Origin of the sequence: Tenacibaculum gallaicum, from assembly GCF_003387615.1 — a bacterium.
GTDB classification, from domain to species: domain Bacteria; phylum Bacteroidota; class Bacteroidia; order Flavobacteriales; family Flavobacteriaceae; genus Polaribacter; species Polaribacter gallaicus.
Window position 1 is genome coordinate 576,597 of the sequence record NZ_QUNS01000001.1, and the last position, 115,343, is coordinate 691,939.

General features: G+C 31.9%; 105 protein-coding genes, 2 tRNA genes and 1 pseudogene (2 of these 108 cut by a window edge). 56 read left to right on the forward strand and 52 right to left on the reverse strand.

Features of this window, described 5'->3' with window-relative positions; genetic code table 11:
* The 4 genes in view from C7448_RS02635 to C7448_RS02650 are tightly spaced (at most 3 nt apart) and all read right to left on the reverse strand, a layout consistent with a single transcriptional unit that may run on beyond the window.
* Nucleotides 1-134, reverse strand: partial view of a glycosyltransferase family 2 protein gene (locus tag C7448_RS02635; protein ID WP_115899796.1) — the start only. It extends 574 nt beyond the left edge of the window; 134 of the gene's 708 nt are visible here — the first part of the coding sequence; it begins with the start codon at nucleotides 132-134; the stop codon falls past the left edge of the window.
* 3 nt (nucleotides 135-137) lie between these two features.
* Nucleotides 138-614, reverse strand: a complete 477-nt coding sequence (locus C7448_RS02640) for a toxin-antitoxin system YwqK family antitoxin (protein ID WP_115899797.1) — start codon at nucleotides 612-614, stop codon at nucleotides 138-140.
* Nucleotides 604-2,226, reverse strand: a complete 1,623-nt coding sequence (locus C7448_RS02645; RefSeq protein WP_115899798.1) for a 4Fe-4S binding protein — start codon at nucleotides 2,224-2,226, stop codon at nucleotides 604-606. Before C7448_RS02645 ends, C7448_RS02640 begins: the two co-directional genes overlap by 11 nt.
* A 1-nt stretch (nucleotide 2,227) precedes the next feature.
* On the reverse strand, nucleotides 2,228-3,571 hold the full coding sequence (locus tag C7448_RS02650; RefSeq protein WP_115899799.1) for an NAD(P)/FAD-dependent oxidoreductase: 1,344 nt from the start codon (nucleotides 3,569-3,571) through the stop codon (nucleotides 2,228-2,230).
* A 137-nt stretch (nucleotides 3,572-3,708) separates the two neighbouring features.
* On the opposite strand from C7448_RS02650, the gene C7448_RS02655 reads away from it, so the two are divergent.
* Genes C7448_RS02655 through C7448_RS02665 form a run of 3 tightly spaced genes read left to right on the forward strand, consistent with a single transcriptional unit; the run spans nucleotide 3,709 to nucleotide 6,889 of the window.
* The gene (locus C7448_RS02655; protein WP_115899800.1) at nucleotides 3,709-4,578 is read left to right on the forward strand and encodes a transporter; all 870 of its coding nucleotides are present in this window, start codon (nucleotides 3,709-3,711) and stop codon (nucleotides 4,576-4,578) included.
* Nucleotides 4,579-4,599: 21 nt separating this feature from the next.
* A complete protein-coding gene (locus tag C7448_RS02660; RefSeq protein WP_115899801.1) occupies nucleotides 4,600-5,607 on the forward strand; it encodes a glycoside hydrolase family 113 in 1,008 nt (335 codons plus the stop codon).
* A gap of 49 nt (nucleotides 5,608-5,656) precedes the next feature.
* Nucleotides 5,657-6,889, forward strand: a complete 1,233-nt coding sequence (locus C7448_RS02665; RefSeq protein WP_115899802.1) for a POTRA domain-containing protein — start codon at nucleotides 5,657-5,659, stop codon at nucleotides 6,887-6,889.
* A 109-nt stretch (nucleotides 6,890-6,998) separates the two neighbouring features.
* On the opposite strand, the gene C7448_RS02670 is transcribed toward C7448_RS02665, so the two are convergent.
* The 4 genes from C7448_RS02670 to C7448_RS02685 form a co-directional block, all read right to left on the reverse strand.
* On the reverse strand, nucleotides 6,999-9,092 hold the full coding sequence (locus C7448_RS02670; RefSeq protein ID WP_115899803.1) for a S46 family peptidase: 2,094 nt from the start codon (nucleotides 9,090-9,092) through the stop codon (nucleotides 6,999-7,001).
* A 90-nt stretch (nucleotides 9,093-9,182) separates the two neighbouring features.
* On the reverse strand, nucleotides 9,183-10,067 hold the full coding sequence (locus tag C7448_RS02675; protein WP_115899804.1) for a sterol desaturase family protein: 885 nt from the start codon (nucleotides 10,065-10,067) through the stop codon (nucleotides 9,183-9,185).
* A gap of 140 nt (nucleotides 10,068-10,207) precedes the next feature.
* Nucleotides 10,208-10,954: a uroporphyrinogen-III synthase gene (locus C7448_RS02680; RefSeq protein WP_115899805.1), complete on the reverse strand. Its 747-nt coding sequence runs from the start codon at nucleotides 10,952-10,954 to the stop codon at nucleotides 10,208-10,210.
* Nucleotides 10,955-10,968: 14 nt separating this feature from the next.
* Nucleotides 10,969-11,607: a DUF4271 domain-containing protein gene (locus C7448_RS02685; protein WP_115899806.1), complete on the reverse strand. Its 639-nt coding sequence runs from the start codon at nucleotides 11,605-11,607 to the stop codon at nucleotides 10,969-10,971.
* 77 nt (nucleotides 11,608-11,684) lie between these two features.
* On the opposite strand from C7448_RS02685, the gene C7448_RS02690 reads away from it, so the two are divergent.
* Genes C7448_RS02690 through C7448_RS02705 form a run of 4 tightly spaced genes read left to right on the forward strand, consistent with a single transcriptional unit; the run spans nucleotide 11,685 to nucleotide 14,711 of the window.
* Nucleotides 11,685-12,407, forward strand: coding sequence for a polyprenol monophosphomannose synthase (locus tag C7448_RS02690; protein ID WP_115899807.1), 723 nt, complete (start codon nucleotides 11,685-11,687; stop codon nucleotides 12,405-12,407).
* Nucleotides 12,408-12,872, forward strand: a complete 465-nt coding sequence (locus tag C7448_RS02695; protein WP_245939416.1) for a GNAT family N-acetyltransferase — start codon at nucleotides 12,408-12,410, stop codon at nucleotides 12,870-12,872.
* A 6-nt stretch (nucleotides 12,873-12,878) separates the two neighbouring features.
* Entirely contained in the window at nucleotides 12,879-14,219 is a 1,341-nt protein-coding gene (locus C7448_RS02700) for a dihydroorotase (protein ID WP_115899808.1), read from the forward strand.
* Nucleotides 14,220-14,711, forward strand: coding sequence for a DUF4296 domain-containing protein (locus tag C7448_RS02705; protein ID WP_115899809.1), 492 nt, complete (start codon nucleotides 14,220-14,222; stop codon nucleotides 14,709-14,711).
* Between the two features lies 1 nt (nucleotide 14,712).
* Here C7448_RS02705 and C7448_RS02710 read toward each other — a convergent pair whose 3' ends face one another.
* Complete coding sequence (locus C7448_RS02710; RefSeq protein ID WP_115899810.1) at nucleotides 14,713-15,714, reverse strand: SDR family oxidoreductase; 1,002 nt, start codon at nucleotides 15,712-15,714, stop codon at nucleotides 14,713-14,715.
* Between the two features lie 61 nt (nucleotides 15,715-15,775).
* Between C7448_RS02710 and tyrS the strand changes: the two genes are divergently transcribed.
* The 7 genes from tyrS to C7448_RS02745 all read left to right on the forward strand — a co-directional run bounded on the left by tyrS (nucleotide 15,776) and on the right by C7448_RS02745 (nucleotide 22,283).
* Nucleotides 15,776-17,080, forward strand: a complete 1,305-nt coding sequence (gene tyrS / locus C7448_RS02715) for a tyrosine--tRNA ligase (RefSeq protein WP_115899811.1) — start codon at nucleotides 15,776-15,778, stop codon at nucleotides 17,078-17,080.
* 433 nt (nucleotides 17,081-17,513) lie between these two features.
* A complete protein-coding gene (locus C7448_RS02720) occupies nucleotides 17,514-17,882 on the forward strand; it encodes a hypothetical protein (protein WP_147300487.1) in 369 nt (122 codons plus the stop codon).
* Nucleotides 17,883-18,042: 160 nt separating this feature from the next.
* The gene (locus C7448_RS02725) at nucleotides 18,043-18,831 is read left to right on the forward strand and encodes an MbnP family protein (RefSeq protein ID WP_115899813.1); all 789 of its coding nucleotides are present in this window, start codon (nucleotides 18,043-18,045) and stop codon (nucleotides 18,829-18,831) included.
* A gap of 99 nt (nucleotides 18,832-18,930) precedes the next feature.
* The gene (locus C7448_RS02730; RefSeq protein WP_170136994.1) at nucleotides 18,931-19,962 is read left to right on the forward strand and encodes a cytochrome-c peroxidase; all 1,032 of its coding nucleotides are present in this window, start codon (nucleotides 18,931-18,933) and stop codon (nucleotides 19,960-19,962) included.
* Nucleotides 19,925-20,914 carry a transporter gene (locus tag C7448_RS02735; protein ID WP_115899814.1) on the forward strand — a complete coding sequence of 330 codons (990 nt, stop codon included), beginning with the start codon at nucleotides 19,925-19,927 and terminating at the stop codon, nucleotides 20,912-20,914. The genes C7448_RS02730 and C7448_RS02735 overlap by 38 nt, the downstream gene beginning before the upstream one ends.
* 122 nt (nucleotides 20,915-21,036) lie before the next feature.
* Nucleotides 21,037-21,579, forward strand: a complete 543-nt coding sequence (locus C7448_RS02740; protein WP_115900125.1) for a DUF2911 domain-containing protein — start codon at nucleotides 21,037-21,039, stop codon at nucleotides 21,577-21,579.
* 161 nt (nucleotides 21,580-21,740) lie between these two features.
* A complete protein-coding gene (locus C7448_RS02745) occupies nucleotides 21,741-22,283 on the forward strand; it encodes a porin family protein (RefSeq protein ID WP_115899815.1) in 543 nt (180 codons plus the stop codon).
* Nucleotides 22,284-22,330: 47 nt separating this feature from the next.
* Here C7448_RS02745 and C7448_RS02750 read toward each other — a convergent pair whose 3' ends face one another.
* Nucleotides 22,331-23,329: an SAM-dependent methyltransferase gene (locus C7448_RS02750; protein WP_115899816.1), complete on the reverse strand. Its 999-nt coding sequence runs from the start codon at nucleotides 23,327-23,329 to the stop codon at nucleotides 22,331-22,333.
* A 205-nt stretch (nucleotides 23,330-23,534) separates the two neighbouring features.
* On the opposite strand from C7448_RS02750, the gene C7448_RS02755 reads away from it, so the two are divergent.
* The 6 genes from C7448_RS02755 to C7448_RS02780 all read left to right on the forward strand — a co-directional run bounded on the left by C7448_RS02755 (nucleotide 23,535) and on the right by C7448_RS02780 (nucleotide 31,092).
* Nucleotides 23,535-24,185: a hypothetical protein gene (locus C7448_RS02755; RefSeq protein WP_115899817.1), complete on the forward strand. Its 651-nt coding sequence runs from the start codon at nucleotides 23,535-23,537 to the stop codon at nucleotides 24,183-24,185.
* A 208-nt stretch (nucleotides 24,186-24,393) separates the two neighbouring features.
* Nucleotides 24,394-27,315, forward strand: coding sequence for a leucine--tRNA ligase (locus C7448_RS02760; RefSeq protein ID WP_115899818.1), 2,922 nt, complete (start codon nucleotides 24,394-24,396; stop codon nucleotides 27,313-27,315).
* Between the two features lie 106 nt (nucleotides 27,316-27,421).
* Entirely contained in the window at nucleotides 27,422-27,874 is a 453-nt protein-coding gene (locus C7448_RS02765; RefSeq protein WP_147300488.1) for a hypothetical protein, read from the forward strand.
* Between the two features lie 107 nt (nucleotides 27,875-27,981).
* Nucleotides 27,982-28,938 (forward strand): hypothetical protein, encoded by a 957-nt coding sequence (locus C7448_RS02770; protein WP_115899820.1) that lies wholly within the window; start codon nucleotides 27,982-27,984, stop codon nucleotides 28,936-28,938.
* 240 nt (nucleotides 28,939-29,178) lie between these two features.
* Nucleotides 29,179-30,192, forward strand: a complete 1,014-nt coding sequence (locus tag C7448_RS02775) for a GNAT family N-acetyltransferase (protein WP_245939417.1) — start codon at nucleotides 29,179-29,181, stop codon at nucleotides 30,190-30,192.
* 30 nt (nucleotides 30,193-30,222) lie between these two features.
* Entirely contained in the window at nucleotides 30,223-31,092 is an 870-nt protein-coding gene (locus C7448_RS02780; RefSeq protein WP_115899822.1) for an acyl-CoA thioesterase, read from the forward strand.
* Between the two features lie 62 nt (nucleotides 31,093-31,154).
* Here C7448_RS02780 and C7448_RS02785 read toward each other — a convergent pair whose 3' ends face one another.
* The 3 genes from C7448_RS02785 to C7448_RS02795 all read right to left on the reverse strand — a co-directional run bounded on the left by C7448_RS02785 (nucleotide 31,155) and on the right by C7448_RS02795 (nucleotide 35,844).
* Entirely contained in the window at nucleotides 31,155-33,416 is a 2,262-nt protein-coding gene (locus tag C7448_RS02785; RefSeq protein ID WP_115899823.1) for an inorganic phosphate transporter, read from the reverse strand.
* 72 nt (nucleotides 33,417-33,488) lie between these two features.
* Entirely contained in the window at nucleotides 33,489-34,691 is a 1,203-nt protein-coding gene (locus C7448_RS02790) for a porin (protein WP_115899824.1), read from the reverse strand.
* A gap of 268 nt (nucleotides 34,692-34,959) precedes the next feature.
* On the reverse strand, nucleotides 34,960-35,844 hold the full coding sequence (locus C7448_RS02795) for a metallophosphoesterase (RefSeq protein ID WP_115899825.1): 885 nt from the start codon (nucleotides 35,842-35,844) through the stop codon (nucleotides 34,960-34,962).
* Between the two features lie 191 nt (nucleotides 35,845-36,035).
* On the opposite strand from C7448_RS02795, the gene C7448_RS02800 reads away from it, so the two are divergent.
* A complete protein-coding gene (locus C7448_RS02800) occupies nucleotides 36,036-38,117 on the forward strand; it encodes a M20/M25/M40 family metallo-hydrolase (protein ID WP_115899826.1) in 2,082 nt (693 codons plus the stop codon).
* 72 nt (nucleotides 38,118-38,189) lie between these two features.
* On the opposite strand, the gene C7448_RS02805 is transcribed toward C7448_RS02800, so the two are convergent.
* Together C7448_RS02805 and C7448_RS02810 are read right to left on the reverse strand one after the other, a co-directional pair.
* Nucleotides 38,190-40,163, reverse strand: coding sequence for a DUF5689 domain-containing protein (locus tag C7448_RS02805; protein ID WP_115899827.1), 1,974 nt, complete (start codon nucleotides 40,161-40,163; stop codon nucleotides 38,190-38,192).
* A 13-nt stretch (nucleotides 40,164-40,176) separates the two neighbouring features.
* Nucleotides 40,177-42,936 (reverse strand): carboxypeptidase-like regulatory domain-containing protein, encoded by a 2,760-nt coding sequence (locus C7448_RS02810; RefSeq protein WP_115899828.1) that lies wholly within the window; start codon nucleotides 42,934-42,936, stop codon nucleotides 40,177-40,179.
* A gap of 186 nt (nucleotides 42,937-43,122) precedes the next feature.
* On the opposite strand from C7448_RS02810, the gene C7448_RS02815 reads away from it, so the two are divergent.
* Nucleotides 43,123-44,172: an endonuclease/exonuclease/phosphatase family protein gene (locus C7448_RS02815; RefSeq protein ID WP_115899829.1), complete on the forward strand. Its 1,050-nt coding sequence runs from the start codon at nucleotides 43,123-43,125 to the stop codon at nucleotides 44,170-44,172.
* A 32-nt stretch (nucleotides 44,173-44,204) separates the two neighbouring features.
* Here C7448_RS02815 and C7448_RS02820 read toward each other — a convergent pair whose 3' ends face one another.
* The 3 genes from C7448_RS02820 to C7448_RS02830 all read right to left on the reverse strand — a co-directional run bounded on the left by C7448_RS02820 (nucleotide 44,205) and on the right by C7448_RS02830 (nucleotide 46,752).
* Nucleotides 44,205-44,549: a hypothetical protein gene (locus C7448_RS02820; RefSeq protein WP_115899830.1), complete on the reverse strand. Its 345-nt coding sequence runs from the start codon at nucleotides 44,547-44,549 to the stop codon at nucleotides 44,205-44,207.
* Nucleotides 44,550-44,622: 73 nt separating this feature from the next.
* On the reverse strand, nucleotides 44,623-46,308 hold the full coding sequence (recJ, locus tag C7448_RS02825; RefSeq protein WP_115899831.1) for a single-stranded-DNA-specific exonuclease RecJ: 1,686 nt from the start codon (nucleotides 46,306-46,308) through the stop codon (nucleotides 44,623-44,625).
* Between the two features lie 18 nt (nucleotides 46,309-46,326).
* Nucleotides 46,327-46,752, reverse strand: coding sequence for an OsmC family protein (locus C7448_RS02830; RefSeq protein WP_115899832.1), 426 nt, complete (start codon nucleotides 46,750-46,752; stop codon nucleotides 46,327-46,329).
* 119 nt (nucleotides 46,753-46,871) lie between these two features.
* Here C7448_RS02830 and C7448_RS02835 point away from each other — a divergent pair, with 119 nt between their 5' ends.
* A complete protein-coding gene (locus C7448_RS02835; protein WP_115899833.1) occupies nucleotides 46,872-47,462 on the forward strand; it encodes a carboxymuconolactone decarboxylase family protein in 591 nt (196 codons plus the stop codon).
* A gap of 9 nt (nucleotides 47,463-47,471) precedes the next feature.
* Here the strand turns inward: C7448_RS02835 and mscL are convergent, their stop codons facing one another.
* From mscL to C7448_RS02850, 3 genes are read right to left on the reverse strand one after another with little or no spacing between them, the layout of a single operon-like run.
* Entirely contained in the window at nucleotides 47,472-47,927 is a 456-nt protein-coding gene (gene mscL, locus C7448_RS02840; protein WP_115899834.1) for a large conductance mechanosensitive channel protein MscL, read from the reverse strand.
* Between the two features lie 50 nt (nucleotides 47,928-47,977).
* Nucleotides 47,978-49,081, reverse strand: coding sequence for an alanine racemase (gene alr, locus C7448_RS02845; RefSeq protein ID WP_115899835.1), 1,104 nt, complete (start codon nucleotides 49,079-49,081; stop codon nucleotides 47,978-47,980).
* The gene (locus C7448_RS02850) at nucleotides 49,074-49,688 is read right to left on the reverse strand and encodes a thymidine kinase (RefSeq protein ID WP_115899836.1); all 615 of its coding nucleotides are present in this window, start codon (nucleotides 49,686-49,688) and stop codon (nucleotides 49,074-49,076) included. Before C7448_RS02850 ends, alr begins: the two co-directional genes overlap by 8 nt.
* Nucleotides 49,689-49,790: 102 nt before the next feature.
* On the opposite strand from C7448_RS02850, the gene C7448_RS02855 reads away from it, so the two are divergent.
* Nucleotides 49,791-50,726 carry a hypothetical protein gene (locus tag C7448_RS02855; protein WP_115899837.1) on the forward strand — a complete coding sequence of 312 codons (936 nt, stop codon included), beginning with the start codon at nucleotides 49,791-49,793 and terminating at the stop codon, nucleotides 50,724-50,726.
* Complete coding sequence (locus tag C7448_RS02860) at nucleotides 50,727-51,716, forward strand: glycosyltransferase family 4 protein (RefSeq protein WP_115899838.1); 990 nt, start codon at nucleotides 50,727-50,729, stop codon at nucleotides 51,714-51,716.
* A gap of 55 nt (nucleotides 51,717-51,771) precedes the next feature.
* Here the strand turns inward: C7448_RS02860 and C7448_RS02865 are convergent, their stop codons facing one another.
* The gene (locus tag C7448_RS02865) at nucleotides 51,772-52,599 is read right to left on the reverse strand and encodes a universal stress protein (protein WP_115899839.1); all 828 of its coding nucleotides are present in this window, start codon (nucleotides 52,597-52,599) and stop codon (nucleotides 51,772-51,774) included.
* A gap of 164 nt (nucleotides 52,600-52,763) precedes the next feature.
* Between C7448_RS02865 and rimP the strand changes: the two genes are divergently transcribed.
* The 4 genes from rimP to C7448_RS02885 all read left to right on the forward strand — a co-directional run bounded on the left by rimP (nucleotide 52,764) and on the right by C7448_RS02885 (nucleotide 58,264).
* Nucleotides 52,764-53,225 carry a ribosome assembly cofactor RimP gene (gene rimP / locus C7448_RS02870; protein ID WP_115899840.1) on the forward strand — a complete coding sequence of 154 codons (462 nt, stop codon included), beginning with the start codon at nucleotides 52,764-52,766 and terminating at the stop codon, nucleotides 53,223-53,225.
* Nucleotides 53,226-53,237: 12 nt separating this feature from the next.
* Nucleotides 53,238-54,494, forward strand: coding sequence for a transcription termination factor NusA (nusA, locus tag C7448_RS02875; RefSeq protein ID WP_115899841.1), 1,257 nt, complete (start codon nucleotides 53,238-53,240; stop codon nucleotides 54,492-54,494).
* 123 nt (nucleotides 54,495-54,617) lie between these two features.
* A complete protein-coding gene (gene infB, locus C7448_RS02880; protein WP_115899842.1) occupies nucleotides 54,618-57,509 on the forward strand; it encodes a translation initiation factor IF-2 in 2,892 nt (963 codons plus the stop codon).
* A gap of 329 nt (nucleotides 57,510-57,838) precedes the next feature.
* Nucleotides 57,839-58,264, forward strand: coding sequence for a hypothetical protein (locus C7448_RS02885; RefSeq protein WP_115899843.1), 426 nt, complete (start codon nucleotides 57,839-57,841; stop codon nucleotides 58,262-58,264).
* A 49-nt stretch (nucleotides 58,265-58,313) separates the two neighbouring features.
* Here the strand turns inward: C7448_RS02885 and C7448_RS16080 are convergent, their stop codons facing one another.
* The 4 genes from C7448_RS16080 to C7448_RS16085 all read right to left on the reverse strand — a co-directional run bounded on the left by C7448_RS16080 (nucleotide 58,314) and on the right by C7448_RS16085 (nucleotide 66,178).
* Nucleotides 58,314-59,510: a thrombospondin type 3 repeat-containing protein gene (locus C7448_RS16080; RefSeq protein WP_115899844.1), complete on the reverse strand. Its 1,197-nt coding sequence runs from the start codon at nucleotides 59,508-59,510 to the stop codon at nucleotides 58,314-58,316.
* A gap of 143 nt (nucleotides 59,511-59,653) precedes the next feature.
* Complete coding sequence (locus C7448_RS02895; protein WP_115899845.1) at nucleotides 59,654-60,853, reverse strand: multidrug transporter; 1,200 nt, start codon at nucleotides 60,851-60,853, stop codon at nucleotides 59,654-59,656.
* A 43-nt stretch (nucleotides 60,854-60,896) separates the two neighbouring features.
* Nucleotides 60,897-63,713 (reverse strand): TonB-dependent receptor, encoded by a 2,817-nt coding sequence (locus tag C7448_RS02900; protein WP_115899846.1) that lies wholly within the window; start codon nucleotides 63,711-63,713, stop codon nucleotides 60,897-60,899.
* A 134-nt stretch (nucleotides 63,714-63,847) separates the two neighbouring features.
* A complete protein-coding gene (locus tag C7448_RS16085) occupies nucleotides 63,848-66,178 on the reverse strand; it encodes a TonB-dependent receptor (protein ID WP_115899847.1) in 2,331 nt (776 codons plus the stop codon).
* Between the two features lie 132 nt (nucleotides 66,179-66,310).
* On the opposite strand from C7448_RS16085, the gene C7448_RS02910 reads away from it, so the two are divergent.
* From C7448_RS02910 to C7448_RS02945, 8 genes are all read left to right on the forward strand, one after another.
* Complete coding sequence (locus C7448_RS02910) at nucleotides 66,311-66,970, forward strand: metal-dependent transcriptional regulator (RefSeq protein ID WP_115899848.1); 660 nt, start codon at nucleotides 66,311-66,313, stop codon at nucleotides 66,968-66,970.
* An 18-nt stretch (nucleotides 66,971-66,988) separates the two neighbouring features.
* Nucleotides 66,989-67,825 carry a ZIP family metal transporter gene (locus C7448_RS02915; protein WP_115899849.1) on the forward strand — a complete coding sequence of 279 codons (837 nt, stop codon included), beginning with the start codon at nucleotides 66,989-66,991 and terminating at the stop codon, nucleotides 67,823-67,825.
* Between the two features lie 76 nt (nucleotides 67,826-67,901).
* Nucleotides 67,902-71,027, forward strand: coding sequence for a UvrD-helicase domain-containing protein (locus C7448_RS02920; protein ID WP_115899850.1), 3,126 nt, complete (start codon nucleotides 67,902-67,904; stop codon nucleotides 71,025-71,027).
* A gap of 47 nt (nucleotides 71,028-71,074) precedes the next feature.
* A complete protein-coding gene (gene kbl / locus C7448_RS02925; protein WP_115899851.1) occupies nucleotides 71,075-72,268 on the forward strand; it encodes a glycine C-acetyltransferase in 1,194 nt (397 codons plus the stop codon).
* Nucleotides 72,269-72,387: 119 nt separating this feature from the next.
* Nucleotides 72,388-73,743 carry an OmpA family protein gene (locus C7448_RS02930; protein WP_115899852.1) on the forward strand — a complete coding sequence of 452 codons (1,356 nt, stop codon included), beginning with the start codon at nucleotides 72,388-72,390 and terminating at the stop codon, nucleotides 73,741-73,743.
* A gap of 169 nt (nucleotides 73,744-73,912) precedes the next feature.
* Entirely contained in the window at nucleotides 73,913-75,424 is a 1,512-nt protein-coding gene (gene atpD, locus C7448_RS02935) for a F0F1 ATP synthase subunit beta (RefSeq protein WP_115899853.1), read from the forward strand.
* A gap of 78 nt (nucleotides 75,425-75,502) precedes the next feature.
* Complete coding sequence (locus tag C7448_RS02940) at nucleotides 75,503-75,796, forward strand: FoF1 ATP synthase subunit delta/epsilon (RefSeq protein WP_115899854.1); 294 nt, start codon at nucleotides 75,503-75,505, stop codon at nucleotides 75,794-75,796.
* A gap of 99 nt (nucleotides 75,797-75,895) precedes the next feature.
* Nucleotides 75,896-76,177: a Sec-independent protein translocase subunit TatA/TatB gene (locus C7448_RS02945; RefSeq protein WP_115899855.1), complete on the forward strand. Its 282-nt coding sequence runs from the start codon at nucleotides 75,896-75,898 to the stop codon at nucleotides 76,175-76,177.
* 26 nt (nucleotides 76,178-76,203) lie between these two features.
* On the opposite strand, the gene C7448_RS02950 is transcribed toward C7448_RS02945, so the two are convergent.
* Nucleotides 76,204-76,668, reverse strand: coding sequence for an Lrp/AsnC family transcriptional regulator (locus tag C7448_RS02950; protein WP_115899856.1), 465 nt, complete (start codon nucleotides 76,666-76,668; stop codon nucleotides 76,204-76,206).
* Nucleotides 76,669-76,830: 162 nt separating this feature from the next.
* On the opposite strand from C7448_RS02950, the pseudogene C7448_RS02955 reads away from it, so the two are divergent.
* Nucleotides 76,831-77,952 (forward strand): annotated as a pseudogene (locus tag C7448_RS02955) (histidine decarboxylase); the annotation flags it as partial.
* A gap of 50 nt (nucleotides 77,953-78,002) precedes the next feature.
* On the opposite strand, the gene C7448_RS02960 reads toward C7448_RS02955, so the two are convergent.
* The 5 genes from C7448_RS02960 to C7448_RS02980 all read right to left on the reverse strand — a co-directional run bounded on the left by C7448_RS02960 (nucleotide 78,003) and on the right by C7448_RS02980 (nucleotide 81,011).
* On the reverse strand, nucleotides 78,003-78,644 hold the full coding sequence (locus C7448_RS02960) for an O-methyltransferase (RefSeq protein ID WP_115899858.1): 642 nt from the start codon (nucleotides 78,642-78,644) through the stop codon (nucleotides 78,003-78,005).
* 111 nt (nucleotides 78,645-78,755) lie between these two features.
* A complete protein-coding gene (locus C7448_RS02965; RefSeq protein WP_115899859.1) occupies nucleotides 78,756-79,016 on the reverse strand; it encodes a hypothetical protein in 261 nt (86 codons plus the stop codon).
* A 7-nt stretch (nucleotides 79,017-79,023) separates the two neighbouring features.
* The gene (locus C7448_RS02970) at nucleotides 79,024-79,596 is read right to left on the reverse strand and encodes a sigma-70 family RNA polymerase sigma factor (RefSeq protein ID WP_115899860.1); all 573 of its coding nucleotides are present in this window, start codon (nucleotides 79,594-79,596) and stop codon (nucleotides 79,024-79,026) included.
* Nucleotides 79,597-79,611: 15 nt separating this feature from the next.
* Nucleotides 79,612-80,532 (reverse strand): TolB family protein, encoded by a 921-nt coding sequence (locus tag C7448_RS02975; protein ID WP_115899861.1) that lies wholly within the window; start codon nucleotides 80,530-80,532, stop codon nucleotides 79,612-79,614.
* 8 nt (nucleotides 80,533-80,540) lie between these two features.
* Entirely contained in the window at nucleotides 80,541-81,011 is a 471-nt protein-coding gene (locus C7448_RS02980) for a nuclear transport factor 2 family protein (RefSeq protein ID WP_115899862.1), read from the reverse strand.
* Between the two features lie 167 nt (nucleotides 81,012-81,178).
* Between C7448_RS02980 and panB the strand changes: the two genes are divergently transcribed.
* From panB to C7448_RS03010, 6 genes are read left to right on the forward strand one after another with little or no spacing between them, the layout of a single operon-like run.
* Nucleotides 81,179-81,997 carry a 3-methyl-2-oxobutanoate hydroxymethyltransferase gene (panB, locus tag C7448_RS02985; protein ID WP_115899863.1) on the forward strand — a complete coding sequence of 273 codons (819 nt, stop codon included), beginning with the start codon at nucleotides 81,179-81,181 and terminating at the stop codon, nucleotides 81,995-81,997.
* Between the two features lie 39 nt (nucleotides 81,998-82,036).
* Nucleotides 82,037-82,975 (forward strand): 2-hydroxyacid dehydrogenase, encoded by a 939-nt coding sequence (locus tag C7448_RS02990; RefSeq protein WP_115899864.1) that lies wholly within the window; start codon nucleotides 82,037-82,039, stop codon nucleotides 82,973-82,975.
* Nucleotides 82,976-82,999: 24 nt separating this feature from the next.
* A complete protein-coding gene (locus tag C7448_RS02995; RefSeq protein WP_115899865.1) occupies nucleotides 83,000-83,458 on the forward strand; it encodes a DUF1801 domain-containing protein in 459 nt (152 codons plus the stop codon).
* A 1-nt stretch (nucleotide 83,459) separates the two neighbouring features.
* Nucleotides 83,460-83,852, forward strand: a complete 393-nt coding sequence (locus C7448_RS03000) for a VOC family protein (RefSeq protein WP_115899866.1) — start codon at nucleotides 83,460-83,462, stop codon at nucleotides 83,850-83,852.
* Between the two features lie 35 nt (nucleotides 83,853-83,887).
* Complete coding sequence (locus tag C7448_RS03005) at nucleotides 83,888-84,169, forward strand: TM2 domain-containing protein (RefSeq protein ID WP_115899867.1); 282 nt, start codon at nucleotides 83,888-83,890, stop codon at nucleotides 84,167-84,169.
* 25 nt (nucleotides 84,170-84,194) lie between these two features.
* Entirely contained in the window at nucleotides 84,195-84,413 is a 219-nt protein-coding gene (locus C7448_RS03010; RefSeq protein WP_115899868.1) for a hypothetical protein, read from the forward strand.
* 49 nt (nucleotides 84,414-84,462) lie between these two features.
* Here the strand turns inward: C7448_RS03010 and C7448_RS03015 are convergent, their stop codons facing one another.
* The 4 genes from C7448_RS03015 to C7448_RS03030 form a co-directional block, all read right to left on the reverse strand.
* Entirely contained in the window at nucleotides 84,463-85,335 is an 873-nt protein-coding gene (locus C7448_RS03015) for a cupin-like domain-containing protein (RefSeq protein WP_115899869.1), read from the reverse strand.
* An 81-nt stretch (nucleotides 85,336-85,416) separates the two neighbouring features.
* Nucleotides 85,417-87,945: a TonB-dependent receptor gene (locus C7448_RS03020; RefSeq protein WP_115899870.1), complete on the reverse strand. Its 2,529-nt coding sequence runs from the start codon at nucleotides 87,943-87,945 to the stop codon at nucleotides 85,417-85,419.
* Nucleotides 87,935-88,846: a FecR family protein gene (locus C7448_RS03025; protein ID WP_115899871.1), complete on the reverse strand. Its 912-nt coding sequence runs from the start codon at nucleotides 88,844-88,846 to the stop codon at nucleotides 87,935-87,937. Before C7448_RS03025 ends, C7448_RS03020 begins: the two co-directional genes overlap by 11 nt.
* 49 nt (nucleotides 88,847-88,895) lie before the next feature.
* Nucleotides 88,896-89,405: an RNA polymerase sigma factor gene (locus tag C7448_RS03030; protein ID WP_115899872.1), complete on the reverse strand. Its 510-nt coding sequence runs from the start codon at nucleotides 89,403-89,405 to the stop codon at nucleotides 88,896-88,898.
* Between the two features lie 128 nt (nucleotides 89,406-89,533).
* On the opposite strand from C7448_RS03030, the gene C7448_RS03035 reads away from it, so the two are divergent.
* From C7448_RS03035 to C7448_RS03045, 3 genes are all read left to right on the forward strand, one after another.
* Nucleotides 89,534-90,586, forward strand: coding sequence for a hypothetical protein (locus C7448_RS03035; protein WP_115900126.1), 1,053 nt, complete (start codon nucleotides 89,534-89,536; stop codon nucleotides 90,584-90,586).
* A gap of 109 nt (nucleotides 90,587-90,695) precedes the next feature.
* Complete coding sequence (locus C7448_RS03040) at nucleotides 90,696-91,469, forward strand: membrane metalloprotease (protein ID WP_115899873.1); 774 nt, start codon at nucleotides 90,696-90,698, stop codon at nucleotides 91,467-91,469.
* Nucleotides 91,470-91,493: 24 nt separating this feature from the next.
* Nucleotides 91,494-92,081, forward strand: a complete 588-nt coding sequence (locus C7448_RS03045; protein WP_115899874.1) for a porin family protein — start codon at nucleotides 91,494-91,496, stop codon at nucleotides 92,079-92,081.
* Nucleotides 92,082-92,116: 35 nt separating this feature from the next.
* Here C7448_RS03045 and bioB read toward each other — a convergent pair whose 3' ends face one another.
* Both bioB and C7448_RS03055 read right to left on the reverse strand, forming a co-directional pair.
* On the reverse strand, nucleotides 92,117-93,217 hold the full coding sequence (bioB, locus tag C7448_RS03050; RefSeq protein WP_115899875.1) for a biotin synthase BioB: 1,101 nt from the start codon (nucleotides 93,215-93,217) through the stop codon (nucleotides 92,117-92,119).
* 106 nt (nucleotides 93,218-93,323) lie between these two features.
* The gene (locus C7448_RS03055; RefSeq protein ID WP_115899876.1) at nucleotides 93,324-94,487 is read right to left on the reverse strand and encodes a beta-ketoacyl synthase N-terminal-like domain-containing protein; all 1,164 of its coding nucleotides are present in this window, start codon (nucleotides 94,485-94,487) and stop codon (nucleotides 93,324-93,326) included.
* Nucleotides 94,488-94,574: 87 nt separating this feature from the next.
* Here C7448_RS03055 and C7448_RS03060 point away from each other — a divergent pair, with 87 nt between their 5' ends.
* Nucleotides 94,575-95,012 (forward strand): cytochrome c oxidase assembly factor Coa1 family protein, encoded by a 438-nt coding sequence (locus C7448_RS03060; RefSeq protein WP_115899877.1) that lies wholly within the window; start codon nucleotides 94,575-94,577, stop codon nucleotides 95,010-95,012.
* Here C7448_RS03060 and bioA read toward each other — a convergent pair.
* The 7 genes from bioA to C7448_RS03095 all read right to left on the reverse strand — a co-directional run bounded on the left by bioA (nucleotide 94,998) and on the right by C7448_RS03095 (nucleotide 99,768).
* Nucleotides 94,998-96,263 carry an adenosylmethionine--8-amino-7-oxononanoate transaminase gene (bioA, locus tag C7448_RS03065; protein WP_115899878.1) on the reverse strand — a complete coding sequence of 422 codons (1,266 nt, stop codon included), beginning with the start codon at nucleotides 96,261-96,263 and terminating at the stop codon, nucleotides 94,998-95,000. The genes C7448_RS03060 and bioA overlap by 15 nt on opposite strands.
* Nucleotides 96,241-97,389, reverse strand: coding sequence for a hypothetical protein (locus C7448_RS03070; protein WP_115899879.1), 1,149 nt, complete (start codon nucleotides 97,387-97,389; stop codon nucleotides 96,241-96,243). The genes bioA and C7448_RS03070 overlap by 23 nt, the downstream gene beginning before the upstream one ends.
* On the reverse strand, nucleotides 97,390-98,001 hold the full coding sequence (bioD, locus tag C7448_RS03075; protein ID WP_115899880.1) for a dethiobiotin synthase: 612 nt from the start codon (nucleotides 97,999-98,001) through the stop codon (nucleotides 97,390-97,392).
* Nucleotides 97,998-98,378 carry a putative signal transducing protein gene (locus tag C7448_RS03080; RefSeq protein ID WP_115899881.1) on the reverse strand — a complete coding sequence of 127 codons (381 nt, stop codon included), beginning with the start codon at nucleotides 98,376-98,378 and terminating at the stop codon, nucleotides 97,998-98,000. Before C7448_RS03080 ends, bioD begins: the two co-directional genes overlap by 4 nt.
* Nucleotides 98,379-98,386: 8 nt before the next feature.
* Complete coding sequence (locus C7448_RS03085) at nucleotides 98,387-99,514, reverse strand: aminotransferase class I/II-fold pyridoxal phosphate-dependent enzyme (protein WP_115899882.1); 1,128 nt, start codon at nucleotides 99,512-99,514, stop codon at nucleotides 98,387-98,389.
* Between the two features lie 46 nt (nucleotides 99,515-99,560).
* Nucleotides 99,561-99,634 (reverse strand) — tRNA-Asn (locus C7448_RS03090).
* Between the two features lie 60 nt (nucleotides 99,635-99,694).
* Nucleotides 99,695-99,768 (reverse strand) — tRNA-Asn (locus C7448_RS03095).
* Between the two features lie 270 nt (nucleotides 99,769-100,038).
* Here C7448_RS03095 and C7448_RS03100 point away from each other — a divergent pair.
* From C7448_RS03100 to C7448_RS03125, 6 genes are all read left to right on the forward strand, one after another.
* Nucleotides 100,039-102,765 (forward strand): 2-oxoglutarate dehydrogenase E1 component, encoded by a 2,727-nt coding sequence (locus C7448_RS03100; RefSeq protein WP_115899883.1) that lies wholly within the window; start codon nucleotides 100,039-100,041, stop codon nucleotides 102,763-102,765.
* 117 nt (nucleotides 102,766-102,882) lie between these two features.
* On the forward strand, nucleotides 102,883-104,091 hold the full coding sequence (gene odhB / locus C7448_RS03105; RefSeq protein ID WP_115899884.1) for a 2-oxoglutarate dehydrogenase complex dihydrolipoyllysine-residue succinyltransferase: 1,209 nt from the start codon (nucleotides 102,883-102,885) through the stop codon (nucleotides 104,089-104,091).
* Nucleotides 104,092-104,196: 105 nt separating this feature from the next.
* The gene (locus tag C7448_RS03110) at nucleotides 104,197-105,081 is read left to right on the forward strand and encodes a helix-turn-helix domain-containing protein (protein ID WP_115899885.1); all 885 of its coding nucleotides are present in this window, start codon (nucleotides 104,197-104,199) and stop codon (nucleotides 105,079-105,081) included.
* A 95-nt stretch (nucleotides 105,082-105,176) separates the two neighbouring features.
* Nucleotides 105,177-106,055, forward strand: coding sequence for a nuclear transport factor 2 family protein (locus tag C7448_RS03115; RefSeq protein WP_115899886.1), 879 nt, complete (start codon nucleotides 105,177-105,179; stop codon nucleotides 106,053-106,055).
* A 96-nt stretch (nucleotides 106,056-106,151) separates the two neighbouring features.
* Nucleotides 106,152-106,598, forward strand: a complete 447-nt coding sequence (locus C7448_RS03120; RefSeq protein ID WP_115899887.1) for an SRPBCC family protein — start codon at nucleotides 106,152-106,154, stop codon at nucleotides 106,596-106,598.
* Nucleotides 106,599-106,610: 12 nt separating this feature from the next.
* Nucleotides 106,611-106,982 (forward strand): VOC family protein, encoded by a 372-nt coding sequence (locus C7448_RS03125; RefSeq protein ID WP_115899888.1) that lies wholly within the window; start codon nucleotides 106,611-106,613, stop codon nucleotides 106,980-106,982.
* A 43-nt stretch (nucleotides 106,983-107,025) separates the two neighbouring features.
* Here C7448_RS03125 and C7448_RS03130 read toward each other — a convergent pair whose 3' ends face one another.
* On the reverse strand, nucleotides 107,026-107,745 hold the full coding sequence (locus C7448_RS03130) for a DUF547 domain-containing protein (protein ID WP_115899889.1): 720 nt from the start codon (nucleotides 107,743-107,745) through the stop codon (nucleotides 107,026-107,028).
* 448 nt (nucleotides 107,746-108,193) lie between these two features.
* Between C7448_RS03130 and C7448_RS03140 the strand changes: the two genes are divergently transcribed.
* Together C7448_RS03140 and C7448_RS03145 are read left to right on the forward strand one after the other, a co-directional pair.
* Entirely contained in the window at nucleotides 108,194-109,000 is an 807-nt protein-coding gene (locus C7448_RS03140) for an alpha/beta hydrolase (RefSeq protein WP_115899891.1), read from the forward strand.
* Nucleotides 109,001-109,007: 7 nt separating this feature from the next.
* Complete coding sequence (locus tag C7448_RS03145) at nucleotides 109,008-109,610, forward strand: hypothetical protein (protein ID WP_147300489.1); 603 nt, start codon at nucleotides 109,008-109,010, stop codon at nucleotides 109,608-109,610.
* A 4-nt stretch (nucleotides 109,611-109,614) separates the two neighbouring features.
* Here the strand turns inward: C7448_RS03145 and C7448_RS03150 are convergent, their stop codons facing one another.
* The 6 genes from C7448_RS03150 to C7448_RS03175 form a co-directional block, all read right to left on the reverse strand.
* Complete coding sequence (locus C7448_RS03150) at nucleotides 109,615-110,310, reverse strand: LytR/AlgR family response regulator transcription factor (protein WP_170136995.1); 696 nt, start codon at nucleotides 110,308-110,310, stop codon at nucleotides 109,615-109,617.
* Between the two features lie 232 nt (nucleotides 110,311-110,542).
* Nucleotides 110,543-111,856, reverse strand: a complete 1,314-nt coding sequence (gene sufD / locus C7448_RS03155) for a Fe-S cluster assembly protein SufD (RefSeq protein WP_115899894.1) — start codon at nucleotides 111,854-111,856, stop codon at nucleotides 110,543-110,545.
* A 103-nt stretch (nucleotides 111,857-111,959) separates the two neighbouring features.
* Nucleotides 111,960-112,709, reverse strand: a complete 750-nt coding sequence (sufC, locus tag C7448_RS03160) for a Fe-S cluster assembly ATPase SufC (protein WP_115899895.1) — start codon at nucleotides 112,707-112,709, stop codon at nucleotides 111,960-111,962.
* Between the two features lie 10 nt (nucleotides 112,710-112,719).
* A complete protein-coding gene (locus tag C7448_RS03165; protein WP_115899896.1) occupies nucleotides 112,720-113,580 on the reverse strand; it encodes an N-acyl homoserine lactonase family protein in 861 nt (286 codons plus the stop codon).
* Between the two features lie 18 nt (nucleotides 113,581-113,598).
* On the reverse strand, nucleotides 113,599-115,047 hold the full coding sequence (gene sufB, locus C7448_RS03170) for a Fe-S cluster assembly protein SufB (RefSeq protein WP_115899897.1): 1,449 nt from the start codon (nucleotides 115,045-115,047) through the stop codon (nucleotides 113,599-113,601).
* Nucleotides 115,048-115,077: 30 nt separating this feature from the next.
* A protein-coding gene (locus C7448_RS03175; protein WP_115899898.1) for a HesB/IscA family protein crosses the window boundary here: on the reverse strand, nucleotides 115,078-115,343 show its 3' portion. Its footprint extends 64 nt past the window's final position; 266 of the gene's 330 nt are visible here — the last part of the coding sequence; its start codon lies off the right edge, out of view; the stop codon is at nucleotides 115,078-115,080.

The following is a 115,343-nucleotide window of genomic DNA, read 5'->3' on the forward strand; positions in this document are numbered from 1 at the left end:
ACTTCAGTATTATCTGTTGAATTGTTACTAATAACAATTACCTCATTTACTGTGGAAGGAATGTCATTAATTACATGGACAATAGAATCTTGCTCATTGTATGCAGGAATAATAACTTTTATAAGTGGATTCATTAATTATTTTAAGTCGTTGAGATTGTTTTCTTCTGCAAAAGAAGACAAATTATTCCATTCTTTTAATTTTACTCCTTCTTTAAACTTTATAGCTTTAGTTAGTTTATGTTTTTTATACAGTAAACAGTACCCGTTTTTTTTATTGTTTTTGATTTGACACTTTTGATAAATGGTTCCTTTATAGCTATAAAAAATCCACCATTTACTTTGAATACCATTAACAAAATGTCCTTCTTGTTCTCTAGAGGAATTTTCACGGTAAAAATACCAGTACTTTACAGGGAGATCGTTTTTAAAGCGTCCTTCTTTTTTTATGTTTCCATTTTTATAATAGAAAATCCAGTAATCAGTTTTTTGATTATTTTCAAGCCAGCCTTCTTCCTTTAGTGTTCCATTTTCATAAAATGATTTATGATATGTTTTCTGTCCGACTAAAGAGAAAGTAATAAAAAAGCATAGTATGAAAACATTATTTGTCATTTACTAGTTTCATTAAATCTACATCATTACCTAATAAAATTTCTGTTGGGTTTATACGCCCTTTTTCAGGACCGTTTTCTAATTTTAATACTCCTCTAGGGCATACTGCTGAACAAATTCCACATCCTACACAACTTGCACGTACAATATTTTCTCCTTTTTGAGCGTATGCACGCACATCAATACCTTGCTCACAATACGTAGAACAATTTCCGCAAGAAATACATTGTCCGCCATTGGTAGTAATTCTAAATCGAGACTTAAAACGTTGAACAATTCCTAAATAAGCAGCTAATGGACAGCCAAAACGACACCAAACACGATTTCCAAAAATTGGGTAAAACCCAGTGCCAATAACACCTGCAAACCAAGCTCCTATTAAAAAGCTGTAGGTGTCTTTAATCCATTGAGAGTTAATTCCGAGGAAAGATTGTGCTCCAGTAAAATAACAGTATAACGTTACAATGGTCATTATTAATGAAAACACTAAGACACTATGTATTAACCAACGCTCTAGTTTCCATGCGTTTAAACTTTTGTTAGAGTGCTGACGGTATGGGTCACCTAACGTTTCTGCTAAACCACCACAACCACAAACCCAAGAGCAATACCATCTCTTACCGAAGAAATATACCATTACAGGTACAATAACTAAAGTAAGTACAATACCCCAAACTAAAATGAATAAGCCTATAGCTCCACTATTTCTTAAACTATCTAAATTCCATTCAAAAAAGAAGTCATAATCTAACGGAAAAGCATTTTTAAAATCATAACCAGGCATATTTAAGCTTGTCATTATTTCTGGAATAAGAAAAGCAAATACAATTTGAAAGAATAATACAGAAGTTGTTCTAATGACTTGATATTTATTGTGTCTGTATTTTATATACATTCTTACTCCCATTGTAAGCATAATTACACAGTATAAAAAACCATATACGAACCACTGACTTGCTTCTCCGCCGTTTAAAAACTTGCTAATAGGGTCTAATATAAAAGTCCAGTTAACAACATAATCAGGAGAAAAATAAAGTAATAAGTAAAATACAACCAGATAAATTAGAACGAACCAAGCTACCCAACCTCTGTTAGTACTAGTGTCTAAATAAATACCATTATTTTTTATTCCTTTGGGTCCTAGTAAAATGAAATTAGGAAGTATAAATAATAGTGCTCCGAAAATACCTAAACCAAAAGTGAGTAACCATAATAAACCTGGGTTGTTTTTAACAAAACCATTTCCAGATTTTTTAGCTAATTCGTAACTTAAGGTGTGGGGTTTTCCATAAATTAAATATTGGTATTGTTCACCTTTTTTATCCCAGTTCTTTTCAGCATCGTATTTAGCGATTAAAGCATTATAATGATTGTTTGAAGCTTCGAATGCATTTCTAACTCGACTAGAAAATCCAAAAATATTCAAGTTCTCATCGGTAACGATAGCTTTGCTAAGTTCATTTTTTATGATTTCATTTTTGTACCCTTTTTCAGCAATAAATAAATCTAATTCTGATTGACTTAAATTAAAAGAGCCTGTAAAAATTACTCCTGAAAAAATGATTAACCCTATTAAGAATAGTAGTAAACCTGTTTGTTTTATTATTCTCATCTTAAACTCTACTGAAAATTCGTTTCCAGCTTCTCTTTTTTAATTGAACATTGGTGTTGTTTTCTTTGTTGAATTTTGCCACAATTTCTGGCTCATGAAGTTTGTAAAATTCAGGGTCGAAGTTCGCATCTGCTAAATGTTCTAAAACATAAGTTATAGATTGATTTTCATTCAAAACTTTGTCAAAAAATTCATGACGCATCCGTATACCTAATGTATTTAGACCTATAAATTCTTGCGTGTTTTTATCATAGTTAATTCGAATACATTTTTTACCACTTTCATGCTCCCAGTAAAAATGGGTTTCATTTTCTTTAGGCTGCGTCCACACCCAGCCATAAGTTTGATATTCAATATCAATAAATTTTGCTGAATTAAACCAGTGTCCTGGTTTGTACTCAATGCGGTTATCGCAAATAGTTTGTGCAACAGTTTCACCCATCATTCTACCAGTGTACCAAACAGCTTCAATAGGTCGGCGTAGACCAATTACTTCGTGTTGTTCTGCGCAATCACCAATCGCATAGATGTCCTTGATATTGGTTTCTAAAAAACGATTTACTTTTACACCTCTACAAAGCTCAATCCCTGAACTCTTTAAGAAGTCAACGTTGGGAGAAACACCAGCAGTTAACCCAACAACATTACAAGGTATTTCTTCTCCAGTTTCTTCAATTATTACAGACTTTACCTGTCCGTTTTCATCCGGTTTGATTTCTTTTAAGTTTGCACCTAAACGTAAATCGATATGATTTTCTAAAATTTCACGGTTTATCATAGCAGACTCTTCTGAAGGTAATACTTTATTCCAAAAACTATCTTCACGAACTAGAAAGGTAACGGGGATATTTCTGCTATGAAGCATTTCAGCAAGTTCAATACCAATTAAACCACCACCAACAATTACGGCTCTTTTACACACATCATTATTTGGGGCGTATTTTTCAAGAGCCTCTAAATCTTGTTTATGATACATTCCCATAACACCTTTTAAATCTTGACCTGGCCAACCAAATTTGTTGGGTTTTGAACCGGTGGCAATAATTAATTTATCGTAAGACAATTTCTCCCCAGTACTAAACTCTACTTCTTTTTTTGATGAATGTATTTTTGAAATAAAACCTTTTTTGAGATCAATATTGTTTTTTTTCCAAAACCAAGATTCATAAGGTTGTGTATGTTCAAATTTCATGTGTCCCATGTACACATACATTAAAGCGGTTCTTGAAAAGAACTCATCAGCTTCAGAAGAAATAATGGTGATTTTTTTATCTGATAATTTTCTGATGTGTCTTGCAGCCGTAACCCCAGAAATTCCATTACCAATAATAACAACGTGCTCCATAAATGTTGATTTGCAGTTTAGGTCGTTGCTAAAGTTAAGAACTTAATGAAGGAATTAAATTTAGAATGGTTTTAAATAAAGAGCTTTTGTAAGTGAAGTTTTTTTATGGCGACTCATGATTTATAAAAATTAACCATATGAAACGACAATTAGTAAGTTTTTCAATTTTATTGTTTTTTGTAGCGCAAATTTCAAATGCTCAAGATGATAAAGTAGAAAAAGCAAACATTCAAACGTATACACCATCTAAACTTTTAAACAATGGGCAATGGGATGTTAAATGGTTTAATAACTTGTATACAGAGACTAAATTTGCAGATGCAGATGGTAATACTAGGTCAAAACTAAGAGAAAACTATTTTACTTCAACTTTGGAAGCTTTCACAGGGATTTCGAAAAACAACCGTATAAATGTTGGGGCAATTGTAGAGTTTCGTTCTAACACTATTGGTGGTCGCCAAGCGTTATCAGTTTTTAGTTTAAAAGATAACAGAAATACTGAAAGAAAAGGAATTACATCAATTGCACCAGCAATTAAGTTTCAACCATTAAAAAATGTTGGAAACTTTTCTGTTCAATCAGCAGTACACATCCCTTTAGTAAGCAATGAAACAGAAAATGGTGTGTTTTTAGATCAAACTGCTTGGGCTTTCCAAAACCGATTTTTTTATGATTATACTTTTTCTAGTGGAAAATGGCAGTTATTTACAGAATTAAATACTGAGTATAATTTTGGTAATGATGATAGTTTTGCTAATAATACTTTTGTGTTAGCTCCTGGAATTTTCTTTAGTTATTTTCCAAATGATAAATCTACAGTATTAGCTTTTACACAACACTCACAGAGGTTTGGAGATTTCACACAAGACTATACCGCTTTAGGTTTGGGAGGGAAATATCAAATTAGCAAGACTTTAAACTTAGAAGTATTGTATAGTAATTTTGTAAGAGGAACAAACAACGGACTAGGGCAAAGTTTTAATCTAGGTTTACGAGCATTATTTTAAAAATAGTAAATTAGAGGAGTAATGAAAACTCTAAAACTCCTTTTTTTAAGTTTTATCCTTTTTTGTAGCTCTTGTACAAGTCAGTCAAAAAAGATAAACGGAATTAGCTTTGTTGCTTCCTCAAAAGAAGTAACGAATAAACATATTTATGACATAAAAAAGGTGTCAGCAAATTATGTGACGCTAATGCCTTTTGCTTTTGTTAAAGATTTGTCATCACCAAAAGTGATATATAATTCCAAAAATCAATGGTTTGGAGAAACAGAAGAAGGTGTAAAACAATACGCTAAAGAATTTCAACAAAGTGACATAAAGATTATGTTGAAACCTCAAATTTGGGTTTGGAACGGGGCATATACAGGAACCATAAAAATGGATTCTGAAAAAGAATGGAGAGAATTAGAACAATCTTATGAAGACTTTATCCTTGTTTTTGCAGCAATAGCAGAAGACATTAATGCTGAAATTTTCTGTATCGGTACAGAACTAGAACAGTTTGTAAAAAACAGACCAGAGTATTGGCGAAAACTTATAGGAAAAATTAGAAAAGTATATTCAGGAAAATTAACCTACGCAGCAAATTGGGATGAATTTAAACGAATAGATTTATGGAGTGATTTAGACTTTATAGGAATTGATGCTTATTTTCCGTTAAGTGATCAAAAATCTCCCAGTATTGAAGACTTTGAAAAAGGTTGGCAACCTCACAAGAATGAAGTTATTGAAGTTCAAAATAAGTTTTATAAACCAGTTTTATTTACAGAGTATGGATATAGGAGTGTTGATTTTGCGGGAAAAGAACCCTGGAATTCAGATAAAATTGAAGGAAGTGTGAACTTAGCGAATCAAGAAAAAGCATTACAAGCCTTATATAATCAATTTTGGAAAGAAGATTGGTTTGCTGGTGGTTTTGTTTGGAAATGGTTTCATAATCATAAGAATGTTGGAGGACAAGAAAACAATCGGTTTACACCTCAAAATAAACCAGCAGAATCGACTATAAAAAAGATGTATGAAAGCAGTAAATGAGAAATATAAAAATGAGTGTCTATGTTTCTTGAGGATAATAATTCTTATAATGTTTTGGTTGTCTGTAAACTGTTATTCACAAGAGAAGAGTATAGAGAAAATTACTTTTTCAGGAGCTAAAAAAACGAAAATACATGTTTTACAAAAAATACTGAGTTCAAAAGAAGGTCAAATTTTTGACTCAATTGTGTTAAGTGAAGATATGATTCGCTTAAAACGCTTACCAGCAATTTCTAATGCAAACTTTCAAACATCTTGTGCTGATAACAAATGTGATGTTGTTGTAACTGTAGAAGAGAATTTTACCATAATTCCAGAAGTCAATTTTCATAAAACTATTAATCAGAAGCTAGCTTACAGAATAGGAGTAGGTGAGTATAATTTTTTGGGAAGGAATATGATTTTAGGAGGGTTTTATCAATATAATGGATTTGATTCGTATGGTGTTAACTTTAGAGCTCCTACCTTGTTTTCAGCAAAATGGGGGTTGTCATTGAATCATCAAAACTGGACAAGTGAAGAACCGCTGTATTTTGATGGTGAGTCGGCTAATTATAAGTATCAGAATATTTCTTATGAAGTTTTAGCGTTATATCAACACGATTTTAAAAATCAGCTACAGCTTGGAATTAACTTTTTTAAGGAAAAGTATCATTACTTAAATGGAAGTACTTCTTCTGAAGTTCCTACTGTACTAAATGTTGATAAAAAGCTGTTGAAACTCATTTACACTTTTGATAATTTAGATTATCATTATCAATACATCAATGGGTTTAAAAATGAGTTTCACGGACAATACGTGACTTCAGAAAATAAATACCAAGACGATTTTTTAATTTTTTGGAATGACTTTTTTTACTTCAAAAGGCTAGGTGAAAAAGGTAATTGGGCAAATAGGTTACGTGTTGGTTTGTCATCTAATGATGATACCCCATTCGCTCCGTTTGCGTTAGATAATAATTTGAATTTAAGAGGTGTTGGTATTTTAGTTGATAGAGGTACAGGAAGCATTGTTTTAAATACAGAGTACCGTTATACTTTGTATGAAAAAAAATGGTTTGTTATTCAAAGTAATGTGTTTGTAGACACTGGAACATGGCGTAATCCAGGAGGAACATTAAGTGATTTTATAGATAGTGATAATGTTAGAATGTATTCTGGTGTTGGTTTACGCTTTATTAATAAAAAAATATTTAATGCAATTTTTAGAATTGATTATGGGTATGGATTGACAAAGAATGCATCAAAAGGATTTGTGTTTGGAATAGGTCAATATTTTTAATCACAGGGTGATAACCAAGAGTCCAATCTCCAAGGTTTATTTGTATAAAAAAACGAGGTTGTAAAATACAAACCTCGCTTTTTGAGTTATTTCTATGTAGAAAAATAGTTTATTTTTTCTTTGGGTGTACTAATTTCATTTCATCAATTAAGTGTTTTGCTCCTGCATATTTATCAACAATAAATAATACATAACGAACATCTACCATAATATTTCTACAAATTTCTGGATCGTAATTCATGTCACTCATCGTTCCTTCCCAAACACGGTCAAAGTTTAACCCAATAAGATTTCCTTGAGCGTCAATAGCTGGACTACCAGAGTTACCACCGGTGGTATGATTAGTTCCTAAGAAACAAACAGGTACTTTTCCATTTTTATCAGTGTATTGTCCAAAATCTTTAGCGTCGTATAAGTCACGCAATTTTTGAGGAACGTCAAACTCATAATCTCCAGGAACATATTTTTCAATAACTCCATCTAAATAACTAACAGGGTTATAATACACAGCGTCTCTAGGAGAGTATCCACGAACCTGACCGTAAGTAACTCGTAATGTACTGTTAGCATCTGGAAAATAGCGAGCATTTGGCAATGCTTCCATTAATGCTTTCATATATGTTTTTTGTAAAGCAGTAATTGGCTGATTTTTTTGTTGAAATTCAGGATTTATTTTTGTGTAAAACTCCTCAATCATTGGCTTTGCATATTGGTAAGCAGCATCCTTGTTTAAGTTTTTAACCACTTTTTTAGCATCACCTTCTAATAATTGTAAGGCTTTGTCTAAATTAGTAAAACTAGTTTTATCGTAAATAGAAGCATCTACATTAGTAGGATTGTATAAAGGCATCACATTTTTAAATACACCTTTATCTACATTTACATCAAAGTTTTTGTGAACTCCTTTAATTCTATTGATTAATGAAGTTTTGGCTTCTTCAAATTTTTCAGGTCTGTTTAAGGCTACTTGTTCTAATTGATACGCTCTAAAAGTCATTTGCATCAACTCGTTGGTAACTAAGAAAACTTCAATAAAGTTTCTTCTTTTTATGTTGATATCAGCAAAATTGGCATATAACTTTTCAAACTCAGGAAGAATATTTCCGTAAGTTTTTTCTAACTCTTTTTCTTTTAAGGACTTTTTAAAAGTAGCTTCAAAAGCTTTGCGTTGGGCAATGGCATTACTCTTTTTAATTCCTAAGTTTTCACCAATCCATTTTTTCCATGCATTTGCAATACGTGCTTGTTTTGAAGCATATTTAATACGAACAGCATCGCTTGCTTTCATTTGTGCATCAATTTCTTTTAATGCAGCTTCTCTAATAGCAATGTTACTCGGATTAAACTCTTGTGTAATGTGTTTTATGGCAACTGCAGGCAGGTATTCGTTTGTGCGACCTGGAAAACCAAAAACCATAGTAAAATCACCTTCTTCAATTCCGTCTAAAGAAACAGGTAAAAAGTGTTTTGGTTTGTAAGGAATATTGTCTTTGCTGTATTTTGCAGGGCGGTTGTTTTTATCAGCATAAATTCTGAATAATGAAAAATCTCCAGTATGGCGTGGAAAAACCCAGTTATCTGTGTCGCTACCAAACTTTCCAATGCTACTTGGTGGCGCTCCTACCAAACGAATATCTTCAAACTTTTCAGTAACAAATAAGAAATATTGGTTCCCTTTGTAAAAAGGTTTTACCTTAATGTTTTGCCAAGTTTCTTTTTGTGCGTTTTTTGTAATCTCATTGATGTTTTTATCAATCGTAGATTGTTTTTCACGCTCTGTCATTGCATTGTTAACGCCATTTAATGCTTTGGTACTAACATCATCGATACGAACAATAAACTCAACATATAAACCTTCGTTAGGTAGTTCTTCTTTTTTACTCATTGCCCAAAAACCATCTTTTAAATAGTCATTTTCTAAAGATGAGTGCGATTGAATTTGTCCGAAACCACAGTGGTGATTGGTTAATATCAATCCCTCAGGAGAAATAACTTCACTGGTACAACCACCATTAAAATGCCCAATAGCATCTTTTAAACTAGAATTGTTTACATCGTAAATGTCTTTGGCAGTTAACTTACTTCCTAAAGAAGTCATTTCTTGCTCGTTCATTCCCTCTAAAAGAGAAGGAATCCACATGCCACCTTGTTGTGCAGTAACTTGAACGACAATAAATAAGAATAGAGTTTTTATATACTTCATCTGTTTATTTTTAAAAAGCTAAAGATACAAATTGGCAGCAAAACAGCTAATTGAAAGTATGAAGTAATAGGTTAAAAAAGACTTAAAATGTTATTCTTTTCCTATTGGATAGAGTTCTTGATGAATGAAACCTTTTGGAAATTTTTCATCGCCGTCAAACCCTAACTCAATATCACGACCGTCATACGGTATGTAGTTCGTTTTAAAAATATAATCCCAAATACTTAGTGTGATACCAAAGTTTACGCCCATTCTTCTTTCGGTAGGGAGTTCTTTTGCGTGGTGCCAAATGTGCATTCTTGGGTTGTTTAAAAGATACTTTAACCAACCATAATCCCAATTAATATTGGCGTGATTTAAATGCCCAATGGTAATGTTAAAAAAATGAACAATTGCTACATCTTGTGCTGTGAATCCGCCCATAATAGCAAGTGGAATATATTTCATCGAATTGTATACTATAGGTTCCATCCAATGATAACGAAGATGTGCTGCAAATCCCATTTGTTTAACAGAATGATGTACTTTGTGGAAGTTCCATAAAAATTCATACCTGTGCAATAGGGTGTGTGTAAACCACTGTACAAAATCAATACTAATAAAAAATACTGCAATTCTTGCCCAATAAGGAAAGGAGTTAATATCGAATAGTTGAAAGCTAGCAACCGATAATCCAACAAGACCAAGAATATCATTAAATAATTGTTCTGCCGTGTTTGATAGAGCTATAAGTACAATAAGGTTTAATAGAAAGAAATTAAAAAACATATAAAAAGTATCCAACCAAAAATCTTTACGGAATAAAGGTTGATTTTTACGCCAAGGAAAGATAATTTCTAATACCCAAACAACAAGAGAAATAATGATTAAACCATAAAAGTAATTCTCCCAGCTTAACTCCATAAATACTGACTGTTTAATGTAGTTCCAGTAACTAGCATACGAGTTTTTTATAATATCTAAATACTTTTCCATTGTTAAGGATAAAAATTATCTCGTAAAATTAATGAAATAAATAAGCTTAAAATGTTACTTGAGTTACAATGCTTTGTTAAAAGCAAAAGAGACTGTCTTTTTCTAGACAGTCTCTTTACTTTATGTAAAAGGTAATTTACTTACTTTTTATTAGTTTCTTTTATGTATTTTTCTAAAGCCATTGTCATTGAAGGTGTTTCTGGTGTTGGTGCAGCGATATCTACACGTAAACCTCTATCTTCAACTGCTTTAATGGTAGTGTTACCAAATACAGCTATTCGAGTATTATTTTGTTTAAAATCAGGAAAATTTTCAAATAAACTGTCAATTCCTGATGGACTGAAAAAGACTAAGATATCATAGAATACATCTTCTAAATCAGATAAATCACTGACTACGGTTCTGTATAGGTCAGCACGTTTCCAATCAACTCCCAGTTTATTTAACTCTTCAGGAATTAAAGGCTTTAATTTATCAGAAGAAGGAAGTAAAAACTTTTCATCTTTATGCTTCTTAATTAATTTAGTTAATTCAGGAAACGTTCTGTTTCCAACATAAATTTTACGTTTACGGTACACAACGTATTTTTGTAAGTAGTAAGCTACAGCTTCAGACTGACAGAAGTATTTCATATCATCAGGAACTGTAAAGCGCATTTCTTCAGCTATTCTAAAAAAATGATCAACAGCATTTCTACTGGTAAGTATAATTGCTGTATAATTGTTTAAATCAACTTTTTGAGCTCTTACTTCTTTAACAGGAATTCCCTCGACATGAATAAACGAGCGAAAGTCAACCTTTACCTTTTGCTTTTCTGCCAAATCAAAATATGGCGATGTTTCTGTTTTCGGTTTAGGCTGAGAGACTAAAATAGTTTTCACTTTCATAAACTTTCTCTTTATTACGTAGTTGTTGTTTTATAAAGAATTAATAGCGGTGCTATTTCAAGGGTGCAAAAGTACAAAATAAAATAAAACAACTTACTAATAACAAGCTTTTTATTATTTGTTAAAATTAAAAAAGCCCTAAAAATAAGCAGGATAATGAAAGAATAAATTAAAAAAAGTTTATTAGTAAAAGTGTATTGGTACAGTATAATAATAGGAAGTAACCATATACAAAGAACATATAAATACCCTGATTTTGTATGTAAAAAATAATTTACAATTGATGATAAGCCTAAAATGTTTGCGAGTGCATAATCTATTAAAAAACGCACTAAAAAGTATAAGATAACAAAAAGAAATAACCCTAAAAAAGCTAAAAAACTGTGAGAGTATATTTCTGATACTAATGTTAAGAATAAAAACAAAGAAATAACAATTGTAGAAAAAGAGAATAAAAATAATTTAAAAGGAGAAAAAAAAGAAGCACCTTCTTCCATTCTCTTATGAAAAAAACCTGGAGTTATAAAAGCAACAGAATACCCATATAGTTTAGTTGGTTTTAACGATTTCATCATAGCTAACAACACTATAGCTAATACAATAACTAAGGTAATCCAACTATCATGGTTTGTAATTCGTTCTATTGCTTGCAATTGCTTTTATACTTTTTAATTAACACAAAATTAGTAATAAATAAGTGTATCTTTGCCCAGAATTATATGAAAATTACATGAAGTCAGACGCTTTAGTCATAATTCCTACGTATAACGAGAAAGAAAATATCGAAGCTATAATTCGAGCAGCTTTTAGTCAAGAAAAGGTATTTCATGTATTGGTTGTTGATGATAATTCTCCTGATGGAACAGCAACAATTGTAGAAAACTTACAAAAAGAATTTCCAAGCAAGCTTTTTATTGAAAAAAGAAAAGGAAAAAGTGGCTTAGGCACAGCGTACATTCACGGATTTAAATGGGCAATTTCAAATAAGTATGATTATATCATAGAAATGGATGCCGATTTTTCACACAACCCTAACGATTTAATTCGACTGTATAACGAATGTGCTAATAAAGGGGCAGATGTTGCTGTAGGGTCAAGATATTCGGTAGGAGTAAATGTAGTTAACTGGCCAATGAGTAGGGTGTTGTTATCATACTTTGCTTCAAAGTATGTGCGTTTAATCACGAGAATGCCTATTCATGATACTACCGCGGGTTTTGTGTGTTATAAAAGAAAAGTGTTAGAAACAATCAAACTAGATAAAGTTAAGTTTGTAGGCTACGCATTTCAAATAGAAATGAAATATAAGGCATGGAAACACAAGTTTAATATCAAAGAAGTTTCAGTTATTTTTACTGATAGAGTTTTGGGAAAATCAAAGCTCAGTAAAGGAATTATTAAAGAAGCTGTTTTTGGCGTGATAAAAATGAGAATTAACGGATTACCAAAATAAATGATGGATAAGGTAACGGTGAGACAAGCAAGTCTAGAAGATTTAGATATATTACTTAATTTTGAGCAAGGAGTAATAGAAGCTGAAAGACCTTTTGATTCATTATTAAAAGAAGGAAAAATTAGCTACTACAATTTGGAAGAAATGATTTTATCTAAAAATGTACATTTAATTGTAGCTGCTGCTAAAGGAGAAATAGTTGGCTCAGGGTATGTTAAAATAGAGAAATCTAAAAGTTATCATATACATGAGTTGAATGGTTATATTGGTTTCATATATGTGAAACCTAATTTTAGAGGCAAAAAAATAAGTGCTTTAATCTTAGAATCGTTAAAAAACTGGGCAAAAAGCAAAGAAATACAAGAGTTAAGACTAGATGTTTACAGTGATAATTTAGCAGCAATAAAGACGTACGAACGCTTTGGTTTTAACAAAAGTTTGATTAACATGAAAATGGAAATTTAGTAGAAAATGAAACAATCATATTTAATTAAAAACGCACAAATCGTTAACGAAAACAAGGTTTTTAAAGGCGATGTTTTAATAGAAGGAGAATTTATTAAGGAAATAGGAGAAAACATAATTCCTACGGATGATGTATTAATGGTTGATGCAGAAGGAAAGTTTTTAATTCCTGGGATGATTGATGACCAAGTACATTTTCGTGAGCCAGGTTTAACACATAAAGCTAACATAGCTACTGAAAGTAAGGCAGCAATTGCAGGTGGAATTACATCGTTTATTGAAATGCCAAATACTGTACCTCAAGCAACAACTCAAGAATTGTTAGCCGATAAGTTTGATATTGCAAGTAAAACATCATACGCTAACTATTCGTTTATGTTTGGAGGAACTAATGACAATTTAGAAGAATTGTTAAAAACGAACCCTAAAGATGTTGCGGGTATCAAGTTGTTTTTAGGGTCTTCAACAGGAAATATGTTGGTAGACAATGAAGAAGTACTCGAGAAAATATTTTCATCAACTAAGATGTTAATCTCTGTACATTGTGAAGACGAAGCAACCATTAGAAAAAATACAGAGGAATACAAAGAAAAATACGGTGATGATATTCCTGTAAAATACCATCCGCTAATTCGTAGTGAAGAAGCATGTTATTTATCATCTTCAAAAGCGATTGAATTGGCAAAGAAAACAGGAGCCCGTTTACATATTTTCCATTTATCTACAGAAAAAGAAACGCATTTATTTAGAAATGATATTCCGTTAGAAGAAAAGCAAATTACTGCTGAGGTTTGTGTACATCACTTATGGTTTACTGATGCTGATTACGATAAAAAAGGAACATACATTAAGTGGAATCCAGCAGTGAAAACACAAAAAGACAAAGACGGTTTATGGAAAGCATTACTAGATGATAGAATTGATATCATTGCTACTGACCATGCTCCGCATACTTTAGAAGAAAAAGACAATGTATATACAAAAGCACCTAGTGGAGGACCACTAGTACAACATGCAGTTACAGCTGTCTTAGAAAAGGTGAAAGAAGGAGTGCTACCAATTGAAAAGGCGGTAGAAAAGATGAGTCATAACCCAGCAAAAATTTTTAAAGTCGAAAAAAGAGGATTTATAAAAGAAGGTTTTTATGCCGATTTAGTTTTAGTTGACGCTGATAAGAAATGGACGGTAGATAAAGAAAACGTATTGTATAAATGTGGGTGGTCTCCATTTGAAGGAGTTGAGTTTTCAAGTCAGATAACACAGACATTTGTAAACGGAAACTTAATGTATAACGAAGGTGTGTTTAACGAAGAAATTAAAGGAAAACGATTGTTATTCAATAGATAAATGAAGTCTTTTTTTTACATATGTATTGGTTTGTTTATAGTGTCGTGTACAAGTAATACGATATACGAAAAACCTGAGGATTTAATTCCTAAAGATTCAATGGTTTCATTATTAACTGATATGTATGTTGCCTCATCAGCAAAAAACCAAAAAAACAAGTTTCTAAAGCGAGAGAAAAACTATATGATTTTGGTATATGAAAAGTATAAAATTGATAGTACTCGGTTTGATGCTAGTAATACATATTATACCTCTAAGGTTGATGAGTATGCAGAAATCTTAAAAAAAGTAAAAGGTAATATTGATTCATTAGACGTTTTATATAGAAAAAAACAGGAAGTTCAAGACTCGATAAAAGGGATTAAAAAGGAAGGAAAACTAAAAAGAGATACTATTTTAGATAAAAAACTATTATTGGATGATGCTCCTAAAGAGTTAATAAAAAGAGAAGATAGAGGCTTTGAAAAAAAAGACTTAAAAAAGATTAAGTAACTTATTTTTTAAACTCTTTAGAAACTCTTGTAATTACATCATTAATAGGCTCAAATTCAAAATTAAGTTGTTCTGTAATTTTTTTAGAAGTATAGAACGATTCGTTGTGAGCAGATTTGGCAGAGTTTTTAGTTAACAAAGGTTCTTTACCAGTAAGTTTTGTTAAAAACCAATCAATTCTCCAAAATATTGAAGTAACTAATTTCCCAACTTTTTTTGAAGGTCTTTTTTTATTTAGATTATCAGCAATACTAAATAAAACATCTTTAAACGTTTTGTTTTCAGAAACTAAAATAAAACGTTCATTTTGTATATTAGAATCCATCAGATTTATCATTGCTTTTACGACATCACTTACTCCAACAAATCCAGTAATACCTTCTGTATAAAATTTAAATCCATTATTTATTTGTGTAAACATTTTTCCAGAGCCTTCACCCCAAAAACCACCGCCTAAAATTACTCCAGGGTTTACAATTACGACATTTAAATCTTCTTGACTACCTCTCCAAACCTCCATTTCAGCACCATATTTTGTAATAGCGTATCCATGATTTTCGTCATCATCTACCCATTCATTTTCTTCATTAATTGGTTGTCCGTTAATAGTATTCCCAACAGAAGCAATGGAGCTCACAAAACAGAATTTATCTACATTCGCATCAATAGCAAAATTGATTAAGTTAGCAGTTCCCTCAATATTTACCTGACGCATTTTTCTATAATCCTTCGGGTTAAAAGAAACTAATGCAGCACAATGATACACTTGTGTAATATTGTCAAATACGGGTTTTAAAGAAGGTACATCGGTAATGTCGGCTTGTACCCATTCAATTTTTGAAAAGAATTCTTGTACATCGTCTGTATAAAAAGAAAAGATTTTTTTTACGTGCTCACGCTTTTCATCTGTTCTAAAAACAGCTCGAATTTTGTCGTTTTTTTGGCTTAAATAATATAATAAATGTGAGCCTACTAAACCTGTACCTCCTGTAACTAAAATCATAAAGCGAATTTAGTTTATTTTGGCTGATAAACTTATCTTTGCTTCTTTAAAATAGAATAAAATGACCAAGAATTTAGTAGAAGAATTACAATGGCGTGGAATGATTCACGACATTATGCCAGGAACCGAAGAACAACTTCAAAAAGAAATGACATCGGTTTATATTGGTTTTGATCCAACTGCAGATTCGTTACACATTGGTAGTTTAGTTCCAATTATTTTACTAGTTCACATTGAAAAAGCAGGGCATCAGCCAGTGGCTTTAGTAGGAGGTGCTACTGGTATGATTGGTGATCCGACAGGGAAGTCAGACGAACGTAATTTATTAAATGAAGAAGCGTTAGCTAAAAATGTTGCAGGTTTAAAAAGAACGTTAGGTCGCTTTTTAGATTTTGATAATGGAACTAAAAACGCTCCTTTATTGGTAAACAATTACGATTGGATGAAAGACTTTTCTTTTATCGAGTTTGTACGAGATGTTGGTAAGAGAATTACTGTAAACTACATGATGGCAAAAGATTCTGTAAAAAAACGTATTACAGGAGAAGCAGGTAACGGAATGAGTTTTACAGAGTTTACGTATCAATTAATTCAAGGTTATGATTTCTATCACTTATATAAAACCTTAAATTGTAAATTGCAAATGGGAGGTTCTGACCAATGGGGAAACATTACCACAGGTACAGAGCTAGTTCGTAGAATGACAGCAGGAGAAGAAGCAAAAGCATTTGCAGCAACTTGCCCATTAATTACAAAAGCTGACGGCTCTAAATTTGGAAAGTCTGAAGGAGGAAATGTTTGGTTAGATGCAGATAAAACATCAGTTTACAAGTTTTATCAGTTTTGGTTAAATACTTCAGATGAAGATGCAGAAAAGTATATTAAAATATTTACGTTTTTAGATAAAGAAACTATTGATGCTGTAATCGTAGAACATAAAGAAGCGCCGCATCAAAGAGCTTTACAAAAGAAGTTAGCAGAAGAAGTAACAACGTTTGTTCACTCAAAAGAAGAGTTAGATAAAGCAATTGCTGCTTCAAATATTTTATTTGGTAAATCAACAGCTGATGATTTAAAAAGTTTAGATGAACAAACTTTTTTAGATGTGTTTGATGGTGTGCCACAAGCTGAGGTAACTTCTGAGGATATAGCTGGAGGATTAGACATGATTGCGGCTTTAGCAGCCAAAACAGGTTTCTTAAAATCAAACGGAGATGCTCGTAGAGCTTTAAAGGAAAACTCAATATCAGTAAATAAAGAAAAAGTAAGTGAAGATTTTGTGATCACTTCAAAAGATTTAATCGCCGATAAATATGTGTTACTACAAAGAGGTAAGAAAAATTACTTTTTGTTGAAGGTAGCATAAAGAAAATTGTATATAAAATTAAAAAGCCCTTAAGAGAAATTTCTTTTAAGGGCTTTTTGTTTGTAATATATAAACAAACAAAGGGGTGGGGTAAATTGTTGTTATGAAACTGCTTTTAAATCAAATGTTAAAGGGCACCTTTTACAGTTAATTCCTTTCTTTTGATATTTATTGCAGCATTTACTTTTAGGCTTAATACAGTTACTTGCGCATGAAGAACTACAAACAGTAGTTTTTTGCAATGTCTTAACAGAAATTTTAGAGGTAACTTTCTTGGTTTCAGTATAAAAAACAATCATTATCTTTTCGTATAATCCGTGCAAATATAAGTTTTTTATTTAGAATAAATTAAAATAAAGAAAAAAACGTGAAATGTTATTGTTGTTTATCAGTAGAGATAGTAGTATCTTTGCTCTAGTAAAAAGCCCTCTTTTTGTTACAAAAACTAAGCATATACTTTTTTGTTGCACTGTACATGATAGCCATGTTGCGCCCAATAGCTCCTTTTGTTGAGTATGCAATAAATTATGATTATATATCAAAAGTTTTATGTATTAATAAAGATAAACCAGAGTTAAACTGTAACGGTAAGTGTCAGTTAATGATGGAGCTTGAAAAACAACAAGACGACGACTTTAAATCACTACGAATCTCAATGGAAGAATACCCTATTGGGTTTGTTTCTATCCTTAATATAGATTTAGAAGAAAAACAGCTTATAAAAGAGAAAGGAACATTTTCTTATAAGAAAAACTACCATTACTTATTCAACAAAGAAGTATTTCATCCTCCTATTGCTTAATTTTTACATATAACTAAAACTACTAATTGATTACAACGAACGTAATCAAAAAGGTAGACTATTGTAAAATAATAACAAAACTTAAATACAATTTACAGGTTAAAATTTTAATGTTGCTTAGCATTATTAAAAGAGAACTGTAATACACAAAACTTAAAAGATGAAAAAAATACTAGCTTTCATAGCTTTTGCTATGGCGTTCACTTCATGTAGTGACGATGAAATAATTAATGACAAATTAGAAGGGAAAAACGAAGTAGTAATAGAGTTTGATAACGGTTTTGCTGAAGACAAACTTTTACTAGGCACTTCAACATACACTAACGGAAATGGAGAGGTATTAACTGTAAATTCTTTCGATTATATCGTAAGTAATTTTGTACTTGTAACAGAAGAAGGAGAGGAATTTGTATACCCTAAAGAAGAAAGCTACTTTATAATTAGTGAAGGAGGAGAAGATAAGCCTAAGAAAATTCAAATATCACTTAAAGACGTACCTGCAGGTAAGTATACAAAAGTTAAATTTGGAATAGGTGTAGATCAAGAACGATTTATAGAAGGACAAGCAGTACAACAAGATTTTTGGATTTTAGCTGAAAACTATAACTTAACTTGGAGTTGGCAAGCAGGATATAAGTTTGTGGTTTTAGAAGGAAACTACAAAGAAGATGCAACTGAAAATCCTTTTATGTTACATATTGCAAGTAGAGGAACAACAGTAGATTTATACAAAGAAGTAGAGTTACCTATGGATGTAGCTATTGTTAGTAAAGAACAATCACCACAGTTGCATATTAAAGTAGATGCTAATACAATGTTAGATGGTAAATCTAAAATTAAACTTTCAGAAGGAGCAACTATTATGGGAGGAGATAAAGCGTCATTAATAGCAGAGAACTATACTGAGATGTTCATGGTTCACCATGTACATCACACAAATCATCATTAATAATAAATACACTTAAAGAATAGGGTGAAAGCTCTATTCTTTAGGTTTTTTAAGTGTAATAGGCTAATTGTTTTCAATTAGCTACTAATACTGTATGTAATGAAAAAATTAATGATTGCATTGTTAGTGTGTTCTTTTTTTAGTTGTAAACAGGAAGATGTGTACACTAATGTAGAACTAGCTTTTGAACAACCAAGCAATTTTCCCGAGCCTCATTATAATTTAAGCTCAAATCCAATCACAGAAAAAGGCTTTGAATTAGGAAAGAAACTTTTTTATGAAGGAAAACTATCATCAGACGGAGTAGTTTCTTGTGCTTTTTGCCATCAGCAAAAGTTTGCATTTACGCATCACGGACATCAATTAAGTCACGGAGTTGAAGATAGAGAAGGAACTAGGAATACGCCTCCAGTTCAAAATATGGCTTTCCAAAAGCAGTTTTCATGGGATGGAGCAGCTTTTCACCTAGATATATTTCCAATAATACCAATTACAAATCCTGTTGAGATGGATGAAACTGTAACCAATATTTTGGAAAAGCTACAAGAAGATGTGACTTACCGAAAATTATTTAGTCAAGCTTTTGAAGACGGAGAAATCAATGCTGACAATACGTTTAAGGCGATGTCTCAATTTATGTTGATGATGGTCTCAGCCAACTCAAAGTACGATAAATACGTTCGAGTGGAAAAAGGAGGAGAGTTTTCTAAACAAGAAAAAAAGGGACTAGCGCTTTTTAAAGCAAAATGTGCTTCTTGTCATACATCCGATTTGTTTACAGACGATGCTTTTAGAAATAATGGTTTACCAATCAACCCAGAAATTAACGATTTAGGAAGAATGACGGTTACCTTATTAGAAGAAGACAAATACAAATTTAAAGTGCCCAGTCTAAGAAATATTGAGCTTACCGCTCCGTATATGCACGACGGTCGATTTGGATCCTTAAAATCAGTATTAAATTTTTATGCGACAGGAGTTCAGGAAACTCAAAATTTAGACCCAATTCTTAAAAATAAGAATGGAACAATCGGAATACCATTAAACGAACAAGAAAAAGAAGATATTATAGCTTTTTTAAAAACATTAACAGATGAAGAATTTATCACAGATAAAAGATTTGCTGAATAAAGTAGTACTCATATTACTATTATTAATTTCAGTACAAATACAAGCGGACACCCCATTTCCTGAGCGATATGAGCTATTTTTAGATTGTGATGCTTGTGGTTGTAGTAACAGCGGAGGTAGTTTAGGAATGGGAGGAATTATAGATAATAACTTTATTGGGGTACGTTATCTACACCAAAAATACCAATCAAAAGACGGTATTTTTAATAACTCTCCAGTTATAAATGAGTATTTTAATACGGTACAAGTTTGGTCTCGAATTCCAATTGTTAAAGAGTATCTAGAAGCCCAAGTTTTTGTTCCTTTCCATTTTCATTCAAGAGACTATGTTGATAAAACAACGGCTATTGAAGGTTTAGGAGATATTTCTTTTTTAATCAATTATACTATTTTAAATAAAAATACAGGAAATTATAAGGAGGAAAAAGACAAGGTCATATCTTCTAATCATCTATTAAAAATAGGTGGAGGGTTAAAGTTACCAACAGGAACTTATAACGAAGCAATTAATAACTCAATAAACCCAAGTTTTCAATTAGGAACAGGAAGTGTTGATGTTATTACGAATCTTCAGTATGTATTTAAGAGAAATAATTTCGGAGTTACAAATTATCTTAATTATTACATAAAAACTACAAATAAAGAAGAATATCGATTTGGGAATCAATTTAACTTCAATAGTACTTTCTTTTATGCTTTTAAAGATAATAAGCAACATAGTTTTGTGCCTTCAGTAGGAGTTTCAGGAGAATTCTATGCAAGTAATAAAATGATTGGATTAAAAGTTAAAAATACTGAAGGTCATGCACTGTTTTCTAGCTTAGGAGCCGAATATAATGCAAAAAAATTAACAGTAGGAGCTTTAGCAATGTATCCAATACAGCAAAACTTAGCACAAGGAACTATAGAAGTAAAATATAGAACATCTATTTACTTGAATTACAACTTTTAAGAAAGTTGTAATCTGTTTGTTTAGAATCAAAAAGTAGGATTGTTTTAAAAAAAAGAGCGGATTTTACGTAAGGATTCTTAAATTTGATGACAAACCCTCAGTTAACAATTAAAAACAAGAACATGAAAAAATCAATTTTATCAATTATTGTATTCGCTGTAGCCCTAGTGTTTTCAAACGAAGTAGCAGCTCAAAAATTCGCGAATTTAGATAAAAGTCCAATGGATGCAGCTGCTTTTCCTAGTAGTTATAGAATTTCAGATAAAAAAGTAAAAGTTGTTTATAGTCGTCCACAATTAAAAGGAAGATCGTTAGCAAAACTAGCTCCTATGGGAAAAGTATGGAGAACAGGAGCTAATGAAGCAGCTGAAATTACATTTTATAAAGAAATAACCTTTGGTGGTAAAAAAGTAAAAGCAGGAACTTATACCTTATTTACAATTCCAGGAGAAAAAGAATGGACTCTTATTTTAAATACAGCTAAAAACGTTTGGGGATCTTACTTTTATAATGAAAGTGAAGATGTAGCTAGAGTTACTGCTCCTACTTCCAAGTCAGACGAAACAATAGAGGCTTTCTCTATTGCTTTTGATGGTGAAGATGATGCATTCAATATGTATATCGGATGGGACAATGTTATTGTTACCGTACCTATAAAAGAATAATTATGATTAAATAGATAAAAAACAGGCATTTTAAATGCCTGTTTTTTTTGTGGGTTATATTGAAGTTTACAATGAAAGATAACCAAATTTTCAATAAAACATTAAGAGGGTTGGCATGATGATTGTTTTAAAGCTTCTTTATATAAATTAAAATTATTATTATGAAAAAAACAGTACTTGCGATTTTATGTATAATCGCATTTTCAGGAGTTAAAGCACAACAAGTTAAATTTGGAGTTAAAGCAGGGTTAAATGTTGCTACCATCCGTGGAGAGAATTTAAATACTGATTCGAAATTGGGATTTCATGCTGGTGGGGTAGTGGAGTTGAAATTATCAGATTCATTTTCTATTCAACCAGAAGTTCTGTATTCACAAATGGGTACAGAAAACGACATCAATAAATTAAAAATAGATTACATTTCGATACCAGTTATGGCGAAATATTATATTATTGATGGTTTTTCCCTTGAAGTAGGACCTCAAATATCGTTTTTAGTTGATGATGTTGTAAAAATAAATAATGGTGCAAGCTTAGATCCAGACCTAGAAAACTATGACCTGAGCGCAAATTTTGGATTAGGTTACCAATTTAAACAAGGCTTATTTGTACAAACACGATATAACTTAGGAGTAACAGCTATTCAAGAAAATCCAGATATTAAAAACGGCTCTTTTCAAGTTTCTGTTGGATATCAGTTTTAACAAGATAATAAAAAAACTCTCAAAAGAGAGTTTTTTTGAACAGTACCTTACTTTTCTAAAGAGTATTTTAGCTGGATATCTGGATCCATTTGGTAAGTGTAAACAATAGAATCAAAATTAATAGGATGCTCTATATGCATTTCAAGAGGTAGGGTTAATGAAGATTCACTTCTTGTTAACCAAATATCGTTATAAACATGTACCAGTGTGTCCAATAGTAAATAGTTGTATTCTTCAATATTAATTGAGTTTACAGCTATTTTTTTATCAGGAAGTTGTGTAGGAATAGTATTGGTTTCGTTTGACGAAATAGCTTTTCTAACATTTAAAATGGTGTCAATTTCTACAGATGTATGTTTAGCATCAGTAATAACATCAGTAGCTAAACTCATTTTTACCAATACGTTTTCTGGAATTACAGTTACATCTTTTGGTAGCTGGGGGAGTAAATTAAATAAAATAGGAACATAACACTCCCTATACAATAAAGCATCTAACGTTTCACTAAATACAATGTGATACTTTTTTGCTTCAGGGATTTCGAAAGTAACGGCATCTGCATTGTAGTGGTTTGTTATATACTTGGTAAGCTCTAATTTTTGAATAAGACTTTTAGCATATTCTAAAGATTTATCATTAATTTCTAACAAAGAAAACTGTATTTCTTCAGGACTAAAAAGCGGAGCAATTAAAGTAACAAATGGGGCATATGGCCCACAACCCGCGTAAAAAATATTGATAGTTTTATCAGGGTGTTTTTGTTGTTTTTCTTTAATAGCCATTACCATAGCTTTTAAAAACTTCACGGTTCGTTTATAGTCTAGCAAACATTGTGCTGCATGGTTTAACCCTAAAGCCTTTCCTTTTGCAGTTGTTACCGCAGCAAGATGTTCTATGTTTTGATCAAATCCTGTGAGCTGTGTTAGTTCTTTAAAATAAGTGTGTATTTCGTTAATTAAATTTTCAATTTCAGGTTGTTCAAGAGAATCTTTAAGTAAAGCCGATACTTTTTCTTTGATATCTAAAGCAGTTACATTTTCATTCATAGTAGGTTAATTATTAAGTTTCCTAAATTATAAAAATATAGCCAAGTATGGCTAACTACACTAAGCTTTTTTGAAGCTTAAATTAAATCGCTCATTACTCAAAAACAATCAGTAAAGACATTTTAAAACACTCATAAGTATACAATTAATACTTTGCGAAAAGTATTTACCAGTACGTTTACAATTAACCTTAAAACTTTAAAAAATGTCTACAAATTACACAACACTATCCGTTACAAATCAAATTTCAAAACCAGTAGAGGTTTATGTAACTTTTGCGGCATCAAATGTTGCTAATAAATGCTGTCCATCACCTGTTGGAGTGTCAGATTTTAGTTTTTTAACCAAAGTAAATAAACTTATGGGAAAATTTGAATTAGGAGCAGGAAAGACAGAAGAGTTTGATTCAAAAGGAGAATGTTTTAGCGGAAACATTTGTTTTTATATAGAACCACAATGTCCTGTAAAAGGAGCAGACTTTAATCACGGAGCACAAGGAACGAGCATTGCAGAGTTTACACTAAATCCAAATACACCATGTGCGGAAGCCTTTGATATAAGTTGTGTTAATGGAGTAAACAGCTTTATCGCTATGGAAGTAGATAAAGATGGAGGTTGGAACTACGGACCAAATAAAACACCGATTACTAGAATTTACAATAAAGAGTTACAGCAAAATTCAGGTAATCCAGGAGTGTTTCCTGTAAACTGTACCGATTGTATTCAATTAGTAGGTGATAAACCGTGCCCTACATTACCTTATGGTCCACCTCAAAAACAAAGGATATGTAACATTCAACGATCAGAACGTGGAGGAACTCTAAGAGTAATTTTAACAGATCCAGCATTAGGATAATATAAATATCTCTCTTATTTCAATTTTAAACCTTGCAAACCTTTTAAGGCTTGTGAGGTTTTTTTGTGTTTATTTAAGTTTTCATGATGTATTAAAAGCACTAAACTTTTTACTTATCAACAATAACTGTAAATTTGCAGCTTCAAAATCACATCATTACGAAGTGTTATATTGAGTGTAGTCGAAATAAAAGGAATAAACTAAAAGAATGCAATACAATCACCAAGAGATAGAGAAAAAGTGGCAAAAGTACTGGGCAGAGAAAGGTACATTTAAAGCTGAAAATAATTCTGATAAACCAAAATATTATGTGTTAGACATGTTTCCTTATCCATCAGGAGCAGGATTACACGTCGGACATCCTCTAGGATATATCGCATCTGATATTTACGCACGTTACAAGCGTCATAAAGGGTTTAATGTATTGCATCCACAAGGATATGACTCTTTCGGACTACCTGCTGAACAATATGCTATCCAAACAGGACAGCATCCAGCAATAACTACCGAAACAAATATCAAAACGTACCGTCGTCAGTTAGATAATATCGGATTTTCATTCGATTGGTCTCGTGAGGTTCGTACTTCAAATCCAGAATATTATAAATGGACACAGTGGATTTTTATTCAACTGTTCAATTCTTGGTACAATAAAGACACTGATAAAGCAGAAGATATTGCTACCTTAGTAGTAAAGTTTGAAGCAGAAGGAAATGCAACTATAAATGCAGTTTCTGATGAAGATATTACCATTTTTTCTGCGGATGAATGGAAAAGTTTGTCAGAGAAACAACAACAAGAAATATTATTACAATACCGTTTAACATTCTTATCCGATACCGAAGTAAATTGGTGTCCGGCATTAGGAACAGTATTAGCAAACGATGAAATTATAAACGGAGTTTCAGAACGTGGAGGACATCCTGTAGTTCGTAAAAAAATGACCCAGTGGTCTATGCGAATTTCTGCGTATGCACAACGTTTGTTAGACGGATTACAAAATATCGATTGGCCACAGCCATTAAAAGATTCTCAAACCAACTGGATTGGTCGTTCGCAAGGAGCGATGGTTTCTTTTGATGTTGACGGACATGATGCAAAAATTGATGTGTTTACGACACGTCCTGATACTATTTTTGGAGTGTCTTTTATGACCTTAGCTCCAGAACACGAGTTGGTGGCGAAAATTACAACTGCTGAACAAAAAGAAGCGGTTGAAGCTTATGTTGAAGCTACAGCAAAACGTTCAGAGCGTGATCGTATGGCAGATGTAAAAACTATTTCAGGAGTGTTTACTGGTGCCTATGCGTTACATCCGTTTACAGGAAAACAAGTACCAATTTGGATTGGTGATTATGTGTTGGCAAGTTACGGTACGGGTGCTGTTATGGCGGTACCATGTGGAGATCAACGTGATTATGATTTTGCAAAACACTTCGGATTAGAAATTCCAAATATTTTTGCAGAGGTTGATATTTCTGAAAAAGCAAACGATGCTAAAGATGGAATTAAATTAGCAAACTCTGATTTCTTAGACGGTTTAAACTATAAAAAAGGAATGAAAACCGTGATTTACGAATTAGAAAAACGCGGTTTTGGTTACGGAAAAATAAACTATCGTTTACGTGATGCAGTATTTAGCCGTCAACGTTATTGGGGAGAACCTTTCCCAGTATATTACAAAGACGGAATGCCTCAAATGATTGAAGCAAAGCATTTACCGATCGCATTACCAGAAGTAGAAAAGTACTTACCCACTGAAGACGGAAAACCACCATTAGGAAATGCTGATGTTTGGGCGTGGAATAGTATTGAGAATAGAGTAGTGAGTAATGAGTTAATAGATAATGAAACTGTATTTCCTTTGGAGTTAAACACAATGCCAGGGTGGGCAGGAAGTTCTTGGTACTTTAACCGTTATATGGATTCGAATAACGAAGGAGAGTTTGTTAGCAAAGAAGCGGTTGACTATTGGAAAGAAGTAGATTTATATATTGGAGGTTCTGAACATGCTACAGGACACTTGCTATATGCACGCTTTTGGCAAAAATTCTTATTTGACAGAGGATTGTTACCAGTAGATGAGTTTGCTGAAAAACTGATTAACCAAGGAATGATTTTAGGAACTTCTGCTTTTGTTTATGAAGCTCTTTTTGAAGGAAAAACAAAGAACGTGTATTTATCAGCTGATTTCTTTCAAGGTCATAATTATATTTCTAGTGCTGATGAAGATCTAGAAAATAGTAAAGAAGAAATTCTACGAAAAGCTGGTTTGACAAGTGAAAATGAAAGTACATTGAAATTTAGACCAGTCCATATTGATGTGAGTTGTCTAGACGGTGATGTTGAAGTTAATTTGGATAGATTAAAATCTTGGAGAGAAGATTTTAAAAATGCTGAATATGTTAATGGAAGAAATGGAGAATTTTTGAGCTTTCGCGAGGTTGAAAAAATGTCGAAATCAAAATACAATGTAGTCAATCCAGATTTAATTTGTGAAGAATACGGAGCGGATAGTTTACGTTTATTTGAAATGTTCTTAGGGCCGTTAGAGCAAACAAAACCTTGGAAAACTTCAGGTATTTCAGGAGTGTATTCTTTCCTAAAGAAATTATGGAAATTATTCACCGATGAAAACGGGATCAACGTTTCTGATGCTGAACCAACCAAAGACGAATTAAAAACCTTACACAAAACGATTAAAAAAGTAGAAGAAGATATTGAGAACTTCTCGTTCAACACATCCGTTTCTACCTTTATGATTGCAGTAAACGAGTTAACAGCGTTAAAATGTAACAAACGTGCTATTTTAGAACCGTTGTTAGTATTAATTTCTCCGTATGCGCCACATATTGCTGAAGAATTATGGAGTCAGTTAGGACACAGCGAGTCAATCGCAACAGTAGCTTTTCCAATTTTTGAAGAAAAACACTTAATCGAGAGCTCGAAGAATTATCCAGTTTCTTTCAATGGTAAAATGCGTTTTACCTTAGAGTTACCGCTAGATATGAGCAAAGATGAAATTGAAAAAACGGTCATGGCACACGAAAAAACGCAACAACAACTTGCTGGACGAGAGCCAAAGAAGGTAATTATAGTTCCAGGGAAAATTATCAATATTGTAGGGTAAACCCACCTTATAAAATATAAAAGCCCCACAAGCAAATAATTTGTTTGTGGGGTTTTATTTTTAAACTAAATTCGCAGCCAGTAAAAACAAATTAAAATTTAAACGAATGAAAAAGATTTTTAAAATTAGCTATGCGGTTTTAGTGTGTTTAACCCTAGTGATGAGTAGTTGTTCAGATAGTGATAATGATCCAGCAGGAATTGCAAACACAAAATTATCAGGAAAAGTATTAGGAACAAGTTTTACGGCCAAAGGAGGTAAAGCATTTATGTCTGGAAATAATGAACTTTCAGTACATATAACCAATATTCAAGCAGATTGTAGTTCTGATGTTCTTAATTACGAATTAAGAATTGCAACTTATGTGAAAGCAGAGTTAGGAGTTTATGACAATGTGAATGTAGTTTTTGATAAGAAAGGAGCGAATCCTTCAAACTACCTTCAAGGAGTTGTTGAGGTTGTAAGATTTACAGATAGTGAACTTACTTTAAAGATAAAAGCAAACTCAAGTACTGATAATATGGTAGAAGGTTTTTTTACAGTTCCTTTTTGTGAGTAATAACAAAAAACAGTATTAATTTAAAAGCTTTTACATTAGAATGTAAGAGCTTTTTTATGCGATAAAACCAAAAACTTTTCGCAAATTTGCCTTCCAAAAAATAAAACATGAAAAAGATATCTATTAGTAATACTTGGATTTTTGCAATAATCCCAATCGGGATTTTTATTTTCGTAGCACTTCCACAATTTCAAAATATGTATGAATCATTTCATAAACGAGATTTAGAAGTACAGCAAAACGCACAAGAATTAGACTCGTTACAACAACTTACAAGTCCTACAAGAAAAGATTTAAACAATATAAAACGCCTTGAAATTACCGTTCCAATTCATCAGTTAAGTATAGATAGACAGCGATATACTTACTATAAAACAGGCGGGATGTTAGCCGTTTTAGCTTTTATGTTTATTGGCATGTTTGGTTCTAGCTATTGGGCAAAAAGAAAGAAAAACTCATCGAGCAATAGGCAAATAGAATTTTCTTTTGATGATTTTACAACTGATGCTATTGGGCAACATGTCTCTTGGAATGCGGTTAAAGGTTCAGGAAGCAATTTTTTAAGTGAACGTTTACGAAAAACAGCTTTCGGATACAAAATTACCTCTAGTGCTTATCTGAAATTTGTAGCTTGGAGTTTCCTTTTAATGGGCTTAAACTACGTAGTTTGGTCATATATTGAGTTCTTTGAGTTTTCAAAAGAACCATTAACGTTTATGCATGGAGGGAAATTATTTTTCATTTCTGGAGGGCCCTTTGTATTAATAGGGATTTTCTTACTGTTTTCTTTTGGAGCTAAAGCAGTTTTAAACTCTCAAAAGAGAAAAATAGTAGTTGATGGTGAAATAATACCTTTTCAGCAAGTATATGCCTTACAAGTGTTATCAAAATTTGTTCAAGGAAATAAGTCAGGAGGTTATTACTGCTACGAGGTAAATTTAGTTACTCAAGGTGGAGAACGTCATAATTTATTAAACCACGGAGACAAAGAATATTTGTTGAGCGATATGGTAAAAATAAGTAGGTTTTTAAAAGTACCTGTATGGAATAATGGAGTATCGTAAAAATAATTTATAGGGTATTTGACAAACTTTTACTAATTTACACAAATACAAACCATAAACGCTGTTATTATTTTATCCTGTAGAAAAAAAATATCCAATATATGTTACTTTTCCTCAGTAAAAGAGATATCAGAAAAGGTTTGGAGAGAGCTTGACTGTATAGATAATTTATACTTTCAGCCAGCGTATTTAGAAGCTTTAGAAAAGAACAATCAACAAATACAGTTTTCTTATATTTTATTGTTTGATGAAAAAAAAGAAGCAATAGCTTTTGCCACTATTCAATTGGTAGATTTTTATTTAGAAAGTGTTCAAAACGATTTACAATCGGTTGTAGAATGGATACGATGTATGGGGAGGAAACTACATTTATTGTCTCCTCAAAAACCATTTAAAATACTTACATGTGGTAATACTTTTGTAAGTGGAGAGCACGGAATATTCATCAAACCAAATCAAGATAAAAAACAAATTGTAAAACAACTTGCTAAAGCTATTGTAGCCTTTGAAAAAGATATTTCAAAAGAAACAATTGACGCTTTTATGTTGAAAGATTTTGTAAATGAATCTCTTTTTATTACCGATGCATTACACAGCGTGGGGTATAATTCGTTTAATGTAGATCCAAATATGATGTTAGCGTTAGATGATAATTGGGGTACTTTTGATGATTATTTAGCAGCATTAAAAACAAAGTATAGGGTAAAGGCAAAAAAAGCGTTACAGAAGAGTAGAGACTTACGAACGGAAGAAGTAACTATTGATTCTTTGAAGCAATTATTGCCAAATATGACGTTACTGTATAAAAATGTATCAAACAAGGCGAGTTTTAACTTAGGATATTTTAATATAGAAACGTATATATCTTTAAAAGAAAATTTAAAGGATGACTATGTTATTAAAGTATATTGGTTAGGAGATAAGTTAGTTGGGTTTTTATCAGGAATAAAAAATCAAAACTCATTAGATGCGCATTTTGTAGGAATTGATTATACCGTAAATAAAACCTATGCTATTTACCAACGAATGTTATACGATTATATATTATTGGGTATAGATAATAATATAAAAACTATAAATTTTGGAAGAACAGCTAGTGAAATAAAAAGTTCAGTAGGAGCAGCACCACAGGACTTAACAATTTATTTGCGACATAGAAAAAGCATTCCAAATCGTATTTTAAGCTTATTTTTGAATAGAATTCAACCAACAGGATTCCGGTTAATAAAGCCTTTTAAAACAAAAAAAGTATAAAGAATTAAACCCTTTTTACTGTATTAACAAATGAAAAACACACAAGAATTATTAAATATACTTACCCTTGACGATTTAGGTGAAGGGAATTTTAACGGAGTAAGTAGAGATATAGGAAGTCCAAATGTTTTTGGAGGTCAAGTATTAGCGCAAGCACTAAATGCAGCGTATAGAACAACGCCTGAAGAACGTATATTACATTCGCTACACTCGTATTTTTTAGAGGCAGGAAATTTAGAGTTGCCTATAACTTACAATGTGCAAACTATTCGTGATGGAGGTAGTTTTTCTACACGTAGAGTTACAGCACATCAAAAAGATAAAACGATTTTTATACTGTCTTGTTCTTTTCATAAAGAAGAAGAAGGATATGAGCATCAAATGCCTATAAAAAAAGACTTAAAACAACCTGAAGAGTTGTTGAGTTGGACAGATATGTTAGATCAATTTGGAGCTTTTTTACCAAAGAAAATGAAAGATTTTTTAAGTATTGAGCGACCTATTGATTTTAAACCAGTGCAGATTGTAAATCCGTTAGACCGAAAAGATTTACCTCCAGTAGTAGATGTTTGGTTTAAATTAAAAGGAGAAGCATCGGATTTATCGTTAGGAATTAAACAACAAATATTAACGTATATATCAGACTATAATATTTTAACGGCTTGTTTAAACCCGAATGCAAGCGTAGCTAACTTTGGAAACACACAAATGGCAAGTTTAGACCATTCGATGTGGTTTTATCGTGATTTTGATTTTAATGATTGGATGTTGTTCTCGGTAGAAAGCCCTAATACGAATGGAGCTAGGGGGTTTGCTTGCGGAAATATTTATACAAGGGAAGGTAAACTGATTGCTTCGGTAGCACAAGAAGGTTTAATGCGTCCCATGAAAAAGAAGTAGCAATTATAATTTATAAAAATAAAGAAATAAAAAGCCGAGTTATTAACTCGGCTTTTGTTTGATTAAGCTTCAATTTCAGCTGTCTTGGTGCTAATGTGAAACTCTTCATATGTTTCTAGTAAACTCATTAATCCAGAAACTAAATCTTGTGTCTCAATTAAAATACTAAAGTATAATGTAGTATTCTTTGGACTTGTTTCATCTGTTCTGATACGGTCTACTTGTTTTTCGATAGATTTTGATACATCTTTTAACAATTCTTTCTTTTCGTTAATAATATGCTCTAAATTATCGAAACTTCTATTTTCAAAAGTATCAGCAATATCACCTAATAATTTAGAAAGTGTATTGTCAATACTTTTAAGATCTTTAATTTGTCCTTTTTTAAGGTTTTTATGGTTATTGTTAACGTGCTTATATGTAGCTCTAGAAATATAGCTAATAGATTGTGCAACGTCTTGTAAATACCCTAAAATTAAAATATAAAATCTACTGGCTTGTACCGAAGTATCGTCTAACGACTTAATAAAGTAGAATACTCCGTCTTTTAAACTATCTATTTCATCGTTTAACTTAGTAACGTGCTTATCAGTTTTACGCAGTTTTATTAAATCGTGGGTAGCAAGGTCTTTTACAACACTAGAGTATAACTTATTTATACGATGAGCAACACCAGCAATATGATCTGAACTTTCTTCAATCACACCATTAATAGTGATTAATTCTGCTCTTTCCATATGTACTTGTTTCTTTTCTTGTTTAGATTTTTTTCTGTGTTGTAAAGTATTTCTTGCAATTAAAAGAGCAACTACTAATAACAATACAGGAATCATTACCATATCCCAGCTAATTAAATAAGCTACTAAAGCAGCTGTTAAGAAAGCTGTAATGGCAGTTAAGAACCATCCGCCAATAACATTAATTACCCCAGCAACTCTATAAACAGCACTTTCACGTCCCCAAGCTCTATCAGCTAAAGAGGTACCCATTGCTACCATAAATGTTACATAAGTAGTTGATAAAGGCAACTTCATAGAGGTTGCAATAGAAATTAAAATACCAGCAACAATTAAGTTTACAGATGCTCTTACTAAATCGAAAGCAGGCATTTCATACGTTTTGTCTTTAGGTAATTCAATTACAGGTTTTTGAAACTTAGAATCTATAAAGTTTAAAGCTTTTTTAGGTACAATAAAGCTAATACCAGCATTTATACCCATTGCTGTTCTAACAACAATTCTTGATAATGGATTTGGTTGAAATTTCTCATGCCCGTCTCCTTGACGCGATAAGTCAATACCAGTTTTAATTACGTTTCTCGCTTTGCTTGAAGTCCATAAAGTAACCACCATAATGGCTCCTGCTAATAATAATAACCATACGTTAGAAGGTACTTTTTTAGCTAAAATACCCATAGAAAAAGCATCAGGAGCAACACCAGATACTTCCCAAGCTTGGTATGAGTTCCAAGCAGCAATTGGTACACCAATAAAGTTTACTAAATCGTTACCAGAGAACGCCATGGCTAACGAAAAAGTACCAATACCAATAATTAATTTTAATATATTAACTTTTAAAAACTGAATTAAAAGATGAGATACAACACTCCAAAAAATAAAACTCCCAGCTATGATAAGTATAGTGTTTCCTTCAATTAGGTGTTTTATATCACTATAAAAAGGAGTTCCTTTCATTCCTTTGATAATGATAAAATAAGTAATTGCTGTAATTGCAAAACCACCAAATAATGAATTAATATACGTAGGTCTTTTTTCGAAATTAAATGAATAAATTAAACGAGAAAAGAATTGTACAATGGCTCCTACAGAAAAAGCAACCACTACGGAGAGTAGAATTCCGTTTATAATTTGAATAGCTTTTTTATGATTGATATAAGTCCAAATGTCAGAAATAGAATGAGCGTCGTTGGCAGCAATTTTAATTAACGAAACACACACAGCTGCACCTAGTAATTCAAATACAATAGAAACCGTTGTTGAGGTTGGCATTCCTAATGAATTAAAGATATCTAACAGTAAAATATCAGTAATCATAACAGCCATAAAAATAAACATGATATCTTGGAACATAAACATGTTAGGGTTAAAAATACCCTTACGTGCTACTTCCATCATACCGCTTGAGGTAACTGCCCCAAAAAACACCCCAACACTCGCAATTATCATAATATTTCTTACTTTAATTGCTTTAGAACCGATTGCTGAATTTAAAAAGTTAACAGCATCATTACTAACTCCCACAACCAAGTCTACAATAGCTAAAACAGCTAAAGCGACTAGCATCAAAATATATGGATCTCCCATTTTTTAGTTTTTAATTAAGTTTTGCAAATTTAGTTACACAAGAACGCTCTCATGTTATGTTTATGTTATCATTTAAAGGTGGATATCTACCTGTAATCTATACATCAATTGATTTGTAGCTGTGGCTATATCTAAGTAGCTAATATCTGTTTGTACTTTTAATTTATGACCAACAATGTACTTTGATAATCCTAATGTATATTGGTTTTCAGTTCCTTTTCCTGTAATGTTTTTGTCTAAAGAAATATTGGTAAAACGACTTGATACTTCCCAGTTTTTAGCAAATAAATATCCTGATTGAAGATTTAGTCCACTACCCACTTGTACAATTTCACCTGTAGGTGTTCCGTCTGAATTTTTTGCAATAGGATCTTTAGCATTTCTGTATGAATACTCTCCCATAAAAGAGAATCCTTTGTATTTAAACATAGCATCCATAAAAAAGGTTGAAATGTTTGTTTGATAATAGCCTTCATCATTAACCATGTAGGTACCTTGATTACTTCTGGTTTTTACGGCATTGTTGTTAAAGTCATAACTCATACCGATAGCAAGTTTAGGTGTTTGTTCTCTTTTCAAGTCTCCACCTACATAATCACCCTTACCTTCAAATTTTCCAAAAGGTAAAAACTCAAGATGAGCAGTATACTGATGTCCTCCTAAGTTGCCTACAGTAACATTTCTTCCTTCACCTTGTGAAAAAGCTAATGCTTCTCTTACAATAAACTTGTCAGATAAATTAAAATGGTGTCTTAATTGTACGCCCATATCTCTATCAATATTAAATCGTTTGTTTAATAAAGAGCGATCTACTAATTGCATATTTGCTGAAGAAATAACACGTTCTCGGTTTCCTGGCAATTTAGTTTGTCCAAACCATAGTTCGAAATTTTGATGGAAATTCCACTTTATAAAGGCATCTAAAATATATCTTGGAGCGTTTCCTGTATGTTCTGAAGCACCACTAATATCTCTATTAGATAACCCAAGTTCTATTTTATATTTTAATTTAGGAGAAAAAGCAAATCCATTAAACTTTAAACGAGCTCTTCTCACCAACATTGAAGATGATGGGTTGTATAAGCCGTCTTTGTTAGAATCCCATTCGGCAGTTGCTAAAAATTGCATTCTAGCTCCCATTTTCATAGACCAAGTACTATCTTTTCCAACTAGGTTAAATATACCTTTTCCAAATTTTGGTGCGTTTGTTTGTTGTGCATGCGTGTAAAGTAACACAAACATACTTACAGACGTAAGTATTGTTTTACAGTTCATTAGATGTTGTTTATTAGTTTTTGTCGCGGCAAATAACAAACCTTAATGTTAATTTAGTGTTAACCTAATATTAAAAAACTGCCTTGTTTTCAAGGCAGTATATAGTAAGTCAAATAAATAGTCGACAAAAACTAATAAATTTATAATGACTATACACCTCGTGTTTGAGATGAATCAAAAGTATTCTCCTTTTTTAATATAAATATTAAGTGTAATTTAATAAATTGTTATATAACGCAAGGTTTAGGGTTAAGAAAGGGTTATGACTTTAAATATAGTCAGTTATTTTTTTAGGCCCTTCAAGAACTGTTCTTGTAATTTGCATGGTGCCATCTTTATTGGTTACTACGTGCCATTTAATAAGGGTTATTTCATTGTTTTCAATTTCTAAACCAGTAATACACCTTGGATGTACACAACTGCCATCATTAAAATGTGGAAGCTCGTTTTCTGATGGAAACCGAGGACGGTGCGTGTGTCCTGTAACAATCATTTGGTTATTATTGTTTTTAATCCACTTTTCTAAACGTTTCTCTACCTTTATTAATTCTTTAAAGTTTTGGGCAGGGCTTGTAGGATCTTTAATTCCATGTATTTGTAGTGGTCGCCATAAAACACGAACTAAAAACCTACTAAATTTCCAAAAAGTATAGTTGAACCAATCAGCTTGATGACCGTGGAGTAAAAAAATAGACTTCCCATCTTCTTGTGTCAATTTAATTGCTTCAGAAAAAGAGGCATTTGGCATTAATTCTTTTTTCTTTCCGTCAATAGTATCATAATAAGAATTAAAGTTTTTAGCAACATTTTTAGGTTTTCTGTAATTCATATCATGATTCCCCCAAATAAAATGTAGTTTGTTTTGTTGATGGAATTTTTGAAGTAATAAATAGATGTCTTTATTTGCATTGAAAATATTCACGAATTTATTTTCCCAAAGTTCATCACCATCTCCTAATTCTATATAGGTAAATTCTTTTTGAAGGTATTGAGATAAGGCATAGTGATATATTTTTCGATTATGAGCAAAGTCATCGGCAAAACTGTTATCACCTCTATGGCAATCAGAAAATAAAATGTATTTAGTATACTTGTTTAAAGGTAGTTTTTTTGCTTTTTTAAAAGCGTTGGTTATTCTATGTTTTGAAAACATTTATAGCGAAAGTTTGTGTACATATAAAGATGCAAAAAAAGGAATATACCACAAAACTTGTTGAGTGATAGAACGAATAAATTTTAGAATTAAGCTTATGGTTAAGTGATAATTAAAAATAATTTCACTCTATAATGTTAATTTTTAATAACTTACGTGAAATTTTAAATTAATATTAATACCCTTCAAAAATGAAAAAAAAGTATTTTCTACTTTCGTTACTATTGCTGTGCCTTAGTTTTTCTACTATTTACAGCCAAGAAAAAATGTTTTATGGTACTATTGAAACCAACGATGCTTTAAAACTACAAAAAGTTGCTCCTTCTGATATTAAAATTCTTTCCTCCACCAATGGTTTTAGTGCAGTAAAGTTAAGTCATCATGCAGCTGAAAAATTGCATCATATGATTTTAACTCATGGTCCTGGGTTTATTTATGAGCCTTCTGAAAAACAAGCTTTACAAACAATTCAGAAGTTACAAAGTAAAAAATCGTATCAGAAAAGAGCATCGTATACTATTAGTGAAGATCAAGTTGTAAATCAAAGTTTGGGCTTGGTAAATAATACAAATATTGCGAATCAAATAGTAGAACTTGAAAATTATGGTACTAGATATCATACTACACAAAAGGCAAAAGATGCTGTTGAGGATTTAAAACAAAAATGGGAAACCATGGCTAATGGTAGGTCTGATGTTAGTGTGAGAATAGTTAACCACAATAGTACCACAATGCCTTCGGTTGTTATGTCCATTGAAGGAAGTGATCTTCCAAATGAATATGTAATTATAGGCGGACATATTGATTCTGTTAGTCCAGAAAGAGAAACGAATGCTCCTGGTGCTGATGATAATGCTTCTGGTATTGCTACAATTACTGAAATGGCTAGAGTACTTTTTGAAATGAATTTTGAACCAAAAAGAACTATAGAGTTTATGGCATTTGCTGCCGAAGAAGTTGGGTTAAGGGGGTCAAAAGAGATTGCTGAAGATTATAAAAACAGAAATGTTAATGTGTTGTCGTACGTGCAGTTTGATATGACGAATTATAAAGGGTCACCAAAGGATGTTTATATTTCTGATGATAGTTATAATAGTAGCACTCTTAATGCTTTTTTAGCTAGTCTTATGGATCATTATAATGCTTCAGGAAGTCATCAATTTACTTACGATTATACACGATGTAATTACGGTTGTTCCGATCATTATAGTTGGGCACAACAAGGGTATGATGCCGCTTTTCCTTTTGAGGCTTCTTTTAATGGTTCAAGCCCTTACATTCATACTGTAAATGACACATCTAGTAGGTTTCCAACTGCCAATGCTACGCACGCAGCAAAGTTTGCTAAACTTGGTTTAGAGTATTTAATTGAGGTAGCGAAAAGTAAAGGAAGTGTTAGTGTACCAACGTATTGTGATTCAAAAGGAAATAATGTAAATGATGAATATATTCAGAATGTAACACTTGGGTCAATTAATAATAATTCAGGAGCTTCTAATGGGTATGAGGATTTTACTAGTATTTCTACTAATTTAGAGCAAGGTAGTTCTAATACAATTACTGTTACTCCTAAATGGACAGGTACTGTTTACAAAGAGGGGTATGCTGTTTGGATTGATTATAATCAGGATTCTGATTTTGAAGATAATGGAGAGCAAGTGTGGGTTAAAAGTGCTTCTTCTGATAGTTCTGTTAATGGTACGTTTACCGTACCTACTACTGCAAAACTAGGTAATACAAGAATGAGGGTGTCTATGCGATATAATGCTACTCCTGCTTCTTGTGGTTCATTTGATTATGGTGAGGTTGAAGATTATACTATAACTATTATTGAGGGTGATGGAGGGACTACTACTAATATTTGTGATGGGGTGGCTGAATATGATTCTTCTCAAAATTACCAGGTTGGTGATAGGGTTGTTTATTTTAATGTTTTGTATGAGAGAACTTCAAGTGGATGGAATAATATTGGAAATTGTGGTAGTGCTAAAGCCTCTAATTTAAATACGGAACGTGTTTTAGTAAATGATAAGGATGTAATTGTTTTTTCACCTAATCCTATTGAGGATAGTTTTATAGTCTTACAAGTAAATAATGAGCTGTGGAAAAATAGAGAGATTGCTATTTATAATGCTAACGGAAGGTTGCTTACAAAAGTAAAAATGAGTTCTAGAAACAATAATGTAGATGTTTCAAAATTATCAGCAGGAATTTATTTTGTGTCTTTAGATGATACAGGGAAAAGGTATACTAAGCAATTAGTTAAAAAATAATTTTTCAGTAAGCATACAAAAAGCCCAAGTTTTAAAACTTGGGCTTTTTACTGTTTAGATATAGTAATTTAATTACCTTACTCCAGGTGTAAAAGCACCAGGAGCATCTTGAGGTGCATTTGTAGTACCTGCATCTCCTGTGTCATTCCAAATATCCCACTCTGAGAATGTATATGTTGGGTTTCCTTGTGTTACTGAAGCTTTACGGTAAGCTCTACCGTCTTCAAATTCGTGATTTGTACCAGATCCATCTTCCCCAATAACTCCAAAGATATCAATTACAGTTCCGCTTGGGTCTACCAATTCTAATTGGTCGTCTCCATTAGAATCAGCTGCTGGTGAAGAAGACTCCATATCAGCAGTAACACCATATACACTTGAGAATTCTGTAGCATTTTTAGCAATCACAAAAGTACTACTACCAGCAATAGTTTGACCAGATAAGTCAATTGAAGAGGTTGATGAAGTTGCACCATTTGTATATCTTCTGATTACCCAACCTGTTAAATCTATTGGATCTGTTCCAGAATTATATAATTCTATAAATCTTGCATTTGCCTTATTATTAGGGTCTGCTAATTCTGAAAAGAAAATAGTATTGGTAGTAGTGCCACCTCCACAAGTAGTATAATCTTCAGTAAAATTAATATCAGCTTCGTTTCTTAAATAGATTTGAGGAGTACCTTCATAAACAGTCATAATACCTGTTATAGCTCCTTTTTTATCATTTACATTATTGTTAGCAAAAGTTGCCTCTTTTCTAACATAAGTGGTTAATGGAGTACCATCACATTCAGCAATTAACTCATTGTTACCGTCATAAATTTTGGTATTGTCTTTGAATTGTACTCCATCAATTTGTACTAATTTACTTTCGTAATCACCAGTTAAAGCCTGAGCAAAAGTGATAGTCTCAGGAGTAGGTAAGGTACCAGCTGTTTGGCTTATGATACTTGATGGAGAAAGGTTTAGTTGTAATAAATCGTTATGCTCACTTAATTTAGCGCCTCCAACTGCGATTTCTACTTCGTCTCCTAAGTTTAAGTTGTGATCTCCACTAAAACGTAAAGCAATACCTGCAGTAGCATCTTGAGCAAAAGCACTTAATGAATGTAAGTTACCAGAAGCTAAATCAGAGGTAATAACTACTTTTATTTTTAAGTTTTTTGTAACTGTTGCTTCATCACTTCCTTTATAAAAGGTTTTAACTTCATTTAAAGTAGCATCAACAGGAGGTGTATTACAACCATATTCTTCAGTAAAATTAACATCGTTAGTATCTCTAATAAATAATTGGTAATCGCTGCTGAACTTTCCTAAAATAGCAGTAATACTTCCTTTTTTATCTGGGATAGGGTATGATTTAAAAGTTGAGAAACCACTAGTTCTCATGATAATAGATTCAAAAGTTTCGCAGCTTACGAAGTTTCTGTTAACTGAAGAAGTGTTGTTAGGGTCAGGGTCAGCATAGGTTAATCCTTTTTCTTCAGACTGTAATCCTTCTATTTTAACTAATGTATTGATGTGAGCATCAGTTAACTCACCAATACTTAAACTGGTTGGTACTATTTCAGCAATTTCAGAGGATCTATCAATAAAGTTGATATAATCGTTTGCATCAATTCTATCCGTACTATAACCATTTAAAACACCTATTTGAAAAGAGGCAAAGTATTTACTTAACGCAAGCCCTTTCAGTTTAATGTATATTTTTCTACCCACATTATAACGAGCTCCTAGGTTAGTGTCATCTATTCTTACTTCTAAACCTACAGTTGGATTTTCTGGTTTATCTTGAATAATAATTGATTTAAAAAAATTACCTTCTCTATCGTCAGAAACTACATAACCATAAACAGTAACGTCTTCAGTAAATTCTACAGGATCGCCATTGTATTGAGCAATAATTTTGTCTAAAGACTTTAAGTTTTCGTACTGTTTGTCTGGTCCAATGGTTGGTAGTTCAAAATCATTATTGTCAACACATGAAGTAGAAATTGCAATAAATAAAATTGCAAAAATCTTGTATAAATTTGTTTTTTTCATTTTGAGTGTTTTTTTAGAATCTATAATTTAAGTTTAAGAAATAAGTAGTACCTCTACCATACCAATATTTATTTCCAAAGGTTGGTGTTCCGTTAGCATTATCGTCGCGTAGCTCACGATAGTTAGCATTTCTTCCTTGTTCGAAACCTCCTGTTTTGTATTCTTCGTTGAATAAGTTACTAACACTAGCAAATAAACCAATGTATTTACCATCTCCTACTTTCCATGATTTACCTCCAATAGCATTTACAACTATGTAGTCATCAAATTGTTCTTGAGTTAATAATTGTCTCGCTAAAATAGGGTCGTAATCTGCAAAAGCAGCTCCATCTGCATCACTAACAAAATTAGTAGTTCTTCTAATAGGAGAAACATCTACATAAGCTTCATCCATATAGTTTGCTGTAACACTAACAAACCAATAATCTGGATCTCTATACTCAAAACCAAAAGAGTATGCTTTGTGAGGTCCTGCAGCTAGTTTATAATCTTTAAGAGAAGCTTCTCCCATATCTCTTTTACCATTGGTAAATCCAGGTGTAGAAGCATTCTCAGTTGTAATAACCAAATTAGGATTGTTGTTATAGGTATACTGTCCAACGTTAGCCGCTCCCTTTAGTTTAATTGTAGGGGTTACTTGTGCTTCAATACCAAACTCAACACCAAAGTGTCTTTTATTAATCCCTGTTAATATTTCTTGAATAAAAGCTGAATTATCTCCGCCAATACCATCAGCAAAGAAGAAAGAAATTTCAGTAGCATCTTTAATATCCGTGTAATAACCTGTAACTCTTGAAGTAATTAAAGGGCTTCTGAAAATATAGCTAACATCTCCAGATAATATTTTTTCACTATTTAATTCAGCAACACCTGCAACAGTAACATTGTTTGCTCTTGAGTTGGCAAAAGAGTTACGTAAAGATGGTGCTTTTGTGATATAACCTCCGTTTACATCAATTAAATGACGTCCTGAGATTTTATAGGTCAATCCACTTTTAGCTCCGTAGTTAAAGAAATCTAATTTGTTCGATTTTCCATAAGAATTAGTAGGGAAGTATCCGTTTTGAAATAAACCTTCTCTTTGGTGTGTAGTATTGTTTGCTTGTCCTGCTAAATAAAAATCGACTTTGTTGTATTTGAATTGTAATTGAGCAAAACCTCCATATACTTCAGAATTGAAGATATAGTTGTATTTAAAGCGGTCTCCTAAACCAATTGTTCTATTAGGAGTTAAAAGGTTACTTTGTTGTTGGTCAAAAGTATCACCAAAAGTATTTACATCCAGATAGCCTGTAGCCCCAAGCATATCTATTGGAGAAGCAAAGTTTTCAGACTTTAACTTTCTGTACTCACCACTAGCTGTTAGTGTAATATTTTCGTTTAATTCTGATGATAAAATCATATTAGCTGTTAATTGCTGATCATCATTTCTATCTTCATATAAAATTACACGAGCATTTTCAGGACTTCCTTCGTTTCCTATATATAATTCATCCCAATCAATTTGTCCATCATTTTGGAAACCAGTTAATGATTTATAGGCATTTTCATAATTTGGTCCATTAGGGTCTGATAAATACCAACTTGGTAACTTTCTGTAGTATGTAGGATCTGGGTTATTAGCACCGTTATAGTCTAAACGGCTATTACCGATTTCTCCAAATTGAAAACTAACATTTGTGTTTAATCTTGTGTTGTCAGAAAGATTCCAATAGTGATTTAACATAACGATTGGCTCGTATAATCTTTTAACTCTAGAGTTTCTGTTTTTGCCTCCTTGTTTTCCCCAGTATGAGTTATAACGAATTCCTTTAATATCAAAAACTTCTTGAGTATTTGGCGAAGATTTCCCTCTTTCGTTTTCAGCTGCAATCACTGTTAAGTTTAAGCTGTGAGTATCGTTAATTTGCTTTTCAAGTGACAAAAAGATAGAGTTTGCATCGTAAAAAGTACCATCAACATACCCTTCATTACCAGCTCTCCTACTGCCAGAAACAGTTATTGCCCATCCGTTAGCTAACAAACCAGAAGAGTATGTTGCCATTAAGCGGTGGTTGTAACTTCTGTTAGAAGAAGCATAAGAAACACGACCTCCTTCGCTATATTCTGAAGCTCTGGTATTAATGTTTGTAGAACCTAAAACACCACCAAATGCGTAGTTTGAAGGAGTTAATCCGTTACTAAATTCCTGATTACGTAATACATCGTTTAAACCTCCCCAGTTACTCCATTGAGGTCTTCCGTTGTATAATTTGTTCATTTCAATTCCATTAATCAAAACTTTACCGTTTTCAGAATCTAAACCACGTACTCTGTAGAAAGAACCACTCCATTCAAAAGCAGCAGTACGTAAATATACATCTCTAGAGGCTTGTAATAGACCAGAGATATTATCAGCAGCACTTGTATCATCACTTAATTCATCATCTGTAATAGTAATGGTGCTTAAATCTTGATCTTCAGATAAATCTTCATACATAAAGATTGTACCTAAATTTACTGTTTTTCCAGATAGTTCAACTGGAAAATTTTGGGTTTCGTACCCGTTTAATGATACCGTTACAATTTGTCTTCCGTTTGGTAAACCACTTAGTGTAAAAGTACCACTAGTATCTGTAGAACTAGAAATAGTTGCTTCTTTTACACTTACAGAAACACCTTGCATAGGTTTTTCAGAATCGCCGTTTATTACGACCCCTTTTACAACATTTTGCGCATTCAGGCCAAGCATGCCTGAAAGAAACAATAACATTGTTATCGTAAAATTTCTCATAAATGATTGTTTATAAAATATTTGAATATATTAGTTCCCAGTGCCGAAAAATATGACAAAAGGGAGGCAAAACTACGAAAAATCTAATTATGTTAATGTTAAGTTAATATTATGAAAGGTAACATTATATTAATTATAGGTTTTGGCTCGAAAATTGTTTTATTTTTGCCGTCTAAAATTTATAAAATGAGAAATATAACTGCTTTTTTAGTGTTTATTTTTGTCGCATTTTTTACATATGCACAGCAAAATCAAAAAAAATATAAAATAAGAACAGTAGGTTTTTATAACTTAGAAAACCTTTTTGATACCAAGAATGATCCTGAAAAGAATGATGAAGCAAGTCCTATCATGGAAATGAAAGGAGATAAAGAAAAAGTGTATTTAGATAAAATTGACAAACTTGGGGAGGTAATCTCTCAATTAGGGGCAGAAAAGGCTAGAACTAGTCCAGCAATTTTAGGTGTAGCTGAGGTTGAAAATAAAAAAGTTTTAGAAGATTTGGTAGCATCTGAAAAGTTAAAAAAGAAGCGTTATAGTATCATTCATTTTGATTCTCCAGATAAAAGAGGTATTGATGTGGGACTGTTATATCAATCACGTTATTTTAAGCCAATTCATTTCGAGGCATTCAACCCTAATATATACGACCAGAATTATAAAGTTTATACACGTGATATTTTGTTGGTATCAGGATATTTAGATGATGAATTGATACATATTATTGTTAATCACTGGCCATCTCGAAGAGGTGGGGAAGCAAAGAGTAGACCATTACGTGAAAAAGCGGCTTATAAAGTGAAGCAAATTATTGAAAAAATTAAACTGAACGACCCAAATCCGAAAGTGTTAATTATGGGGGATTTTAATGATGACCCTATCAATTCGAGTTTTAAAAAGATTTTACAAACAAAGAGTAAGAAAAAAAACGTAAAAGAGGGCGATATTTATAATCCGTACGAAGATATGTTTCGTCGTGGATTTAATACATTAGGGTATAGAGACAATATTAACTTGTTTGATCAAATAATGTTCACTTTTCCATTATTAGATAAAGGAGAAAAAGATTTTTCAACCTATAAAATGTTTAAGTCTGGGATTTTTAATAAACGTTTTTTAACTCAGAAAAGTGGTCGTTATAAAGGGTATCCTTTTAGGAGTTTTTCTTATGGAAAATATACCGGAGGGTATAGTGATCACTATCCAGTATATATGTACCTAATTAAAGAAGATTAGATTAAAAAGGCTTACAATTTTTGTGAGCCTTTTTAATTTTTACATATGTCATTTAAATAATTATTCATTTTTAGCTGAAACAAAGTTCCTTTTAAAAGATCGTCTATTTGCCATAATTCAACTGAAGAAACTGCCATGCTAACTTTATTTGAGGGAGTTTGTAGTAAAATAGACCTACAGTCTTTTCCTTTACTACAAGTAGCACAATTTTTTTGAAGTTTAGAATCCGTAACCTTATCTAAAAATAATTCTATTTCTTGTTCTGTTAAATGAAAGCCAGTATCTCTAAATATTAATTGAACTAAGTTTGAGTTGTTTTCTTTCCAATGAAAAGAAATGCCTATGTTGTTGTCGTATATTTTAGTAATTCCGTCCATAACTATATTTATATCGATAACAAATATATAAGTTTATTTGGAATTATTCTAAATAAAAAATATAGGTCTTTTACTATTTTAAATCTTTTAACATTAACTGAATAGAAGTATGTCCATTCCAAGTATTCTCATCTAATGTATAAGCAACGTCAAAATCATTTTGGGTAAGGTTTATTTTATTTCCTAAACCAAAACCTATAACATTGTAAGTTTTTTTGTCAGAACCATAAATAAGGTTTAGTTTTAAATGACTCTTGTCTGCACCAACTTGTTTACCATAACCGTTATCTCTCACGGCTGTAGTGGTAAAAACAGGCTTCATATTTAGTGGGCCAAATGGAGCCATTTGTTGAATAATACGGAAAAACTTAGGTGTAATTTCTGATAAGTCAATTTCAGCATCAATCGTAATTTCTGGCGTTAACAAATTTTTGTCAATGGTGGAAGCAACCACTTCTTCAAATTTATTTTTAAAGTTTTCATATTGCTCAGGTAACAAGGTTAAACCTGCAGCATATTTGTGCCCACCAAACTGTTCAATGAACTCTGAACATTGTTCTAAAGCATTATACACATCAAATCCTTTAACAGAACGTGCAGAGGCTGCTAGCTTTTCTCCACTTTTAGTAAATACCAAAGTTGGTCTATAATAGGTTTCGGTTAAACGTGAAGCAACAATACCGATAACTCCTTTGTGCCAGTTTTCATCAAAAACAACTGTAGTATATTTTTCTTGTTCGTTGTTGTTTTCAATTTGAAGCAAGGCTTCTTGGGTAATTGCTTTATCCAGTTCCTTTCTGTCAGAATTGAATTTTTCAATCGCAGCAGCAAACTCAACTGCTGAATCAAAATCCATTTCGGTTAACAGTTCAACGGCATAGTTTCCGTGTTTCATTCGTCCCGCAGCATTTATCCGTGGAGCGATGATAAAAACTACATCGGTAATGGTGAGTTCTTTTTTTTGTAATTGATGAATGATGGCTTTGATACCATCTCTAGGGAGTGAATTGATTACTTGTAATCCATGATACGCTAATACTCTGTTTTCACCAGTCATAGGAACAATGTCGGCAGCAATGGCAGTAGCGACTAAATCCAAATATGGAACTAAATCTTCAATAGTTTGATTTCTTTTTGAAGCTAATGCCTGAATTAATTTAAAACCAACACCACAGCCACACAATTCATCATATGGATAGTTACAATCTATTTGCTTAGGATTTAAAACAGCAACCGCTTTTGGAACTTCGCTCCCAGGTTTATGGTGATCACAAATAATAAAATCGATTCCTTTTTTAGTAGCATAATCAACTTTATCAATAGCCTTAATTCCACAGTCTAAAGCTATGATGAGAGAAAATCCATTATCTTCGGCAAAATCAATTCCTCTATAAGAAACACCATATCCTTCTTCATATCGGTCAGGAATATAGGTTGCAATATTTGGGTGAATTGTTTTTAAGTAGGATGACATTAAAGAAACGGCAGTAGTTCCGTCAACATCATAATCACCAAAAACTAAAATGTTTTCATTATTAGCTATAGCGTTTTCTATACGCTGTACAGCAATTTCCATATCCTTCATTAAAAAAGGATTGTGTAAATCATTTAGTGATGGGCGAAAAAAATGTTTTGCATCATCAAATGTTTCAATACCACGTTGTACCAAAATTTTAGCCAAGGTTGTATCGATAGATAGTTCTTTGGCTAATTGTTTTGCTTTATTGGTGTCTGGTTGCGGTTTTAATGTCCAGCGCATAGCAATTTTTCTCAAAAATTAATTGTTGTGTAGATGTATGCCAGTAGCTACGTCTGCAAATTTCCTAAACATTTCCATAACACCACAGTATTTTTCTATCGATAAATCTACTGCTTTGTTAATTTTTTTCTCGTCTAAATCGCTTCCGTAAAAATGATAATCAACTAATACTTTGTGGTAATATTTTGGATGCTCTTCGGTTAATTCACCGGTAACTACAATTTTAAAATCATCAATTTCTACACGCATTTTTTCTAACATAGGTACAATATCTAAACCAGAACAACCTGCTAACGATGAAAGCATCATAGCTTTAGGTCGTAAACCAGTATTATTACCTCCGTGCTCTTCAGAAGTATCAATAACTATTGGATGCCCACTTGGGTTATCACTTTCAAATTGCATGTTTTCTTTCCAAACGGTTGTAACTGTGTTTGTTGCCATATCTTAATAATTTTTTGTTTATTGCGTAAGTAAGTCTGTGTATGATTTGACTTAATTATGTAAATAGTAACACAAACTTACAGTAAAAAGTTAGTATTAAAAACTTAAAAAATAAAACTATGTCTTTAGTAACTCCTTTAAATCCGAATCATGATGCAGAAACCAAGCAATTATCCGATTTTTATAATGAAACCTTAGGTTTTTGCCCAAATTCGGTATTAACTATGCAACGCCGACCAGAAATTTCTAAAGCATTTATTAATTTAAATAAAGCAGTTATGGCTAATCACGGTCGGGTAACTTCTGCTTTAAAAAGAATGATTGCTTGGGTAAGCAGTAATGCAACAGGTTGTCGTTATTGTCAAGCTCATGCAATTCGTGCTGCTGAACGTTACGGTGCAGAACAAGAACAATTAGATAATATTTGGGAATATAAAACACATTCTGCTTTTTCTGATGCTGAACGCGCTGCGTTAGATTTTTCATTAGCAGCTTCAATGGTTCCAAATATGGTAGATGAAAAGATTAAAGAGGAATTATATAAGTATTGGAATGAAGGAGAAATTGTGGAAATGCTTGGAGTTATTTCTCTCTTTGGGTATTTAAACCGTTGGAATGATTCTATGGGAACGAGTATTGAAGATGGTGCGGTTGAAAGTGGTGAGCAGTATTTAGGAAAACATGGATGGAACAAAGGAAAGCATGTGTAGATAGAGTTATTAAAAATAGAAAAGCTCGAAATTGCGAGCTTTTTTGTTGCATATTTTTAAGAGTTGCTTTTTAAGCAAATCTCTAATTTCTGCTAATAATTCTTCTTGGCAAGGCCTTTTTGGAGCTTCTGGAGCTGGCTCTTCTTTTTTCTTCATTACATTTACTGCTTTTACAACCATAAACATTACAAAGGCTACAATAATATAATCGATAACATTAGTTAAAAATTCACCATATAATATGGCAACTTCTCCTGTTATTTTACCTGCTTCATCAGCAACACCTTCTGAGATTATGTATTTTAAATCTTTTAAATCAGCGTTAAAAATTAGTCCAATTAAAGGAGAAACAATTCCTCCAGTGAAAGAAGTTACCACTTGCTTGAAAGCAGCACCCATTACAAAACCTACTGCAATGTCCACTAAATTTCCTTTCATTGCAAAATCTTTAAGTTCTTTGAGTATTCCCCTAGTTTTAAGCTTTAATAGTTAATTGAATTGAAGGATATGAAAAATTAACTTTTAACTAATCTTTTTATACGTTGAGATAAGGCGGTAAGTATTTCATACGAAATAGTTTCGCATTTATGTGCCATATATTCTATGTGTTGTTGGTGATTGAAAATAATAACTTCATCGCCTTCGTTACAATCAATTTTAGTAACATCTACCATAATCATATCCATACACACATTTCCAATAATAGGGGCTGGTTGATTGTTGATAAAAACAAACCCATTTTTATTTCCTAATTTTCGTGAAATACCATCCGCATGTCCTATAGGAATGGTTGCGCTTCGTGTAGGTTGACTAGCAACAAAAGCTCTATTATATCCAAGAGTTTCACCCGGTTGAACTATATTGATTTGAGAAACTATAGATTTAAGTGTATGGGTATTTTTAAGTTGAGAGGTTTCTTGTTCATCATTTCCAAAGCCGTATAATCCTATTCCTAAGCGAACCATGTCAAATTGAGCTTGAGGATAATTGATAATTCCAGAGGTGTTTAAGATATGTATCATAGGCTCGTATCCTAAATGCTCATAAATTTGTTTTACGATGTAGGCAAAGTTATTTATTTGACCTATAGTGAAATTTTGTTCATTAGGATCTTCACTAGCAGCTAAATGAGAAAATATTGATTCAACTTTTATGTTGTTTGATTTCTTTAGCTCAGCAACAATAGAAGGAACATCAGTATGCCAAAAGCCTAATCGATTTAATCCCGTATTAAATTTTAGGTGTATAGGGTAATTCATTAAAGGCTCTTCATCAGCAAGTTTTAAAAAAGCATCAAAAATTTTAAAATTATATAGGTTGGGTTCTAAACGATACTTAACAATATCTTTTAAGTTTTGAATTTGAGGGTTTAGAACTAAAATAGGAGTTGTAATTCCTGCTTCACGTAATACTATTCCTTCGTAGGAATAAGCAACTGCAAAATAATCAACTTGGTCTTGTACAATTTTAGCAATCTCAGTTGACTCACTTCCGTAACCAAAAGCTTTAACAACTACTAATATTTTTGTGGTAGGTTGTAGCTTTTGTTTAAAATAGGCTAAATTGTGTAGTACAGCTTTAGGGTCAATTTCTAATACGGTAACGTGATTATTATTCATTATTGCTTTCTTTTTTATTATGCGTTTCGTGCTCTTTCATAGCTTTATAATAGGCGGCTCTACTTAGTGGCTCGTATTCTTGGGTTTCGCCCAAAAATACTAAATCCTCACTTTGAGCTTTTCTGTAACTATAGTGAGCTAAGTTTCCTGTGCGAGTACAAACAGCATGTACCTTAGTAACGTATTCTGCAGTAGCCATTAAAGCAGGCATTGGTCCAAAAGGTTTTCCTTTAAAGTCCATGTCTAAACCAGCTACAATAACACGAATTCCTCTATTGGCTAAATCATTACAAACAGCTACGATTTCATCGTCAAAAAACTGTGCTTCGTCTATTCCAATAACATCAACATCATTAGCTAATAACCTAATATTTGAAGATGCAGGAACTGGTGTAGAACGAATCCTATTTTCATTGTGAGATACTACTTCCTCATCGTCATATCGAGTATCAACTGAAGGTTTAAAAATTTCAACACGTTGCTTAGCAAACTGCGCACGTTTAAGTCTACGGATTAATTCTTCGGTTTTTCCCGAAAACATTGAGCCACAAATTACCTCAATCCAACCAAATTGTTCTGTATGATTTACTGTATTTTCAAGAAACATTTTGTAATTTTAAGCTCTAAATTATTGATTTTTGTATTACTTTCGAATAAGGAACAAATTTATTAAAATTTAACAGCAAAAATTAAAATCAAACAACAACTTATGCACAAAAAACTAGCATCGGATTTAACCAGTTTAGCACACAGTATCTTACAGATGAAAAATAGGGAAGATGTGTTTGAGTTAAAGCAAAAGGCATATGAGGTTTACGAAAAACTATCGGTTTTAGCGTATGTAGAAGAATATATAAATAATACTCCTAATTCTACAAAGACTAAAGAGGAGTTGTTAAAAGATGTGTTGCTTGCTGAAGAAAAAAAGGAAGCAGAAGTTGTCGTAGAAGAAGCTGTTTCTAAGGAAGAAAAGATAAGTATCGAGTCTAAGGAGGAAGTTATAAGAGGTTTGAAAGCTGAGGTAGAAAAAAAGGAAGAGTTAATTAAAGAAGAGATAAAAGTAGAGAAACCTGTAGAGGAAAAGATACAGGAGGAAGAACTTTTAGAAGAGAGAAAAGTACATCACTTAGAAGAAGACTTAAAGGAAGATTTTGAACAAGAAGCAGATGAGATAGCTGAAAAAGTAATTGAAGAAATTAATGAAGAGGTAATTACTAATGAAATTATTGAACAGCCTTTTGATGAATTAGAAGAATTGCTACATGGTGACGGAGAAGACGTGAAAAATGATGTAAAAGATGTTGGAGAAAGAAAGGTTCAAACCTTAGAAGATGAGTTACAAGATACTATTTCGGTAGATGTAATGACAGATTTGTTTACCAAAGTAGAACCTAAAAAATCATTAAATGATCACTTTCAAACTACAATTCAAATTGACTTGAATGATAGAATTGCTTTTGTGAAACACTTATTTAATGGAGATCAAAACGATTTTAATAGAGTAATATCTCAGTTGAATACCATTAAAACAGAAAAAGAAGCAAAAAAGTTCATTAATAAAATGATTAAACCAGACTATGATTGGTCTGAAAAAGAAGAATATGAAAATAGACTGTTAGAAATTATTGAAAGAAGATTTGCTTAGATGGATACTAACCTTGTAGTTGTACATACACATTTTCATAATAGAAGAACAGGCGTTACAAGAAGTATTGAAAACGTACTTCCTGAATTAAAAAAATTGTGTACAGTTTATCTTTATGGTTATGGTATCGAAGGAGAAAAAATTAAAACTCCCCAACTAAAAAAACTATTATTCTCCAAAGAAAACATTGTTGTTCATTGCCACCGTAACAATGAAATTTTAAAAATGTTATGGTATCGAGTTTTTGGAGCGAAATTTAAATTAGTAGCTACACGACACGCCGAAACAGAGCCTTCAGGCTTTACTAAGTTTTTATTAAAGAAATCAGACGAGGTTGTTACATTAACAAGCTCAATGCATAAAACATTAGGAATTCCTAATGTGAAAGTACCACATGGAGTAAATACAAATCTTTTTGTTCCTGATTCTGAAAAAAAAATGAAAAATATTGTTCAAAAAAATATTATTCTTTGTGCGGGTAGAGTAAGAAAAGCCAAGGGACAAAAAATATTGCTAGAAGCTGTATCACCTGAATTACAAGAAAATAAAGATTGGGCGCTGGCTGTTGTTGGGAAGGTAGATAAACTTCCTTTTTTAGAAGAGTTAAAAGAAATAACTAAAAAGTACAATGTTGAACATCAAGTTTACTTTATTGATGAAACATTAGATATTATCTCTTATTATCAAGTGGCTGAAATCACAGTAGTTCCTTCTTTTACTGAAGGATTTTCTTTAGTATGTGCAGAGGCAATGGCATGCGGAAATACAGTAGTGGCTACAAAAAATGTTGGAGTACATTCTGAGTTGATTACAGATTTAGAGTCTGGATACTTATTTAATTCAGGAAATATAAAAGAACTTCAAAACACGCTTCGAAGTTTAATGAACAAAGAGCGTCCTTTTTTAGGAAATAAAGCTCGAAAAGAAATTGAAGAAAATTGGAGTGCACAAAAAGAAGCTGTAGGACTAGTTAAAGTTTATAAAAAGTAAATTGAATGTAATTGTAATAAAAAGTAGTAGGGCTTAACAAGCCCTACTACTTTTTTTAAACTTTAAAAGTAAGCATTGGTCGTATTGCTTTTTTTGATAGGTTTTTAGTAATACTTCCATTAAATATGTGAGATAAACCACTTCTTCCATGAGTGGCTAATGCAATAATATCTGCATCAATTTTAGTAGAGAAGTTTAAAATCCCTTTTTCGATAGAAGAATCATTATAAGCATTTATAGTGTAGTTTTTTAAACCATATTTATCGATGAATTTTTTAATACGTTGATTGGTTTCTTGAGTGTTTTCAAATTTTTGAGGAGTATTTATTTTTAATAAGTGAATTGTACTATTAAAATTTTTAGCAAAATCTAAAAACCGCTCAAAGGCTTGATTTTTATTAGGCTTAAAACTTGAAGCAAAAACAATATTCTCAGGGTTAAAATTGTCTTTATTTTTTTTGGTTACAATAACAGGAATATTAGAGTTTCTCACAACTTTCTCGGTGTTAGAGCCTATAAGAATTTCCTCTAGATTTGTGTGACCTTTAGCTCCCATAACAATAAGATCTGTTCCGTTTTTTTTAGAATAATCTTGAATTCCATCATAAGGGGTCTGAAATCGGATAGCATGTTTGATATTGTCGTTTTTAGGAAAAAACATTTTTTTGTAATCAAGCATTCTGTCGCGAACTTTTCTAATATACAACATGCTTTCTGGGATACTGAAATTAACCCCTGATCCCATATCTACAAATCCAGTAGGAAGTTCAACCATATGAAGTAGGTGAACTTCGCTGTTAGCTTTTTTAGCTATTGTCGAGGCTAACTTCGAAGCATATTCAGAAGGTTTTGAAAAATCGATTGGTACTAGTATTTTTTTCATAATAAGAAGATTTAAAGAGAGATAGTCATTTAAATATACGAAAAAACAACTTAATGTAACAAGGAAAAGATATTTGTGTGTTAATGAATAACTTACTATATTTGCAGCAAATTTATTAATCAGATAGATGAAGGGGACGTGAGTCCCCTCTTTTTATACCTAAGATGAATCAAGAACGAGTTAAAGAATTATTACAAGAAGCCTTACAAGAAAATGAGTCGTTATATTTAATTGACTTACAGTTTTTGGCAGATAATAAAATAAAAGTAATAGTAGATGGTGATTCAGGTGTGCCACTAAGCGAATGTATTCGTATTAGTAGAAATATAGAACATAACTTGGATAGAGAAGAAGAAGACTTTTCGTTAGAAGTTACCACGCCAGATATTGCACATCCAATAGCTGTAAAGCGTCAGTATAAAAAGAATATCAATCGAATTCTAAAAGTTAAAACAGCAACTGAAGAATTTGAAGGAACATTAACTGAGGTAACAGAAGACACTATTACCTTATTTTGGAAAGCAAGAGAGCCTAAACCAGTAGGTAAAGGAAAGCATACGGTAGAGAAAACAAAAACACTAGCGTATCAAGATATTAAAGAAGCAAAAGTGAAGATCATATTTTAATTAGAGAATGAAATGGAAAATATTGCGTTAATTGAATCATTTTCGGAGTTTAAAGATAATAAAAGTATAGACAGAGTAACATTAATGTCTATCTTAGAAGAAGTATTTCGTGCAGCCTTAAAACGTAGGTTTGGGTCAGATGAGAACTTTGATATCATTATTAACCCAGATAAAGGAGATTTAGAGATTTGGAGAAACCGAGTGGTGGTAGCAGATGGAATGTCTGAAGACGATAATGAGGAAATTGAACTCTCAGAAGCAAGAAGAATTGAACCAGATTTTGAAATTGGAGAAGATGTTTCTGAAGAAGTAAAGCTAGTAGATTTAGGAAGACGTGCCATTTTAGCATTGCGTCAAAACCTAATTTCTAAAATTCACGAGCACGATAGTACAAACGTCTTTAAGCAATTTAAAGATTTAGAAGGAGAAATTTATAGTGCAGAAGTGCACCATATTCGTCATAATGCTGTAATTTTGTTGGATGATGAAGGAAATGAGATTGTTTTACCAAAGAGTGAACAGATTCGTTCTGACTTCTTTAGAAAAGGAGATGCAGTTAGAGGAGTGATAAAATCAGTAGAGTTAAGAGGTAATAAACCCGCTATTATTTTATCAAGAACTTCGCCAGCGTTCTTAGTGAAATTATTTGAACAAGAAATTCCTGAGGTTTTTGATGGTTTAATCACTATTGAAGGTGTTGCAAGAATTCCTGGAGATAAAGCAAAAATAGCAGTAGATTCTTATGATGATAGAATTGATCCTGTTGGAGCTTGTGTTGGTGTAAAAGGATCTCGTATTCATGGTATTGTACGTGAATTAGGAAACGAAAATATTGATGTAATCAATTACACTAAAAACGAACAATTGTTTGTTTCTAGAGCATTAAGTCCTGCTAAAGTTACTTCTGTAGATATTCAGATGTACGAAGAAGAGAAGAATGGTAAAAAAGGACGTGTAAACGTTTTATTAAAGCCAGAAGAAGTATCAAAAGCAATTGGTAGAGCTGGTGTTAATATTCGTTTAGCAAGTGAATTAACAGGTTACGAAATAGATGTTCAAAGAGAAGGAATTGAAGAAGAAGATGTAGAGTTAACAGAATTCTCAGACGAAATCGAAGCTTGGGTAATTGCAGAGTTCAAGAAGATAGGTTTAGATACAGCAAAGAGTGTTTTAGAAAAAGACGTATCAATGCTAGTACAGAGAACCGATTTAGAAGAAGAAACAATATTAGATGTTCAACGAATTTTAAGAGAAGAATTCGAAGACTAAAATATATAAAGGAAGCTAGTTTCCTGCTTTTAATGCAAAATCTAGCAAAAAAGAGAAAAAAAGCATAACTATACTTAGCATGTATAAAGTGTGTTTTTTCAATAAAAAAGTATAAAATAATATATGGCTGAAGGCAAAAAATTAAGACTAAATAAGGTTTTAAGAGAACTAAACATTTCTTTAGATAGAGCTGTAGAACACCTAGCTAAAAATGGCTATGACATAGAAGCTCGCCCTACTACCAAAATATCAGATAAAGAATATCAAATTTTATTTGATGGTTTTCAAACTGATAAATCTAAAAAGGTGGCCTCTAAAGAAGTTAGCGAAGAAAAGAAAAAAGAGAAAGAGGCAATTCGTCAGCAATTAGAACAAGAGCAAGAAAAAAAGCGATTAGAAGAAGAAGCAAAAAAACAAGAAGTTTTAAAAGCCAAAGCTGAAAAGTTAGAACTTAAAACTGTAGGTAAAATAGATGTTGAAACTGGTAAAGCTGTTGAAGAAAAACCAGAACCAACTAAAACTGAACCAACTAAAGTTGAACCAGTAAAAGTAGAGCCTGCAAAAAAAGAGGAGAAGGTAGAAGAACCTAAGAAAGAAGAGTCTGTTCAACCAGTTCAAGAAACAAAAAAAGTTGAAGAACCAGTAAAAGTTGAAGAGAAAAAGCCAGAGCCTCCAAAAACTGAAAAGCCAAAAAAACAAACAGTTAATACTCCTAAAAAGGAAGTGAAAAAAGAACAGCCTAAAGAAGTTAAAAAGACTGTTGATAAAAAGGTTAAAGAGGTGAAGCAATCAGAAAAAGAGACTGAGGTTACTCCAGAAAATGCTGAGAAAATTAAAACTCAGTATAAGAAATTAGAAGGTCCTAATTTTACAGGTCAAAAGATTGATTTAAAACAATTTGAAAGACCAAAAAAGAAGAAACCAGAAGCTAAGACTGACGGAGATAAAAAGAAACGTAAAAGGATTAGTAAACCAGGTACCCCAAGTACAGGTACAGGAGCAAGACCTCAAGGAAATAATAGAGGAAGTGGTCCAAATCGAGGAGGCCAAAGAGGCGGAAACCGAGGAGGTCAAAGAGGTAGAAGACCAGCTACAGCTCCAAAAGAAGAATTAACAGAAGCACAAATCCAAAAACAAGTTAGAGAAACCTTAGAGAAACTTCAAGGTAAATCTAAAAAAGGAAAAGGTGCAAAATACCGTAGAGACAAAAGAGACGCACACCGTCAGCAAAGTGAGGCTGAATTACAAGCTGCACAAGCAGAAAGTAAAGTGTTAAAAGTAACAGAGTTTGTTACGGTAAGCGAAGTAGCTACGATGATGGATGTTCCTGTTACCCAGATTATTTCTAGCTGTATGATGTTAGGAATGATGGTAACAATGAACCAACGTTTAGATGCTGAAACATTACAAATTGTAGCAGAAGAGTTTAACTATACAGTTGAATTTGTAGGTGCTGAAGTAGAGGAATCTATAGAAGAAACCGAAGATAAGCCAGAAGATTTAGCCACTCGTGCACCAATTATTACAGTAATGGGACACGTAGATCATGGTAAAACTTCGTTATTAGATTATATTCGTAAAGCGAATGTAATTGAAGGGGAATCAGGAGGTATTACGCAACACATTGGTGCTTATGCAGTAAATGTGGGAGATCAAAAAATAGCTTTCTTAGATACACCAGGTCACGAGGCCTTTACAGCAATGCGTGCACGTGGAGCTCAAGTTACCGATTTAGTAATTATTGTAGTAGCTGCCGATGATGATGTAATGCCACAAACAAAAGAGGCAATTTCTCATGCACAAGCAGCAGGAGTTCCAATTATTTTTGCAATAAATAAAATAGATAAGCCTAACGCAAATCCAGATAATATTAAAACGCAACTTTCTTCTATGAACTTATTAGTAGAAGACTGGGGTGGTAATATTCAATCACAAGAAATTTCTGCTAAAACAGGGCAAGGAGTTGATGAATTACTAGAAAAAGTATTATTAGAAGCAGAAGTATTAGAGTTAAAAGCAAACCCTGATAAGAATGCAAATGGAGCTGTTGTAGAAGCTTTATTAGATAAAGGTAGAGGATATGTGTCTACAATTTTAGTACAAGCAGGTACCTTAAAAATTGGAGACTATATGTTAGCAGGAAAGCATAGTGGTAAAGTAAGAGCTATGTTTGATGATAAAGGAAAAAAAGTATTAGAAGCAGGACCTTCTACACCTGTATCAATTTTAGGGTTAGATGGAGCACCACAAGCAGGTGATAAATTTAATGTATTTGAAGATGAGCGTGAAGCTAAACAAATAGCAGCTAAACGTTCTCAGTTACAACGTGAGCAATCAGTTAGAACACAAAAAACATTAACGCTTGCAGAAATTGGTCGACGTATTGCATTAGGAGACTTCAAAGAATTAAACATCATCTTAAAAGGAGATGTAGACGGTTCAGTAGAAGCTTTAACAGATTCGTTCCAGAAACTATCTACAGAAGAAATCCAAGTAAATATTTTACATAAAGGAGTTGGAGCAATTACCGAGTCTGATGTATTATTAGCAACTGCTTCAGACGCGATTATAGTAGGATTTAACGTACGTCCACAAGGAAATGCACGTTCAGTAGCAGATAGAGAAGAGGTTGATATCAGAACATATTCAATTATCTACGATGCTATTAATGACTTGAAAGATGCCATGGAAGGAATGTTATCTCCAGAGATGAAAGAAGAAGTTCTTGGTAATGTAGAAATTAGAGAAGTTTATAAAATTTCTAAAGTTGGTAACATTGCAGGATGTATGGTGATGACAGGGAAAATTACAAGAGATTCTAAGGTTCGTGTAATTAGAGATGGAATTGTAGTTCATGATGGTGTATTAACGTCGTTAAAACGTTTTAAAGACGATGTTAAAGAAGTAACTAAAGGATACGATTGTGGTCTTCAAATAAAAGGATATAACGATATTAAAGAAGGAGATACACTAGAAGCTTATACTGAAGTTGCAGTTAAGAAAAAACTTAAGTAATCACTTACTTTAATATAGAACATAGAAGGCACCTAGTTGGGTGCCTTTTTTTGTGCTTAGTATGTAAAAATTAATTTTTTAATCAATTTATTGTTAGATGTTTAAAGCCTTTAAAGTGCTGGCGTGATTATGGGTTGTTCTGACAATAGCTATATGTATATGTTTACAGAAAGAAGGTCAAAAAGCTAGAATGGATGCAGTATTTACTTCAGGAGGATTCAGAGCTACTATAGCAGGCTAATCTGTTTCTAATACGAAATTTATATATTAAGACGTTCTTTATTTAAAAGAGTGTCTTTTTATTATCATAATCTAAAAAGTAAGAATAGATGAAATACCAAAAAATAATAATTCCTGTAGTATTTTTATTAGTGATAAATTGTGTAGCACAAAATAAAACAAAACAGTTTGATAAAATAGCTTATGAAGCCCAAACAAGAGGAAGTTTGGTACAGTTAACTATTGAAGGAAATAAATTATCATACAAAACGTATCAAAAGGAAGGAACTAAAGAAGTAACAAAAGAACAATTAGAAGAATTAAAAAGGATAGTTAATGAGTTAAATTTAGATGAAATAAGCGGTTTAAAGGCACCAAGCGAAAAAAGAATAACAGATGGAGCTTTGCATGCAGAATTCGCTATTAAAATAACTGATAAGGAATATAAATCAAGCACATTTGATGCGGGTAATCCACCAAAAGAATTAAAAAAACTAGAAGATTTATTATACAGTCTTTCTGATTTAAAAGAATAAACAAAAAAACCGAGCAATTTGCTCGGTTTTTTTGTTAAAAGAAAGAATATTAATTCTTTTTATAAATTTTACTTTTTTTACCGTCTTTATCAATAAAGTAGAAACCTTCAGGTAGGTTTTTAATAATATCAGTTTCTTGTGTTTTGCTATTGATAGTAGTTTCATTAATCTTATTTCCGTTTACATCATGAATAGTCAACTGAGTTGGAGTTTTAAATGATGAAGAATTAGCGCTAGCGTAAGCTTGATTGTTACCTTCATTAGATTCAGATGTGTTTCCATGGTAATCTGCTATAGCATGTAAATAATTAAAGCTTGAAAGGTTATATCCTGAATAATTATCCCATATATATATTTCTGAGCACATCTCTTTAGTTTGGTTTGGAGCTATGCTTAACGAAGAGCTAGGATAAGGAAGGTTAGCTACAATACTTGAACTATTCAAGCTTGAGCTGTTTGTTAGAATTAAAGCTGTATTATTAATTGTACCGGTTGCAGCCCCTATATTTTTAATATTAACACAGAATTTATGGTTTTGGTTGGTTCTTAGAGTTAATGCTCCAGATGAGTCTGTACTCGTATAAGTTCCTCCTGCATTGATAGACATACTAACGACAACAAAATCAGGGTTACCAATAGGACATCCATTGTTAGAGGAAGGGCCTGCTTGGTTAGGGCAGTTGTCTTGCCAGTTTTGTACCCCATCACTATCAGAATCTCTATTGTCTTGTGAGTCGCATGCATCACCAATACCGTCATTATCCATATCGTTTTGATTACTGTTTGAAACACTTATACAATTATCTTGGCTATTCAAAATACCATCTCCATCATTATCTCCATCAGGAAATATATAGGTCAAAGTTTTAGTTAAACCTGCATACTTTACCACCAAAAGAAACTTTTTATTTAGTTCAGTAGAGTAATCTATAAGTGAAGTATTCCACCAATTTTTTAAAGTGTAAGAAGAAAATATTAAGTCAACATCGTCTTCACGGTTCCAATAACTTCTGGCTATTTCATTTGAAGAGTTTACAGCGTCTTTGTAAACAATTAAGTCTATTTGATGGTGTCTATGTGTGCCGTAGCTATAATCACCTCTAATTTTAAATTCAAAATCAAATCTTGTGCTAGCAGGAAAGGTTAGTCCTTTTGTTTCATTTACCTTAAAGTCTATAACATCTATGGTTTGAGAAAAGCATGAGAAACTTAAAATAAACAATGTAATTAATGTAATTTTTTTCATAGTTTTTATGTATTATAATTAATCATTATAAAAATCTGGCTTTTTTCTTGTTTATGAGTTAACCATAGATTACTAAAAAGTAAATAAACTATAAAACAAAAAAACCGAGCAAATCGCTCGGTTTTTGTTAGGAGATATAAGTTTTATTGTCTAGTCCATCCAGCTCCCCAAGTAGCATAATCTGTACCAGTTGCAGCATCATTTTCAGTAACGAAATCAGCATCAGCAAAAGCAACACCTGTATCGTTTTTTACTTTAACAGTAACATCTTCAAACTTTACATCAGTAGCTTTCAAGTCACCAGAAGTAACACCATTGCCAGTTGGGTTATCAGTAGCATCACCATCTAAATCAAATCCCTCAGCAAAACCGATTAATAAAACATTGTTGAAAATACCTTGAGTACCAGCTCTTAAACGGATAGCTTCATTTGCAGTTCCAGAACCTAACCCTTCAATAGTTAAGTTAGTTACTGTTGGCTTAGAGAAAAACTTAGGGCTAGATAAGTTTCCTATATCAGTATTGTAACCATCAGCTTCAATTCCTTTGTCATGGTCAGTACCGTGCATAACATAAGCGTCTGTAATAGTACCAGAGTATCCTTCAGTCCAGTCAATAGAATCGTCTTCAGCATTAACAATAGATACATTATTTACGTTTACAGTTCCTCCAAAGAATTCTACACCATCATCCTTTCCTTCAAACATTTGAATGTACTCTACAGTTGTACCATTACCAACTCCGTAGAAAGAAAACCCGTTGTTTTCAGATTGACCATCTGCTTTACCTCCAGAGTACTCAACTCTTACATAACGTAAAGTACCTGAATTATCATCAGCTACATCTCCACCGTAAGGTAAACTAGCGATTTCTGAAGTTGAAGTAGCAGTACCACCAGCTACAGAGTTAATAGGAGCTTTACCTAATAAGATTAGTCCTCCCCAATCACCTGCATTAGGAGTAGTAGCGCTAGAAGTAAAGATAATAGGTTGACTAGATGTTCCTTCTGCTATAATTTTTGCACCTTGAGAAATAGCTAAATAAACATCAGCACCTGTTGCAGCAGCTTTAATAACTGTTCCAGCAGGAATTGTTAAAGTAGTACCATCTTCAAATATAGTTGGTCCTGTAATTGTGTATGCTTTAGAAGCATCTAATGTTAAATCAGTAGTATAATTTCCTTTTAATTCGATTGCATCGTTATTGTCCGATCCACCCCCGTTGTTATTTGTGTTATTTGTAACACTATTATCATTAATAATAATGTCTGCAGTGTCATCATCTCCACATGAAGTAAATAACGTAGCTGCTAAAGCTAATCCTAATAAAAAATTATTTTTCATTGTTTTAAAGTTTAATTGTATTCTTTTTTTGAGTTTATTTTTGTTAAAATTTGTATTTAAGTCCTAAGCTTATATTTGTTCCTCTTTTGTATTCAGATAGAGTTACATCTCCAATTGAAGTATTTTCTCTAACTCTTTTTATAGATGGGTCTAGTAAGTTTTTAGCTTTTAAGTCAACTTCCCAGTTTTCTCCGAATTTATTTTTCCAAATAAAATCGACTGTAGGAACTCCTTTTTCAATAACGTTTCCTAATTCACCTGCGCCTAAAGCATCAATTCTATCAGAGAAGTAAGAGAATACTAATGAAGTTATAGGTTTATAGTTTTTAAATTGAGTAGGTGTATAGTTTAAGTTAGCGTTAATTAAGAAGGGCGAGGCTCCTTGTAATTCATCACTATCTCTATTAAAGGTTGTAGCGTACCCTGAAACTCCTTTAATCTCTTTTTTTAAGTCTTGGTCGGTATGCATGTAAGTAAAGTTAAAACCAGCAGACATTACCGTGTCATCATCTTCGTCTTTTACTAAGTTTTTACGAATTTCAATCTCAACACCAGCAACAGTTGCTTTGTCACCAGTTCTAAAATAGCGTTGGTTACCAGCTGCGCTATTTGCAATTACTAAGTTTACAGGATCGTTGATTTGCTTACCAAAAGCTCCGATAGATAATAACTCATCTCTTGAGATAAACCATTCATATTTTAAATCTAAGTTGAAGATTTTAGAGAATGAAGGGTTGTCTAATAAATCTGGGTTCCCCCCAATTCTTTGTCCGATTCCTTCGTAAATAAATGGAGCCACTTCTTTAAATTCAGGTACAGATACAGTTTGACTGAAATTGAAGCGTAAGTTTTGATCTTCGTTTACAGCATATTTTACGTTTAAACTAGGTAAGAAAAATGTTTCTGATGCATTTCTAAAACCAGGATCATTAGGGTTAATGTTGATTACGTCGTAGGTAACTTCTTGGTTAAAAGACTCTATTCTAATACCAGGAACAAATACCCATTTTTCACCAGACTTAATTTCTCCTGAAATATATCCTGCATGTATTTTTAATGTACCATTGTAAGTGTTTTCATATAAACCAGGTAAACTAGCGATGTTGCTGTTTTCAAAACCAGGTAACTTTCTAAAAACATCTAGTTTAAAGATTTTTCCTGTTTGGTTTTTAAATATCTGGGCATTATTAATGTTGAAAATACTATTAAAATTATTTACATCAGAAACTTCATATTTAGAATCTAAAATATCATAACCATATCTAATATTGTTAAAGTCTCTTTCTTTAATCCTTCCGTTATAACCAAAATTGAAAGTTAAGTTTTCGGTAGCTTTATAAGCTAAATTAACTCGACTGTTTAACTCTTCATCAATAATTTTTTGGAAATAACGTTGATTGTCAAATGAGTTATTTGTATAAAAAACTGCATTTGTATTCGGGTCATTATCTAAAGTGTTTTGAAAATTTTCTAAACTTATTCTCTTTCTATCTGGTTCATGAGCAAATACATTGTTATAACCAATTCCCCAGCTTACTTTTAATTTATTATCCTCAAAGTTATGCTCTCCAGTTAATTGGTTAACAAATACTAAATCTTGATTGTATTGAACGTTCATTTGATAGAAACCTTCATCAGTATTGTTTAAAGCATCTCTGTTTTTACCTAACCCTTTAAAACCATAGTAACCTACTTCGTCACCTGAGTTATTTAAAAATAAAGATGTAAACTTAACCTTATTGTTGCCGTCAATTCTGTATAGAGCACTTAACATTGCAGTTGTTGAAGTAGAATATTCATATTCTTTTGCATTTGGGTATTCTTTTTTAAATACGTTTGAGAAATCTACAATTGGTCCTTCTCTATATTCAAAATCTCTGTTGAATGATGCTGTACCAAAAAGACTTAATCTACCACCGTTTTTAAAATTAAAAGATTTACCAGCATTTAGGGCAATAGAATTATTAACAGGACTTCCTGCATTTACAGGGTCAACTCCATGAGAAAGAACTACTGCATAAGGGTTGTGTTTAAAACGATTGTAATAACCAAAATTCCCTGTTCCTTCGCTTTTTCTGAAGTCTTCTCCCATGGCTCTAGAATTAACCCCAGAACCAATACTTACCTCTACAAAACCATTTCCTCTATATTCTTTAGAAGAGATGTCAATATTACCAGCAGCAAAGTCTCCGTAAAAATTTGATGAATATGCTTTACTAATTGATACGTTTTGAATTATATCAGAAGGGAATAAATTTAGGTCTATATTTTTTTTAGCAATATCATTAGATGGTAATGAAAGACCGTTCATTGTTGTGTTTAAATATCTATCACCTAAACCACGTACATATACATTACTAGATCCTTCTTGTTTAGAAACACCCGATATTTTTGAAACAGCACCTGCAGCGTCAGAAATACCCTTAGAAGAAAGCTCTTCTGCTCCAATACTTTCTTTGATAACTGTAGCTTTCTTTTGTTCTAATAATAAAGCACTTGCTCTATCTTTACTGGTAGAAGCTTTAATTTCAACTTCATCTAGTGCAACACCTTCATTTGCGCCTAAGTCTTGATTAACTGTTATTGTTTCGTTTGCTTTTACTAATATTGGTTTTTCAACTGTTTGATAACCAACAAAACTAAAAACAATAGTTTGGTTTCCTGCAGGCACACTAAGCGTGTACTTACCATCCATATCGGTTGTCCCCCCGATTGAAGTTCCTTTAATAAAGACATTAGCAAAAGGTAATGCCTCACCACTCATCTCTTTATCTGTTACAGTTCCTGTTACAGTTCCTTTGCTTTGCGAAAAAGCAAAGTTGCAAAGGCTTAAAAGAGTAATAAATATTATTTTTTTCATTCTAACTAACTTGTGTTCTTAAATACCCTGCAAAAGTGATGTGGTATTGTAAACCTAATGTTAGTTAGAAATTACTATTGTATTATTAGAATGTTTCTTAAATGTTAACCAGAGAAGTGTATGTTATCTTAATATTAATTGCTAGAGAATTTCAAACCAAAAACAAAGGTTCTTGGTGTAGCTGGACCGTAAATAAAATTGCTGTCACGTTCTTTGCCAACATCAAATTTTGATTGGTATGCATCAAAAATATTCTTAACTCCAGCAGTAAGTTCTAGGTTAGTGTTCAATTTTTCTATTTCAAAAGTATAACTGCTGTTAATGCCTAAATTGAAAAAAGAAGGAGAGGTGAAATATTCATCAGCTATTAGGTTTTGTGGAGAAGCTAAATGTAGTACTTTCATGCTTCCTGTATACACTAAGTTTAAAGCAGTTTTAAATTTTTGGTTTGGTGTGTAGGTTGCAGTTGCGTAACCATAAGTATTTGGAGTGCGTAAAAATTCTTTTTTTAATGGTAATTCATCAGAATTATTAACTGCTGTATTGTATTTGCTAGATTGATATGTAAACCCTGCATCTAATTGTAGAATACCATCATAATTTAATCGTGTTTCTAAAGTGATTCCTTTTACTACGGCACCATCACCATTTCTTTTTTCAAAAACTTCACCAAAAGCATCTTCTCCAATAGATTCTAAATAAAAAGCATCTTTTAAATTTGTGTAAAAACTCTCAAAGGTGAACCCGTAAATATAATGTTCGGTAGGTTTGTCGTAATTAAAGGATAACGTATAACTATTAGAACGTTCTCTTTTTAAGTTGTCAGCTAATAGCACTCGTGAAACCCCACCACCAGCAAAGGCAATATGCAAATCGGTATCAAACGCTTGAGGTGCTCTAAACCCGGTTCCCCATGTTCCTCTGATTTGGGTATTCTCAAAAGGTTTAAATAATAAAGATACTCGGGGGCTAGCTACATTGTTAACAATGGTTTTTTGAGTTCCGTCTTGTTTTAAAGCATTCAATTTATGATTGTCGTAACGAACACCTGTTAATAGATTTAACTGCTTGTTTATTTCCCAATCACTTTGAAAAAAGAACCCGAAGTTTTGAGTTAATTGATCTACCTTGTATTCGTATGCTTCAATAACATCAAAAACATCGTCTTGTACAAATTCACCACCTAAAGTAAATACATTATTTCCTCCTAAAAACTCCTCTAATTGGTGGTTGAATTGTAAGCCACCTTGAAAAGTAGTTGTAGTTGAGTTTCCATAAGGAGGTTTTGCTAAATGATCTGTGTCTTGAGGAGTGCCAACATCTGGACGAATACCTGTGTAATGTTCCCTATCGGTATATTGTGTGGCAAAATAAGAAATAATTGAACTTTTATCATCGTTAAAATTAATTTGATAATCAATATTTCCTACATAAACATCGTGTACACGTTCTTCCGATTGCATTGCAAAATGAGGCGCTTTATCAACCATTTCTCCACCATAACGATATTCATTCATTTTGCTAAAATTAACTTCTATTTTTTGATTGTCTGTCGGAAGGAAAAACAAATTAGTTCCAAATGAGTTATTTTTTAACTCAGGTAGTTCAGAAAAATTATCACCATTAGCATCATACAGTTCTCTTTTTCTGTTATTGATAAAAAATGAAGCACCAGCATTTCTGTCTTCATTTATAACAGTAGCATTTCCGGCAATAATATGATCTGAAGCACCTTTGATATTCTGATAGGTGTAACCTATACTATAATTGTTTTTCTTCGGAATTTTGGTAATTACATTCACCGTACCACCAATAGCACTAGAGCCATATAAGGCAGAACCACCACCACGAACTACCTCAATGCGTTCAATCATGTTGGTAGGTACTTGTTCTAATCCGTACAATCCAGTTAACGGACTAAAAATAGGACGACCATTAATCAAAATCTGAGAGTATCCGCCAGCTAAACCATTCATTCGGAGTTGTGTATAATTACAAGTTTGACAATCGGTTTCTACACGTAAACCAGTTTGAAACTTTAATCCTTCCGATAAGTTACATGCTTGTACATCTGCCAAGGTTTGACTGTTGATAACATTTACAATAACAGGGCTATTGGTTCTACGTTTATCGGTACGAGTACCTGTAACAGTGACTTGATCTAAAATTTCAGCAGTTTCTGTTAATGTAAAATTGATTGTTTTTTCTTCTGAAGGATTTAGAGTGAAGGTTTTTCTTTCTGACAAAAAACCAATACTAGATGCAACTAAGACAAATTTGTTTTTTGTTGTCTCTAATCTATAGTTACCTGATTCATCTGTGGTAGTTCCGTCTTCTGTTCCTTTTATAAATACATTAGCAAATGGTATGGTTTCTCCTGAGGAAGAAGTAATTTTCCCTTTAATCGTTTGTCCATTTACAATGCTTGATACTAATATTAAAGCTAAGGCAATGTGATTTTTCATGTTGAAAATAGTTTCCTGTTAAACAGTTTTAAAATAAAAATTTATGCAAATATAAATTAATTTTTAGTCTAGGCTAAAAATATGTTTAATTAAATCAAAAACTATATATTTGCATACCTAAAAAAAATAGAGATGTTTAGTCAGTCTGAAGAAAATTATATAAAAACAATGTATCATTTGGCTGCTGATTATAAAAAAGGAATCAGTACGAATGCAATTGCAAAAAAACTAGATACAAAAGCATCTTCGGTAACAGATATGGTTAAAAAACTATCAGAAAAAAATGTGGTTAGTTATAAAAAATATCAAGGAGTAACGTTAACCGATTTTGGAAAAAAAATAGCTGCAAATATTGTTCGTAAACATCGATTATGGGAAGTTTTCTTAGTAGATAAATTAAACTTTTCTTGGGATGAAGTACACGAAGTTGCAGAGCAGCTAGAACATATTAAATCTCCCAAATTAATTAATGAACTAGATGCTTTTTTAGGTTATCCAAAAAGAGATCCGCATGGAGACCCTATTCCAGATAAAGAAGGAAACTTGCAAATAATAGAAAAAAGTTTGTTATCAACCTTTAAAAAAGAAGAAATAGGAGTTTGTGTAGGGGTAGACGATAGCTCTTCAGAATTTTTACGTTTTTTAGATAAACAAGGAATCGCTTTAGGAAAACAAATAAAAATTATAGAAAAAGAACCTTTTGATGGTTCTTTAATGATAGAGATGGAAGGGAAAATACTTTCTGTGTCCAATAAAATAGCAAGTAATTTATATCTGCAAAAAACACATTAAAAAATTATATAAAAACATATGAATACATTTGATCAATTAGTAGCTTTTGGAAAAGAGCACCCAATTCAAGCAGCTTTATATGCATCCCTTTTTACATGGGGTTTGACCGCTTTAGGAGCAAGTTTAGTGTTCTTTTTCAAAAAAATGAACCGAGCTGTTTTAGATGGAATGCTAGGTTTTACAGGTGGAGTAATGGTAGCAGCAAGTTTTTGGAGTTTGCTGGCACCAGCAATAGATAACAGTCCAGGAGAAGGGTTTGTAAAGGTGCTTCCTTCAGCAATAGGTTTTGCTTTGGGGGCTGTAGCGTTGTTTGGTATGGATAAAATATTACCGCACTTACATATTAATTTTAAAGAGCATGAAGTTGAAGGTGTAAAAACAAGTTGGCACAAAACAACCTTATTAGTGTTGGCAATTACTTTACATAATATCCCAGAAGGTTTAGCAGTTGGAGTGTTGTTTGGGGCGGCTTCTACAATGGTAGGAGTAGAGCAAACCGAAATGATTATCGCTGCTGTTTCATTAGCCATTGGTATTGGAATTCAAAATTTCCCAGAAGGATTTGCAGTTGCAATGCCTTTAAGAAGACAAGGAGTGGGGCGTTTTAAAAGTTTTTGGTACGGACAATTGTCAGCTATTGTGGAGCCTATGGCAGCTGTTTTAGGAGCTGTAGCAGTATCTTTTTTTACACCGATTTTACCTTACGCATTAGCGTTTGCAGCAGGAGCAATGATTTTTGTAGTAGTTGAAGAAGTAATTCCAGAAACACAACGAGATAAATATACTGATATCGCAACTCTAGGCTTCATTGGAGGGTTTATTGTAATGATGTCGTTGGATGTTGGTTTAGGATAGGAACTAAATAAGAATAAACTTAAAAAAGCTAAACAAATCCTGTTTAGCTTTTTGTATTTTGCATAAAATTTAACTAGTGCATAAACCATCCATTTTTCAAGTATACAATGCTTCTGCGGGAAGTGGTAAAACATTTACTCTGGTAAAGGAGTATCTGAAAGTTTTATTACAATCCGAAGATATTTTTCGCTTTCAAAAAATATTGGCAATTACATTTACCAATAAAGCTGCCGGAGAAATGAAAGAGCGTGTATTAGATAACTTACAAGCTTTTGCAGAAGGAGAAACAAATGATTTGCTAGAGATTATTTTAGAAGAAACATTGCTTGATAGAACTGTTGTAAAAGATCGAAGTACAAAAATACTGGATGAAATTCTTCGGAATTATTCTGCTTTTTCAATTACTACTATTGATAGTTTTACCCATAAAATTATTAAGAGTTTTGCTTATGATTTAGGACTACCACTTAATTTTGAAGTGGAAATGGATGCAGTTTCTTTGTTAAACGAAGCTGTAGATGTATTGATTTCTAAAATAGGAAGTGATGAAGCGTTAACTAAATTACTGATTGATTTTTCTTTAGATAAAGCTGATGACGATAAGTCGTGGGATATTTCTCGTGAACTCAATGAATTTGCTAAAATTTTGCTGAATGAAGATGATACAAAGCACTTTAAAAAACTAGCAGATAAGAAATTAAACGATTTTACTTCACTTAAAAATAAGTTACAAAAGCATCAAAAGCAAATTGTTGGTCGCTTTAAAGAGTTAGGAGAAGAAGGTTTACAGGTAATTGAAGCAGTACAGTTAGATCATAAAGATTTTTACCGATCGATGTTGCCAAATCATTTTGTAGCGTTGGCTCAAAACCCAGAAAAAGCAAAGTTTTTTGATCAAAGTAAATTAAGAGAACGAATAGAAGAGAGTAATTTTTATTCTAAGTCAAAATCAGAAGATGTAAAAACAGCGATTGAAGGTGTTTTACCAGAATTGTTGAGATTGTATACAGAATCAGAACAGCTATATCAACAGTTTTCAATGAATAAATTAGCATTGAAAAGCATCATTCCGTTAGCAGTTTTAAACAACATTAATCAAGAATTATCGCATTTAAAAGAGGAAAATAATTTACGATTAAATGCGGAATTTAATCAGTTAATTTCTGATAATATTAAAGACCAACCAGCACCTTTTATTTACGAGCGAATTGGGCAGCGATTTATGCATTATTTTATTGATGAAATGCAAGATACATCAACCTTGCAATGGCAAAATTTAATTCCATTAATTGATAATGCGTTAGCACAAGAAAACAGCAACTTATTATTGGTAGGTGATGGAAAGCAAGCAATTTATCGTTGGCGTGGAGGGAAGTCAGAACAATTTATAGGGTTAGGTTCAGCAAAAGATAATCCGTTTCAAATTCAGAAGGAAATAAAAACCTTAGAAACCAATTTTAGGAGTTATGCTGAGGTAATCAGTTTTAATAATCAGTTTTTTCAACATACAGCAAACTTTCTTCAAAACGAATCGTACAAACAATTGTTTGTTGAAGGAAATAAACAATTAACAACCACTAAAAAAGGAGGTTTTGTATCACTCTCTTTTCTAGAAAAAGAAGCAAATAAAGAGGAAGAAAAAAATAAATATCCGAAGAAAATTTTAGAGCTTGTTAAAGAATTAGAAACTAATTTTTCTTTAAATGATATTTGTATTTTAGTTCGAAAAAAGAAAGACGGAATCGCTGTAGCCAATTATTTATCAGCACATGGAATTGATATCATTTCTTCAGAAACATTATTGTTAGAAAATAGTTCAAAGGTCAATTTTATATCCAATGTTTTACAAGTAATTCAACACCCAAAAGATAAAGAAACCTGTTTAGAAGTTCTTTATTTTTTACATAATCACTTAAAAGTTGTAGAAGATAAACACTCGTTTATAGCTAAGTTGATTCATCAACCAAACGAAAAGCTTTTTCAAGAATTAAAAAGCTACGGAACGTCTTTTGAATTATCGATGTTTCATCAGTTACCATTTTATGAAAAAATAGAAGAAACTATCCGAGGATTCCAATTAATTACTTCTTCGGATGCTTATGTGCAGTTCTTTTTAGATGTAGTTTTAGAACAACAACGAAAAGGAACAAGTATTCAAGAGTTTTTAGATTTCTGGTCAGAAAAAAAAGACAAACTAAGTATTGTAGCTCCTGAAAGCGGAAATGCGGTACAAGTCATGACAATTCACAAGTCAAAAGGGCTAGAGTTTCCTGTAGTTATTTTTCCGTACGATTTAGATGTGTATCGACAAGTGAATCCGAAAGTTTGGTTAAATGAATTACCAGAAAACTATGATGGCTTCAAAGAGTTATTGGTTCCATTCAATAAAGACTTGAATTATGTAAACGATAGAGGTTTGGGAATTTATCAACAACAAAGAGAAGAGTTAGAGTTAGATAATTTTAACCTACTATATGTTGCCCTTACTAGAGCAGTTGAGCAATTATATATAGTAACGGAAAAGAAGATTTCGTCTAAAGGAGAAGAAAATACCAATTTCTACTCTGGGGTATTTATAAATTATTTAAAAAAAATAGATGAATGGAATGATGAGGTTTTAGAATATTCCTTTGGAAATAAAGAAAGAGTAAGTGTTCGAGAAGAAAAAATATCACAAGTCCAAATACAACAAGGTTTTATATCTACACCTTGGAAAGAACATAATATACATATGTTAGCAAGTGCATCAAAATTGTGGGATACTGAACAAGGAAAAGCTATTGAATTTGGTAATTTGATTCATGAAATGATGGCAGAAATTATTACAAAAAATGATGTTGAGAAAGTTGTGTATCGTTATGAGCAACAAGGAGTGTTGCCGCAAGAAAAATCATCCGAAGTAATAAAAGACATACAACGAATTGTAAATCATTCAGAGTTAAAAGAATACTTTTCTGAGGAAGTAAAAGTGTTTAATGAAAGAGAAATAGTAGATGTAGACAATCAAATTATAATTCCAGACCGGTTGATTTTTAATCAAAAAAATGAAGTAGTGATTGTTGATTACAAAACAGGGAAACCATCCAAAGCATACCATCAGCAGTTATTAAAGTATGAACGAGTATTAAAGTCAATGAACATTGAAGTGTTAAAAAAAATACTAGTATATATTAATGAAGAAATTTTGGTTGAAGAAGTTTAAAAACTAACTTTGACCTTTTTATAGCAAACAACTTTCAAACATAAATTATGTACGGAAAAATTAAAGAACAATTAGAACAAGAAATTCAGGATATAAAAGATGCTGGGTTGTATAAATCAGAACGTGTTATTACTTCGTCGCAAGATGCAGTTATTAAAATATCTACAGGAGAAGAGGTGATTAACTTTTGTGCCAATAATTATTTAGGATTGTCAAATCATCCAGAAGTAATTCAAGCAGCAAAAGACACTTTGGATACGCATGGTTTTGGAATGTCTTCTGTACGCTTTATCTGTGGGACACAAGATATTCATAAACAATTAGAGCAAAAGATAGCTGATTTTTATACAACAGAAGATACCATATTATACGCAGCAGCTTTTGATGCAAATGGAGGGGTTTTTGAACCTTTATTAACCAAAGAAGATGCTATTATCTCTGATAGTTTAAACCACGCATCTATTATTGATGGAGTTCGTTTGTGTAAAGCAGCACGTTACCGATATAATAATAATGACATGACTTCTTTAGAAGAGCAATTAATTGAGGCGAATAAACAAGGTCACCGATTTAAAATTATCGTAACTGATGGAGTTTTTTCTATGGATGGAATCGTAGCGAAACTAGATGAGATATGTGACTTAGCTGATAAGTACGATGCTATGGTAATGGTTGATGAATGTCATGCTGCTGGATTTATTGGTAAAACAGGAAGAGGAACAGTAGAGCTTAAAAATGTAATGGATCGTGTTGATATCGTTACAGGAACCTTAGGTAAAGCTCTTGGAGGAGCTATGGGAGGATATACTACAGGAAAGAAAGAAATTATAGAGATTTTACGCCAACGTTCACGTCCATATTTATTCTCAAACTCATTAGCCCCAGCAATTGTAGGTGCTTCATTAAAAGTATTTGATTTATTATCAAATGATACAACATTACGTGATAAATTAGAATGGAATACAAATTATTTCCGTACTGAAATGGAAAAGGCAGGTTTTGATTTAGTTGGAGCTGATGCAGCAATAGTACCTGTGATGCTGTACGATGCAAAACTATCTCAAGACATGGCAAATAAATTGTTAGAAGAAGGCATTTATGTAATAGGTTTTTTCTACCCAGTTGTACCGAAAGAGCAAGCAAGAATTCGAGTGCAGTTATCTGCAGCTCATGAAAAAGAACATTTAGACAGAGCAATAAAAGCTTTTAGTAAGGTTGGGAAAGAGCTAAAAGTGATATAAATATCTTGTGCAAAAACTTGCATTTATTGTAAGTTTTTGTAGATTTGTTTTTGTAAATAAGTTTGAACAACTTACATTTGCGTAATATATAAACGAACTTTTAATTTAAATTTTTAATAATGAAACAATTAAAATTAGCTGTGATGGCTTTATTTGCGTTTGCCGCAATAAACGTTAGCGCACAGGATTCAGACAACCCTTGGGCGGTTGGTTTCGGGGTTAACGCAGTAGACGTTAGGATCCCTACGAAATTTGGAGATTATGCTAAAGATTACATCGGTACTAGTGACTGGAATATCTTACCATCAATTTCAAGAGTAACTGTAGACAGATACTTAAACGATGGTTTTACATTACAATTAGCAGGATCGTTAAATAAAATCGAAACTTTCCGTGAAGAAGATGATATGGATGAGCTTTACTGGGCTATCGACGCTAACGTAAAGTATGACTTAAACAACTTATTTGGTCAAACAGGATGGTTTGATCCTTATGTATATGTTGGTGGAGGTTATACATCTTTAGCTGACGAAGGAGAAGGAATGTTAAATGCTGGTTTAGGATTTAATACTTGGTTTAACGATAATTTAGGGTTAAACTTCCAATCTGGAGGAAAGAAAGAATTTGCTGATAAAGTTCAAGATCATTTCCAACACTCAATTGGTTTAGTATTTAAATTTGGAGGAAAAGATACTGACGGAGACGGAGTATATGACAAAGATGATGCATGTCCAGAAGTTGCTGGGTTAAAAGAATTCAACGGATGTCCTGATACTGATGGAGATGGAATCAAAGATTCTGACGATGCATGTCCAGAAGTTGCTGGTTTAGCTGCTTTAAACGGTTGTCCTGATGCTGATGGTGACGGTATTGCTGATAAAGATGATGCTTGTCCAACTGAAAAAGGAACTAAAGCTAATAATGGTTGTCCTGATGCTGATGGAGATGGTGTTGTAGATGGAAAAGATAAGTGTCCTAACACTGCTGGTCCAGCTGCTAATAACGGATGTCCTTGGCCAGATACTGACGGAGACGGAGTATTAGACAAAGACGATAAGTGTCCAAAAGTAGCAGGTGTAGCATCTAACAACGGATGTCCTGAAGTAGTAATCAAGGAAGAAGCTGTTAAGAAATTAAACGAGTTCGCAAGAGCTATCTACTTTAACTCAGGTAGAACTTCATTTAGAAAAGGAGTTACTGGTAAATTAGATTTAATCGCAGGAATTATGAAAGAATACCCTAAAGCTAACTTTAGCATCCAAGGGCATACTGATAGTTCAGGATCTAACTCTTTAAACCAAAGATTATCTGAAAAAAGAGCAAAAGCTGTTTTAGATTACTTAATCACTAAAGGTGGAGTTGATTCAAAAAGGTTAACTTCAGCTGGATTTGGTGAAGACTACCCAATTGCTGATAACAAAACAAGAGCTGGTAGAGCTGAAAACAGACGTGTTGAGATTAAATTAGTAAAGTAATTTAATTACAATCATAATATCAATAAAGGCCTCACATTTGTGAGGCTTTTTTTTATAGAAAAATACTCCGAAAGGTTTTTTAAATTCCACTAAAAAAATTACCTTTGCACCTTGAAAAAATGAGTTAAAACTCATATAGTAAATAAAATAACTTTAATTACATATAGTAATGTCTACAATAACAGGTAAAGTTTCTCAAATTATTGGTCCAGTAATCGATGTTGAGTTTAATACAGGAAATGCTGAATTACCAAAGATCTATGACTCGTTAGAAATTAAAAAAGCTGATGGTTCTATCTTAGTTTTAGAAGTTCAACAGCATATAGGTGAAAATACGGTACGTACAATATCTATGGATGCAACTGATGGATTAAGTAGAGGTACAGAAGTAATCGCTACAGGAAACCCAATTCAAATGCCAATAGGTAACGATATTTACGGTCGCTTATTTAATGTAACAGGTGAGGCAATTGATGGATTAGGAGATTTACCTAAAGTAGGTAAGGATGGTTTACCAATTCACCGTCAAGCACCAAAATTTGAAGATTTATCAACTTCTACCGAAGTATTATTTACAGGAATTAAAGTAATTGACTTAATTGAGCCTTATGCAAAAGGAGGTAAGATTGGATTATTTGGAGGAGCAGGAGTAGGAAAAACAGTATTAATTCAGGAGTTAATTAACAACATTGCAAAAGGACACGGAGGTTTATCAGTATTTGCAGGAGTTGGAGAAAGAACTCGTGAAGGAAACGACTTATTACGTGAGATGTTAGAGTCTGGAATTATCAAATATGGTGATGATTTCATGCACTCTATGGAAGAAGGAGGATGGGATTTATCAAAAGTAGATAAACCTGGAATGAGAGGTTCTAAAGCAACATTCGTATTTGGTCAGATGAATGAGCCACCAGGAGCACGTGCACGTGTAGCTTTATCTGGATTAACAATTGCTGAGTATTTCCGTGATGGAGCAGGCGAAGCGCAAGGAAAAGACGTATTATTCTTCGTTGATAATATCTTCCGTTTTACACAAGCGGGTTCTGAGGTGTCAGCATTATTAGGTCGTATGCCATCGGCGGTAGGTTACCAGCCAACATTAGCAACTGAAATGGGGGCTATGCAAGAACGTATTACTTCTACTAAAAAAGGATCTATTACATCTGTACAAGCGGTTTATGTACCAGCAGATGATTTAACTGACCCTGCACCAGCAACAACGTTTGCTCACTTAGATGCTACTACAGTATTATCTCGTAAGATTGCCGAATTAGGTATTTACCCAGCGGTAGATCCATTAGATTCTACTTCAAGAATTTTAACTGCTGATATTTTAGGAGATGAACACTATAACTGTGCACAAAGAGTAAAAGAAATTTTACAACGTTATAAAGAATTACAAGATATTATTGCAATTTTAGGTATGGAAGAATTATCTGAAGAAGATAAATTAGTAGTTCACAGAGCACGTCGTGTACAACGTTTCTTATCTCAACCATTCCACGTAGCTGAGCAGTTTACTGGTTTAAAAGGAGTGTTAGTAGATATTAAAGATACTATTAAAGGATTCAACATGATTATGGATGGAGAATTAGATAAGTATCCAGAAGCAGCATTTAACTTAAAAGGGTCAATTCAAGAAGCAATTGATGCTGGAGAGAAAATGTTAGTTGAAGCATAAACCCAGTAATGATATATGAGAATTTAGAGGTGAGTACTTCTAAAAAACTCAATACTCAATACTCAATACTATAAAACTATGTTTTTAGAAATCGTAACACCAGAAGCTATTTTATTCTCATCAGAAGTTGATTCTGTAGTAGTACCAGGTGTGAATGGAGAATTCCAAATTTTAAATAATCACGCACCAGTGGTGTCTATTTTAAATGAAGGAAAAGTAAAAGTACACGTACATACACAAGATCATTTAGTTTTTGATGATTTACATGGAAGCATTGAAAGGTTACCAGAAGATGATAAAGTTTTAACTTTAAAAATTAAATCTGGAACTATAGAAATGAAAGATAATAAAACAATTATTCTTGCAGATTAAGACGTTTTAAATTATAAAAATTAAGAGCCAAGCAAATATTGTTTGGCTTTTTTTTATTCAGTAAAGAATACCAGATTGAATTTAATTATCTTTGCAGTGATGAATGGAATATTTTTATTTATTGGAGGACCCGAGATTTTTGTAATCTTGTTAATTGTAGTCATGTTATTTGGAGCAGATAAAATTCCAGAAATAGCAAGAGGGCTAGGAAAAGGTATACGTCAAATTAAAGACGCTACTAATGATATTAAAAAAGAGATTAATGATAGTGCAAAAAATCAAGGTATAGATACAGACTTTGTAAGAGATATTAATAAAGAGGTAAACGAAGTAAAAGATAATATTGACGATTTTACTGGACCTATAAAAAGAAATCGTTAAATAAAATTGGTATAGTTTATTATAAACTATACCAATTTTATTTTTGTAGTATTTTTTACCTGTTTCATTACAAATGAACTTTGAATGTTAGAAATAACTTCTAATTGTGATAATCTTTTTAATACAAAATCTTGGTACTCATTCATATCTTTCAATACAATTTTTAACAAGAAGTCATAAACTCCAGCTATATAAGAAACTTCTACAATTTCTTCAATTTTAGACATGTATTTTTCAAATTCTTTAAAAGCACTTTCTTGATGTTTTATAAGAGTTACTTGACAATATACAATTAAACTTTTATCAACAGTTTCTAAATTTAATAAAGCAACATATTTATCTATTACTCCATTAACTTCCATTTTTTTAATGCGTTCATGTGTTGGAGTAATGGATAGGTTTACTTTGGCTGCTAATTGTTTTATTGATTGTTTACAGTCTTTTTGTAATTCTTCTAGTAGCTTTTTATCTACATCATCTAATTGGTGCATGGTAAGTTTTTCTGTTTTAAATTACTTTAGTACTCTATAAAAGTATTTAATACTTTGTATTTAATAAATATAGTTTATTTTTCTTTATTTAGTCTTATTTTGTGGTTTTTTATTCTTTAATAATATATTTGTTAAGTAATTTAATAACGTTTAAAACAGGGAGATATGAGTAAAATAAAAGAAGTTTATGACAGAATTAGTGAAGCTTCATCTAATTTTTTAGGTTACCCATTAGCAAAAGATTTTAACTATAGTGAGTTTGCCCCTTTTCTAAATTTATGTATTAATAATGTAGGGGATCCAGAATCTCCTTCAACCTTATCAATAGATACGAAAGATATAGAAAGAAAAGTTGTTAGTTTCTTTACTGATATCTTGTCTTCTTCAACTAAAGAGGTATGGGGTTATATTACAAATGGTGGAACAGAAGGTAACCTGTATGGTTTGTATTTAGCAAGAGAAAGTTTTAATAATCCAGTAGTTTATTATAGTGAATCTACACACTATAGTGTTAAAAAGAATTTACACTTGTTAAACTTAAAAAATATAGTTGTTAGGAGTCAAGAGAATGGAGAAATTGATTATAACGATTTAGAAAGCCTTATAACGCTTCATAGAGATAAACCAGCTGTTTTCTTTTTAAATATAGGTACTACCATTACAGAAGCTGTAGATGATTTAGATAAAATAAAAGGCATTATTAAAAAGTACGCTATTAAAGATTATTATATTCACTGTGATGCAGCATTTCTAGGATGTATAGCTCCTTTTGTTGAACCAAAGCCAAAATTTGATTTTTCAGAAGGAATAGATAGTATCTCTATATCTGGACATAAATTTATCGGTGGACCTATACCTTGTGGAATTGTTTTGGCAAAAAGGAAACACAGAGATAGAATTGTAAACTCAGTTTCATATGTTGGAACTCTAGATACAACGATAACAGGTTCTAGAAATGGATTAACACCATTACTATTATGGTCTTTTATAGAAAAGCACGGGAAAGAAGGTTTAACTATAAGAACAAAAAAGGCTCAAGAGTTAGCAGCATATTCTGAGAAAAGGTTAAAAGAGATAGGAGTTAACGCGTGGAGAAATAATGAGGCATTAACGGTAGTTTTAGAAAAACCTTCAGAAGCTTTATGCAAAAAACATCAATTAGCCTCAGAAAATAACATGGCACATATTATATGTGTTCCAGGAATACAAAAAGAACAAATAAATGCTTTTATTAGAGATTACGAAAAAGAATTGTTTGTAGCCGAAAGATTAACATATAACTAAGTTTCTATTGTAAATAAACAAAAAGTAAATCCTATGGTTTACTTTTTGTTTTAAATAACTCTACTAATAGTTAACCCGTCTCTTATAGGTAGTAATACGGTTTCTAAGCGATTATCTTCATTTAAAAGTCTATTGTATTCTAAAAGTATTTTAGTATCAATATCTTTAGGGTCTAGCTCTTCAACGACTTTACCACTCCATAAGACATTATCAGATAAAATAACGCCACCTTTATTCATTTTTTCAATGATTAAATGGAAGTAATTTACATAATTAGACTTGTCAGCGTCAATAAATACTAAATCGAATTTAGAATCAATAGTAGAAATAATATCTAAAGCATTACCAACATATTGGGTTATTTGGTTTTTATATTCAGATTTTTGAAAATACTTGTATTGAAGTTCTTCTAACTCTTCATTTTTATCGACAGTATAAAGCATTCCTTCTTTTGATAACCCTTCAGCTAAACATAAAGCAGAGTAGCCTGTATAAGTACCAATTTCTAAAATTGATTTAGGTTGAATTAATTTTGAAATCATAGATAAAACTCTTCCTTGAAAAGCTCCGCTTAACATGCGAGGGTTTAATACTTTTTGCCAAGTCTCTCTACTTAGTTCTTGTAGTATTTTGGGTTCAGCTTGAGAGTGTTTAACAACATAATTATCTAATTCTTCAGGTAAAAAGTGCATATAAGTCGTTTTTAGTGTGCAAAATTAAAAAAACGGAATTTATCACTATAATAAATTCCGTTTCAATCTAACAAAAAATCAAAAAATGGTTTTTAAAAAAACCAAAATTGTCTAATTAAGTTTACTTAATTGTTCTTTTAATTCTTCCTTGTCTTTGCTTGACAAGCAAATTTTATCTTTATTACAGTTATTAGTTTTTACTTTTAAAATTTGTGACATTTTTCTGTTTTGCTTAGAATATAAAGCACATACTTTACATACAAATAAATGCCAATTAAGTTGTAATTTTTCATATACTGAAGCTTCACCATATTGACTTTTGTCGCAAATGGTTGTGGCCTCATCACATGTAATTTTAAAAAATTTAAACATTATTTTTTCACTTATTAAACCAATTTTTTTCCATACAGCCTCTTAATTGTGTTCTTGCTCTATGAATGATAACCCATAGGTTTGACGGAGAAATATTTAGCTCCTTACAAATATCTTCAGTTTCAAACTGTTGTATGGTTTTCATTTTAAATACCATAGCATACTTTTCAGGGAGATTATCAATACACCAATCTAATTGGTTTTTCAATTCTTCATTTTCAATATCCTTGTCTGCATCGTTACCCCAGGTTTGTGGTACTCGTTCTTCAATCCAATCTCCTTCATTTTCTCCACTATCATAAAAATTCATTCGCACTTCAGCTTGTCCTTTTTTTGAATTTATTTTTCGGTAGTAATCGATTATTTTTCTTTTTAAAATAGAAACTAACCATGTTCGTTCTGTAGACTTCCCTTCAAAATTCTTTGCTGATTTTAATCCCGCAAAAAATGTTTCTTGCACTAAATCTTTAGCAATATTTGAATTGTTTACACGTACAATAGCGTAATTAAACAAGTAGTCAGCATAATTGTCTACCCATTTATCAGGAGATAAAGTATTTGAAGGATTTGTTAGATTCATTAAATCAAAGATAAGTTATTTTTTGGTGAAATAAGTAACGTAAACTCTACTTAGTCCGTTAGGATTATTTTGAATAAAATCAATTATTTCTTTAAAGTTTTTCTTTTTATTTAATTTGTTTGAGATTTTACTTTTGCTGGTTGTATAGTAAATTTTATTATTAACAAGGTCTACAAAAGGACAATAATCTAACTTTTTTGAATTGATATTAGTTAAGTGTTTCGCGGGTAACCATTCGTTACTATTCCCTTTTCTACTTATATACAAATCACCTCTACCTAAATCATCTTTTCTTCCGTACGAAGTAAAAATAATAAAACTTTCATCTGGAGCAACAAAAGCATTGAACTCATACTTCTCAGAGTTTACGCCTGAACCTAGAGGAGTAGGAGTTGTATATTTTCCATTAATAAATCTACTTACATAAATGTCTTCTTTTCCTTTAGAGTTTTCATATCCAGCAGTGAAAAATAAATCTCCTTTTTTTGTTACTGAAGGGTAAAACTCATTTGCAGAAGTATTAATTGTAGCACCTACATTTATAGGGTTAGACCAATTATCAGACAGAGACTTTCGCGATACATACCAAATATCCATGTCTTTTTTTACCTCGTTGGAGGTGTTGTTTTTTCTGTTAGAAGCAAAAAAAAGCTTCAATCCATCAGGAGATAAAAAAGGTTCTAAGTCTTTATACTGACCAGAAAAACTAACAGTTTCAGGTTTTTGCCATTTTCCGTTAACTTTTTTTGAGTAAGCTATAAAAGAATATTCTTTAGCATAACTTTCAACAGTAAAATAAAACTCATCTTGATTTTTACTCATAGAAAAATCTCTAACATTAGGCAACCCATTAAATAATTCAGGAAGAAATAATTCAGGTTCTTGAGCAAAACTAAAACTAGAAATACATAAAAATAAGAAGTAAATTTTTTTCATAAAAATTATTATTTAAGTGTTTTACAATTACTTCTACGTCTCATATCAACTAAGTATATAATTTCCCATTTTCCGTTATTATTAAAAAGTTGAAAAGAATTAGCACCACAATGGCTAAATTTTCCGTTTAAATAAAACTCATAAGGTGTCCAAACAGAGGCTAAATTCCCATCGATTTTGACGTCCCAAGACAAAAGCTTTTCTAAATAGATATGTTCAGCTTTTTTATTAGCAATACCGGTTAGTAGTTTTGTTTTACTTTCTGTAATCAATATTTTTTCACCTTCTTTATTAGTATGCGTAGTTTGGATATTAATTGTAGAATTAAGTGTAGAGCTTACTAAAGTACTATCACCTTTGTGAAGTCCTTCAAAAAAAGTTTCAATAGTATTTTTAATCGCTTTTTTTTCTGAATTTTCTTGTGCACTTACCATTGTTGAAAGAGCAAAAACAATTAATAGAGTACATATTTTTTGCATGTTAGTTTGGTTTAGTTAGGTAAAACTATTAAAAAAATAAACGGATAAAGTTTAATTAACAGAAGATTAACGAGGTTAAAAAAGGTAAAAAACGAAACGCTTATAGGTTTATAATAAATAAAACCATTGAATAATTATGTATTTTTACAATCCATAAAATAAAAGAAATGTCAGTAGCAAAAAAACAATATAAAAGAATTACCACTAAATCTCTTGTTGAAATGAAAGCAAATGGAGAGAAGATTTCAATGCTTACAGCTTATGACTATACCATGGCTAAAATTGTTGATGGTGCAGGTATAGATGTGATTTTAGTAGGTGATTCAGCATCAAATGTAATGGCTGGTCATGAAACAACGTTACCTATTACATTAGATCAAATGATTTATCATGCAAGTTCAGTGGTAAGAGGAGTTGATCGTTGTTTAGTGGTAGTTGATTTACCTTTTGGTAGCTATCAATCAGACCCAAAAGAAGCATTACGTTCTGCAATTCGCATAATGAAAGAGAGTGGTGGGCATTCGATTAAATTAGAAGGAGGAAAAGAGATAAAAGATTCTATTAAACGAATTTTAAATGCAGGTATTCCTGTAATGGGGCACTTAGGATTAACACCACAATCTATTTATAAATTTGGAACTTACACCGTAAGAGCAAAAGAAGAAGAAGAGGCAGAAAAGTTAATGAAAGATGCTTTAATGTTAGAGAAATTAGGATGTTTTGCTATCGTGTTAGAAAAAGTTCCAGCTAAGTTAGCACAAAAAGTTGCGGAAGCTTTAACGATTCCAGTTATTGGAATTGGAGCAGGAGCAGGAGTAGATGGACAAGTATTGGTAACTCACGATATGTTAGGAATGACACACGAGTTTAATCCTCGTTTTTTACGTAGATATTTAGATTTATATACAGGAATGACAAATGCATTTGAACAGTATATTACAGATGTAAAGAGTCAAGACTTTCCAAACGAAGAAGAACAGTATTAGTTTTTCAATGTATCAATTTGATAATTTGAAAATGTAGTGATGAAAATTTTACATTTAGATACAAACCACTCTCTTTTAATTAACCAGTTAAAAGAGAGTGGCTTTGAAAATTATGAAGATTATATCTCTTCAAAACCAGAAATTGAAGACAAAATTCACGAGTATGACGGAATTGTCATCCGTAGTCGATTTACTATTGATAAATCATTTTTAGATAAAGCGACAAATCTTAAATTTATAGGACGCGTTGGAGCTGGGTTAGAAAATATTGACTGTGATTATGCTGAAAAGAAAGGAATAAACTTAATTTCAGCACCAGAAGGAAATAGAAACGCTGTAGGAGAACATGCGTTAGGAATGCTACTTTCTTTATTTAATAAGCTTAATAAGGCAGATAAAGAGGTGAGAGAAGGAAAGTGGTTTCGTGAAGAGAATAGAGGCGTTGAACTTGATGGAAAAACAGTTGGAATTATCGGTTACGGAAACATGGGGAAAGCCTTTGCTAAAAAACTCCGAGGTTTCGATGTGGAAGTAATTTGTTATGATATTAAACCAAATGTTGGCGACGAAAATTGTAAACAAGTTTCTTTAAAAGAATTACAAGAAAAAGTTGACGTGCTGAGTTTACATACCCCTCAAACTGAACGTACTTTAAATATGGTAAATGATAAGTTCATTAATAATTTTTCTAAACCTTTCTGGTTGTTAAATACAGCTAGAGGAAAATCAGTAGTAACAAAAGATTTGGTAACAGCATTAGAATCAAAGAAAATTTTAGGAGCAGGGTTAGATGTGTTAGAGTATGAAAAAAGATCCTTCGAAAACCTATTTACAGATCAAGAAATGCCAGAAGCATTTAAGTATTTAATTCATGCTGAGAATGTGTTGATTTCTCCTCATGTTGCAGGTTGGACGATTGAAAGTAAAGAAAAACTAGCGCAGACTATTGTAGATAAAATAAAAGTAAAATTTTGCTAACTTGTAGCTTTAAATTCATGAAACATGAAATACGAAGCATCTACAGTAGAAGAATACATTAGTCAATTACCAAAGGAAAGGCAAGAAGTAGTAAAAAAACTACAAACAATTATTCGTGAAAACTTACCTAAAGGATTTGAAGAAGGAATCAATTATAATATGATTGGTTATTATGTTCCACACTCAAAATATGCTGAAGGCTATCATTGCAATCCTAAATTACCACTTCCTTTTATGAATTTAGCTTCGCAAAAAAACTCAATCAACCTATACCATAGCGGGATTTATGTCAAAAAAGAGTTACACGATTGGTTTGTATCTGAATATCCTAAACACTCTAAAAGAAAACTAGACATGGGAAAAAGCTGTATTCGTTTTAAAAAGTTAGATGATATTCCGTATGAATTAATTACTGAATTATGCACAAAAATGTCCGTTGATGAATGGATTTCTATTTATGAATCAGCTATAAAAAAGAAATAAAATGAAGAAAAAAGGCAAAGTAATAGGAATTGGAGGAGTTTTTTTTAAAACTGAAGACCCAAAAGCAACAAAAGATTGGTATAAAAACAACTTGGGTTTTAATACCGATGATTGGGGTTGTACTTTTTGGTGGAAAGACAATGAAGGTAAAAAAGCTTCAACACAATGGAGTCCGTTTAGTAAAGACACTAATTACTTTGAACCTTCTAAAAAAGACTTTATGTTTAACTATCGAGTGGAAAATTTAGTAGAGTTGCTAGAGGAGTTAAAAGAAAAAGGAGTTACCGTAATGGGTAAAATAGAAGAGTACGATTATGGCAAGTTTGGATGGGTTGTAGATTTAGATGGAAATAAAATTGAACTATGGGAGCCAAAAGACGAAGCTTTTTTATAAATTTAGCACCGTCTAATAAATAAAGAAATAAAAAAATGAATGTAATTGATGAAAATGGGAATACTGTTCCTAATCAAGAAAGTAAACGTGTGTTAGCAGGTGTTTTAGGTATCCTTTTAGGTGTTTTTGGAATTCATAAATTTGTGTTAGGATATACTAAAGAAGGTGTAATAATGTTGTTAATAACTGTCTTAACTTGTGGGATGGGTGGTTTTATAAGTAGCATAATTGGTTTAATAGAAGGAATTATGTATTTAACAAAATCTGATGAGGAGTTTATCGAAACTTATCAAGTAAACCAAAAAGGTTGGTTCTAAACATTCTTTTTTAATATTCTATACTATGTCTGATGATAAAAACACAAAGGATAACTTATCTAAAGCTAGTGAGTTAGTTGTAAAAACAGGTGAATACTTGGTAGATATAGTAGAAGATGTAAAAGAAAAAGTTGAAGAAATTGTTTCTGATGAAAATGTTCAAAAAGCTAAAGTTAAAGCAAACGAATTAGCTGAAGAAGCAAAAGAAGAACTCAAAGAAACAAAAACCAAAACTTTTTTTTAAAGACTTTTAGAAAATAAAGATAAAAGAAAAGCGCCGATTGGCGCTTTTTTTATGATGCAACGTTATTAGCTTTATTTGTTTTAATAATAGCTTGTTTGTTTTTCCAGTCAATCCACTTTTGCCCTTTAATACGGCGCATAACATTATCTATCGTACGCATAACAAAAAGGTTGTAAACGGCTTTTCCTAAGTTTTTAGGGTTACGAGCAATAGCACGTAAACTCATTGAAAAACCAGGAGTTAAATAACGCATATAGTGCCAATATCCTTCAGGCATGTACAAAACATTACCATGCTCAAGTTCAGCAACATGACCTTCAGCGTTTTTAAGTGCAGGCCATTTTTCAAAATCAGGATCGTTAAAATCAATATCTTCACGAGTAATTAACGAATGAGGAATTTTATACAAGAACTTATTTTGTTTTTGGTCAAACAAAATGCATCTCTTCTTTCCTTCAAAGTGAAAATGAAAAATATTTGCTAAATCAATATCGTAATGCATAAATGTATACGAATCACGTCCTCCAAAAAATAGCATTGGTAACCCTTTCATTAAACGTAAACCAAAATCTGGAAAAGTGAAATCTTTTTGTAGTTGTGGAACCTCTTTTAAAACATTCCATAAGAAAATTCTAAATTTAGTAGGCTCACGCTTTAGTAAATCTACATACTCACTCATTTTCATGGTTGCATGAGGTTCATTAAAACCATCTTTATAATCTACAGGTCTATTATCGTATAAAGGTACAGTTTTATCACCTGCTACTTCTTTCATATAATCTAAAGACCATTTAGAGTATGCTGGCCAATCTTCAATAAAACGTTCAATAACCACAGGTTTTTGAGGTTTGAAGTATTTTTTTATGAAGTCTTCTTTAGTAATGGTTTCTACTCTGTCTATTTGTTGCAACTGTAATCCCATACATTCAATTTTTTCGAGAAGCAAAGTTAATAAATTGTTACGACGTTTTTTTGAGTTAACAATGTTAAAAAATAATAGAGTTTAAAAACTAATTCTAAAGCTAAGGTTTGGAGTAAAGGGGAGTGAGTACGTATTTATTTCCTTTGCTTTGTTACTGTTGCTTTCATCAAGAACATAGTACGTGTTTATTGTGTTTTTTCTATTGGTAACATTGGTAAAGCCAATTCTTATAGTAGATTTTAGATCTTCTGAAAGATTAAAGTTATAGCTCCCAGAAGCATTGATTCTGAAGAAATTTGGATGCCTTTCTTTGTTAGGAGTGTCATAATTTACTATAGTTTTGTTACCGTCTTGTATTGTTTCATTATCTTTTATGGGTTTAGTATGCGGCGTACCTGATCGTAAAATAGCTCCAAGAGAGAATTTGATGTTGTTGGTAATATCATAGTTTATAGCACTACTAAAAGAATGTGTAATATCTAAACTACTAGGAAAGGTGTTAGGTGTAAAGGTTTTAAAAGTATAGTTGTTCTCAGCAAAAGTGTAACTCAACCAACTACTAAATTTTTTAGTTTTTTTATTAATTAAAAATTCAATGCCTTTTACTTTATAATTTCCTATAGAATTTAAAGTTTGTATATTGTTATAAAAACCTTGATTAGCAACAGTTATTCCATTAACAAACTTATAAAACCCTGTAATGTCTATTTGTAAGTTATTTTTAGAGTATTCTGCTCCAAAAGACAATTGCTTACTTTTAATAATTGGAGTTTTATTGTTGTCAGCCAAAACCCATCTTCTTTTTTCTATGCCTAAAAAGTTGTCTTGAAAATCTATCTTCTGTGCAGTTGTTTGATTTTTAAATTCTCCTTCTAATTTTAAAAATAGACTATTATAAAGTTGTTGTCTTAAGTTAATCCTTGGTTCTATGATGAGTTTATTAAAATCGTGAAAATAATTAGCACGAAACCCTACTCTAGCATAAGTGTTATTTTTATGATAAACTACCTCAGAAAAAAGAGCAGTTTTAAGTAAAACTTCTTTTACAGATTTAGAAAAGTCAGGAGCATTAACAGTTGTCTTATTAGCAATACCTATTTCATTAAAAATAGCACCATTAGTAAGTTGAAAAACATCTGAAAAATAATGATTAGTAATAAATCTAATTTCAGATTCTAAAACATTATTAAACTGAGTTTGAAATTGATCAGTTTCTCTATTAAAGTCTGATGAATTTATTTTGTAATCTGAAATAAAAGTAGAGAATTCTGTAGAAAATTTGGATGACCAATTAGCACTCCAGCTAATATTTGCTCCAATATTTTCCTGTTTTAAATTGCTATTTTCTTCTATAGTTGCCTCATTGTTTGTATACTCTTCTGTATACTCTAAGTTATTTTTGATGTTTATTAAGTTCGCTCTCAATACATGATTTTGATTTATATCATACAATATTTTAAAAGAATAATCATAAAAATAGAAATCGGTTGAAGCTTTATTTTCTTTGTTAGAAGCTATAGAGTTTTCTTGAAAACTTCTACTAAAATATTTGTCATAAGTAGGAGTATCAAAAAAATCGGTATAAGATCTTCTTGCTGAAGTATGAACTTCCAGTTTTTTAGTTATGGGAACTTGTACAAAAGCATCTGCACTTAGTAAATTAAAACCAGCACCACCAGAAAATGTATCCGTAATTTTGTTGTTTGTTTGCATGTTTACAGTACTTGAAACACCATCGCTAAATTTTGTACTTGTACCATTTTTGGTCACTGTAGCTTTTTCAGTTAAATACGGATTATACGCAGAGATTAGACCAAAAAAATGACTTGTGTGATACATTTTAATTCCATCCCAAAGCATTAAGTTTTGATCATTTGTTCCTCCTCGAACATTGATGTTCGATACACTTTCATTCACACTTTCTACACCAGGAAGTACTTTGATAGTTTTTAAAATATCGGGTTCTATTAAACCTGGAAGAATCCCAAATTTTTTAGTTTTTAAAACAGTACTTCCATCAATGTTTTTTTGAAGACCAGAAGTTAAAAAATTAGGAATAATTACTTCTGATAATTGCTCTGATAAACTTTCTAGATAAATTTCTTTACACAAGTTTTGAGAGAATAAATTTTTGGCTGTTAGTGTAACAGGTTTGTATCCGATATAAGAAATAGTAATGTTTACATTCACAGGGACTGAGTTAATATTGAATTCACCATTATTATCAGATGTAGTCCCACTATTAGTGTTATTAACTAAAATAGTTGCTAAAACCAATGGTTCAAGTGTGTTACTGTCTACTATTGTTCCACAAATAGGAATTTTCTTTTCCAAGTATGATATAGTAATAAACCGATTATCTAAAAGTTTAAAATTAAAAATGGTAACAGACTCTAAGTAACTTATAGTTTCAGATAAAGATAAAGTATTATCAGGTTTTGTAATGTATACATTTTCTAAATCCCTATCAGAATAAGTAAAGGTTACCTCATGTTTTTTTTCAATTTCAACTAAGACATCTTTCAGTAAAATTTTGGTAATAATGTCCTGTGCCTTGATAGCAAAGGGAAATAGGAAGAGAAATAAAAAAGTAGTTTTTTTATTGACCATTCTTGTAAATAGTAATTCTTTTTTCTTCTATTTTATATGATAATTGTAAAGGAATTGTAACTGCTTGCAAAGCTACATTTATGTCTTTATGGGTAAAACCACCTGTATAAAGTTGTTCTAAATTAACACCCTTAGTTTTTATAACATAACCATATTGGTTTTGTAAATCGTCTAGCACAAATTGTAAAGGAGTACTTTTAAAATTAGACTCATCTTGTAACCAAGATTTATTATTAATATTAAAAGTATTTAAAGTGTCAATTTTACCATTTATAACTTTAAATATTTTCCTCTTAGCTAATTTAATTAGTGAGTTGTTATAGTTTACACTAACTAAACCTTCGTAGGTTTTTACTTCAAAATAATTATTTCTTTCTTTAACATTAAATTGGGTTCCTAAAACAGTAATTTTTCCAACAGAAGTATTTACGGTAAAAGATTTTCCTTTTTTGACTTTAAAAAAGGCTTCTCCTTTAAGTTGTATGTCTCTACTGTTTTTCCAATCCTTTTTGTTGAAAGATACAGTAGAATTTGCATTTAAAATCACTTCAGATTCGTCTGGTAAGTTAAAGGTTTTTGTTTCTGCATATTGCGTACTAAAGTTTACTGAATTATTGAAAAGTAAGAAATAAGAAGAAACTAGTAAAACAATAACTGCGGCAGCATATTTATAAAAGTTCTTGTAGTTTAATGGAACAACCTTGCTTTTTTTAGTAGTATTTTTTTTCAATTCAAACTCTTTAAAAGCCTTTTCAATATCCACTTTAGGAGTTTCTATGTGAGAAGAGTAATGCGCTATTTTTTCAAGATTTTTAAAGTTTTTATCTTGTTTTAATAGAGACAGTTCTTCATCAGAGATTTCTCCGTTTAACCATTTTAATATGTATTGTTCATCTTTCATTTTGTGCTTAACTAACTTTTAGACAATAAAGAAGTAAATTTCCCTACCTTTACAATAATTCTATTTTTGATCTCAATTTTTTTAATGCTGAAGACATCCTTTTTTCAACGGCTTTTTGCGAGATATTTAGTAACTCAGCAATTTCTCGATATTTTTTACCATCTATTCTATTCATTAAAAAAACTTCTCGCTCAGCTTCTGTTAAGTTTTCAATAGCATTTTTTAGTTTGTTTTTAAATTCTTCTTCCTCTAATAAATACTCCGGACTCTGATTATTTATGTCTAAATAAGGAGTGTTTTTAGCATAGTTTAAAACAACTTTTTCATGCTTTAATTTATTTAAAAAAAGGTTGTTTACACTGGTAAATAAGTACGATTTTGCTTTTTCATATGATATTTCAGCACATTTTTCCCACATTTTTAAAAAAGCTTCTTGTATTAAATCTAGGGCAGTATCTTTATCATTAGATTTATAAGATGAGAAGTTGGTAACGAATTGAATATTAGATTTATAAAATTCATTAAAGTCTTCCTCATTACACAGTGATTTTTTAGTCATATGAATGCTTTTATAGAGTTAAAATAGAAAAAAAATCGAAAACAAAGGTAGGGTAAAACGATTTATAGTTTTCTAAAGGACAGAAAGAGCTCAAAAAACAAATGTTTAAAAAATTAAAATTTATTAAGATGAAAACGATAAAAATATTAACCATAATTGCATTAACTACTTTAACAATTTTTACTTCATGTCAATCGGAAGAAAATGAACAAGTAGGTACAAATCCAAATGCAAATACCCCAACTTCTGAAACGGCAAAGAAGTATAAAAGAACAGGTATGAACGATGGATCGGAAGATGATTTTTTAGATGGAAATTCATGTGCTGAGTTATTGTTTCCAGTGACAGCAACTGTAAATGGTAAAGAAATAACAATTATAAATGAACTAGACTATAGTTTAGTTCTTGAAATAATGGACGAGTTTAATGATGATGATGATACCGTAGTTTTTAATTTTCCAATAACAGTAAAGTTAAATAACTATACAGAAGTAACTATTACTTCACAAACAGAATTGGAAGAATTAAACAGAAAATGTGATGAAGCATCAGATGAAATGGAAGATGCTATCTCTTGTGCAAAAATAGAATTCCCAATATCAATGCTAACTTATGATGTTAACTTAGAACAAACAGGTGCTGTTGTAATCGAATCGGAAAAACAATTGTACAACTTTGTAGATAGCTTAGATTCAAACGAGTTGTTCTCTGTGAAGTATCCAATAACTATAACTTTAAGTAATGGTAGTTCTGTGGAAATTAATAGTGATTCTGAATTTGAAGATGCTGTTGAAGAGTGTGCTTCTTATGAAGAAGAAGAGGAAGCAGCTGAAGAAGCAGCTGACGAATTAGAAACCCTTATAAGTAAAGCTAAATTTAAGATAGAAAGCTTTATTGAAGCTGGAGTAGAAAAGGCAGAAGAATACGCTGCATATACTATAGAGTTTACAAATGAAGGGAAATTAATAGCGAGAAATATTGTAAACACAAGTTTAGAAAACATTGAAGGTGAATATGATGTGGAGTCGGATACAAGAGTGTTGTTAGAAGTAGAGTTTGAAAACGGAACAGTTGTAAGTGCTTTAAATAATGAATGGGTTGTAACTACTTATACAAGTACTTTGTTAACATTACAAAGTAAAACAGATACTTCTTTAACGTTAACATTTAAAAAGATATAAAGATTTCTTAAATTCATTGATTTTGAAACTTTATGGCTACTCTAGTAGTAGCCTAAGGTTTTAAAAACCAACGATATTAAAATTACGTAAGTAAGATAAAGGAATAATAATGAGAAAAGAGTTTTTTACAGTTTTACTATTTAGTGTTTTGCTTTGGGCGTGTTCTGCAGAAAATGAATCAATAATTAATGATGATGTTGAGGTTGTAAAAGAGAATAGAAAACCTACAGGAGCATCAGCAAATGATTTGTTATCAGACAATATTTATAAAAAAATGATTGTAGAGCTAGTTTATGTTGAAGGTTTTGAGCCTACAGAAGAAGCAAAGAATAATTTTAAAAGCTTTATTGAAGAAAGAACTTTTAAATCAAACGGAGTAGAATTATATACGAAATCAATACCTGCTACAGGAAGAGAAGTATATACAATCAACGATGTTGTAGCGATTGAGAACCAGTATAGGACTTATTACAATACATCAAATACTATAGCTGTTTGGGCATTGTTTGTAAATGGTAAATCTTCAAAAGATTCCGACTCTTCTTTTGTTTTAGGTACTGCATATTATAATACGTCATTTGTGATTTTTGAAGAAACTATTAGAGAACTAAGTAACGGTACATTTGAACCAGAAAGAAGTTTGTTAGAATCTAGTGTAATTCATCACGAATTCGGACATATTTTAGGGCTTACAAATTTAGGAACACCTTTACAGTCGAATCATGAAGATGCAGATCATCCAAAACATTGTAATGAAGAAAATTGTTTAATGTATTGGGCAGCAGAAACTAGCCAAGGTATTGGAAATTTATTTTCAACAAATCAAATTCCGAAACTAGATAGCCAATGTATATCAGATTTACAAGCTAATGGAGGAAGGTAGAGTAATAAAATTGAATCGATAAAAATGAGAAAAAATCAATTAGTAATATTATTTGTAACAATGATTAGTGCATCTATAGTTGCACAAGATAGTAGTAAAAAGTCCAAAGCAGGTATTAAAGGAGGGTATAATTTATCAGCAGTGAGCTTTGATGGAAATTCTGAAACAGAGCAATTACACGGATTTCACATAGGTTTTTATGGAGAATCGTTTATAGGTAGTAATGTTTCGCTTCAATTAGAATTGTTGTATTCGCAACAGGGATATAAAGTTATAGATGGTGGAGGTACTTATAAACAAGAGTTAGATTATATTAACCTCCCTTTAATGTTAAAGTTGTACCCTTCAAAAAACTTCTTTTTAGAGACAGGGCCTCAAATAGGGCTTTCAATAGCGCATAAAGAAACTTTTGATAGTGGTTTTATACTGTATGACACCTCAAAAGAATTTGAACCTAAAAACTTTGATTGGGGTTTGAATTTTGGTGGTGGTTTTAAAACCAATAGCGGAGTAAGTTTAGGTGTGAGGTACCACTTAGGATTAAACGATATTTATGATGAAGATAAACCCAAGAATAGAGTCTGGCAGTTTTATATAGGGTTTGACTTCTAATAAAAAAAGCGATGTTTAAACATCGCTTTTTTCCTTTATTGCTTTTTTAGGGCCAAAGCTTCTTGCTTTTTCTGTTCGTTACGTTCAATTTTATGACCGGGTCTCGTCCATTTTGGTTTTTCATCTAATGGTTGGTATTGAGAATTTTCTGCATCTACAGATTCTCTTTGCTCATGTTTAAAGAAAGGTTTTTGGGTGTTTAACCCTAAATCTTCAAACATTTTCATATCCTCGTTAATGTCAGGGTTTGGAGTAGTTAATAATTTATCTCCAGCAAAAATTGAATTAGCTCCAGCAAAAAAACACATTGCTTGACCTTCTCTACTCATTTGCGTTCTTCCTGCAGATAAACGCACTTGTGAGTCTGGTAATACAATACGAGCTGTAGCTACCATGCGAACCATTTCAAAAATATTTACTGGAGGTTGCTCCTCTAATGGAGTACCTTCTACGGCTACTAAAGCATTAATAGGTACAGATTCAGGATGTGGAGAAAAACGAGTTAAGGTTTCAAGCATTCCCGCTCTATCTTCTAACGATTCTCCCATACCAATAATTCCCCCAGAACAAACAGTTACATTTGTTTTACGTACATTTTCAATCGTATCTACTCTATCTTTAAAGGCACGAGTAGAAATTACATCGTCATAATAATCTTCCGAAGTATCAATATTATGGTTGTAAGCATACAAACCGGCTTCAGCTAAACGCTTTGCTTGGTTTTCAGTAACCATACCTAAGGTACAGCAAACTTCCATATCTAATTTGTTAATATTACGTACCATTTCTAATACTTGGTCAAATTCTGGGCCGTCTTTTACATTTCTCCAAGCTGCTCCCATACAAACTCTTGATGAACCACCTTCTTTGGCACGTAAAGCTTGTGCCTTAACTTGGTTTACAGTCATCAAATCATTTCCTTCAACATTGGTGTGGTAACGTGCAGCTTGCGGACAGTAACCACAATCTTCAGAACATCCACCAGTTTTGATAGAGATTAACGTACTTACCTGTACAGTATTTGGGTCGTGATATTTTCTATGTATAGTTGAAGCTTCATATAAAAGCTCCATTAAAGGCTTATTGTATACCTCTAGAATTTCCTCTTTCGTCCAATCGTGTCTAATTTCAGTCATAAATTCGAGTTGTTTGTGGTGGTAAAAATAAAAAATTCCGCTTCGAAAGCGGAATTTTATGAGTCTTATTTTTCTTTGTAAGAAGAATTGTCTTCTTCAATTAGTTTTATGTGTTTTTTGATGTTATTAAAACAGAAACTGCATTTCCACCAAAACCAACAGCATTTACTAGTACTTTATTTAGTTTTTTTAGAGTTTGTTGAGGCTCTGCAAAAGGAACTTCAATTACTTGTTGGTGTTGCAACATTAACACAGCTAACTCTAAACTTAACAAACCAGAAGCACCAAAAGTATGACCGAGTTTCCATTTATTAGTAGTTAAAAACGGAGTTTTGTTACAAAATACTTTTTGAATCGCATTAATTTCTGACTGGTCTCCTTTAATGGTTCCTGGGGCATGCATTACGATAGCATCTACTTCATCAGGAGAAATTGTTCCTAAAGCCATTTTCATTGACTTTTGAAAACATTCTGCATCCGTTGTTACAGAAGTGTTGTGTTTTAATACTTCTGTAGCATATCCTACTCCTTCAATTAAAGCCAACGCATTTTTTTTAGTTCCTTTCTCTAAACAAAATACCGAAGCACCTTCTCCCAACACCATAGTGTTTTTAGTTTTGTTAAGGTTGAAAGCTTTACAAGGGTATTCATCATTTTCTTTAGAGTATACTTTTAATGCTTGCATTTGTGCAACAGTAAAATCGGTTAGTGAAGCTTCACTAGCACCAATCATAAATTTTTCTGACATTCCCGATTGTAACCAAGCAACTCCATTCAATAAAGAATGTAATCCGGTTGAACAAGTTATAGAATGTGAAATTTCAGGTCCGTTACTCTGTAAGTCATGTGCTATCCATGAAGAAATATTTCCTAAAGTAGTTGTTGGAGAGCTTAAGGTAGATGATTTACCTGTTGCTAAAAACTCCTTATGGTATTTTTCAAATAGAGAAGTTGCTCCGCGAGAAGAACCAATGTTAATTCCGAAGTTATCAGAAGCTTTCCAGTCTGTTTTTTCCATTGCTTTTCTGGCAACAAAAAGTGTATACAAAACGGAAGGATCTAAATTCTTATACTTATTGTCAGAGTTTTTAACATTTTGAATAGTACGTTTATCTTCATCAGTTAATTGTGCTACCCATGCTTTGGAATCTTCAAAGTCTTTAAAACTTAAAAAATGTTGATTATTTAGATAGTGCTCCCAAATTTTCTCAGGAGTACTTCCCAAGGCTGAAACAGAAGCAAAAGATGTTATTGAGATGAGTTTTTTCAACACGATAAAATTTCAGCAAAAATAAGGCTTCTAAAGAGATTCAGAAGAAAATAAAAATATTTATCTTGTGATAAAATTATTGAAGTTATGAGTGAGCAACATCAAAAAAGTTGGTTTGGAAGAAATTGGTTATGGTTTATACCATTAACAGGTTGTTTAGGATTTATTTTACTACTTGTTTTAGGTGTGGGAGCAGCATTTTTTGGAGTGTCGAAGATAATGACAAGTTCCACTCCCGTTGAATATGCTGTTGAGCAGGCATCTAAAAACGAGCTGGTTGTTGAAAATTTAGGTGAGCCGATTGAAAAATATGGAATTCCCTCAGGAAATATTTCTCTTACCAATAATGATGGTAATGTTGATTTTTCTATTCCCATAAGAGGAGATAAAGGAGAAGGAACTTTGGTAGTTAGAGGAATTAAGGTAAGTGGAGAGTGGATTTATGAAGATTTATATGTGATAATAAAAGAAACCCAAGAAGAAATTAATTTACTAGAGAAAGAAAAGATTCTAGAGAGTATCTAGAACCTTTTCTATAGTTGTATATATTTTGTTAAGTTGTTCCTTTGTGATAATATAGGGAGGTTGAATGTAAACGGTGTTTCCTAACGGACGTAAAAAAACGCCTTCATCCATAAAAGATGTCAAAAGCTGGTCACGTAACGTTCCGTAACGACCAGCGTTGGTGTTTAAATCGATTGCTAAAATTACACCTTTGTGTCTTGTTGAGGTAACTTTTGGATGGTTTTCAATTTTCGTAGCAAAAATTTTATGAGTATTTGAAATGTACTCAATATTATCTTTAATTTCTTCGGTTTGCAATAACTCAATACTTGCTAGTGCTGCACTACACGCAATTGGATTTGCAGAATAGGTATGACAATGAAAGAAACCTTTAGCAATGTCGTTGGCTAAAAAAGCAGTGTAAATATCTTCGGTACACGAAGTAATTGACATTGGAACTAAGCCAGCTGTTAAAGCTTTACTTAAGCATATAATATCTGGTTTTGTACCTACTTCATCAGAAGCAAAATTATTGCCTGTTTTTCCAAAACCAGTCATTACTTCATCAGCAATGGTTAAAATGTCGTTGTTTTTGCAAATTGTTAAGATGCTATTCAAATCTTCAGCGTTATGAATTTTCATTCCAGCAGCACCTTGCACTAATGGTTCGTAAATGAATCCGGCAACATTATGTTCTGAAACTATCTGTTGTAATTTTTGTGCGATTTCTTCATTATTCTTTCCATTTGGGACAGGAATACGTTGAATATCCATTAAAAAATCTTCAAAAGGTCCATTATATACCGATAAACTAGAAACAGACATGGCCCCAAATGTATCACCATGAAATCCATCTTCAAAAGCAATAAAAGTATTGCGTTTTTCCCCTTTATTAAAATAGTATTGCAATGCCATTTTAATTCCCGCTTCTACAGCAGTAGATCCGTTATCATTAAAAAAGATTCTGTTTTGATTTTCAGGAAGAATTTTAATCAATTCTTCTGATAATTTTACCGCAGGCTCATGCGTAAAATCGCTAAACATTATTTGATCTAATGTTTGCATTTGTTGGTAAACTCGACTTGTAATAAAATCATTGCAATGTCCAAACATACAGGTATACCAAGACGAAATAGCATCAATATATTCATTTCCGTGCTCATCGGTTAGTATACACCCTTTTGCTTTTACAATACCTAAACTATTAGGGTGCGTTTGGTGTTGTTTTAGTGGATGCCACAAATGTTTTTTATCGCGTTCTTGTAAGTTCATATGTTTTGTTCTTTTGAAAAAGAGCTGTCAAATGTACAATAGAAATACATAAAACTACTCCAAAATAGGCAATAAACAATAACCACATAATAGGGGTTAAAAACAATTCAGAAAAAAAAGCGGGAGATACTAAAAACAGTTCAGATATGAGTAAGAAAAAAGTGTAAGAAATCCAGATGCTTTTATGAATGCTTTTATTTAATTCTATCCAAATAAAAGGGAGATACATTCCTAAAAAGAGTAGATGTAACCAAGCAATTAGCATAAACCTATTGGTTACAACTAAGTTTGAAAAGTAAGGGATGCTACCAAAACAGTTCAAAACCCCAATTAATAGTAGAATTCCAAAAAATAATTGGTATTGTAATTTTTGACGTAAGAATAAGTTTTTAAGTCTGAAAAGTATTATGATTAATATTCCTGCACCAATACCTCCTGCAATTTGAATAGCCAGATAACTGAAGCTGTATTTCAATGAGTGCGCATATAGCAATATCAAAGAAAAAACTATAAGTAGAATTTGATTTTTTGATAGTTTAATTGCTGTTTTTTGAAAGAGTACGGCAAGCATCCAAAGAAAAAAGGAACCGAAATATTGAAAATGCAAATAGAAAAAAATAGCTTGTTGATACCATGGTGAAGCTTGCATTTTTAGTGCCATTAACGGACCTAAAGCATACGGGCCAATTGAAGAAACAAAATGAAGAATAATTCCTGTTTTAATTAATAATAAATCTGATTTTTCACCTACCAGTCGCTTCCATAATCTAATAACAAGCCAGTAGCTAATCCATAAGTGTAAAGTCGAAAATATAATGGTGATTAGAGCGTATCCTTGAATAATAAACCCGACTAATAAAACAGCGACACAAACTTGTAATGCAAGATAAAGGTAGTAGGATGTTTTGTCGATTTCGCTAGTAAATCGGGTGAAAAGCAATACGATTAAAGCGTTGAAAACAAACCCTAATAACATAATGTGAGAATGGGAATGTAATACAAACTTAAAAGGAAATCCAGAAATACTACCTGTAAAAGCATACCGCAAGACTAATCCTATGATGGCCCCTAAGAAACCAAAAATTAAAGGAAAAGACCAAAGATGTTTTGCGGTAATAGCTTTCATTTATAAAATGCTTTTAAATAATTCAGCGTATTCTTTAATCACATTTTTATCAAAATAAGGTTCTTCTTCAATACGACCAATTACAGGTGCTCCAGTCATTTTTTTAATAATGTCTTCCGTTGTTTTATGTTCGTTTCCTGAAAAAATTAAGGAAACTTCAAACCCTTTTTCTTTTAGTAAGTTAACTGTTAATAGGGTGTGATTAATACTTCCTAAATAATGACGAGAAACAACAATGACTTTATAGTCTGGTTTTATAACATCTAACAAGGTGTTTTTATCATTTAAAGGAACGAGTAATCCGCCAGCTCCTTCGATAACTAAATGGTTTTTAGTAATAGGCTCTTTTATGTTGTCAATCTTAATGGTAATTCCATCAATTTCTGCGGATGCATGCGGACTCATTGGTGTTTGTAGTGCATACGAGTTTGGATGAAAAACAGTTGTTGAGTTAGAAATTAGTTTTTCAACTTTATGAGTGTCAGAATATTCTAAATCTCCCGACTGAATAGGTTTCCAATAATCAGCTTCCAAAGCTTCGGTAATAATGGCAGAAGCAACAGTTTTACCTACTTCTGTTGAGATTCCGGTGATAAAATATTTTTTTTTCATTTGAAAATTGTTTTACAATCGTTGCAGATTAATTTTTTGCTTTCAAAAAAAGGAAAGAGCATAAAAAAGATATTTTTACGTTGTAAATCGGCAACTAATATTTTTGTTGAATTACATTTAGGACAATGAGTGTTATTTCCGTTTTCATCTTTTGTGTACTCTCTTATTTCATTATAAATAGTAGCAGCTTTTTCTAAATCATTATTGTGTACCAGTAACTTTACTCCACCAATAGCTTGACTAATCAACGGGTCAGAATCAATTGTTTTTTCATCCATTAACATGGTCTTGATATTTTCTGAATCTAACTTAGCCTTTACAACTTGTGCTTCAGTAGAGTATTCAAACACAGCTAAAATGGTGTAATTATCTTGCATTATATTTTTTAAACAAAAGTAGCAAGGTTCTCTAAAACATTGGTGATTTCTTCTTTAGAATTGTATGCGTGTAAACAAAAGCGTAAACGTTCTTGGTTTGTAGGGACGGTAGGTGATAAAATAGGCTTCACTTCAAAACCATGTTGCTGTAACTGCAAGGCAATACTTTTTACATGTTCATTGCCTGAGATAATACAGCAATGAATAGCAGAATTACTCTTAATAAAGTTTAATCGTAACCTATTGGATTCTGAAATAAAGTGTTGAATGTTATGTTGAAGTTGCTCTTTAGAGTTGCTAATAACTAATTCGTCGTGAGCAATCTTTATAGTAGCTAAAGCATGAGGAGATAAACCAGTAGTGTAAATAAAACTGCGTGAAAAATTAATAAGATATTGTTGTAGTTGTTTGCTTCCCAAAATGGCTGCTCCATGACAGCCTAAACCTTTTCCAAAAGTGATAATTCGGGCAAAAACTACATCTTCTAAATGTAATTTTTGAACTAATCCAAAATCAAATACCCCCAAAGCATGTGCTTCATCTATAACAAAATGTACATTCGTATGTTTTTGGATTATTTGTGACATTGCTGTTAAGTCAGGAGAATCTCCATCCATAGAAAAAACAGATTCTGTAACTATGTAAACTTCTGAATTATTGTCTTGGGCAAAACGAATAATTTTTTCTTCTAAATCTTTTATGTCGTTATGTTTAAACTTAAAAGATTTTGTATTCGATAGTTGTATACCATCTCTTATAGAAGCGTGAATAAGTTCATCGTATAAAATAATATCACCACGTTGAGGTACAGAAGAAAAAAATCCAACATTGGCATCATAGCCTGAATTAAAAATAAGAGCAGCTTCTGTATTATGGAGTTTAGCTAGCTGCTTTTCAGCTGTTGTGTATAGTTTATGGTTTCCAGAAAGCAATCGAGAACCTGTTGCTCCATTAATTTTGAAGTTATTATTAATTAAGTATTGATGTGTTTTATTAAAAATAATTTCAGATTTAGCAAAACCTAAATAATCGTTAGAAGAAAAATCAATAAGTAAATTTTCTTTGCCGAGTCTTCTCAAAGAGTTTTGGGTTACTCTTTGCGTAATTTTTTGTTGTAGTTTTTTAGGAAATTGCATGATGTAAAAATAAAAAAAAGACTTACGTGGTGTAAGTCTTTTTTTGCTCCCCCTCTTGGACTCGAACCAAGGACCCTCTGATTAACAGTCAGATGCTCTAACCAACTGAGCTAAGGAGGAATGTTCTTTTAGAACAATATATGTATGTTGTAGAAATTATCGGCTTCTACGTTGCCTTTGCTCCCCCTCTTGGACTCGAACCAAGGACCCTCTGATTAACAGTCAGATGCTCTAACCAACTGAGCTAAGGAGGAATTTAAAACACATGTGTCTTAAAATGCGAGTGCAAATTTAAGGGGTTTTTTTATATCTGCAAATTTTTTTTAATAAAAAGTGCATGTGATTTTTTTTATTTCTGAATTTTAGTAATTTTTTTAAAAAAAAGGATGTCTTTAACTGAAATTTAACAAAAAGTCAATACTCGTTAAAGAGTTTAAAATTAGACTAAAAAGGAATGGTATTTTTCGTAAAAGTTGTACTTTTGTCACCATTATTCTTATAGATAGAAAAGTATAACAAAATATATGGACAAGTTTTCGTTCTTAAACGCAACACATGCAGGTTTTATAGGTGATTTGTATGAACAATATCAAAAAAATCCTGATGCGGTAGAACCAAGTTGGAGAAGTTTCTTTCAAGGATATGATTTAGCTAACGAGAATTACTCATTAACAGATGAAGAAGTTTCGGTAGAAGTCCCTGAAGAAGTACGTAAAGAATTTTTAGTAATCGATTTAATCAACGGTTACCGTACCCGCGGTCATTTGTTTACCAAAACAAACCCAGTACGAAACAGAAGAACCTACACTCCAACATTAGATATAGAGAACTTTGGGTTAAATCAAACAGATTTATCTAAGGTTTTCAGTGCAGGAGAAATTTTAGGTATAGGACCTAAAAGTTTAACAGAAATCATAAACTACTTAAAGTCTGTTTTCTGCGAAAGCATCGGAGTTGAGTATATGTATGTACGAAATCCTGAAGAGTTAAAATGGTGGAACGATCGTTTGAATAAAAACGCAAACCATCCTAGTTACGATGTAGAATCTAAAAAGTATATTCTTACAAAGCTAAATCAAGCTTCAACTTTCGAAAGCTTTTTACAAACGAAGTACGTAGGTCAAAAAAGATTCTCTGTTGAAGGAGGAGAAACTTTGATCCCGGGAGTTAGTGTGGCGTTACGAGACGCAGCTGAAGAATATGGAGTAGAAGAGTGTGTGTTAGGAATGGCACACCGTGGACGTTTAAATACTTTAGTAAATATTTTCAAAAAACCAATTCGCGATCTATTTAGCGAATTTGAAGGAAAAGATTTCGAAGATCAAGACATAGATGGAGATGTTAAGTACCATTTAGGTTTAACCTTAAGCAAAGCGTATCAAGGTGGACAAAAGATGAAGATGAACTTAGTTCCAAATCCATCTCACTTAGAAACCGTTGATGCAGTAGCGGAAGGAATTGTTAGAGCTAAGATAGAGAAAGACTATGAAGGAAACGAAAATAAAATACTTCCAATCTTAGTACATGGTGATGCAGCTGTAGCAGCTCAAGGAATTGTGTACGAAGTTGTGCAAATGGCACAATTAAACGGATACAAAACAGGAGGTACTATCCACATTGTAGTAAATAACCAAGTAGGTTTTACAACCAATTATTTAGATGCCCGTTCAAGTACGTATTGTACTGATGTAGCTAAGGTAACCTTGTCTCCAGTACTACACGTAAATGCGGATGATGCAGAAGCGGTATGTCATGCAATGGAAATGGCGGTTGAATATCGTATGAAATTCAACAAAGATATTTTTATTGATTTGTTAGGATACCGTAAGTACGGGCATAATGAAGGAGACGAGCCACGATTTACACAACCAAAATTATACAAAGCAATTTCTAAGCATAAAAATGCAAGAGAAATTTATGCAAATAAATTAATTGAAGAGGGAAGCATAACAGCGGACTATTTACAGAAAATTACAGATGAATTTAAGACACATTTAGAAGCTGAATTCACAGAGTCTAAAAAGAAAGAAACATCTAAAATTCAGGAGTTCATGCCAGATGTATGGGATGGGTTTGTACGCAAGCAATTACAAGAAATGTTACAGCCTGTTGATACAACTTATTCCGTAGAAGATTTAAAAGGTATTGCAAGGGTAATTTCAAAAACGCCAGAGGGACACAAATTTGTACGTAAAGCTGAACGTATCTTAAAAGGTCGTGAAAAAATGGTGTTTGAAGATAACTTGCTAGATTGGGGTACTGCTGAGAACCTAGCGTATGGTACTTTATTAGAAGAAGGTTATGATGTACGTATTTCTGGAGAAGATGTAGAAAGAGGAACATTCTCTCACCGTCATGCAATTATGCGTGATGAAGAAACTTTAGAACGTGTAAACTTACTAAACACAAACCCTAAGAGTAAAGGAGAGATGACTATTTACAACTCTCACTTATCAGAATATGGGGTGTTAGGGTTTGATTACGGATATGCAATGGCAGCTCCAAATACATTAACAATTTGGGAAGCTCAGTTTGGTGATTTTGCCAACGGCGCACAAATTATGTTCGACCAATATATTTCTTCAGCAGAAGCTAAATGGAAGTTACAAAACGGATTGGTAATGTTACTACCTCATGGGTATGAAGGACAAGGGCCGGAACATTCATCAGGAAGAATTGAACGATTTTTACAATCATCATCAACTGATAACTGGACAATAGCAAATTGTTCAACCCCAGCAAATATGTATCACATATTGCGTCGTCAGATGAAGCGTGATTTTAGAAAACCGTTAATTGTTTTTACACCAAAAAGTTTGTTACGTTTACCAAAAGCAGTAAATACTATTGAAGATTTAGCAAATGGAACGTTCCAAGAGGTAATTGATGATACTATTGATACTTCAAAAGCTAAAAAAATGATATTCTGTACAGGTAAGTTCTATTATGACTTATTAGCAGAGCGTGAAAAGTTAGCAAGAGAAGATGTAGCGTTAATCCGTATTGAGCAGTTATTTCCATTACATAATGATAACATTAAAGCAGTAATGGATAAGTATCCAAATGTAGAACGTTATGTTTGGGCTCAAGAAGAACCTAAAAATATGGGAGCTTGGAGTTATATGTTAGAGCGTTTTGAATTGGCTAGATTAGAATGTGCTTCGGAAGAGTATCGTTCTGCACCAGCAGCAGGTTCAAGTGCACGTTTTAAAAGACGTCATCAAGCTATTATGGATAAGGTTTTTGATTAAAAAAAATAATGCGTTAGGGATTGTAGTAAGCTACCATGTAGCTCGAAAAGCCCGACCCGATAGGGAACGTCCAAATAAAAGAAATAAAATAATTCAGATATATAAAATTTAGAACTGATGGTTTTAGAAATGAAAGTTCCTTCTCCGGGGGAATCAATTACAGAAGTAGAAATTGCAACTTGGTTAGTTGAAGATGGTGATTACGTTGAGAAAGATCAACCAATTGCCGAAGTAGATTCTGACAAAGCAACGTTAGAATTGCCTGCGGAAGAAAGTGGAATAATCACTTTAAAAGCTGAAGAGGGTGATGCAGTAGCAGTAGGTGCAGTAGTTTGTCATATTGATATGGATGCTGCAAAACCAGAAGGAGCTGGAACGGCTAAAGCAGCAGCACCAAAAACTGAAGAGAAAAAAGAAGCGCCTAAAGCTGAATCAGCAAAAGAAACATATGCTACAGGTACTGCATCTCCAGCAGCTAAGAAAGTATTAGCTGAAAAAGGAATGAGTGAATCTGACGTTAAAGGAACTGGTAAAGACGGTCGTGTAACAAAAGAGGACGCTGTAAAGGCAGTGCCTTCAATGGGAACTCCAGGAATGGGTTCTCGTGGTACAGAGCGTAAAAAATTATCAATGTTACGTCGTAAGGTTGCAGAGCGTTTAGTATCTGTAAAGAATGAAACAGCTATGTTAACTACGTTTAACGAAGTAAACATGCAACCAATTTTCGATTTACGTAATGAGTATAAAGAAGATTTTAAAGCGAAACACGGAGTTGGTTTAGGGTTTATGTCTTTCTTTACAAAAGCAGTAGTACGTGCATTACAAATGTATCCAGCTGTAAACTCAATGATTGATGGTAAAGAAATGGTGTCATTCGATTTTCAAGATATTTCAATTGCAGTATCAGGTCCTAAAGGATTAATGGTTCCTGTAATTAGAAATGCTGAAAACTTAACATTTAGAGGTGTTGAAAGCGAAGTAAAACGCTTAGCAATTCGTGCTCGTGATGGACAGATTACTGTTGATGAAATGACAGGAGGTACGTTTACAATTACAAACGGTGGAGTATTTGGTTCTATGTTGTCTACACCGATTATCAACCCTCCACAAAGTGCAATTTTAGGAATGCATAACATTGTTAACCGTCCAATGGCGGTAAATGGAGAGGTAGTTATTCAGCCAATTATGTATGTAGCATTATCTTATGACCATAGAATTATTGATGGAAAAGAGTCAGTAGGGTTCTTAGTGGCTGTAAAAGAAGCGTTAGAAAACCCAGTTGAATTATTAATGGATAACAATCCTACCAAAGCGTTAGAAATGTAGTCGGAAATTTCGACTTATAAAGTATATTAATCCCGCACAAAAGTGCGGGATTTTTTGTTTAAGAATTGTTATTTTTATGAAATATACAGCTTATGTGTTTTACTTATGGAGAAAGAAATTCCTAACTTACTATTTAAATCTGAATCATCTGAAATATCAGACATAGAAATAATTGCCTTAGAAAAAATTAAAGAAGGAAAAGATAGTTTTACTCATTCTCCAGAAAAAGCACATCAATTAGAATTTTATCAATTAGCTTTTTATACAGAGGGAGTATCAGAGCAATTGGTAGATTTTGTTTGGTACAAAGTGCAAAAGAATACAGTAATTTATGTATCAAAAGGTCAGGTAAATGCATTCAAGTTTAATAAGGATTTAAAAGGTTATTTAATACTTTTTACTGAGGATTATTTAAAAAGGCAATTAGCAAAAATTCCAAAAAATACAGCTATTCGTTTATTAACTCCGCAACTTTTTTCTCCAATGGTTCAAGTAACTCAAACATCTAATTTACCAGAGTATGTACAATTAATTTTTAGGGAGTTTTATAAAACAACTGAAAGCTTTAATAAAAAGTATATTATTGACTCTTTATTTAGTATCATTTTTTCTAAAGTTGAAGAAATTAAGAAAAACGAAACAGATTATATTAAAGATTCTGAAAAACTAACGCTTTTTTTAAAGTTTCAAGCAAAGTTAAAAAAGACATTTGTAACTAATAAAAATGCTGTTTTTTATGCAAATGAATTAGGAGTAACTTATAAACATTTGAATGTTGTTGTTAAAGAGGTGATTAATAAAACAGCTAAACAATATATTGATGAGTTTGTAATTTTAGAAGCTAAGAGGAATCTTGTTAACTCTACAATTAAAAGTACAGAGTTATCCTATTTAATGGGGTTTGAAGAGTCTACGAATTTTGTAAAGTATTTTAAAAAGCGTACAGGATTAACCCCTAATGAATTTAAAAAAAGTTATATTAGAACTTAAAAGGTTCGATATTTACCATTTTATTCTTTTTATTGACCTATTTTCTACTTTCTTCCCGTTGTAATTTTGTCCTATCAATTTAAAAGATAAACAGAATGAAAAATACGATAGTTACAGCAGTTGGTTTTATGACGTTATTAAGTTGTAATTCAGTTCAAACAAATTCAAACCTACAAGATCAAATTAAAACGGATACAAAAATGGAAGATTTAAAAATTATAGCACAAAAAGCTCAGGATGCTTTTTTTACAGATTACGATGAAGAAGGAGTAAAAAAATATTTCGCAACTAATTATATTCAGCACAACCCACAAGTGCCTACAGGTATTGAACCAGTCTTGGGGTTTCTTCCTGTTTTAAAAGAAGCAAAAACAACATATACCAATCATAGGTTATTACAAGACGGAGAATTTATTGTTTTTCACAATTCTTATCATAATGCAGAGGCATTTGGAGCAAAAGAAGTTGTTGCTTTTGATGTCTGGAGAATGGAAGATGGCAAAGTTGCAGAACATTGGGATAATCTTACTCAAAAAGTTGATAAAACAGCTAGTGGACGTTCACAAGTTGATGGTGCTACTGAGATTACTGATTTGGATAAAACAAATTCAAATAAAGAGATTGTAACTAATTTTGTTAATGATGTTTTATTTGGAAAAGCATCAGAAAAGATTACTAACTATGTTAGTACAGAAGAATATCTTCAGCATAACCCGATGATAAAAGATGGTTTAGGTGGTTTAAACGAGGCAATTAATTATTTAGTTTCTCAAAACAATATCTTCAAATATCAAAAACTACATAAGGTGTTAGGAGAAGGTAATTTTGTTCTTACAATGAGTGAGGGAGAGTGGTATGGAAAACCTCAAGCTTTTTATGATCTATTTAGATTAAAGAATGATAAAATTGTTGAACATTGGGACGTTATACAGGAAATTCCAGAAGAAATGGCTCATACAAATGGAAAGTTTTAGTGTGTTGAATTTACTATGAAAGTTAAGCCTTATACAATTTGTATAGGGCTTTTGTTTAAATTTTAGTAACTTTAATAGCTATAAAATCAACTGATTATGAAAGTTACTGAGGAAGGATTTACCGTTTACCATAACTTTCCTATAAAAGAGTTATCTAATAAAGTTTTTAAAGCCATTACAAATCCAGACGATTTGATACATTGGTGGCCACTTAAATGCACAGGAACTCTTAAAATAGGGTCAGAATACAATTTCTTTTTTGGAGGAACTTACGATTGGTATGGTGAAGTAGTTGAATGTAAAGAGAATACTTCTTTTTACATAAAAATGACAAAGTCGGATGAAGATTGGAATCCTACTACTTTCGGTTTTGACTTGTTTGAAAAAGACGACGGGTTTACATGGATACATTTTTTTCATAAAGGATGGGCTGAACAAAACGATCACTTTAAACATTCTTCTTATTGTTGGGCATTGTTGTTAAAAGGGCTTAAAAATTATGTAGAAAAAGGGATTATTATACCTTTTGAAAATAGAAATTAAAAATATAAGATTATGAAACTAGGGGCTTTTTCAATCAGTTTAGCTGTAAAGGATATTGATAAATCAAAAGATTTTTATGAAATGTTGGGCTTTACTGTGTTTGCTGGTCAAATAGAAAAGAATTATTTGATTATGAAAAACGGAAACTCATTAATTGGCTTGTTTCAAGGAATGTTTGAAAATAATATTCTTACGTTTAACCCAGGTTGGGATGAAAGTGCCAATGTATTGGATGATTTTGACGATGTAAGAACCATTCAAAAACATTTAAAAGAAAATTACATTAAGTTGAAAAGAGAGGCAGGCAAAGATACTTCAGGCCCTGCCAGTATCGTTTTTTTTGATCCTGATGGGAATACAATTTTAATAGATCAGCATGTATAAAAAGACGAAAAAATAGCAAATGTTTTTCATCTTTTAGCATAACCTATTTATTATTTAAATTCCAATCGTAATCTAAGTATACGACTTCGGCATTGTCATTCGCTTTAACGTTAGAGTATTTATTTATATAGTCTACCAAGGTATTACGAGAAGTAAAGTCTTCTTGGTACCATTGAAATATTTTCGAAACTTCAACTTTAGTTAATGTAATCTTATTTTTTGTGGAGTCGTTTATAAAAGCTTTCATTAAGTTTTCTAATTTATCTTCTATATTCTCTTTTGTAAAAGCAAAGTTTACAAACCGAGGCCCAGATTTAGATGCTGCATTTAAGGCAACATGAATTCTTGAATCATCGTGCCATCGGCGAAGTATTTTATGTTCAATATAGTCTAGTGAGTATAGTTTTTTGCCAACAGAAGCAAAAGGAATTTTCCAAGCATTCCTTCCTTTACGTTTAATATCGGTAATTTTTTTTAAAGGATAACTGTCTAAAATTAATTTAATGGTGTAAGCATTGTAAGCATTAATCCAAAAAGCCTTAGCTTGATTTTGTGACCATTTATTATTAGGTATAGTGTTATCTAAATGCTTTATATAAATATCTAAAACCGCACGGTTTTTTCTTAGTCCTTTATAATCTACATTACCTTGAGAATCAACATAGGTTTTTAATAAAGCATTATATACATCAGTTTGTGCCTGTGTTTGAATACTCATAAAAATTAGTAAATAGGTAAAAGTGAGGGTAATTGTTTTTCGCATTTTTTAAATTTTAAGTAAATAAATTAGTCTACGATACTTTTGACGTAGATATATTTAATTCATTACATAAAATTTTATAGAAGTAAAAAACCATCCTAAGAGATGGTTTTCAAACTGTGAAAAATAGCAGTTTTTATTTCTTGCTAGGAAATGAGCTTATAGCAATAGTAACAATACCAATGGTAATGTAAGAATTAGTGTTGTTTTGTGCTTTGACCAAGTCTACATCACCAATAGAAATTTGTGTCTCTGGTTGAGTAAGTGTATAAATTCCATATACAAGAATTACAATACCAGCGATTAGTAATACCGATTTAATAGTTATTATTCATAATAAAGAGTCTTTTTATCACAAATCAAGAGCACTTCATACCATATAAGTCTTTTAAATGGGTGAGCGTAGGTAAGAGAGATATTTTTGATTTGGATTAATAAAAAAATATCAAAAATGATTATGTATTCTTACACTAAAAGATCACTCTTGTTTTTAAGCTTAATTTTCTTCTTTATAAGTTGTACAGATGAAGATTTACCTTCAAACATAAAACAAGAAAGCTTTACTCTAAAATCAGACTCAACAGGTTTTAAGTATGTTGTTAATATAGGCAGCCTAAAGGAAGTTGAGCTCACTAAAAATTATCATGTTATTTACTTACTAGATGGAGACGATTATTACAATGAATGTATGCAAGTGCTAAGTTCAGAAAATAGAGAGGATATTATTATAGTAAGTATTGGTTATGATGGAAGTAATGAAAGAGGAACAGACTATTCTTATCCATACGATAGAGATTTTGATGGTGACTCGGGAGGTGCCAAAAAATTTATTGATTTTTTAAATTTAGAGTTACTACCTAAAATAGAGGAAAATTACCAAATAAGTAGTCTAACAAAAACTATTTATGGTCACTCTTTAGGAGGATATTTTGCTTTATATGTTATGCTGCAAGAAGAACAAGAAAATACTTTTGATAAAGCAATAATAGTAAGTCCTAATTTAATGTGGTATAACTCATTTATTTTCGATTTAGAAGAAGAGGCTAAGGAGTTAAATTTATTAGATGGCAAAGCCTTTTATATGGCTATGGGAGACTTAGAAGGAGTTGGTATGAATGCGTCATTTGACGCAATGGTTAAGCAGCTAAAATTAAGCAATCATAATGATTTTAATTTTAACTATGAAAAGCTATATGATACTTCGCATAGAAATAGTCCAGTACAAGGATTTAAAAAAGGATTACAAATTATTGAATAAGAAAAAAATGAAGAAAATTATATTTATAGCATTGTTAAGTAGCTTTTTAATGAATGCTCAAGAGCAAAATATTACAAGAAAGTGGAAATTAGAGTTAGGCTATACGACTGATATAATTAATGCAAGTTTCGGAAAGCATTATGGGTTTGTTTTTAAAGCGAAAAGAAAATTGTTAGAAAGTAAGAAAATTACCTTAATGGCCGGAGCAGCCTACCAAAACAGTTTTATAAATGAAGACGAAAATATGTTTACAGATCATGTTGATGGTTACACAAGGGATTTGTCCGTTGTTGGTTTGGTAGATTTTAGTTTTTATCCTTTTAATAAAAGAAGATTTTATATGTCGGTTCAACCCTTTTTTGGATACACTAACTTAAAATCTAAAGGAAGTTTATATATAGATCATTTAGATATTTACGAAAAGTATAAAAACTCGTATTCTTATTTTAATTACGGAATGATAAACTCTTTAGGCTATACTTTTAATAGGGTAACTATAACCTTCGATGTTTGGAGTTCGTTAAAAGGAATTGCTGATAGCGGTAGATTTAGGCCAGGAGACTTTGATTCAAGGTTGTTTTTTGGAATAGGAGTAGGATACACATTATAAAAGTCTATTCTATATAATACTTGTCAAATTTCTCTTTAAATAACTTGAACTTATTTCTAGATACAGGAACCTCGTGTGAAACATCAGGAAATGAAATTTTATAGTTTCTTGCGTTTCCGGAGGTTCTTCTAATATTTTTAATGTTGATTATGTAAGAACGATGTGTACTTAAAATAAAGGAATAATCAGATAAATTATTAAGTAGTTTTTGAATTGATATTCTATAAGGTTTAATATCTACCGAGCTAAGGTTTTTAGTGTAAATATCTACATAATTTCCTTCAGATTTTGCAAATAAAAAAGTAGCAAGGTCAAGAATTAATGTTTCGTTTACATTATTCGTTTTTATAGATAAAACAATTTCTTTATCCTTTTGTTTTAATTCCTTTTCTAACTCTTTATTGTATGCTTTAATACTTTTTAAGTTCTCTTTTAAGATGATAACATAATTTATCCAAATGATAATAAGTATAGGTGTAGCGCCTATTAAAATAACATAAAAGAAGGTATTAATTAAACTTAAAAAAAAGTTGATGTTAGCTCCATTTTTAAATGAGTATAAAAAGCTGTTTTGAAAAAGAGTTATAGAAATAAGGATACCAAGAGTGAAGAGAAATTCTCTAACAGTGTTCCAGCTTTCTTTAATTTCAGCAGTAAAAAACACTTTAGGAACAAATTCAGTAAAAAATAAGATACTCAAAAAAGTAACTATGCTAGCCGTTAAACAGGCATAAAAATTGTTTGTAACTGTATTTTGAGTGAAGTAATAGTTAATTAGGAATATTACTATACTTAGTATACACGCAATAATAAGGTTCCTTTTGGTATGAAATAAATAAGGGTAAGGGATTGATAAGTTTTTTAAAAACTTAGATTTCATAACGGGACAAAATAATTAAAAAAGGCATTATTAAAAATAATGCCTTTTTCTTTTATAGTTCAAAACCGATGTTAACGCCTAATTTATTGGCAATTAATTTGGTAATTCGTTTCTTAACTTCAGGTATTTTAACACTTTCTAAAACAGTGTTAGCAAAGGCATACATTAATAAGGCTTTTGCTTCTTTTTTAGGAATACCTCTTTGTTGCATATAGAATAATGCTTGATCATCTAGTTGACCGATAGTACAACCATGGGAACACTTTACATCATCTGCAAAAATTTCTAATTGAGGTTTAGCGTTTATAGTTGCTTTATCACTTATTAAAACATTGTTGTTTTGTTGATAAGCATTGGTTTTTTGTGCTTCTTTTTCAACAATAACCTTACCATTAAAAACCCCCGTAGAACGATCAGCATAAATACCTTTGTAATCTTGGTGGCTCTCACAGTTAGGCTCTATATGGTTTACTAGTGTATGATGGTCAACATGTTGTTTTCCTTCAATAATAGTAATTCCTTTTAAAATAGAATTAATATGTTCTCCTTTTTGATAGAAGTTTAAGTTGTTTCTAGTAATATTCCCCCCGAAGGAAAAAGTATGTACAGAGCAGGTGCTTTCTTTCTGTTGCTCAATATATGTATTGTCAACTAAAGAAGCATCATTGTTGTCATTTTGAATCTTATAATAATCTACTGTAGCATGTGTATCTGTATAAATTTCAGTTACAGAATTTGTTAACACAGCATTATTATTAAGATTTTGGTGACGTTCTATAATTTGAACATGTGCATTTTGCTCTACAATAATTAAATTACGAGGTTGTAACATAGTTGCATGTTCTTTACCTGTAGTAAAATTAATTATTTGAATAGGTTTTTCAACTTCAATATTCTTAGGAATGTGAATAAATGCACCTTCAGTAGCAAAAGCAGTATTTAAAGAAGTTAAATTATCTTGCTTTGCTATTTTGTTAAAATATTTTTCAACAATAGGTTTGTATTTTTCTTTTGAAAAAGCGGCAGATAATAAACAAACATCTTTTCCATCATGAGTAGTGGTTGATAAAAAAGAGCTGTATTTTCCATCTACAAAAACTATTTTATAGCTGTCTATTTCGTGAATGAAATATTTTTTTACATCGGCAAATTCTACTGAAGCATCTCTGTCAGGAAATATACTATAGTCTTCTTTTAAAACTGAATTTAAAGAAGTGTATTTCCAAGCTTCTAACTTTTTAGTAGGAAAGCCTAGTTTTTCAAAATTTTGTAGTGCTTTTGTTCTTATTTCATGTAAACCTGAATTGATGTTTACACTGTCTTCAAAAGCTACGTATGATGATAATATTTTTTCTCTCAACTCCATTGTTTTTAGTTGTAAAGTTTATAAAGTATAAAAGTTTGTAAAACTGAAAAGAAGCTTATTATTACAGGGCTACTTTTCGCTTTTTACTTTTCAACTTTTCTAACTATTTTAACTCTGCTTTAATCCAATCGTACCCTTTTTCTTCAAGCTCTAAGGCTAGAGAAGCGTCTCCTGTTTTAACGATTTTTCCATCGTGTAAAACATGTACATAATCAGGAACGATATATTCTAATAAACGTTGATAGTGAGTAATAACTACTACAGCGTTATCTTTAGATTTTAATTTATTAACTCCATTAGCAACAATACGTAAAGCATCAATATCTAAACCGGAATCAGTTTCATCTAAAATAGCTAATTTAGGTTCTAACATAGCCATTTGAAAAACTTCATTACGTTTCTTCTCTCCTCCTGAAAAACCTTCATTTAATGAACGAGATAAGAATTTACGATCGATTTCTAATAATTCTGATTTTTCACGAATCTTTTTAAGCATATCCTTAGCAGGCATTTCTTCTAAACCTTTTGCTTTTCTAGATTCGTTAATTGCTGTTTTAATAAAGTTAGTAACAGTAACACCAGGAATTTCTACTGGGTATTGAAATGATAAGAATACACCAGAATGAGCCCTTTCTTCAGGAGCTAATTCACTAATATCTTCACCTTCTAACTCGATAGAACCAGAAGTTACGTCGTAAGTTTCATTACCAGCAATTACAGATGATAAGGTACTTTTACCTGCACCGTTTGGACCCATAATTGCATGAATCTCGCCTGCTTTTACTTCTAAGTTAATTCCTTTAAGAATATCTTTACCTTCTACCTGTGCGTGTAAGTTTTCTATTTTTAACATTACTGTATAGTTACTTTTTTAATAGATTTTGTAATTTTTTGAAATCTTTTGGTGAGTGTTGTATAATCACCTCAGCATTCTTTTCTTTAGCGAAAGCTTCAAACTTCTTCATACTTTCTAGAGTTTGCTCAACATCGTAATTAAAAGAAGGAATACCTTTAGTTTCTCTGTTTTCTTCAAAGTGATATAAATCACCTGTTAATAAGATTGGTTTTTCTAAACCAGCTTCAACATATAAAGCTTGATGACCTATAGTATGACCAGGCATATATTTTATAACTACCGTACCATCTCCAAAAACATCATGGTCACCATTTATTTTTTCTACATTTTTTAATTCCTTAATAGAATTATAGGTGTCAGGGTCCTTAACTTTTGCAGAATCACTAGTTATAAAATTATACTCATTCTCCTGAATTAACCACGTTGAATTCTTAAAGTAGTTAGCATGACCAGTATGATCAAAATGTGGGTGAGATAGGGAAATGTATTTAAAATCATCTATAGTTAAACCTAAAGATTTTAATTGATTCTTTAAAGAGTCTTTACGTTGTAATGTAAATGTACCAGTAGGTTCAGTAAAAGGCTCGTTTACAATTAAAGCTTCTGGTAACCCAGCATCCCACATTAAGTTTCCTTTAGGGTGAGAGATTACATAAAAACCATCTGAAAGTTTTTTAGACTGTCCTGTATATGTTGTGTCTTGAGAAAAAACTTCAAGTTTGTTAACTAAAATTGATCCACCATCTAAAACATGAAGTTTTACCTGAGGCTTCTCAATTGTTTTTTCTTCTGTTGTTTGTTTCTTTTCAGCGTTTTTACAACTAATTGTAATAATGCTTATAAGAGCTAATAAAAATATTTTCTTCATCTTACTTACGATTTCTTGTTAGCCCACACTTCCTTCTAAACTAATTTCTAATAGTTTTTGAGCTTCTACTGCAAACTCCATCGGTAATTTGTTTAATACTTCTTTACTAAATCCGTTTACAATTAATGCAATGGCTTTTTCTGTATCAATACCGCGCTGGTTACAGTAAAATAATTGATCTTCACCAATTTTACTAGTGGTAGCCTCGTGCTCAATTTGAGCTGATTTATTTTTAACTTCGATATAAGGGAAAGTGTGTGCACCACACTCATTACCCATTAATAAAGAATCACATTGTGAAAAGTTACGTGCGTTTTCTGCTCTAGAATTTACCTGTACTAAACCACGGTAACTATTTTGCGATTTACCTGCTGAGATTCCTTTAGAAATAATGGTTGACTTAGTATTCTTTCCTAGGTGAATCATCTTAGTACCAGTATCGGCTTGTTGATGATTATTTGTTACAGCAATTGAATAAAATTCACCTACAGAATTATTTCCTTTTAAAATACAACTAGGGTATTTCCAGGTAATTGCTGACCCTGTTTCAACCTGTGTCCAAGAAATTTTTGCATTAGTTTCACATAAACCTCTTTTGGTTACGAAGTTGAAAACTCCTCCTTTTCCTTCTGAATCTCCAGGAAACCAGTTTTGTACCGTTGAATATTTTATTTCAGCGTCATCTAGAGCAATAAGCTCAACAACTGCTGCATGTAGTTGGTTTTCATCACGTTGTGGGGCGGTACATCCTTCTAGATAAGAAACGTAACTACTTTCATCTGCAACAACTAAGGTACGTTCGAACTGACCTGTTCCTCCTTCGTTAATACGGAAGTAGGTAGATAGTTCCATAGGACAACGAACTCCTTTTGGAATGTAACAAAAAGATCCATCAGAGAATACTGCTGAATTTAATGCAGCGTAAAAATTATCTGTTGGAGGTACTACCGAACCAATATATTTTTTCACTAATTCTGGATGTTCTTGAATAGCTTCAGAAATAGGCATAAAAATAATCCCTTTTTCAGCTAGTGTTTCTTTAAATGTAGTAGCTACTGAAACAGAATCCATTACAATATCAACTGCTACATTAGCTAATTTTTTTTGCTCATCTAAAGAAATTCCAAGTTTTTCAAACGTAGCTAGTAAATCAGGGTCAACCTCATCTAAGCTGTTTAATTTGGGTTTTTGTTTAGGTGCTGAGTAGTAAGAAATATCTTGAAAACTCGGTTTTTTATAGGTAACATTTGCCCACTCTGGCTCTTCCATTTGTTCCCAAATTCTAAAAGCTTCTAAACGCCATTCAGTCATCCATTCTGGCTCGTTTTTCTTTTTAGAAATGGCACGAACAATATCCTCGTTTATCCCATTAGGAAACTTATCACTTTCAATATCAGTATAAAAACCATATTCGTACTCTTTGGTTTTTAATTCTTCTCTTAAATCGTCCTCGGTGTATTTACTCATCAGTTTTGTATTCTTTTTGTGATGTAAGGCTTATAGAGAGAAACTCTCTCCACAACCACAAGTTCTGTTAGCATTAGGATTGTTAAATACGAATCCTTTACCGTTTAAACCTCCAGAATATTCTAAAGTTGTTCCAACTAAGTATAAAAAACTCTTTTTGTCAACAACAATTTTTACGTTGTTGTCTTCAAAAACTTTGTCGTTTTCTTGTTGGGTTTTGTCAAAAGTTAAGTCGTATGATAATCCTGAACAACCGCCACTTTTCACTCCAACACGAACAAAGTCGGTTGTAGTAT

What these genes read in the sequence shown, in the direction of transcription:
- C7448_RS02800 (WP_115899826.1), top strand. Translation starts at nt 36,036, where the DNA reads ATGAAAAAAAAGTATTTTCTACTTTCGTTACTATTGCTGTGCCTTAGT.
- C7448_RS02850 (WP_115899836.1), bottom strand. Translation starts at nt 49,688, where the DNA reads ATGTTTCTTGAAAATACAGTAAATCATACAGAACAATTTGGTTGGATT.
- C7448_RS02810 (WP_115899828.1), bottom strand. Translation starts at nt 42,936, where the DNA reads ATGAGAAATTTTACGATAACAATGTTATTGTTTCTTTCAGGCATGCTT.
- C7448_RS02915 (WP_115899849.1), top strand. Translation starts at nt 66,989, where the DNA reads ATGAATACATTTGATCAATTAGTAGCTTTTGGAAAAGAGCACCCAATT.
- C7448_RS02745 (WP_115899815.1), top strand. Translation starts at nt 21,741, where the DNA reads ATGAAAAAAACAGTACTTGCGATTTTATGTATAATCGCATTTTCAGGA.
- C7448_RS03145 (WP_147300489.1), top strand. Translation starts at nt 109,008, where the DNA reads ATGAAGAAAATTATATTTATAGCATTGTTAAGTAGCTTTTTAATGAAT.
- C7448_RS02990 (WP_115899864.1), top strand. Translation starts at nt 82,037, where the DNA reads ATGAAAATTTTACATTTAGATACAAACCACTCTCTTTTAATTAACCAG.
- C7448_RS16080 (WP_115899844.1), bottom strand. Translation starts at nt 59,510, where the DNA reads ATGAAAAAAATTACATTAATTACATTGTTTATTTTAAGTTTCTCATGC.
- C7448_RS03020 (WP_115899870.1), bottom strand. Translation starts at nt 87,945, where the DNA reads ATGGTCAATAAAAAAACTACTTTTTTATTTCTCTTCCTATTTCCCTTT.
- C7448_RS03085 (WP_115899882.1), bottom strand. Translation starts at nt 99,514, where the DNA reads ATGCAATTTCCTAAAAAACTACAACAAAAAATTACGCAAAGAGTAACC.
- C7448_RS03035 (WP_115900126.1), top strand. Translation starts at nt 89,534, where the DNA reads ATGAAAACGATAAAAATATTAACCATAATTGCATTAACTACTTTAACA.
- C7448_RS02855 (WP_115899837.1), top strand. Translation starts at nt 49,791, where the DNA reads ATGCACAAAAAACTAGCATCGGATTTAACCAGTTTAGCACACAGTATC.
- C7448_RS03040 (WP_115899873.1), top strand. Translation starts at nt 90,696, where the DNA reads ATGAGAAAAGAGTTTTTTACAGTTTTACTATTTAGTGTTTTGCTTTGG.
- C7448_RS02640 (WP_115899797.1), bottom strand. Translation starts at nt 614, where the DNA reads ATGACAAATAATGTTTTCATACTATGCTTTTTTATTACTTTCTCTTTA.
- C7448_RS02770 (WP_115899820.1), top strand. Translation starts at nt 27,982, where the DNA reads ATGAAAAAGATATCTATTAGTAATACTTGGATTTTTGCAATAATCCCA.
- C7448_RS03165 (WP_115899896.1), bottom strand. Translation starts at nt 113,580, where the DNA reads ATGAAGAAAATATTTTTATTAGCTCTTATAAGCATTATTACAATTAGT.
- recJ (WP_115899831.1), bottom strand. Translation starts at nt 46,308, where the DNA reads ATGCGCTGGACATTAAAACCGCAACCAGACACCAATAAAGCAAAACAA.
- C7448_RS02805 (WP_115899827.1), bottom strand. Translation starts at nt 40,163, where the DNA reads ATGAAAAAAACAAATTTATACAAGATTTTTGCAATTTTATTTATTGCA.
- C7448_RS02645 (WP_115899798.1), bottom strand. Translation starts at nt 2,226, where the DNA reads ATGAGAATAATAAAACAAACAGGTTTACTACTATTCTTAATAGGGTTA.
- C7448_RS03015 (WP_115899869.1), bottom strand. Translation starts at nt 85,335, where the DNA reads ATGGGATTACAGTTGCAACAAATAGACAGAGTAGAAACCATTACTAAA.
- odhB (WP_115899884.1), top strand. Translation starts at nt 102,883, where the DNA reads ATGGTTTTAGAAATGAAAGTTCCTTCTCCGGGGGAATCAATTACAGAA.
- C7448_RS03070 (WP_115899879.1), bottom strand. Translation starts at nt 97,389, where the DNA reads ATGAAAGCTATTACCGCAAAACATCTTTGGTCTTTTCCTTTAATTTTT.
- sufD (WP_115899894.1), bottom strand. Translation starts at nt 111,856, where the DNA reads ATGGAGTTGAGAGAAAAAATATTATCATCATACGTAGCTTTTGAAGAC.
- sufB (WP_115899897.1), bottom strand. Translation starts at nt 115,047, where the DNA reads ATGAGTAAATACACCGAGGACGATTTAAGAGAAGAATTAAAAACCAAA.
- C7448_RS02910 (WP_115899848.1), top strand. Translation starts at nt 66,311, where the DNA reads ATGTTTAGTCAGTCTGAAGAAAATTATATAAAAACAATGTATCATTTG.
- C7448_RS02760 (WP_115899818.1), top strand. Translation starts at nt 24,394, where the DNA reads ATGCAATACAATCACCAAGAGATAGAGAAAAAGTGGCAAAAGTACTGG.
- C7448_RS02995 (WP_115899865.1), top strand. Translation starts at nt 83,000, where the DNA reads ATGAAATACGAAGCATCTACAGTAGAAGAATACATTAGTCAATTACCA.
- C7448_RS02735 (WP_115899814.1), top strand. Translation starts at nt 19,925, where the DNA reads ATGAAGAATTTATCACAGATAAAAGATTTGCTGAATAAAGTAGTACTC.
- C7448_RS02750 (WP_115899816.1), bottom strand. Translation starts at nt 23,329, where the DNA reads ATGAATGAAAATGTAACTGCTTTAGATATCAAAGAAAAAGTATCGGCT.
- C7448_RS16085 (WP_115899847.1), bottom strand. Translation starts at nt 66,178, where the DNA reads ATGAAAAATCACATTGCCTTAGCTTTAATATTAGTATCAAGCATTGTA.
- C7448_RS02970 (WP_115899860.1), bottom strand. Translation starts at nt 79,596, where the DNA reads ATGAATCTAACAAATCCTTCAAATACTTTATCTCCTGATAAATGGGTA.
- nusA (WP_115899841.1), top strand. Translation starts at nt 53,238, where the DNA reads ATGGAAAATATTGCGTTAATTGAATCATTTTCGGAGTTTAAAGATAAT.
- C7448_RS02960 (WP_115899858.1), bottom strand. Translation starts at nt 78,644, where the DNA reads ATGCACTTTTTACCTGAAGAATTAGATAATTATGTTGTTAAACACTCT.
- C7448_RS02690 (WP_115899807.1), top strand. Translation starts at nt 11,685, where the DNA reads ATGAAGTCAGACGCTTTAGTCATAATTCCTACGTATAACGAGAAAGAA.
- C7448_RS02650 (WP_115899799.1), bottom strand. Translation starts at nt 3,571, where the DNA reads ATGGAGCACGTTGTTATTATTGGTAATGGAATTTCTGGGGTTACGGCT.
- C7448_RS02945 (WP_115899855.1), top strand. Translation starts at nt 75,896, where the DNA reads ATGAATGGAATATTTTTATTTATTGGAGGACCCGAGATTTTTGTAATC.
- C7448_RS03100 (WP_115899883.1), top strand. Translation starts at nt 100,039, where the DNA reads ATGGACAAGTTTTCGTTCTTAAACGCAACACATGCAGGTTTTATAGGT.
- C7448_RS02795 (WP_115899825.1), bottom strand. Translation starts at nt 35,844, where the DNA reads ATGTTTTCAAAACATAGAATAACCAACGCTTTTAAAAAAGCAAAAAAA.
- C7448_RS02780 (WP_115899822.1), top strand. Translation starts at nt 30,223, where the DNA reads ATGAAAAACACACAAGAATTATTAAATATACTTACCCTTGACGATTTA.
- C7448_RS02740 (WP_115900125.1), top strand. Translation starts at nt 21,037, where the DNA reads ATGAAAAAATCAATTTTATCAATTATTGTATTCGCTGTAGCCCTAGTG.
- C7448_RS03010 (WP_115899868.1), top strand. Translation starts at nt 84,195, where the DNA reads ATGTCTGATGATAAAAACACAAAGGATAACTTATCTAAAGCTAGTGAG.
- C7448_RS02680 (WP_115899805.1), bottom strand. Translation starts at nt 10,954, where the DNA reads ATGAAAGTGAAAACTATTTTAGTCTCTCAGCCTAAACCGAAAACAGAA.
- C7448_RS03005 (WP_115899867.1), top strand. Translation starts at nt 83,888, where the DNA reads ATGAATGTAATTGATGAAAATGGGAATACTGTTCCTAATCAAGAAAGT.
- rimP (WP_115899840.1), top strand. Translation starts at nt 52,764, where the DNA reads ATGAATCAAGAACGAGTTAAAGAATTATTACAAGAAGCCTTACAAGAA.
- sufC (WP_115899895.1), bottom strand. Translation starts at nt 112,709, where the DNA reads ATGTTAAAAATAGAAAACTTACACGCACAGGTAGAAGGTAAAGATATT.
- C7448_RS02815 (WP_115899829.1), top strand. Translation starts at nt 43,123, where the DNA reads ATGAGAAATATAACTGCTTTTTTAGTGTTTATTTTTGTCGCATTTTTT.
- C7448_RS02885 (WP_115899843.1), top strand. Translation starts at nt 57,839, where the DNA reads ATGAAATACCAAAAAATAATAATTCCTGTAGTATTTTTATTAGTGATA.
- C7448_RS02940 (WP_115899854.1), top strand. Translation starts at nt 75,503, where the DNA reads ATGTTTTTAGAAATCGTAACACCAGAAGCTATTTTATTCTCATCAGAA.
- C7448_RS02705 (WP_115899809.1), top strand. Translation starts at nt 14,220, where the DNA reads ATGAAGTCTTTTTTTTACATATGTATTGGTTTGTTTATAGTGTCGTGT.
- C7448_RS02725 (WP_115899813.1), top strand. Translation starts at nt 18,043, where the DNA reads ATGAAAAAAATACTAGCTTTCATAGCTTTTGCTATGGCGTTCACTTCA.
- C7448_RS02670 (WP_115899803.1), bottom strand. Translation starts at nt 9,092, where the DNA reads ATGAAGTATATAAAAACTCTATTCTTATTTATTGTCGTTCAAGTTACT.
- C7448_RS02965 (WP_115899859.1), bottom strand. Translation starts at nt 79,016, where the DNA reads ATGTTTAAATTTTTTAAAATTACATGTGATGAGGCCACAACCATTTGC.
- C7448_RS02695 (WP_245939416.1), top strand. Translation starts at nt 12,408, where the DNA reads ATGATGGATAAGGTAACGGTGAGACAAGCAAGTCTAGAAGATTTAGAT.
- C7448_RS02730 (WP_170136994.1), top strand. Translation starts at nt 18,931, where the DNA reads ATGAAAAAATTAATGATTGCATTGTTAGTGTGTTCTTTTTTTAGTTGT.
- C7448_RS02980 (WP_115899862.1), bottom strand. Translation starts at nt 81,011, where the DNA reads ATGCAAAAAATATGTACTCTATTAATTGTTTTTGCTCTTTCAACAATG.
- C7448_RS03120 (WP_115899887.1), top strand. Translation starts at nt 106,152, where the DNA reads ATGAAAGTTACTGAGGAAGGATTTACCGTTTACCATAACTTTCCTATA.
- C7448_RS02660 (WP_115899801.1), top strand. Translation starts at nt 4,600, where the DNA reads ATGAAAACTCTAAAACTCCTTTTTTTAAGTTTTATCCTTTTTTGTAGC.
- atpD (WP_115899853.1), top strand. Translation starts at nt 73,913, where the DNA reads ATGTCTACAATAACAGGTAAAGTTTCTCAAATTATTGGTCCAGTAATC.
- C7448_RS03000 (WP_115899866.1), top strand. Translation starts at nt 83,460, where the DNA reads ATGAAGAAAAAAGGCAAAGTAATAGGAATTGGAGGAGTTTTTTTTAAA.
- C7448_RS02835 (WP_115899833.1), top strand. Translation starts at nt 46,872, where the DNA reads ATGTCTTTAGTAACTCCTTTAAATCCGAATCATGATGCAGAAACCAAG.
- C7448_RS02790 (WP_115899824.1), bottom strand. Translation starts at nt 34,691, where the DNA reads ATGAACTGTAAAACAATACTTACGTCTGTAAGTATGTTTGTGTTACTT.
- bioD (WP_115899880.1), bottom strand. Translation starts at nt 98,001, where the DNA reads ATGAAAAAAAAATATTTTATCACCGGAATCTCAACAGAAGTAGGTAAA.
- C7448_RS03060 (WP_115899877.1), top strand. Translation starts at nt 94,575, where the DNA reads ATGAGTGAGCAACATCAAAAAAGTTGGTTTGGAAGAAATTGGTTATGG.
- C7448_RS02930 (WP_115899852.1), top strand. Translation starts at nt 72,388, where the DNA reads ATGAAACAATTAAAATTAGCTGTGATGGCTTTATTTGCGTTTGCCGCA.
- C7448_RS02900 (WP_115899846.1), bottom strand. Translation starts at nt 63,713, where the DNA reads ATGAAAAAAATAATATTTATTACTCTTTTAAGCCTTTGCAACTTTGCT.
- tyrS (WP_115899811.1), top strand. Translation starts at nt 15,776, where the DNA reads ATGACCAAGAATTTAGTAGAAGAATTACAATGGCGTGGAATGATTCAC.
- C7448_RS02830 (WP_115899832.1), bottom strand. Translation starts at nt 46,752, where the DNA reads ATGGCAACAAACACAGTTACAACCGTTTGGAAAGAAAACATGCAATTT.
- bioA (WP_115899878.1), bottom strand. Translation starts at nt 96,263, where the DNA reads ATGAACTTACAAGAACGCGATAAAAAACATTTGTGGCATCCACTAAAA.
- C7448_RS03080 (WP_115899881.1), bottom strand. Translation starts at nt 98,378, where the DNA reads ATGCAAGATAATTACACCATTTTAGCTGTGTTTGAATACTCTACTGAA.
- alr (WP_115899835.1), bottom strand. Translation starts at nt 49,081, where the DNA reads ATGAATAATAATCACGTTACCGTATTAGAAATTGACCCTAAAGCTGTA.
- C7448_RS02665 (WP_115899802.1), top strand. Translation starts at nt 5,657, where the DNA reads ATGTTTTGGTTGTCTGTAAACTGTTATTCACAAGAGAAGAGTATAGAG.
- bioB (WP_115899875.1), bottom strand. Translation starts at nt 93,217, where the DNA reads ATGACTGAAATTAGACACGATTGGACGAAAGAGGAAATTCTAGAGGTA.
- C7448_RS02860 (WP_115899838.1), top strand. Translation starts at nt 50,727, where the DNA reads ATGGATACTAACCTTGTAGTTGTACATACACATTTTCATAATAGAAGA.
- C7448_RS03140 (WP_115899891.1), top strand. Translation starts at nt 108,194, where the DNA reads ATGATTATGTATTCTTACACTAAAAGATCACTCTTGTTTTTAAGCTTA.
- C7448_RS03125 (WP_115899888.1), top strand. Translation starts at nt 106,611, where the DNA reads ATGAAACTAGGGGCTTTTTCAATCAGTTTAGCTGTAAAGGATATTGAT.
- C7448_RS02755 (WP_115899817.1), top strand. Translation starts at nt 23,535, where the DNA reads ATGTCTACAAATTACACAACACTATCCGTTACAAATCAAATTTCAAAA.
- C7448_RS02785 (WP_115899823.1), bottom strand. Translation starts at nt 33,416, where the DNA reads ATGGGAGATCCATATATTTTGATGCTAGTCGCTTTAGCTGTTTTAGCT.
- C7448_RS03045 (WP_115899874.1), top strand. Translation starts at nt 91,494, where the DNA reads ATGAGAAAAAATCAATTAGTAATATTATTTGTAACAATGATTAGTGCA.
- C7448_RS02820 (WP_115899830.1), bottom strand. Translation starts at nt 44,549, where the DNA reads ATGGACGGAATTACTAAAATATACGACAACAACATAGGCATTTCTTTT.
- C7448_RS03130 (WP_115899889.1), bottom strand. Translation starts at nt 107,745, where the DNA reads ATGCGAAAAACAATTACCCTCACTTTTACCTATTTACTAATTTTTATG.
- C7448_RS02710 (WP_115899810.1), bottom strand. Translation starts at nt 15,714, where the DNA reads ATGATTTTAGTTACAGGAGGTACAGGTTTAGTAGGCTCACATTTATTA.
- C7448_RS03110 (WP_115899885.1), top strand. Translation starts at nt 104,197, where the DNA reads ATGGAGAAAGAAATTCCTAACTTACTATTTAAATCTGAATCATCTGAA.
- C7448_RS02865 (WP_115899839.1), bottom strand. Translation starts at nt 52,599, where the DNA reads ATGAAAAAAATACTAGTACCAATCGATTTTTCAAAACCTTCTGAATAT.
- C7448_RS02975 (WP_115899861.1), bottom strand. Translation starts at nt 80,532, where the DNA reads ATGAAAAAAATTTACTTCTTATTTTTATGTATTTCTAGTTTTAGTTTT.
- C7448_RS02765 (WP_147300488.1), top strand. Translation starts at nt 27,422, where the DNA reads ATGAAAAAGATTTTTAAAATTAGCTATGCGGTTTTAGTGTGTTTAACC.
- C7448_RS03030 (WP_115899872.1), bottom strand. Translation starts at nt 89,405, where the DNA reads ATGACTAAAAAATCACTGTGTAATGAGGAAGACTTTAATGAATTTTAT.
- C7448_RS02655 (WP_115899800.1), top strand. Translation starts at nt 3,709, where the DNA reads ATGAAACGACAATTAGTAAGTTTTTCAATTTTATTGTTTTTTGTAGCG.
- panB (WP_115899863.1), top strand. Translation starts at nt 81,179, where the DNA reads ATGTCAGTAGCAAAAAAACAATATAAAAGAATTACCACTAAATCTCTT.
- C7448_RS02675 (WP_115899804.1), bottom strand. Translation starts at nt 10,067, where the DNA reads ATGGAAAAGTATTTAGATATTATAAAAAACTCGTATGCTAGTTACTGG.
- kbl (WP_115899851.1), top strand. Translation starts at nt 71,075, where the DNA reads ATGTACGGAAAAATTAAAGAACAATTAGAACAAGAAATTCAGGATATA.
- C7448_RS02895 (WP_115899845.1), bottom strand. Translation starts at nt 60,853, where the DNA reads ATGAAAAATAATTTTTTATTAGGATTAGCTTTAGCAGCTACGTTATTT.
- C7448_RS02950 (WP_115899856.1), bottom strand. Translation starts at nt 76,668, where the DNA reads ATGCACCAATTAGATGATGTAGATAAAAAGCTACTAGAAGAATTACAA.
- infB (WP_115899842.1), top strand. Translation starts at nt 54,618, where the DNA reads ATGGCTGAAGGCAAAAAATTAAGACTAAATAAGGTTTTAAGAGAACTA.
- C7448_RS02700 (WP_115899808.1), top strand. Translation starts at nt 12,879, where the DNA reads ATGAAACAATCATATTTAATTAAAAACGCACAAATCGTTAACGAAAAC.
- C7448_RS03115 (WP_115899886.1), top strand. Translation starts at nt 105,177, where the DNA reads ATGAAAAATACGATAGTTACAGCAGTTGGTTTTATGACGTTATTAAGT.
- C7448_RS03025 (WP_115899871.1), bottom strand. Translation starts at nt 88,846, where the DNA reads ATGAAAGATGAACAATACATATTAAAATGGTTAAACGGAGAAATCTCT.